This is a genomic window from Vibrio sp. J502 (genome assembly GCF_025397955.1).
Lineage (GTDB): Bacteria > Pseudomonadota > Gammaproteobacteria > Enterobacterales > Vibrionaceae > Vibrio > Vibrio anguillarum.
Map to the genome: position 1 here is coordinate 1384116 of NZ_CP104554.1, position 115343 is coordinate 1499458.

General features: G+C 44.3%; 107 protein-coding genes, 1 pseudogene, 2 riboswitches and 1 other annotated feature (2 of these 111 cut by a window edge). Of the genes and pseudogenes, 49 read left to right on the plus strand and 59 right to left on the minus strand.

Annotated features, from left to right (window positions below):
- A protein-coding gene (locus N5E84_RS06460; RefSeq protein WP_019282605.1) for a bifunctional metallophosphatase/5'-nucleotidase crosses the window boundary here: on the minus strand, positions 1-1296 show its 5' portion. 621 nt of this gene lie to the left of the window's left edge; the window shows 1296 of its 1917 coding nt (coding positions 1-1296); the start codon lies at positions 1294-1296; its stop codon lies beyond the left edge, outside the window.
- 299 nt (positions 1297-1595) lie between these two features.
- Here N5E84_RS06460 and N5E84_RS06465 point away from each other — a divergent pair, with 299 nt between their 5' ends.
- Positions 1596-1805 (plus strand): hypothetical protein, encoded by a 210-nt coding sequence (locus tag N5E84_RS06465; protein WP_026027723.1) that lies wholly within the window; start codon positions 1596-1598, stop codon positions 1803-1805.
- 4 nt (positions 1806-1809) lie between these two features.
- Here the strand turns inward: N5E84_RS06465 and N5E84_RS06470 are convergent, their stop codons facing one another.
- Positions 1810-2061: a DUF1289 domain-containing protein gene (locus tag N5E84_RS06470; RefSeq protein ID WP_013857474.1), complete on the minus strand. Its 252-nt coding sequence runs from the start codon at positions 2059-2061 to the stop codon at positions 1810-1812.
- A gap of 165 nt (positions 2062-2226) precedes the next feature.
- On the opposite strand from N5E84_RS06470, the gene N5E84_RS06475 reads away from it, so the two are divergent.
- From N5E84_RS06475 to N5E84_RS06505, 7 genes are all read left to right on the plus strand, one after another.
- Complete coding sequence (locus N5E84_RS06475) at positions 2227-2670, plus strand: META domain-containing protein (RefSeq protein ID WP_026028018.1); 444 nt, start codon at positions 2227-2229, stop codon at positions 2668-2670.
- A 203-nt stretch (positions 2671-2873) separates the two neighbouring features.
- Positions 2874-4013: an ABC transporter substrate-binding protein gene (locus N5E84_RS06480; protein WP_019282606.1), complete on the plus strand. Its 1140-nt coding sequence runs from the start codon at positions 2874-2876 to the stop codon at positions 4011-4013.
- Positions 4014-4033: 20 nt separating this feature from the next.
- Entirely contained in the window at positions 4034-5755 is a 1722-nt protein-coding gene (locus N5E84_RS06485; RefSeq protein ID WP_019282607.1) for an ABC transporter permease, read from the plus strand.
- Positions 5721-6368 carry an ATP-binding cassette domain-containing protein gene (locus N5E84_RS06490; RefSeq protein ID WP_019282608.1) on the plus strand — a complete coding sequence of 216 codons (648 nt, stop codon included), beginning with the start codon at positions 5721-5723 and terminating at the stop codon, positions 6366-6368. The genes N5E84_RS06485 and N5E84_RS06490 overlap by 35 nt, the downstream gene beginning before the upstream one ends.
- The gene (locus N5E84_RS06495; protein ID WP_013857469.1) at positions 6361-6999 is read left to right on the plus strand and encodes a CDP-alcohol phosphatidyltransferase family protein; all 639 of its coding nucleotides are present in this window, start codon (positions 6361-6363) and stop codon (positions 6997-6999) included. Before N5E84_RS06490 ends, N5E84_RS06495 begins: the two co-directional genes overlap by 8 nt.
- 158 nt (positions 7000-7157) lie before the next feature.
- The gene (locus tag N5E84_RS06500; RefSeq protein WP_019282609.1) at positions 7158-7610 is read left to right on the plus strand and encodes a hypothetical protein; all 453 of its coding nucleotides are present in this window, start codon (positions 7158-7160) and stop codon (positions 7608-7610) included.
- 102 nt (positions 7611-7712) lie between these two features.
- Positions 7713-8648 carry an EAL domain-containing protein gene (locus N5E84_RS06505; RefSeq protein WP_019282610.1) on the plus strand — a complete coding sequence of 312 codons (936 nt, stop codon included), beginning with the start codon at positions 7713-7715 and terminating at the stop codon, positions 8646-8648.
- 75 nt (positions 8649-8723) lie between these two features.
- On the opposite strand, the gene N5E84_RS06510 is transcribed toward N5E84_RS06505, so the two are convergent.
- From N5E84_RS06510 to N5E84_RS06520, 3 genes are all read right to left on the minus strand, one after another.
- Positions 8724-9656, minus strand: a complete 933-nt coding sequence (locus N5E84_RS06510) for a class I SAM-dependent methyltransferase (protein ID WP_029388307.1) — start codon at positions 9654-9656, stop codon at positions 8724-8726.
- Positions 9657-9667: 11 nt separating this feature from the next.
- Positions 9668-10363 (minus strand): TIGR01621 family pseudouridine synthase, encoded by a 696-nt coding sequence (locus tag N5E84_RS06515; protein ID WP_069211978.1) that lies wholly within the window; start codon positions 10361-10363, stop codon positions 9668-9670.
- A gap of 123 nt (positions 10364-10486) precedes the next feature.
- Positions 10487-11830, minus strand: a complete 1344-nt coding sequence (locus N5E84_RS06520; protein WP_019282612.1) for a sodium-dependent transporter — start codon at positions 11828-11830, stop codon at positions 10487-10489.
- Positions 11831-12166: 336 nt separating this feature from the next.
- Here N5E84_RS06520 and cls point away from each other — a divergent pair, with 336 nt between their 5' ends.
- Both cls and N5E84_RS06530 read left to right on the plus strand, forming a co-directional pair.
- Complete coding sequence (gene cls / locus N5E84_RS06525) at positions 12167-13621, plus strand: cardiolipin synthase (RefSeq protein WP_026028020.1); 1455 nt, start codon at positions 12167-12169, stop codon at positions 13619-13621.
- A gap of 80 nt (positions 13622-13701) precedes the next feature.
- The gene (locus N5E84_RS06530) at positions 13702-14898 is read left to right on the plus strand and encodes a cystathionine beta-lyase (protein WP_069211979.1); all 1197 of its coding nucleotides are present in this window, start codon (positions 13702-13704) and stop codon (positions 14896-14898) included.
- Positions 14899-14966: 68 nt separating this feature from the next.
- Here N5E84_RS06530 and N5E84_RS06535 read toward each other — a convergent pair whose 3' ends face one another.
- The 4 genes from N5E84_RS06535 to pspA are packed head-to-tail and all read right to left on the minus strand — an operon-like array spanning position 14967 to position 16911.
- Positions 14967-15557, minus strand: coding sequence for a DNA-3-methyladenine glycosylase I (locus tag N5E84_RS06535; protein WP_013857035.1), 591 nt, complete (start codon positions 15555-15557; stop codon positions 14967-14969).
- A 54-nt stretch (positions 15558-15611) separates the two neighbouring features.
- The gene (gene pspC, locus N5E84_RS06540; protein WP_013857036.1) at positions 15612-16001 is read right to left on the minus strand and encodes an envelope stress response membrane protein PspC; all 390 of its coding nucleotides are present in this window, start codon (positions 15999-16001) and stop codon (positions 15612-15614) included.
- Entirely contained in the window at positions 15994-16227 is a 234-nt protein-coding gene (gene pspB, locus N5E84_RS06545; RefSeq protein WP_029388308.1) for an envelope stress response membrane protein PspB, read from the minus strand. The genes pspC and pspB overlap by 8 nt, the downstream gene beginning before the upstream one ends.
- A gap of 15 nt (positions 16228-16242) precedes the next feature.
- Positions 16243-16911, minus strand: a complete 669-nt coding sequence (pspA, locus tag N5E84_RS06550; RefSeq protein ID WP_010320237.1) for a phage shock protein PspA — start codon at positions 16909-16911, stop codon at positions 16243-16245.
- 230 nt (positions 16912-17141) lie between these two features.
- Between pspA and pspF the strand changes: the two genes are divergently transcribed.
- From pspF to N5E84_RS06580, 6 genes are all read left to right on the plus strand, one after another.
- Positions 17142-18149 carry a phage shock protein operon transcriptional activator gene (gene pspF, locus N5E84_RS06555; protein ID WP_029388309.1) on the plus strand — a complete coding sequence of 336 codons (1008 nt, stop codon included), beginning with the start codon at positions 17142-17144 and terminating at the stop codon, positions 18147-18149.
- Positions 18150-18245: 96 nt separating this feature from the next.
- Positions 18246-19865: an ABC transporter substrate-binding protein SapA gene (sapA, locus tag N5E84_RS06560; protein WP_043004565.1), complete on the plus strand. Its 1620-nt coding sequence runs from the start codon at positions 18246-18248 to the stop codon at positions 19863-19865.
- Entirely contained in the window at positions 19865-20827 is a 963-nt protein-coding gene (locus N5E84_RS06565) for an ABC transporter permease (RefSeq protein WP_019282617.1), read from the plus strand. The genes sapA and N5E84_RS06565 overlap by 1 nt, the downstream gene beginning before the upstream one ends.
- Positions 20814-21701: an ABC transporter permease subunit gene (locus N5E84_RS06570; protein WP_013857042.1), complete on the plus strand. Its 888-nt coding sequence runs from the start codon at positions 20814-20816 to the stop codon at positions 21699-21701. The genes N5E84_RS06565 and N5E84_RS06570 overlap by 14 nt, the downstream gene beginning before the upstream one ends.
- Complete coding sequence (locus N5E84_RS06575) at positions 21701-22696, plus strand: oligopeptide/dipeptide ABC transporter ATP-binding protein (protein ID WP_010320232.1); 996 nt, start codon at positions 21701-21703, stop codon at positions 22694-22696. The genes N5E84_RS06570 and N5E84_RS06575 overlap by 1 nt, the downstream gene beginning before the upstream one ends.
- Positions 22693-23508: an ATP-binding cassette domain-containing protein gene (locus N5E84_RS06580; RefSeq protein WP_095661278.1), complete on the plus strand. Its 816-nt coding sequence runs from the start codon at positions 22693-22695 to the stop codon at positions 23506-23508. The genes N5E84_RS06575 and N5E84_RS06580 overlap by 4 nt, the downstream gene beginning before the upstream one ends.
- Here the strand turns inward: N5E84_RS06580 and N5E84_RS06585 are convergent.
- Positions 23505-23861, minus strand: a pseudogene (locus N5E84_RS06585) (transposase); the annotation flags it as partial. The gene N5E84_RS06580 and the pseudogene N5E84_RS06585 overlap by 4 nt on opposite strands.
- An 80-nt stretch (positions 23862-23941) precedes the next feature.
- Here N5E84_RS06585 and tnpA (N5E84_RS06590) point away from each other — a divergent pair.
- Genes tnpA (N5E84_RS06590) through N5E84_RS06600 form a run of 3 tightly spaced genes read left to right on the plus strand, consistent with a single transcriptional unit; the run spans position 23942 to position 26204 of the window.
- Positions 23942-24262, plus strand: coding sequence for an IS66 family insertion sequence element accessory protein TnpA (tnpA, locus tag N5E84_RS06590; protein ID WP_081245520.1), 321 nt, complete (start codon positions 23942-23944; stop codon positions 24260-24262).
- Positions 24259-24612, plus strand: coding sequence for an IS66 family insertion sequence element accessory protein TnpB (gene tnpB / locus N5E84_RS06595; protein ID WP_069212062.1), 354 nt, complete (start codon positions 24259-24261; stop codon positions 24610-24612). The genes tnpA (N5E84_RS06590) and tnpB (N5E84_RS06595) overlap by 4 nt, the downstream gene beginning before the upstream one ends.
- A 59-nt stretch (positions 24613-24671) precedes the next feature.
- A complete protein-coding gene (locus N5E84_RS06600) occupies positions 24672-26204 on the plus strand; it encodes an IS66-like element ISVa9 family transposase (RefSeq protein ID WP_069212063.1) in 1533 nt (510 codons plus the stop codon).
- A gap of 90 nt (positions 26205-26294) precedes the next feature.
- Here N5E84_RS06600 and N5E84_RS06605 read toward each other — a convergent pair whose 3' ends face one another.
- Positions 26295-26666: a phage protein gene (locus tag N5E84_RS06605; protein ID WP_019283124.1), complete on the minus strand. Its 372-nt coding sequence runs from the start codon at positions 26664-26666 to the stop codon at positions 26295-26297.
- Between the two features lie 754 nt (positions 26667-27420).
- On the opposite strand from N5E84_RS06605, the gene ltrA reads away from it, so the two are divergent.
- A complete protein-coding gene (gene ltrA / locus N5E84_RS06610; protein ID WP_095661277.1) occupies positions 27421-28893 on the plus strand; it encodes a group II intron reverse transcriptase/maturase in 1473 nt (490 codons plus the stop codon).
- A gap of 270 nt (positions 28894-29163) precedes the next feature.
- Here the strand turns inward: ltrA and N5E84_RS06615 are convergent, their stop codons facing one another.
- The 13 genes from N5E84_RS06615 to N5E84_RS06675 form a co-directional block, all read right to left on the minus strand.
- The gene (locus tag N5E84_RS06615; RefSeq protein ID WP_019281955.1) at positions 29164-29571 is read right to left on the minus strand and encodes a hypothetical protein; all 408 of its coding nucleotides are present in this window, start codon (positions 29569-29571) and stop codon (positions 29164-29166) included.
- A complete protein-coding gene (locus N5E84_RS06620) occupies positions 29564-31366 on the minus strand; it encodes a tyrosine-type recombinase/integrase (RefSeq protein ID WP_019281956.1) in 1803 nt (600 codons plus the stop codon). The genes N5E84_RS06615 and N5E84_RS06620 overlap by 8 nt, the downstream gene beginning before the upstream one ends.
- Before the next feature lie 81 nt (positions 31367-31447).
- A protein-coding gene (locus N5E84_RS06625) for an IS3 family transposase (RefSeq protein ID WP_095661212.1) occupies positions 31448-32598 on the minus strand; the annotation gives its coding sequence in 2 pieces (ribosomal slippage) (positions 31448-32355 and positions 32355-32598; 1152 coding nt in all).
- A 28-nt stretch (positions 32599-32626) separates the two neighbouring features.
- Entirely contained in the window at positions 32627-34246 is a 1620-nt protein-coding gene (locus N5E84_RS06630) for a hypothetical protein (RefSeq protein WP_095661276.1), read from the minus strand.
- 9 nt (positions 34247-34255) lie between these two features.
- Positions 34256-35389 (minus strand): tyrosine-type recombinase/integrase, encoded by a 1134-nt coding sequence (locus N5E84_RS06635; protein WP_019283444.1) that lies wholly within the window; start codon positions 35387-35389, stop codon positions 34256-34258.
- 231 nt (positions 35390-35620) lie between these two features.
- Positions 35621-37153, minus strand: coding sequence for an IS66-like element ISVa11 family transposase (locus tag N5E84_RS06640; protein ID WP_069211897.1), 1533 nt, complete (start codon positions 37151-37153; stop codon positions 35621-35623).
- 59 nt (positions 37154-37212) lie between these two features.
- Positions 37213-37566, minus strand: a complete 354-nt coding sequence (gene tnpB / locus N5E84_RS06645; protein WP_019283195.1) for an IS66 family insertion sequence element accessory protein TnpB — start codon at positions 37564-37566, stop codon at positions 37213-37215.
- Positions 37563-37883, minus strand: coding sequence for an IS66 family insertion sequence element accessory protein TnpA (gene tnpA, locus N5E84_RS06650; RefSeq protein WP_019283194.1), 321 nt, complete (start codon positions 37881-37883; stop codon positions 37563-37565). The genes tnpB (N5E84_RS06645) and tnpA (N5E84_RS06650) overlap by 4 nt, the downstream gene beginning before the upstream one ends.
- A gap of 430 nt (positions 37884-38313) precedes the next feature.
- Positions 38314-38481: a hypothetical protein gene (locus N5E84_RS06655; RefSeq protein WP_019283420.1), complete on the minus strand. Its 168-nt coding sequence runs from the start codon at positions 38479-38481 to the stop codon at positions 38314-38316.
- Between the two features lie 3 nt (positions 38482-38484).
- On the minus strand, positions 38485-39531 hold the full coding sequence (locus N5E84_RS06660) for a serine/threonine-protein kinase (protein WP_019283419.1): 1047 nt from the start codon (positions 39529-39531) through the stop codon (positions 38485-38487).
- A complete protein-coding gene (locus tag N5E84_RS06665; protein WP_232513684.1) occupies positions 39524-40042 on the minus strand; it encodes a hypothetical protein in 519 nt (172 codons plus the stop codon). The genes N5E84_RS06660 and N5E84_RS06665 overlap by 8 nt, the downstream gene beginning before the upstream one ends.
- 257 nt (positions 40043-40299) lie before the next feature.
- A complete protein-coding gene (locus N5E84_RS06670) occupies positions 40300-40704 on the minus strand; it encodes a hypothetical protein (protein WP_019283417.1) in 405 nt (134 codons plus the stop codon).
- Positions 40682-41524 carry a hypothetical protein gene (locus N5E84_RS06675; protein ID WP_019283416.1) on the minus strand — a complete coding sequence of 281 codons (843 nt, stop codon included), beginning with the start codon at positions 41522-41524 and terminating at the stop codon, positions 40682-40684. The genes N5E84_RS06670 and N5E84_RS06675 overlap by 23 nt, the downstream gene beginning before the upstream one ends.
- 372 nt (positions 41525-41896) lie before the next feature.
- Here N5E84_RS06675 and N5E84_RS06680 point away from each other — a divergent pair, with 372 nt between their 5' ends.
- The gene (locus N5E84_RS06680) at positions 41897-43066 is read left to right on the plus strand and encodes an ISL3-like element ISVa10 family transposase (RefSeq protein ID WP_076611988.1); all 1170 of its coding nucleotides are present in this window, start codon (positions 41897-41899) and stop codon (positions 43064-43066) included.
- A gap of 306 nt (positions 43067-43372) precedes the next feature.
- Here the strand turns inward: N5E84_RS06680 and N5E84_RS06685 are convergent, their stop codons facing one another.
- The 7 genes from N5E84_RS06685 to focA all read right to left on the minus strand — a co-directional run bounded on the left by N5E84_RS06685 (position 43373) and on the right by focA (position 52301).
- Positions 43373-43765, minus strand: a complete 393-nt coding sequence (locus N5E84_RS06685) for a DUF2750 domain-containing protein (protein ID WP_019282179.1) — start codon at positions 43763-43765, stop codon at positions 43373-43375.
- Between the two features lie 100 nt (positions 43766-43865).
- A complete protein-coding gene (locus N5E84_RS06690) occupies positions 43866-44771 on the minus strand; it encodes a manganese-dependent inorganic pyrophosphatase (protein ID WP_019282180.1) in 906 nt (301 codons plus the stop codon).
- Between the two features lie 193 nt (positions 44772-44964).
- A complete protein-coding gene (locus tag N5E84_RS06695; protein WP_019282181.1) occupies positions 44965-46701 on the minus strand; it encodes a glycoside hydrolase family 36 protein in 1737 nt (578 codons plus the stop codon).
- Positions 46702-46906: 205 nt separating this feature from the next.
- A complete protein-coding gene (gene torA / locus N5E84_RS06700; RefSeq protein ID WP_019282182.1) occupies positions 46907-49369 on the minus strand; it encodes a trimethylamine-N-oxide reductase TorA in 2463 nt (820 codons plus the stop codon).
- Positions 49370-49393: 24 nt separating this feature from the next.
- Entirely contained in the window at positions 49394-50578 is a 1185-nt protein-coding gene (gene torC, locus N5E84_RS06705; protein WP_026028567.1) for a pentaheme c-type cytochrome TorC, read from the minus strand.
- Positions 50579-50629: 51 nt separating this feature from the next.
- On the minus strand, positions 50630-50806 hold the full coding sequence (torE, locus tag N5E84_RS06710; protein ID WP_010318622.1) for a trimethylamine N-oxide reductase system protein TorE: 177 nt from the start codon (positions 50804-50806) through the stop codon (positions 50630-50632).
- Between the two features lie 640 nt (positions 50807-51446).
- Entirely contained in the window at positions 51447-52301 is an 855-nt protein-coding gene (gene focA / locus N5E84_RS06715) for a formate transporter FocA (protein ID WP_026028023.1), read from the minus strand.
- A gap of 302 nt (positions 52302-52603) precedes the next feature.
- Here focA and N5E84_RS06720 point away from each other — a divergent pair, with 302 nt between their 5' ends.
- The gene (locus N5E84_RS06720; RefSeq protein ID WP_010318620.1) at positions 52604-52837 is read left to right on the plus strand and encodes a TIGR02647 family protein; all 234 of its coding nucleotides are present in this window, start codon (positions 52604-52606) and stop codon (positions 52835-52837) included.
- 64 nt (positions 52838-52901) lie between these two features.
- Here the strand turns inward: N5E84_RS06720 and N5E84_RS06725 are convergent, their stop codons facing one another.
- Positions 52902-53345, minus strand: a complete 444-nt coding sequence (locus tag N5E84_RS06725) for a PACE efflux transporter (protein WP_013857051.1) — start codon at positions 53343-53345, stop codon at positions 52902-52904.
- A gap of 96 nt (positions 53346-53441) precedes the next feature.
- Between N5E84_RS06725 and N5E84_RS06730 the strand changes: the two genes are divergently transcribed.
- The 4 genes from N5E84_RS06730 to N5E84_RS06745 all read left to right on the plus strand — a co-directional run bounded on the left by N5E84_RS06730 (position 53442) and on the right by N5E84_RS06745 (position 57372).
- Positions 53442-54332, plus strand: coding sequence for a LysR family transcriptional regulator (locus tag N5E84_RS06730; RefSeq protein WP_019282183.1), 891 nt, complete (start codon positions 53442-53444; stop codon positions 54330-54332).
- Between the two features lie 32 nt (positions 54333-54364).
- The gene (locus tag N5E84_RS06735) at positions 54365-55195 is read left to right on the plus strand and encodes an NAD(P)H-binding protein (RefSeq protein ID WP_019282184.1); all 831 of its coding nucleotides are present in this window, start codon (positions 54365-54367) and stop codon (positions 55193-55195) included.
- On the plus strand, positions 55188-55820 hold the full coding sequence (locus tag N5E84_RS06740) for a YdcF family protein (protein ID WP_019282185.1): 633 nt from the start codon (positions 55188-55190) through the stop codon (positions 55818-55820). Before N5E84_RS06735 ends, N5E84_RS06740 begins: the two co-directional genes overlap by 8 nt.
- 163 nt (positions 55821-55983) lie before the next feature.
- Positions 55984-57372, plus strand: a complete 1389-nt coding sequence (locus N5E84_RS06745; RefSeq protein ID WP_019282186.1) for an IS4-like element ISVa18 family transposase — start codon at positions 55984-55986, stop codon at positions 57370-57372.
- A 62-nt stretch (positions 57373-57434) separates the two neighbouring features.
- On the opposite strand, the gene N5E84_RS06750 is transcribed toward N5E84_RS06745, so the two are convergent.
- Both N5E84_RS06750 and aspS read right to left on the minus strand, forming a co-directional pair.
- On the minus strand, positions 57435-58013 hold the full coding sequence (locus N5E84_RS06750; protein ID WP_026028832.1) for a thymidine kinase: 579 nt from the start codon (positions 58011-58013) through the stop codon (positions 57435-57437).
- A 120-nt stretch (positions 58014-58133) separates the two neighbouring features.
- Positions 58134-59909, minus strand: coding sequence for an aspartate--tRNA ligase (gene aspS, locus N5E84_RS06755; RefSeq protein WP_019282187.1), 1776 nt, complete (start codon positions 59907-59909; stop codon positions 58134-58136).
- Positions 59910-60185: 276 nt separating this feature from the next.
- On the opposite strand from aspS, the gene N5E84_RS06760 reads away from it, so the two are divergent.
- The 6 genes from N5E84_RS06760 to N5E84_RS06785 all read left to right on the plus strand — a co-directional run bounded on the left by N5E84_RS06760 (position 60186) and on the right by N5E84_RS06785 (position 66354).
- Positions 60186-61052 carry a DUF72 domain-containing protein gene (locus N5E84_RS06760; protein WP_069212046.1) on the plus strand — a complete coding sequence of 289 codons (867 nt, stop codon included), beginning with the start codon at positions 60186-60188 and terminating at the stop codon, positions 61050-61052.
- A gap of 100 nt (positions 61053-61152) precedes the next feature.
- Entirely contained in the window at positions 61153-61896 is a 744-nt protein-coding gene (gene cmoA, locus N5E84_RS06765; protein WP_019282188.1) for a carboxy-S-adenosyl-L-methionine synthase CmoA, read from the plus strand.
- 94 nt (positions 61897-61990) lie between these two features.
- Positions 61991-62962: a tRNA 5-methoxyuridine(34)/uridine 5-oxyacetic acid(34) synthase CmoB gene (gene cmoB, locus N5E84_RS06770; protein ID WP_019282189.1), complete on the plus strand. Its 972-nt coding sequence runs from the start codon at positions 61991-61993 to the stop codon at positions 62960-62962.
- Between the two features lie 139 nt (positions 62963-63101).
- Entirely contained in the window at positions 63102-63854 is a 753-nt protein-coding gene (locus N5E84_RS06775; RefSeq protein WP_029388225.1) for an ATP-dependent zinc protease, read from the plus strand.
- Positions 63855-63868: 14 nt separating this feature from the next.
- Positions 63869-65374: an inactive transglutaminase family protein gene (locus tag N5E84_RS06780; protein WP_019282190.1), complete on the plus strand. Its 1506-nt coding sequence runs from the start codon at positions 63869-63871 to the stop codon at positions 65372-65374.
- Between the two features lie 2 nt (positions 65375-65376).
- Positions 65377-66354 carry an alpha-L-glutamate ligase-like protein gene (locus N5E84_RS06785; RefSeq protein ID WP_019282191.1) on the plus strand — a complete coding sequence of 326 codons (978 nt, stop codon included), beginning with the start codon at positions 65377-65379 and terminating at the stop codon, positions 66352-66354.
- 79 nt (positions 66355-66433) lie between these two features.
- Here the strand turns inward: N5E84_RS06785 and mukB are convergent, their stop codons facing one another.
- Genes mukB through cmoM form a run of 4 tightly spaced genes read right to left on the minus strand, consistent with a single transcriptional unit; the run spans position 66434 to position 73731 of the window.
- Positions 66434-70891 carry a chromosome partition protein MukB gene (mukB, locus tag N5E84_RS06790; RefSeq protein WP_019282192.1) on the minus strand — a complete coding sequence of 1486 codons (4458 nt, stop codon included), beginning with the start codon at positions 70889-70891 and terminating at the stop codon, positions 66434-66436.
- Positions 70888-71619 (minus strand): chromosome partition protein MukE, encoded by a 732-nt coding sequence (gene mukE / locus N5E84_RS06795; RefSeq protein WP_017044662.1) that lies wholly within the window; start codon positions 71617-71619, stop codon positions 70888-70890. Before mukE ends, mukB begins: the two co-directional genes overlap by 4 nt.
- Positions 71600-72937, minus strand: a complete 1338-nt coding sequence (mukF, locus tag N5E84_RS06800) for a chromosome partition protein MukF (protein ID WP_019282193.1) — start codon at positions 72935-72937, stop codon at positions 71600-71602. The genes mukE and mukF overlap by 20 nt, the downstream gene beginning before the upstream one ends.
- Positions 72938-72939: 2 nt before the next feature.
- Positions 72940-73731: a tRNA uridine 5-oxyacetic acid(34) methyltransferase CmoM gene (gene cmoM, locus N5E84_RS06805; RefSeq protein WP_017044660.1), complete on the minus strand. Its 792-nt coding sequence runs from the start codon at positions 73729-73731 to the stop codon at positions 72940-72942.
- 88 nt (positions 73732-73819) lie between these two features.
- On the opposite strand from cmoM, the gene elyC reads away from it, so the two are divergent.
- Complete coding sequence (gene elyC, locus N5E84_RS06810) at positions 73820-74644, plus strand: envelope biogenesis factor ElyC (RefSeq protein ID WP_013857069.1); 825 nt, start codon at positions 73820-73822, stop codon at positions 74642-74644.
- Between the two features lie 125 nt (positions 74645-74769).
- Here the strand turns inward: elyC and torR are convergent, their stop codons facing one another.
- Positions 74770-75483, minus strand: a complete 714-nt coding sequence (gene torR, locus N5E84_RS06815; protein WP_069212047.1) for a two-component system response regulator TorR — start codon at positions 75481-75483, stop codon at positions 74770-74772.
- A gap of 287 nt (positions 75484-75770) precedes the next feature.
- Between torR and torD the strand changes: the two genes are divergently transcribed.
- The 5 genes from torD (at position 75771) to N5E84_RS06840 (ending at position 79781) form a co-directional block, all read left to right on the plus strand.
- Complete coding sequence (gene torD, locus N5E84_RS06820; RefSeq protein ID WP_069212048.1) at positions 75771-76418, plus strand: molecular chaperone TorD; 648 nt, start codon at positions 75771-75773, stop codon at positions 76416-76418.
- Between the two features lie 269 nt (positions 76419-76687).
- Positions 76688-77695, plus strand: coding sequence for an HTH-type transcriptional repressor PurR (gene purR, locus N5E84_RS06825; RefSeq protein ID WP_010319453.1), 1008 nt, complete (start codon positions 76688-76690; stop codon positions 77693-77695).
- Between the two features lie 161 nt (positions 77696-77856).
- Positions 77857-77942, plus strand: a riboswitch (cyclic di-GMP riboswitch).
- A gap of 114 nt (positions 77943-78056) precedes the next feature.
- Positions 78057-78644, plus strand: coding sequence for a TfoX/Sxy family DNA transformation protein (locus N5E84_RS06830; RefSeq protein ID WP_013857073.1), 588 nt, complete (start codon positions 78057-78059; stop codon positions 78642-78644).
- A 148-nt stretch (positions 78645-78792) separates the two neighbouring features.
- Positions 78793-79473 carry a TVP38/TMEM64 family protein gene (locus tag N5E84_RS06835; RefSeq protein ID WP_029388226.1) on the plus strand — a complete coding sequence of 227 codons (681 nt, stop codon included), beginning with the start codon at positions 78793-78795 and terminating at the stop codon, positions 79471-79473.
- 8 nt (positions 79474-79481) lie between these two features.
- Positions 79482-79781 carry a putative signal transducing protein gene (locus tag N5E84_RS06840; RefSeq protein ID WP_232513683.1) on the plus strand — a complete coding sequence of 100 codons (300 nt, stop codon included), beginning with the start codon at positions 79482-79484 and terminating at the stop codon, positions 79779-79781.
- A 7-nt stretch (positions 79782-79788) separates the two neighbouring features.
- Here N5E84_RS06840 and N5E84_RS06845 read toward each other — a convergent pair whose 3' ends face one another.
- The 3 genes from N5E84_RS06845 to glgC form a co-directional block, all read right to left on the minus strand.
- On the minus strand, positions 79789-80589 hold the full coding sequence (locus tag N5E84_RS06845; RefSeq protein ID WP_019282196.1) for an alpha/beta fold hydrolase: 801 nt from the start codon (positions 80587-80589) through the stop codon (positions 79789-79791).
- Positions 80590-80722: 133 nt separating this feature from the next.
- The gene (gene glgA / locus N5E84_RS06850; RefSeq protein ID WP_019282197.1) at positions 80723-82177 is read right to left on the minus strand and encodes a glycogen synthase GlgA; all 1455 of its coding nucleotides are present in this window, start codon (positions 82175-82177) and stop codon (positions 80723-80725) included.
- A gap of 1 nt (position 82178) precedes the next feature.
- On the minus strand, positions 82179-83396 hold the full coding sequence (gene glgC, locus N5E84_RS06855; RefSeq protein WP_013857078.1) for a glucose-1-phosphate adenylyltransferase: 1218 nt from the start codon (positions 83394-83396) through the stop codon (positions 82179-82181).
- Between the two features lie 783 nt (positions 83397-84179).
- Here glgC and N5E84_RS06860 point away from each other — a divergent pair.
- Complete coding sequence (locus tag N5E84_RS06860; protein WP_076611988.1) at positions 84180-85349, plus strand: ISL3-like element ISVa10 family transposase; 1170 nt, start codon at positions 84180-84182, stop codon at positions 85347-85349.
- 61 nt (positions 85350-85410) lie between these two features.
- Here the strand turns inward: N5E84_RS06860 and topA are convergent, their stop codons facing one another.
- Positions 85411-88041 carry a type I DNA topoisomerase gene (gene topA / locus N5E84_RS06865; protein ID WP_019281959.1) on the minus strand — a complete coding sequence of 877 codons (2631 nt, stop codon included), beginning with the start codon at positions 88039-88041 and terminating at the stop codon, positions 85411-85413.
- Positions 88042-88571: 530 nt separating this feature from the next.
- Between topA and N5E84_RS06870 the strand changes: the two genes are divergently transcribed.
- Positions 88572-88823: a YciN family protein gene (locus tag N5E84_RS06870; RefSeq protein ID WP_013857082.1), complete on the plus strand. Its 252-nt coding sequence runs from the start codon at positions 88572-88574 to the stop codon at positions 88821-88823.
- Between the two features lie 60 nt (positions 88824-88883).
- Here N5E84_RS06870 and aroA read toward each other — a convergent pair whose 3' ends face one another.
- Positions 88884-90164: a 3-phosphoshikimate 1-carboxyvinyltransferase gene (gene aroA / locus N5E84_RS06875; protein WP_029388164.1), complete on the minus strand. Its 1281-nt coding sequence runs from the start codon at positions 90162-90164 to the stop codon at positions 88884-88886.
- A gap of 205 nt (positions 90165-90369) precedes the next feature.
- Between aroA and aat the strand changes: the two genes are divergently transcribed.
- The 3 genes from aat to infA all read left to right on the plus strand — a co-directional run bounded on the left by aat (position 90370) and on the right by infA (position 92087).
- Positions 90370-91086 (plus strand): leucyl/phenylalanyl-tRNA--protein transferase, encoded by a 717-nt coding sequence (aat, locus tag N5E84_RS06880; RefSeq protein ID WP_019281962.1) that lies wholly within the window; start codon positions 90370-90372, stop codon positions 91084-91086.
- Positions 91087-91088: 2 nt separating this feature from the next.
- The gene (locus N5E84_RS06885; protein ID WP_013857085.1) at positions 91089-91787 is read left to right on the plus strand and encodes an arginyltransferase; all 699 of its coding nucleotides are present in this window, start codon (positions 91089-91091) and stop codon (positions 91785-91787) included.
- Positions 91788-91868: 81 nt separating this feature from the next.
- A complete protein-coding gene (infA, locus tag N5E84_RS06890) occupies positions 91869-92087 on the plus strand; it encodes a translation initiation factor IF-1 (protein ID WP_006075347.1) in 219 nt (72 codons plus the stop codon).
- A 142-nt stretch (positions 92088-92229) separates the two neighbouring features.
- Here the strand turns inward: infA and clpA are convergent, their stop codons facing one another.
- Together clpA and clpS are read right to left on the minus strand one after the other, a co-directional pair.
- Entirely contained in the window at positions 92230-94500 is a 2271-nt protein-coding gene (gene clpA, locus N5E84_RS06895) for an ATP-dependent Clp protease ATP-binding subunit ClpA (protein WP_013857086.1), read from the minus strand.
- Between the two features lie 42 nt (positions 94501-94542).
- Positions 94543-94863, minus strand: coding sequence for an ATP-dependent Clp protease adapter ClpS (gene clpS / locus N5E84_RS06900; protein ID WP_010319243.1), 321 nt, complete (start codon positions 94861-94863; stop codon positions 94543-94545).
- 473 nt (positions 94864-95336) lie between these two features.
- Here clpS and cspD point away from each other — a divergent pair, with 473 nt between their 5' ends.
- Positions 95337-95558: a cold shock domain-containing protein CspD gene (gene cspD, locus N5E84_RS06905; RefSeq protein ID WP_013857087.1), complete on the plus strand. Its 222-nt coding sequence runs from the start codon at positions 95337-95339 to the stop codon at positions 95556-95558.
- Positions 95559-95637: 79 nt separating this feature from the next.
- On the opposite strand, the gene N5E84_RS06910 is transcribed toward cspD, so the two are convergent.
- Positions 95638-97863: an NADP-dependent isocitrate dehydrogenase gene (locus N5E84_RS06910; protein WP_029388165.1), complete on the minus strand. Its 2226-nt coding sequence runs from the start codon at positions 97861-97863 to the stop codon at positions 95638-95640.
- Positions 97864-98224: 361 nt separating this feature from the next.
- Between N5E84_RS06910 and N5E84_RS06915 the strand changes: the two genes are divergently transcribed.
- A complete protein-coding gene (locus tag N5E84_RS06915) occupies positions 98225-98908 on the plus strand; it encodes a pseudouridine synthase (RefSeq protein ID WP_206499661.1) in 684 nt (227 codons plus the stop codon).
- 51 nt (positions 98909-98959) lie between these two features.
- Here N5E84_RS06915 and hisIE read toward each other — a convergent pair whose 3' ends face one another.
- From hisIE to N5E84_RS06960, 9 genes are all read right to left on the minus strand, one after another.
- Positions 98960-99595, minus strand: a complete 636-nt coding sequence (hisIE, locus tag N5E84_RS06920) for a bifunctional phosphoribosyl-AMP cyclohydrolase/phosphoribosyl-ATP diphosphatase HisIE (RefSeq protein ID WP_017043909.1) — start codon at positions 99593-99595, stop codon at positions 98960-98962.
- Positions 99592-100365, minus strand: coding sequence for an imidazole glycerol phosphate synthase subunit HisF (gene hisF, locus N5E84_RS06925; RefSeq protein ID WP_017044649.1), 774 nt, complete (start codon positions 100363-100365; stop codon positions 99592-99594). Before hisF ends, hisIE begins: the two co-directional genes overlap by 4 nt.
- A complete protein-coding gene (hisA, locus tag N5E84_RS06930) occupies positions 100347-101084 on the minus strand; it encodes a 1-(5-phosphoribosyl)-5-[(5-phosphoribosylamino)methylideneamino]imidazole-4-carboxamide isomerase (protein WP_019281965.1) in 738 nt (245 codons plus the stop codon). Before hisA ends, hisF begins: the two co-directional genes overlap by 19 nt.
- Before the next feature lie 13 nt (positions 101085-101097).
- Positions 101098-101775, minus strand: coding sequence for an imidazole glycerol phosphate synthase subunit HisH (gene hisH, locus N5E84_RS06935; protein ID WP_019281966.1), 678 nt, complete (start codon positions 101773-101775; stop codon positions 101098-101100).
- A complete protein-coding gene (gene hisB / locus N5E84_RS06940) occupies positions 101775-102848 on the minus strand; it encodes a bifunctional histidinol-phosphatase/imidazoleglycerol-phosphate dehydratase HisB (protein ID WP_019281967.1) in 1074 nt (357 codons plus the stop codon). Before hisB ends, hisH begins: the two co-directional genes overlap by 1 nt.
- An 81-nt stretch (positions 102849-102929) precedes the next feature.
- Positions 102930-103970 (minus strand): histidinol-phosphate transaminase, encoded by a 1041-nt coding sequence (gene hisC, locus N5E84_RS06945; RefSeq protein WP_017043905.1) that lies wholly within the window; start codon positions 103968-103970, stop codon positions 102930-102932.
- On the minus strand, positions 103970-105268 hold the full coding sequence (gene hisD, locus N5E84_RS06950) for a histidinol dehydrogenase (RefSeq protein ID WP_019281968.1): 1299 nt from the start codon (positions 105266-105268) through the stop codon (positions 103970-103972). Before hisD ends, hisC begins: the two co-directional genes overlap by 1 nt.
- A gap of 5 nt (positions 105269-105273) precedes the next feature.
- On the minus strand, positions 105274-106170 hold the full coding sequence (gene hisG, locus N5E84_RS06955) for an ATP phosphoribosyltransferase (protein WP_026027608.1): 897 nt from the start codon (positions 106168-106170) through the stop codon (positions 105274-105276).
- Between the two features lie 53 nt (positions 106171-106223).
- Positions 106224-106360: a sequence feature (His leader region), on the minus strand.
- A gap of 193 nt (positions 106361-106553) precedes the next feature.
- Positions 106554-108155 carry a Na+/H+ antiporter NhaC family protein gene (locus N5E84_RS06960; RefSeq protein WP_029388167.1) on the minus strand — a complete coding sequence of 534 codons (1602 nt, stop codon included), beginning with the start codon at positions 108153-108155 and terminating at the stop codon, positions 106554-106556.
- 116 nt (positions 108156-108271) lie between these two features.
- Positions 108272-108455: riboswitch (Lysine riboswitch) on the minus strand.
- A 418-nt stretch (positions 108456-108873) separates the two neighbouring features.
- Between N5E84_RS06960 and N5E84_RS06965 the strand changes: the two genes are divergently transcribed.
- Complete coding sequence (locus tag N5E84_RS06965; protein WP_017043902.1) at positions 108874-109287, plus strand: H-NS family nucleoid-associated regulatory protein; 414 nt, start codon at positions 108874-108876, stop codon at positions 109285-109287.
- Positions 109288-109344: 57 nt separating this feature from the next.
- Here N5E84_RS06965 and N5E84_RS06970 read toward each other — a convergent pair whose 3' ends face one another.
- Both N5E84_RS06970 and N5E84_RS06975 read right to left on the minus strand, forming a co-directional pair.
- Positions 109345-110649 (minus strand): inosine/guanosine kinase, encoded by a 1305-nt coding sequence (locus N5E84_RS06970; protein ID WP_019281970.1) that lies wholly within the window; start codon positions 110647-110649, stop codon positions 109345-109347.
- Between the two features lie 102 nt (positions 110650-110751).
- Positions 110752-111021, minus strand: a complete 270-nt coding sequence (locus tag N5E84_RS06975; RefSeq protein WP_013857103.1) for a hypothetical protein — start codon at positions 111019-111021, stop codon at positions 110752-110754.
- Positions 111022-111220: 199 nt separating this feature from the next.
- On the opposite strand from N5E84_RS06975, the gene mnmA reads away from it, so the two are divergent.
- The 3 genes from mnmA to purB are packed head-to-tail and all read left to right on the plus strand — an operon-like array spanning position 111221 to position 114405.
- Positions 111221-112342, plus strand: coding sequence for a tRNA 2-thiouridine(34) synthase MnmA (gene mnmA / locus N5E84_RS06980; protein ID WP_013857104.1), 1122 nt, complete (start codon positions 111221-111223; stop codon positions 112340-112342).
- Between the two features lie 20 nt (positions 112343-112362).
- Positions 112363-112980 (plus strand): high frequency lysogenization protein HflD, encoded by a 618-nt coding sequence (gene hflD, locus N5E84_RS06985; RefSeq protein WP_019281971.1) that lies wholly within the window; start codon positions 112363-112365, stop codon positions 112978-112980.
- Between the two features lie 54 nt (positions 112981-113034).
- Positions 113035-114405 (plus strand): adenylosuccinate lyase, encoded by a 1371-nt coding sequence (gene purB, locus N5E84_RS06990; protein ID WP_019281972.1) that lies wholly within the window; start codon positions 113035-113037, stop codon positions 114403-114405.
- Positions 114406-114505: 100 nt separating this feature from the next.
- Here the strand turns inward: purB and serC are convergent, their stop codons facing one another.
- On the minus strand, positions 114506-115343 hold the 3' portion of the coding sequence (gene serC, locus N5E84_RS06995; RefSeq protein WP_029388168.1) for a 3-phosphoserine/phosphohydroxythreonine transaminase. 260 nt of this gene lie beyond the right edge of the window; 838 of the gene's 1098 nt are visible here — the last part of the coding sequence; the start codon falls outside the window, past its right edge; its stop codon occupies positions 114506-114508.

The following is a 115343-nucleotide window of genomic DNA, read 5'->3' on the forward strand; positions in this document are numbered from 1 at the left end:
GCTATAAGTCACATCGCCTGGCGAGACGGAATTGAAATACCCAGCGGCCCATTCCATGTAGGTGCGCAGCTCTTTACCCGTCATTTGGTAAACCGTAATTTCACCACCAGCATATTGATAGTTAAACGCGATATCTTTTGCTTTGATTGGGCCAGTATCAAGTTGAGCTTGGTCATTATCAATTTGCAGTGCGATCACGTTTGCTTTTGGCGCGTAGAAAAAACTGGCTTCCTGAAACAGCGCACTGATGCCGGTATCTTGAATATGCACTTGAGGGATACCGCGAATTTCATCATCAGGAACCAAGTCGACTCCGTCAAGTATCGCAATTTCGCGATTGGCATTTTCTCGTAAGCGTTGATGATAAGGTGCGTACAGCGTTTCCATTTTCGAATCAGAATCAACACCTTTTATAGGGTAAGTGAAGCTGTCTTTATGAACGAGCGTGTATTTGCCATCCTTTTCTTCAAATTGGAAATCGATTCGAGATAAAACACGTCCATATTTGTCAGGCTCGGTAATGATGACACCGTTTACCATCGCTTTATCAATTTTAGTGTGCATGTGGCCAGCAACAATGGCATCGATTTCTGGGTTAGCATTGGCAATATCAGATACGCCCGTATCTTTGATGTCGTTTTCGTTATCCAGCCCCATGTGCGCAACCAAAACGATCGCATCGACATCATTTTTTATCTGCCCAATCACTTTTTTCACTTCAAGTGTTGGGTTAGTGAAGCTCATGCCTTCAAGGCGATTAGTGCCTTCAGCAAACACTTGTGTCATCGGAGTATCCATTCCAATGATACCGATCTTGACGCCATTTTTTTCAATAATTGTTGCGGCGGGTAAGAATGGATTGCCATCGGGCCTCTGAATATTCCCGGCTAACGCTCGGCCTTTAAATTGAGTCAGGGAGCGATTTAATACCGATAAACCAAAATCAAACTCATGGTTACCCAGCACCCAAACATCGTAGTTCATCTCATTAAAACCGAGCATCATAGGGTCTACGGCTTCATGCTTAAACGTTTCAACAAAGTTTCCCTGAATCGTATCTCCCGCATCCACTAAAATAACGTTTTTATCTTGCTCTCGTATCTGTTTAACCTTGGTGGCGATTTGACTTAGGCTCCCCTGCATATTCAGTTTGTCAGCAGCATAATCCCATGGCATAAAATGCCCGTGAATATCGGAAGTACCAAGAATGGTAACTTGATGAATATCGCCATCAGCAGCGAAAGAAGAAGCGGCAATAGAAGCAAGTATTGCGCTAGTAACAATTTTTAGTTTCATAACATACTCATACGTATAAACAGGCTTTCATTAAAACAGAGTGGATATTATTGATTTTATAAATATGTTTATGTGATGGGGTCGCTAATTTGGTTGCAACACTGAAAAGCAATCACAAAATTTCGAGATCGATCTCTCTTTAAATAGATTCTATGGCTTAAAGAGCTTTAATCGAGCCAAATCAGGCGGTTAATTTTTAATCATAAAATTGAGCAAATTTTAAGCAGATCTTTGATTGACGCTGTACTGGATCGCTTCTATTTTTTCTATTGGTTACCACAACAATGGAGGTTATAGAAATGAAACGCGCAAGTTCCACTTATCGATTACAACTGATAAAAGATGTTGTAACGCGGCACCAACGTACAGATCCAATGGCGAACTATATTCAACAGCTTCTGACAGAAAAACCCAACATGGAACAACCCGATGTGAATAAACGTTTTCACGGTAATCATTTTGATGAACATGCTGGTGGTTGGGTCAGTGATTTTTGGGGAATGAAGTAATTGATTAAAACAGATCGCGCTGCGGGTTCGTTTCTGGCTCGGAATCTGCTTTGTTTTGCGCTTGTTGTTTCTGTTTTTTCCGCTTATAGCGCTGTTGGCATAATTTTATGACATGCAGTTGCTGCGCAGCAGTCATTGAGAGCCAGTTAAAACGCTCTTCCCTTTTACGCATACAGCCTTGGCAATAACCTTTGTCATCAACTGAACATACACCGATACAAGGGCTCAGCACTTTAAAAAATTCGAGTTGCTCCATGGTTACTCAATTATTTTTCCAATTTAATGTCCGCCACATAAGAGTAACGTGTGTCACTTCCTGATTGCAAACTGTGACGCATATAAAACAATCACCTTATACTGACAAAAACAGTACTCAATTTTATATACTGTGCGCGTTTTCCAAATTCTGGGGTCTAATACGATGAAGTTTAGTTCAAAAAAATGGCTAGCCGCAATTTCGCTACCTGTATTGGTGAGTGCCTGTGCAAGTAATGGTGATGTAGAAAGCATTACCGCTCAAGATTTGCAGCATCACAATTGGCAACTGGTGCAAATTGATGGCAAGGACGTGGTCAATAATGACAAACAAAAAGCACCGCGATTAGAAATCGGCGAAAAGATGATGGCTAGCGGTAACGCAGGTTGCAATAACTTTTTTGGGCAAGCCGAGCTAAAAGACAACCAATTCCGCATCGAAAAAATGGGCATGACCATGATGATGTGTATCGGTGATGTCATGGATACCGAGCAGGCGTTTTCTCAAACATTGTCAGATTGGAGCGAGATCAATCTGACTAAAGATAGCCTAACGCTTAAAAATGAGGTTCACACGCTCACCTTTACTTTACGTGATTGGGTAAATTAATTTCAGTCATTCTTCTCATGGCAGTCTTCTCCATCAGGCTGCCATTTCCGTAGACCACCTCACACATCATTCACCTATCTGCGACTTCTGCTTTTTCTCACCAATTCAGATCTTTTGTTTTTTTTCGTTCATAATGAATGAACATGGAAATATCTCCGGTCTATTCACTAAGTCACTGAATAAAGCGATCTTTAAGGATAATTATGAAAAAGCTCATCACCTTTCTCTTAACAGGTGCGTTTGCGTTTTACGCGTCGGCGCAAACTTGGCAACAAACCTCAGATGCAGCCAAAGGGCAAACTGTTTACTTTCACGCGTGGGGAGGAAGCCAAGAGATTAATGAGTACATCCGCTGGGCAGGCAACGAACTTCAAGATCGCTACGGTATCGAGTTAAAGCAGGTGAAAGTGACCGATATTGCCGAGACAACAACGCGGCTTATTGCAGAAAAGGCGGCCGCTAAAAATAATAATGGCAGTGTCGATCTAGTATGGATTAATGGTGAAAACTTTAAGTCGATGAAAAATAATGGCTTACTGTATGGGCCATTCACAGAGCGTTTACCTAACTGGCAATATGTTGATTCCTCACTGCCGATCGATCAAGATTTTTCAGAGCCGACTCTTGGCCTTGAAGCGCCTTGGGGTGTAGGACAACTGGTGTTTATTTACGATCAGGAAAAGCTCAATAACCCACCCCGTTCATTTTCAGAAATGTTGAGCTACGCAAAGGCGTTTCCGAATCGTGTTAGTTACCCTCGTCCTCCTGAGTTTCATGGCACCAGTTTCCTTAAAGCCTTATTGATTGAACTAACAGAGGACGATGTTGCACTGTCTAAGCCTGTGGATGAACAAAATTTTGCCATAGTGACAGCGCCTCTTTGGCGCTATCTTGATGAATTTCATCCTGTGGCCTGGCGTCAAGGCAAGCAGTTTCCCAGCGGCTCTGCTCAAATGCTGCAATTGCTTGATGATGGTCAGCTTGATCTTTCCATCAACTTTAACCCCAATGCTGTTTTTTCCGCTCAAGCAAATGGAACGCTCGCGGCCTCTACCCGCTCCTACGCGTTTGAAACAGGGGCTCTTTCTAACATTCATTTTCTAGCCATTCCCTGGAATGCGAGTGCCAAAGAAGGCGCATTGATTGCGATTAATTTCTTACTCAGTCCGGAAGCACAATCTCGTAAAGGTGATCTTTCCATTTGGGGAGATCCATCGGTATTACAAAATGAGTTCTTAAGTGGCAGCGCCAAGAAAACTCAGCTATTTAAATCAATCGCCGAGCCACATCCAAGCTGGCAAACGGCGCTTGAAGCCGAATGGCAACAACGCTACGGCCACTAAAGAGACTGAGATAAAGCCCGATGTTTAGAGCAAGCTATTTGCTGATTATTGTCATCTGTATTGCCCCAGTTGTTCCCGGCCTACTTGGGGTCATACTCTCCTCATTGGGCTATATTCCTCCCGTTGGCTTGCACCACTTTTCTCTAGATGGCTACATCGCCATTTTACAATGGTCGGGAGTCGGGCAATCTCTACTACTTAGCATAGGTTCTGCGTTAATCAGTACCTATCTCGCCGCGGCGATCTGCTTTGCTATATTGCAATCATTGTGGCACAGCCTTTACTGGTCAAAAGTAGAGAACGCTTTGTCACCGCTACTGGCTATGCCTCACGTCGCTTTTGCCATTGGTTTTGCTTTTTTATTCTCGCCAAGCGGCATGATGGATCGCCTTTTGTATCATCTATTTGGAACCTCATTCATGGGAGATGGCGCTTCGCTTTTAGTGCGCAACCCTTACGCAGTCGGGTTAACCTTAGCGTTAGCACTTAAAGAAGTTCCTTTTTTACTGCTGATGAGCATCCCAATTTTGCAGCAATTAAACATTGATAAACTGCAACAAGCAGCGGCTTCGCTGGGTTATTCTCAACCCCAACTATGGCTAAAAGTGATCTTCCCACAGTGGTTAAACAAATTGCGGTTTGCCCTCTTTGCCGTGATTGCCTACGGTGTATCCGTTGTCGATTTGGCACTCATTTTAGGCCCCAATAATCCACCAACGTTTGCAGTATTGGTATGGCAGTGGTTTAGTGACCCTAACTTAGCCTTAATTCCTCGCGCCGCCGCTGGCGCCGTTCTGTTGTTTATACTTGCCAGCGCCATGTTATTGATCGTTCTCTTCATCGAAAAGTGTTTCACGCAACACTACAAACGCTGGCAATACTCAGGGCGCTATGCGCTTTCCTTGCCAGGAAAATCACTGTTTTTATTCATCATTACCTTATCTCTGCTGATGTTGCCTTTAATGGTGGTTTGGAGTTTTGCACAACGTTGGCGCTTTCCAGACTTATGGCCCTGCCAGTTCAGTACCCGTTTTTGGGACAACGAATGGTTGAATATCGCACCAACCATTTATCAAAGCGTACAATTAGCGCTATTCAGCACTGTGATTGCGCTGGTGTTATCTCTACTCGCTCATGAGTATAAGCTCAAATATCAGCGCCATTTACCCAGTTATTTGATCGCCTTGCCAATGCTCATTCCTCAGCTTTCACTGTTATTTGGCATGCAGATCGCCACACTCTTTTTAGCCAGCGATCAGTATTGGCTTTGGGTTACATGGTCACATGTATTCTTCGCCTTTCCTTTTGTCTACCTTGCGTTGGATGGCCCGTGGCAAAGCTACAATCAAAACCTGACTAAAGCAGCGTTAAGTTTAGGAAAAACGCCGTGGCAAGTATTTTGGCAAATTAAAACGCCGCAACTCTTGCCAGCCATCGTTTACGCGGCAGCGGTTGGAATGAGTGTGAGCTTAGCGCAATATTTGCCGACTTTGATGCTCGGCGCAGGAAGGATCGCTACTATTACTACCGAAGCCGTTGCGCTCTCGAGTGGCTTTGACCGCAGAGTCACCGCTATCTATGCCATTTGGCAAGCCCTACTGCCTTTAATTTTTTTCACCTTGGCGATTGTGATCAGCCGCCTACAAACTCATCGCCGTACCATGAACCCTATTGTTAAAAAAACTGCCCGTAAGGAAGCCATTACTCATGACGTTCTGCCTCGAAAACCTCGCCATCCATAAACAAAATGGTGAAGCTCTCTTATCGGATTTAAATATCACCATCTCCCCTGGTGAAATTGTTAGCTTAATGGGGCCGAGCGGCTGTGGAAAATCAACGCTACTTAATGTAATTGCGGGTCATTTGGGGAGGGATTTTAGCTTCCAAGGCAGAGTCATACTGGACGGTGTCGACATCACTTTGCGGCCTGCACATCAGCGGCAAGTCGGTATTTTATTTCAAGATGATCTGCTCTTCCCACATCTGACGGTTTGGCAAAATTTGGCTTTTGCCTTGCCCAACTCGGTAAAAGGCCATGAACGGCAGTCTCAAGCAGAAAAAGCATTACAGAAAATTTCTCTCGAACATCTTGCCAATGCTTACCCAGAACAGATATCTGGGGGGCAGCGAGCACGTATTAGCTTGGCTCGCATGCTACTGGCTCAACCTAAACTGGCACTATTGGATGAACCATTTAGTAAGTTAGATAAAGCACTGCGGATCCAATTTAGGGATTGGGTCTTCAATCAACTGGTCGCCGAAGGCATTCCGACCTTGATGGTCACGCACGATAAAGACGATGTTCCGCCTAACAGCCGCATTTTAACCTGCTCATGGGAGAGCGCACATGCTTGATCGATTTAGTGTCAAAATCATTCGTTGGCCACTAGAGAAAACAGCTCAAGGGCTTCATCGCTTAGGCATTACAGCGAACCAAACGACACTCTGGGGTTTTGCTTTAGGTTGCTGTGCACTTCCTGCACTTGCTTTCTCGCAGTACACGCTGGCATTAATTTTCATCATACTAAACCGAATAGCGGATGGTCTTGATGGTGCGTTGGCAAGAATTCAAGGGGTCAGCGATGCGGGAGGATTTCTCGATATCAGTTTAGATTTTCTGTTTTACTCGCTCATTCCGTTTGGTTTTGTGCTGGCTTCACCTGAGCACAATGCGGTAGCTGGTGCCTTTTTGATCTTTTCTTTTATCGGTACGGGAAGCAGCTTTCTTGCCTTCGCCGTGATGGCCAGCAAGCGAAACATCCACAGCCCTATCTACAAGCATAAATCGCTGTATTACATGTCAGGCTTGACTGAGGGTACAGAAACGATTGCTTGTTTCGTCCTGTTTTGTCTTTTTCCTCAACATTTTGCCTTAATAGCTTATCTATTCGGCGGCGCATGCTGGTTCACCACCATTACCCGCATTTATTCTGGATTTCAAACACTCTCTAACACTCACTCACGTCAAGAATACAACCATGATTAACGCTATTACTTTTGGCTTCGAACTACGGCTTCAAATCCAGATAATGTAATACATTGGGTAATCGTATAACTCTTCGAAATTCTCATCAATTGAACCAGTGGCATGCTAAACTGCGCACTTACTAACGCAGTGGCATAACGATGCCTAAGGTTGCATTTATGACTTTGACCAGATCCGTTAAAATAGCGATCTTACTCTTTCTGATCCCGACTCTTATTTTTTCGTTAGCCATCCCGATATTAATCAATCCATTGACACGCTATGTGCTGGAAAACAAACTCGATACCGTCAATCTTTACTTGGCCAATAGAGCTCAGAGCTTAAATGATATGATTTTAGATCAAGTCGCTCAGATAAATTATGAATGCCAAGCAAGCGATATGTCATTAATTCGTGATTCCAAGTACTACAACCGATTTATTAGAATGATCGCGGTTGCCAACAAAGACGGGCGTAGCTGCTCGACTGTCGGTTTCCCATTACAACTTTCGGATGAGTTGAAAGCCTATAACCTATCTTCAGGGTTTTACATGTCCACTACTCCCGCACTTTTTGATACAGAAAAAGAGCTACTTATTTATTATCAAAAAGAAGGTAATCGAATTTTTTGAATATTAGACAGTAGCTGGCAAGAAGAGATATTAAAAGGTGATTGTATAAATTGCTTTTTATTAAATTTTCATTATTTATCGCCTAGTTTAAATGGATTGAGAATGAGTCGAGGCAATAAAGAGATCGCTTACCAAGACCACATCGCAACCATTAGTTACACCATAAAAGAGTTTGATATTCAAGAAACACTCTCTGCTGGTAAAGAATTCAACCAATATCTTCACTACCAATTAATACATTGGGGTTATCCCATTGCGCTGGCAATTGGCATCTTATTATCTATTTTTTATTTAAAGTTCAGAAATTATAGAAACTCAATTCAAGGATTAATTTTTAAAGGCATTAAAGATAAACAATTCATCCCTTACTACCAAGCCATTCTTGATAGCCGAGAAGAGAGAGTCGTTGGCTATGAGATCTTAGTTCGTTGGTGCAAAGGCAAGGAGATGGTTCCACCAAATGAGTTCGTTGGTCCGGCGGAAACATCCGGTTTAATCATCCAGATAACGAATCAAATCATAAGAAAAGTAATTGATGATTTAGAACAATTCGACGTGCAGCAATGGGTGAGTATCAATATCGTGCCAGCCCACATTGAAAGTGGTGGCTTAGCAGAAACACTAAAAGAACTCAATTGGCCGACCACCAAACAGATTCATTTTGAAATAACAGAAAGAACGCCATTTATTAATATTGAAAATGCAGGTAGGGCACTATCTCATCTTATGGCAAAAGGCTATAAGTTCAAAATTGATGATTTTGGGACAGGCTACGGTGGTTACTCATATATACAAAATCTTGGTATTTCTTGTATTAAAATAGACAAGATGTTTATTGATACGATTGGAACTGACGATTTAAAAATAAAGGTACTCAATTCCATTATTCTCTCAGCACAAGAAGCTAATATTGAAATTATTGCTGAAGGCGTTGAACGCGGAGACCAAGTTGATTATCTTGCTACTCGTGCTGTGTATCTTATACAAGGATTCATCTATTCTAAACCCTCATCGATTGAACATATTTTGGAAAATTAATAATTCCTGAAGTCGAGAGCAATCACACCATAACCAACTTTATTATGGCGTGATCTTACCTAGTCTCCATTCTACTTAGGAGAAAATCAGTGCTTTCAGGCTGGCTTGCGGATCAATATCTTCAAACTCTGGTGGGTTTTCTAGGCGAGCTTGAAAAGTAAGTGATGGCGCTTCCACCTTCATCCCTTCGATTAAAAAGTCGCAGGTTACGGCTGGTGAATTAACGCATGCAAGCACTTCGCCGCCTTGTTCTAACAACTCTGGTAAACGGCGTAAGATACGTTGATAATCTTTAGTCAGCGCAAAGCTGCCTTTTTGAAACGAAGGAGGATCAATAATAATCAGATCATATGGCCCTGATTTTTTGATTTTTCCCCAAGACTTGAAAATATCATGTCCAAGAAACTTCACTGAATTGAGATTGTGGCCATTCAATTGATGGTTTTCACGGCCTTTAGCCAGTGATGCTTTGGCCATATCGACATTCACAACTTGGTCAGCACCACCAGCAATAGCTGCTACTGAAAAACCGCAAGTATAGGCAAATAGATTCAGTACATTTTTATGTTTAGCGTGAGATGAAACCCACTCACGGCCGTAGCGCATATCCAAAAACAGCCCGAAATTCTGGTTACGCCCAATGCTCAATTGGTACTTTAAGCCATTTTCGACCACCACAGGGAAAGGCTCTAATTCTCCCCATACTGTTTCTGAAGGCGCGCCATCGGCATATCGATGCTGAAGTAAAACACAACGACCTTGCTTTTCTAGCCATAACGGACGGGTTGTTAGGTGCGACAAACCCGCTTTTAACTCCGCGAGAAAATCTTCTTCGACATTTTTAAATAAGTTGACGACTAACTGCCCTTGCAACCAGTCACAGGTGAGCTGTTCTAGACCTGGCCACTGACGACCTCGGCCATGAAATAAGCGGCGAATTTCACCTGTATTGCAGGAGAGCTGCTGCTCAATATGGGTAAAAAAGTGAGAAAGCGCTGAGCGTTGCATTGTTTGTTCTGTCATTTGTTTACTTTCGGCCAAACTAGATTCCAAGGTGTTAACCAAGATTCAATCCCTTGGCTAACAATGTCTGAGTTCCATTTCTGCCCCATCGCTACTTGATTGCGTGGGTCGCAGATAAATTGATACCACAGATCCTGATAGCAAAAACGTAACGCAAAAGCGTGTAGATAGCCTCTATCAGAATCATCATGAGAATGATAAATCGGGTCACCGACAATCGCAGAGCCGAGTGATTTCAAAGCAACCCTAATTTGGTGGGTTTTTCCGGTAAAAGGTTTACATAAAAAGAGACGTTCACCCGGCTCAGCAGAACAGGAAAAAAACTGCGTTACTGCAGGGTTATTTTGTGTCACTACTAACTTCCATGACGAACGTCGAGAGCGTTCCATATCACCGCTTATCAAGCCCTGTTTCTTTTTAGGCTTTTTACTGCCAATGGCAAGATAGAATTTCTCGACTTCCCTTGCTGCAAAGTTTTTAGACAACTCACTGGCCGCAGCTTGGTGGCGGGCAAGCAATAAAATGCCGGACGTCATTTTATCCAACCGATGAACTAAGTAGAGCTGGCCATCACCTGAAACCTTACCCACTTCTTGCAGAAGCATCGTATCCCCGTCATCTTTGTGTACAGAAACATTGGGATGCTTGTTGATGATGAGAAAATCGTTGTGAGTATAAAGAATATCAAACATGTGAATCACTAACTGCAGAATAGGCGGCTGAGTATAGCGTTAAACAACACAGATACCAATAAATGCAAGGTTCAAGGCCATAGGATGATAAAAAGGCTCTCGGATGAGAGCCTTAGGAATGCGCTAAATTAATGAATAAGCAAAGACCATTAAAATCGCCACGGGGCAAACAAAACGCACGTACCATGGCCAAATTTTCCAGAATAGGCTTTGTGCAATGTCTGGGTTACCTTGTTTGATCTCATCAAGCAATTTATTACGATGCCAAACCCAACCCACCACAATAGCCCAAACCACACCTAATAAAGGTTGCATATAGACGGTCGAGACGTTAGCCACTAGGTTAAATAACGCCCCAAAGTTAAGGGAAATGATGATACTCAGCAGCGCAATGGCTCCACCGATCATCCATGTTGCTTGGCTACGAGTCATTTTTAGTTCATCTTGCGCGCAAGATACTGGTACTTCTAGCATAGAAATTGAAGAAGTTAGCGCTGCGATAACCATCAAAATAAAGAAACCAAAGCCGAGCAACACCCCTGCACTGCCCATATTATCAAACATCGCAGGCAGCACGGTGAAGACTAAATCGCCCGAACTCATCAAGTTGCCTGCATCATCAAAAATTTCGACACCATGATTTTTAGCCACAAACATTGCTGGGAGAATCAAAAGGCCAGCGGCAAACGCCACTCCCGTATCAATCGCCGCGACTTGCGCCGCTGTTTTTGGCAAATTAACATCTTTCTTAAGATATGAGCCATAAACGATCATCGCTCCAACACCTAAAGAGAGAGAGAAGAAAGCTTGCCCCATTGCGTCTACTAATAAACTGGGAGTGATGTGCGCAATATCAGGGATCAAATACATCTTCAATCCTTCCATTGCCCCATCTTGGGTAAAGATATAAGCAATCATGGCGCCGAATAGAATAAAAAGCACTGGCATCAAACGGGTAGACCATTTTTCAATGCCGTCCGCGACACCTTTTCGCACAACATAAATAGTGAGCAAAGAAAATGCGAGAGCCAGTAAAACATTGCGTAAGCCGCTAAAATTCACTAACCAATCGGCCGCCGTCTGTAAACCCAACAGGCCTAATATAGGGGATGCCGCAAAACCCATAAGCCATCCGGCAAGAATGGAGTAAAAACTGAGGATCATCGATGAGGCAATCATCGCGATAATGCCAAACAGTGCCGCCGCCGCACGATTTTTGGTCCAGATACTTCTTAAAGAAGCGATGGGGTTAGATTGTCCATGTCGCCCGATCGTCAATTCCGCAACCAGCATCGGAAACGCCAGCAAGAATACCATTGTCAAATAAATCACTAAAAATGCCGCGCCACCATTACTTGCCGCTTTGGTCGGAAAACCCCACACATTCCCTAGGCCAACCGCAGAACCTGCAGCCGCCATAATAAAACCAAGTCTCGATGAGAAATGACCTCTTGAACTACTTGCCATAAACTATTTACCAATGTTGTGTTTGTTAGGCAGTGCTAAAAGTGAGTGTAAACTTTTAATTACACAAGTTATAATTTTTAGTCGCACTGTGATGGTGGCAAGTAAAACAGTTTGAGATTAAAATTGGAAGTCCGAACGATATAAATTATGGATTAGACCGTAGTTTTATAGTTCAATTGTTGCTTTTTTATCCTCAGATCATTTTTTTAAACTGCTATGATCACTTTAGTAACACGATTCATCTGTTACTATTTTCATATTATTCACGCGATAAACTTCCTTACTTTTCCCTTTCCCTTTACTATCGTGACTTATTCTATCGACAAGATTAATGGCATGGACAAGGTTTACCACGTTCTTACTTTAGCAGGCATCGCACTCTATTGGTTTTTGGTCGCCGCAGTCACGCTACGCGTTGTATTGAAACGCCGAGCGGTGAGTGTTTCTCTGGCTTGGCTGATGGTGATTTATATCATTCCGATTGTGGGAGTGATCTGCTACTTTCTTTTTGGTGAGCTAAATTTAGGGCGCAAGCGTGCAGAGCGTGCGAAGGAAATGTTTGCTCCATTTGGTGATTGGTTTAGACAGCTTAACGATTGCCAGGCTCATGCCCCTGAGGGAATGGGTGCTCAAATTTATAAAATTGATGAACTGTGTAACCACCGTATGGGGATTCCGGCCTTAAGTGGTAATACGTTATCACTGCAAACCTCCCCTAACGAAATTCTGCATTCCATCATTGCCGACATCGAACAAGCTCACACTAGCATCCAAATGGTATTTTATATTTGGCACCCAGGTGGATTGGCGGATTCGGTTGCGTCGGCTCTGATCCAAGCGGCCAAACGGGATGTGCACGTTAAGCTGCTGCTTGATTCCGCAGGGAGCCCCCGCTTTTTCAAAAGTCATTGGTATACCATGATGAAAGACGCAGGAGTTGAAGTCGTCCAAGCGTTAGAAGTGAGCCCGTGGCGGATGTTCTTACGCCGCTTAGACCTACGCCAACATCGTAAAATCATTGTTATCGACGATAAAATTGCCTACACAGGATCGATGAATTTGGTTGACCCGGCCTATTTCAAACAAAACTCTGGTGTGGGTCAATGGGTCGATATTATGGTTCGTATTACTGGGCCTGCGGTCAATGTGCTGTCCGCAGTACATTGCTGGGACTGGGAGGTGGAAACAGGAACACGCATGTTGCCAGCACAACCAGAATGCACAATTGGTCCGGATCAGCCCCATCATCCTGTACAGGTTGTCCCTTCAGGCCCTGGTATGCCAGAAAACTTAATCTCCCAAGTGTTAACACTGGCGATTAATCAGTCAAACCAATCCGTTAGGATCACTACCCCTTACTTTGTGCCTAGTGCAGACCTATTAGCAACGCTAAAAATGACCGCTCAGCGCGGTATCAATGTTGAGATCATTATTCCACATAAAAATGACTCATTGATGGTCAAATGGGCATCTCGCGCATTCTATGGTGAGCTACTGGAAGCAGGGGTGAAAATATACGAATTCTACGGTGGTTTGCTGCACACTAAATCCGTCGTGATCGATAACCAGTTCTGTCTTGTCGGTACAGTGAATATCGATATGCGCAGCCTATGGCTCAATTTTGAAGTCACGCTCGCGATTGAAGACCAATCTTTCACTCAGGAAATGAACTGGCTACAGCAACACTATATAGAACAATCTCACTTGGTTGAGCTACCAATATGGGAGCAACGCCCGTTGTATCATAGGTTTTTTGAACGATTGTTCTATCTGTTTAACCCTCTGCTGTAAACTTTTTATTTGACTGGGGTTGCCAAGCTAGGCAACTCCATGTTTTAAATAACGAACTCTCTCCCAGACAAGGATTTCGGATGTCAGAAGGTAAAAAAACACTGTTGGTCAATGCGGGTCGTAGTAAAAAGTGGACCAATGGCGTTGTCAACCCACCTATTCAGCGCGCCTCTACCGTTGTGTTTGATAGTGTGGCTGAAAAAAATCATGCCACTGTCAATCGGGCTAATAAAACACTCTTTTATGGACGCCGTGGTACTCATACGCACTTTGCGTTCCAAGAAGCAATGGTGGAAATTGAAGGTGGTGTCGGTTGCGCGCTTTTCCCTTGCGGTGCGGCCGCCATTGCCAATAGTATTCTTTCCTTTGTGCAAACGGGTGACCATATCCTGATGGTCGACACTTGCTATGAACCTACTCGTGATTTTTGTGAAAAAATCATGAAGAAAATGGGCATAGAAACGACCTACTACCCACCGACCATAGGTGAAGGGATCCGTACTTTGATCCAACCCAATACCAAAGTGTTGTTCACTGAATCACCCGGTTCGATCACGATGGAAGTGCAAGATATCCCAACCTTAGCGCAGGTTGCACATGAACATGACATCATTGTCATGCTGGATAACACTTGGGCGGCGGGCGTGAACTTTTCACCTTTTGAACATGGTGTTGATATTTCGATCCAAGCGGCGACAAAATACATTGTTGGCCACTCAGACGTGATGTTAGGAACAGCGATTGCCAATGAAAAATGCTGGGATCAATTGCGAGAGCAAAGCTATTTAATGGGGCAATGTGTCTCACCTGATGACGCTTATTTAGGGCTACGAGGGCTAAGAACGTTAGATGTTCGCTTACGTCAGCATGCTCAAAATAGCTTAACCATTGCGCACTGGTTAGCAGAGCAACCTGAAGTGGATCATGTTCGCCATCCTGCGCTAGAGACTTGTCCTGGACATGAGTTTTATCAGCGTGATTTCACTGGTGGTAACGGGCTGTTTTCATTTGTATTAAAGAGCAGTGATACAAAAGCTACGACGACTTTGCTCGATGGCATGCAACATTTTAGTATGGGCTTTTCATGGGGTGGATTTGAAAGCTTGATTTTAGCTAATGAACCCAAAAGCTTTGATAATTTAAGAACCGTCGCACACCCGCACTTTGCAGGTACACTGATTCGAGTACATATTGGTCTTGAAGATGTAGACGATCTGATCGCTGATCTAAAAGCGGGATTAGAACGCTACAGTGCACAGCTTGCTCTGCGTGCATAATATGAGCGGAAGACCAAAAGGCCGCTGAATCTTAAGCGGCCTTTTGCATATTAGGTTACCCTGAAAAATTAACGCTTGGGGCAATCAGCCAAATGATCGTTCACCATACCCACCGCCTGCATAAAAGCATAACAAATCGTTTCACCAATAAACTTGAAGCCTTTTTTCTTTAGAAATTGGCTCATCGCCTTAGACGTGGGCGTCGATGTAGGGATATCACTCATCTGCTGCCAATGATTGAGCACTGGTTGACCATCCACAAACTGCCACAATGCTTTGGATAAGGAACCATACTCTTGCTGCAACAGTAAAGCCGCTCGTGCATTGGAATAGACAGAGGCAATTTTGCCTTTGTGCTTCACCACATCGAAATGTTCGATAATATAAGGTGCCCGCGTTTCGTCGTACTGAGCAAGTTTTTCAAGATCATAGCCGTCAAAGGCTAAGCGATAACCTTCGCGCTTTTTCAAAATCGTAATCCAGCTCAGCCCAGCTTGCGCACCTTCTAACGTCAAAAATTCGAACAACTTGACATCATCGTAAACGGGAATGCCCCACTCATTATCGTGATAATCGCGCTCTAAAGGGTGATTCATCGCCCATGCACAAGTCATTTCTGTATGATGCTTCATTTTTTGTTTCCTTACCCTTACCTTCATTTGCGGTGTCAGTTGAACAATGACACTGCAAATCTACGTGCCTAGCTTTACTTTTTAAAGCTGATTAAACTCACGATTGACTTTAAATGCTTCAGAGGTGACATAAGCCTCCATTTTACGGATTTTCTGATCCACTCGAGTTAAATCTTGATCCAATGTCGCCAGCAAAGCTTCGGCGGTTTGTCCTTGCTCCCAAGGCTTATTCTTCAATGTATGTTCGCGTTGGGCTTTTAGCGTTTCAACATACTGAGTAGGCTGCTTTTCTAACATCAGCATCAAAGCCATATAAGCTAAAAGCACTAAAAAACCGCCACCGAGTAGTGCCGCCGAGATGACCAATATACGCACCAACCAAACTTCTAACCCAAGATAGTTAGCAAGCCCAGCGCATACGCCAGCTATTTTACCGTTGACCGGATCTTTATAGAGCTCGCGGCTAGCCATGATTTTGTCTCCAAGTCGATGATTCAGCATCTAAAATGCGTTCAAGGGTTTCAACCCGGCTTTGCAGTTTTTCCGCTTTTGCAGATAACGCTTTAATCCGCTCTAAATCCTCTTGCGACAATGAGTTGCTACTATGTCGCTTACCTCTGTAATGTAAAAAGAGCCAGATCGGTGCAACAAAAATCAAAAAGACAATCAGTGGACCTGCGATAAAAAATGATGACATGTATGCCACTCCTCGTTATTGGTTTTTGTCCATTTGCTGTTTCAGTTTTGCTAGCTCTTGTTCAATTTCATCTTGCGCTTGCAGTTCAGCAAATTCTTGGTCGAGTGACTTAGCGTTACCAGACATAGCGTAGAGATCGGCTTCAGCTTCAAGTTCATCGACTTTACGCGAGTACTGTTCAAACTTCGCCATCGCTTCATCAGTACGGCTAGTATGCAAATGACGTTGCACATCACGACGGTTGTGCGCGGTTTGGCTACGAAGTGCCAAAGCTTGTTGCTTGACCCGTGTTTCGGCAATTTTGGCCTCTAGCTTACCGATTTCACCTGTCAATTTATCGATAGTTTCTTCTACCAAGGTTTGTTCAGTGTGCAAACCTTTCATCATCTCTTGCAATTTCTTTTTTTCAATCAAGGCAGCGCGAGCGAGATCTTCGCGCTGCTTAGCGAGCGCCAAAGTCGCTTTTTGTTGCCAATCTTCAATATGAGAGACCATAGAATCGACTTTACGTGCGAGCTCTTTCTTATCCGCAATAGCTTTGGCCGAATTGGTGCGAACTTCCACCAAGGTGTCTTCCATCTCTTGGATGATTAAGCGGATCATCTTTTCAGGATCTTCCGCTTTATCTAACAGTGCACTTATGTTCGAGTTTACGATATCGGCAAAACGAGAAAAAATACCCATGTTCAATCTCCTGACTAGTTGTTCATGACGATGTAGTTATTGGTGAGCCATTTTGAATCGCTCAAAACGTTAAGACGAGAAGAGATAACCAAGTTTCATGCCATATATAAATCTATTGATAATCAATAAATTAGATAATATCTCATAGAATGAGATTACTGTGCTATGATGATTTTCGCCAAGAGTTGGTGAATTTAACCACCCTTTCAATCACAGTGTGGAGAGTGAACATGCAACAAAACTTACTGGGTGAAGCGCCTCAATTTTTATCGGTACTGGATAAAGTCTCTAAGCTTGCACCGATTGATAGGCCGGTATTAATTATTGGCGAGCGAGGAACGGGCAAAGAGTTAATCGCTCAGCGCTTGCACTATCTTTCCAAACGTTGGGACCAACCACTGGTTTCGTTAAACTGTTCAACCTTGAGTGAAGGATTAATGGACTCTGAGCTCTTTGGTCATGAATCAGGCTCGTTTACCGGAGCCAAAGGACGTCACCAAGGACGATTTGAACGGGCAGAAGGTGGAACTCTTTTTTTGGACGAGCTCGCCACCGCACCGCTTGCCGTACAAGAGAAACTGCTTCGAGTGATTGAATATGGACATTACGAACGTGTCGGCGGTAGCCAACGGCTTAATGCGAATGTCCGTATCGTCTGTGCAACCAATGCTAATCTTCCACAATTAGCTGAAATTGGAAAGTTTCGAGCTGACTTACTCGACCGACTGACCTTTGATGTGATCCAGCTTCCACCGCTAAGAGAGCGAAAAGAAGACATCATGCCACTTGCTGAGTATTACGCCATTAAGATGTGCCGTGAACTGAACTTAGCGCTCTTTGTCGGGTTTAGTACAGAAGCGGCAGAGCAGTTTCAACACTACTTGTGGCCGGGAAATGTGCGTGAACTTAAAAATGTCGTGGAGCGGGCTGTCTATCAACACGGAACGGCCTCTCATCCCATTGAAAACTTGGTTTTTAACCCTTTTGCTAATGAGTGGCACAAACCAGATGACCTTACTGGCAATCTCTCCACAGATCGCCATACTTACACCACTGGCTTTGAATTTCCTATGGATTACAAAACGTGGCAGGAGGATCAGGATAGACAACTACTGAGTGCCGCGCTCAATGCCAGTAAGTTTAATCAAAGACAAGCTGCAGAATTACTCGGCTTGAGCTACCACCAATTGAGAGGTATGGTGAGAAAATATCAACTCGTCGGCAGCAATGATGATTAACCCTAGGTTTAGATCAACAAAAAATGGTAGATTATCAGGATTTTGAGGCATAATGATTAGCTTTGTTTGCCCTACTTCTCACAGTTATTTCTCTTTATGAAAACATTGATACGATTCGCACTAGGAATATGCAGCTTTAGCCTACTGATAGGCTGTAGCGAACAAATTGACCATAGTAAAATTCGCCAGAGCGGATTCGTATATTGTGGTCACGGCAATCCCACCACTTTTAACCCACAATTGGTTGAGAGCGGCATTACGTCTGAAGCTCTCAGCCCACAGATTTACGACACGCTGTTGCAATTGGATTCAGAAACCTTACAACCGATACCAAGTCTGGCCACGAGTTGGACAGTGAATCCACAGGGTACAGAGTATACATTCAAGCTAAACGATGGCGTTCAATTTCAATCGACCGCTTGGTTTACACCGACTCGCGCTCTTAATGCCGATGATGTGGTCTTCAGCTTTCGCCGAATCATTGACCCAACCAACCCGTTTCATTACGTCAATAGTGGCGTCTACCCATGGTTTGCGGGTATTGATTTCAAAAACTTGCTGATCGATGTTCAAGCTCTGGATGAACTCACGGTTAAATTTACCCTCAGCCGTCCCGACAACTCCTTTTTATCCAATATCGCCACCAGTCACGCTGTCATACTCTCCTATGAGTATGCTAATCAATTAGTGATTGAAGATGAAAAAAGCATGATCGACAGCCATCCTGTTGGATCCGGACCATTTTATCTAGACGAATTTAAAGTGAATGACCTTATCCGCCTCCGTCGTCATGGCGCTTATTGGAATGGCGTGGCGAAGATGGAACAAGTCGTATTTGATGTCTCCAACCGAGGCACAGGGACACTCGCCAAACTACTACGCCATGAATGCGATGTGCTCAGCTCGCCTATTTCAAGCCAAATCCCTATTATCAAGCAGCAATCGGAAATAGAGCTTGATGCCAAGCCTGCGATGAACGTGTCTTATATTGCTGTGAATACCTCTCACCCTGCGCTCAGTGATGTTCGCGTGCGTAAAGCGCTTAATTTTGCGATCAACCGCCACAATATTTTGGACTCGGTCTATTACGGTACAGGAAGTATTGCTTATAACATTCTTCCCCCCTCCTCTTGGGCCTATCAAAAGGACAGTATTCAAATTCGCTATGATCGTAACTACGCGATCGCATTACTTAAAGAGGCTGGCTATTACGCCAACTTGGAATTGACGATGTCTGTTCCTGCAGAGTCTCATGCCTATAATCCAAGTCCACGTAAAACTGCCGAGTTAATTAACGCTAACCTTGCCGACATTGGTATTACATTGCATATCATCACGGAAGACCGCCTCGATCGTTCAAATTTGGCCCAGCACGTCAATGTTGATCTGATTTTAACGGGCTGGAATGGCGATACCGCAGACCCAGATAACTTTTTGCGTCCACTGCTCTCATGTAATTCAGATCGCTCAGGGCTCAATGCCTCGATGTGGTGCAATAGTGATTTCGATTTTCTACTCGATTTGGCCTTGGAAGTAGACAAGTCACGCTATCGCCTTAACTTATACAAACAAGCGCAAAATATCTTGAATGAAGAATTCCCTGTTATCCCATTGGCACACGGCATGCAATTTAAAGCGTACAGCAAAACATTAACGGGCTTTAAACTCAGCCCATTTAATGTACAACCATTCAATACGGTTGAGAGGATCGAATAGTGTTTTTATATACGGTACGCAGACTCAACTTATTTATTATCACGTTACTCATTTTGACTATGGTCGGGTTTGCGCTGCTGCGCTTAGATCCACAGTCGCCTCTAACTGCTCATGGATTTTGGTCAGGTTGGTCAACCTATTTAGGGCAACTACTGCAACTGAATTTTGGCGTCAATCACAGTGGTGTCCCGATTGTGGACGAACTGGCGATGGTCTTTCCAGCAACGCTGGAGTTATGCCTCATTGCTTTTACTCTCTCTTTGTTAATTGGTCTCCCTATTGGTACGCTCGCAGGAATGAAGCAAGGTAAATGGATTGATACCGTCATCTCCTTCACGTCAATGTCCGGCTATTCAGCACCGCTATTTTGGGTAGCTTTGCTAATGATCATGGTCTTTTCACTGCATTATGAGCTGTTTCCTGTTTCAGGACGTTATGATCTGCTCTACCAAGTGGAACACGTGACAGGTTTCGCTCTGATCGATGCTTTTTTCGCTGAAGGTAACTACCGTGCCCATGCTTTGCAAAGTGTTATTGAACATATGATTTTACCCTGCTTGGTACTGGCTCTAGCACCGACGACGCAAGTGGTGAGCCTGATGCGTTCTTCGGTGGCCGATGTAATGGCTCAAAACTATATACGCGCAGCTCGAATTAAGGGTTTAAGTGATTACGAAATTGTCACCGAGCATGTGCTGAGAAATGCAATTCCACCTATTATTCCTAAATTCGGGGTTCAGTTATCGAGTATGTTAACGTTGGCAATTATTACTGAATCCATCTTCAACTGGCCGGGAATCGGCCGTTGGCTGCTCGATGCATTATCTAACCAAGATTATGTCTCCATTCAAGCCAGCGTGATCGTAGTTGGTACGCTCGTTCTCACAGCAAACATTCTGTCTGATTTGATTGGCGCTATGGTTAACCCGCTGGTAAGAAAGGAATGGTATGCTAACAAATAACATTTATCAGGAAGAGCATATTCCGACTCAGTTTGAGCGGTTTTGGCGCAGCTATCGCAATAACAGTTTGGCGATGTTTGGCTTGTGGTGCTTAGGACTCATTGTGTTGATTACCCTCACCTCTCCTTGGATAGCCCCTCATGATCCGCAGTTGCAAACGAGCAACCTATTAATACCGCCTTCTTGGGATCCTGCGGGTACTGTCGAATTTTTCTTAGGTACCGACGATTTAGGCCGAGATATCTTGTCACGGTTGATTGATGGTACCCAATACACCTTCGCTGCCGCTATTTTAATCACCGCTATCGCGGCTGTGATCGGCTGTTTTATCGGCATTATGGCAGGCATGACCAAAGGATTACTGTCCAGTACATTGAACCACTTACTCGACACAGTCATGTCGATTCCATCATTGCTGCTTGCCATTATTTTTGTGGCACTGCTCGGTTTTGGCGAGTTCAATATTTTGCTTGCGATTGGTTTGGCACTCATCCCTCGCTTTGTTCGTTCGGTGTATATTGCCGTACACAACGAAGTAGAAAAAGACTATATCCTCGCCGCACGTTTAGATGGTGCCAATGACTTTTATCTGTTGTGGAACTCCATTTTACCCAATGTACTTGCTGTCATCGCCAACGAAATAACACTCGCGTTATCCATTGCCATCTTAGACATCACCGCTTTGGGCTTTCTTGGTTTGGGTGCTCAAGCACCAAGTACCGAATGGGGCACCATCTTAGGTGATTCAGTTGAGCTGATTTACCTCGCACCGTGGACAGTCACTCTCCCCGGTTTAGCGATTATGTTTACGGTGATCATCATCAACTTAGTCGGTGAAGGTGTACGACAAGCTCTGAATGCAGGGGTGGAATAATGCCATTATTAGATATTCGCCATCTCACCATCGAAATTGATACGCCACAAGGCATGGTAAAAGCCGTCGATCGCATGAGCTTAACCATGAACGAAGGCGAAATTCGCGGTTTGGTGGGAGAATCCGGATCAGGAAAAAGCTTGGTGGCTAAAGCCATCGTAGGAATATGCAAAGATAATTGGACCATCACCGCCGACCGCATGCGCTTAGGTAACATTGATCTACTTCAGCTGACGCCGCGCGAACGCCGGCGAGTGATTGCCCGCGACATCGCGATGATTTTTCAAGAACCGTCAACCTGCTTAGACCCTTCAGATGAAGTGGGAAAACAACTGATTGAATCTATTCCATCGCGCACATTTGAAGGCAAATGGTGGCAGCGTTTTACATGGCGTAAAAAACAAGCAATTGCCCTTTTACATAAAGTAGGAATCAAAGAGCACGCTCGCATCATGAGTAGCTACCCCTATGAGCTAACTGATGGTGAGTGTCAGAAAGTGATGATTGCGATGGCTATCGCAACCAAACCAAAAATTTTGATTGCTGATGAACCAACGAACGATTTGGACCCCATTACCCAATCACAGATATTGCGCCTGCTCAGCCGGATGAATCAGGTCAATAACACCACGATTCTATTGATTGGCCACGACTTAACCACCATTACCCAATGGGCTAACCGTATTACAGTGATGTACTGCGGTCAGTCTGTTGAGTCAGCCGATACCCAGAAAATATTGAGTGAACCCAAACACCCTTATACGGCCGCACTACTGAAAGCGATGCCTGATTTTAGTGATTGGATCCCGCATAAAGAAAAATTGCAATCCTTACCGGGTTCCATTCCACCCTTGCAACATTTACCGATTGGTTGCAGATTGGGGCCTCGCTGTCCCTATGCTCAGCGCCAATGCGTTGAAATACCGTATCCACAACGTATTAAAAATCATAAGTTTGCCTGTCATTTCCCACTCAATATGGAGCAACAGTCATGAGTGCATCATTATTAGAAGTGAACGGGTTAACTAAAGATTTCATTACTCGTTCAGGTCTATTTCGCAAGAAAATTCAGCATGCGGTCAAACCGGTCAGCTTTACGTTAGAAGCGGGGCAAACTATTGGTTTTATTGGCCAAAATGGTTCTGGTAAATCGACATTGGCACGAATGCTTGCGGGGATGGTTGAGCCCTCTGCTGGCGAGATACGCGTTAATGGAGAGTTATTGGAACACAAGGATTACTCCACGCGCTGTAAGCTGATTCGAATGATTTTTCAAGATCCGAACACATCGCTCAACCCAAGAATTCAAATTGGTCGTATTCTAGAAGGGCCGCTCAAAAGAAACACCAATATGCCACCTGAAGCTCGCATGAAGCGCGTGAAAGATACGCTATTGCGCGTTGGGTTATTGCCAGAGCACGCCTACTTCTACCCGCAAATGCTCGCCACCGGGCAAAAACAGCGGATTTGCTTGGCACGAGCACTGATTCTACAACCGTCGATCATTGTGGCTGATGAAGCATTAAACGGGTTAGACATGGCAATGCGATCACAGATGATTAACTTGTTTCTAGAACTGCAAGAAGAGATGGGTGTCTCGTTTGTGTATGTCTCTCAGCACCTTGGTATTGTAAAACACATTACAGACAAAATTATGGTGATGCACGAAGGCGAAGTAGTCGAATCGGGTGACACACAAGAAGTATTGTCTAATCCAACTCATCCCATCACTCAAAGAATGATTGAGAGCCACTTCAACAAAGCGCCCGAGGGCGTTCAGAATTCTGTGTCAGCTAATTTTGGCTAAATATCTAAGACGTCATCCAAGCGACCTTCAAAATGAATCGCCAGTTGAGACAATGTCATATTCCAATTCTGTATTGGCATTGTCCATTTCTTAGAAGCATTCAATATCCCAGCATACAGTAGCTTAAGCAAGCTATTTTCATTTGGGAACCCACCCTTAGTTTTGGTCAGTTTACGGAATTGGCGATGTACGGCTTCAATAGCATTTGTCGTGTAAATAGCCTTTCGGACGTATTCTGGATATTTGAAGTAAACCGATAAATTTGCCCATTTGTTCCGCCAGGAACGAATCACTATTGGGTATTGCTGTCCCCATTTGGCTTCCAAACGATCCAACTCCATCTCGGCCGCTTCGTAAGCGCGTCATAAACCCCACATTCTAATCAATCTCGGCACGCCATAAGATCAAATCTCCAACCTCAAGGAGATTTGAAATGGCAAAAAGACTCTCTCATCAAGAATGGCATACCCTATTCGATCAATACGAATCCAGTCATCTGTCTCAACGCGTGTTCTGTGAACAAAATGGGCTGAGCCTTTCAACCTTCCATGCCAAGCGACAGCAACTAAAGTTCATAGAGCAACCTAAGAGCAGTGGATTCGTTAAAGCTGAAGTCGTTGAAAAAACGACACGCTACCAGATGACTCAAACACCGATTGCCAACATGACACTATTGATTAATGACGTTGAACTCAGCATCCCCCAGGGAACACCTGCCTCGTATCTGGCAGAGTTAATCGGAGCACTGTCATGAAGAGAATGCTGAGTGCCCCTAATGTTTACCTGTATCGGGAGTTCGTGGATTTTAGAAAGTCCATTAATGGTCTGGCGGCGATTATTGAATCTGAAACCGATTTACCGCTCGGAAGCGGTGCGCTGTTCCTGTTTACCAATAAACAACGCGATAAAGTCAAAGTCTTGTACTGGGATAAAACGGGCTTCGCTCTGTGGTATAAACGGTTGGAAAAAGCCAAATTCAAATGGCCCACTCAAGAGAAAAAGCAGGTATACACCCTGACTCAATTTGACCTAGACAGACTGTTATCTGGCTTCACGATAATCGGCCATAAACCGATAAAAATAGACAACTTTACAATGAGTTGAACCCGATAAAAGTGAGTTATACCAAGCCTTGACGTGGTGTTTTTAATATAATCAATGCCATGAAAAAGACGCCCGATATTAACCCAGAAAGCCAAGACATCGCCGAGCTTCAAGCTATGGTGAAAGCGTTGATGTCGGAGAAAAAAGAGTGGCAACAAGAGCGCCAATCCTTAATTGAGCAGTTTAAACTGGCCCTTGACCGTCAATTCGCCAAACGCTCGGAAGCGTTAAAGCCGTATAACGAAGCACAGGGTGACCTCTTTAATGAGGCGGAATGTGAAGCGGCGAAATCGGAAGATGAGGTTATCACCACGACGACAATCAAACGTCGTGGTAAACGTCAACCGCTTCCTAAAGACTTGCCACGTGAAATTATCGAGCTTGACCTAGATGAGCACGACAAACAGTGCTCATGCTGCCAACACATTTTGCATAAAATCGGCGAAGACCGCAGTGAAAAGCTTGAGTTCACGCCCGCCGTCCTAAAAGTGTTGGAATATGTTCGCCCGAAATACGCCTGTCGTCAGTGTGAACAAGAGGCTGAAAAAAGCCACATTCACCAACAACCCGCACCGATAAGTATCATCCCCAAAAGCTTCGCTACCGAAAGTCTGCTTGCCAACATTATTTTAGGCAAATATCAGTATGCGCTTCCGCTGTATCGTCAGGAAACCTTGTTCACCCAATCAGGTATCGAGTTATCGAGAACGACCATGGCCAGGTGGGTAATCCAGGTTAGTGAAAAGTTCAAACCGCTTTATCAGGCACTGAAGACTCACTTACTCGAACAAGTGGTGGTTCAGGCCGATGAAACGCCGCTCAATGTGCTCAAGGAAGACAAGCAATGTTATATGTGGTTGTACTGCTCGGGAGCCGACTCCCCTGAAGCTAAACTCCCTGACATGAAAAATATCGTCTTGTTCGACTATCAAAACAGTCGCGCGAGAGTGTGCCCCGTGAACTTCTTGGGTGATTACTCAGGCTATCTGCAAAGTGATGGTTACGCGGCTTATGATGGATTAACCAACGTCACCAATGTCGGTTGCTTCGCTCATGCACGTCGTAAGTTCATGGAAGCGAAGAAGCTTCAGGGCAAAGGTAAAACAGGTAAAGCGGATGTGGCGTTAGCCAAAATCCAAAAGTTGTACGCACTTGAATCTCGATTAAAACTGGCTTCGGTCGAAGAGCGTTGGGCAGAAAGACAAGCGCAGGCTAAACCGATGTTGGATGACATCTATGACTGGTTAACCACGCAGAAAGTCATCGAATCGAGTCCTCTTGGTAAAGCCATCAAGTACACCTTGGGTCAGTGGCCTAAGCTGATACGCTATGTTGAAGATGGGCATTTATCTATCGACAACAACCGAGCGGAACGCGCAATCAAATCGCTGGTCATTGGCAGAAAAAATTGGTTATTCTCGACGAATCCGCTTGGTGCTGATGCGAGTGCTTTGCTGTATAGCATCATCGAGACGGCGAAAGCGAACGGACTGATACTCTACGATTACATGGTCAAATGTATGAAAGAGCTGGCAAAGTCTGAGCCTGATATCAACTCACTGCTTCCCTGGAACTTCTCACATTCAAATTAAAACGCCCCGTGGGATCATGGGGCGCATACTTAGTATGCGGCGGAATCGGTATTTCGTTTCTCATCCCTTAACAGGGCCTTGAACAGGGGCTTATAGCCCCTTAATTCTCACCATTGCTCTGGCATATTTTAGAAGTTTTGAACGAGTCATATCATCTTCTGGTGCTTCTATTTGCATAACTGCTATTGCGTATAGAATTTGTTGAGGCGCTACCCTGTCACCTGTTGGTAGGATTAACCGCCCACCTTCCATACGAAAGCCCCACCACTCATCACCGTAGTAGAGTTCTTTCTTGCTGTGCCATCGCATTAGCCTTTTACAGATTGGTGGTATCTTCTCTCCCTCATCCCACCGTTTGACTTTGCTCACAGTTTTAAAACAAAGTTTTGCGGCTTCTTCGATGCTTAATCCGCATTCAAATTCACGAAAAACAAAGTTTTTTGTCATTTCGTAATACTTCATTAATGAAACTCCGAAATCTCGAAGATTCATATGCGCTGATGATGTATTCAACACTTTACATAAGCCCGCAAAGTACGCACTTTACAAAGGCGTATTAATTAGCAAATTTGCCTTATAAAAAGTTATTCATTAATCACTAATATTAGAATTCCTGAAACTCATTTATGTCCGTGCGACCTGAAGTCGTATGAAGCGTTGTTCACCACGACAAGAGTGAACCATCTGTATCACCAGATGACCCTAGGATCCTGAATAAAGCAGCGGATCCGACAATGTAACGAAACTCAGCCGTTAGGCTGAGTGGGAATGGAATCGTGAGAGGACGTTCCTCCTGATAACCACAAATCGGGTAAGTGCTAGGGTGTCAGTATGATGAACGTAAGTGAATCCACGTAAGGCGCGTTATATGATGAAGCAGCGGAAGTGGTTAATACGCTGTGGCCAAAATGGCAATGAGAGTCGGAAAGAAGTTGGACAGTACTCTTTCGTGATCGATGCACTCTCCGCACTATAGTGGGCATCTAAGCTGATATTTTGCGCGACATACGGAACAGGGTAAGCCTGTATATCTCCCATTGGGAAAGCAGTCTGCGAAGATTGCCGATAGGTGTGCAGGTAAAGGAGGTTAGAAAAAGCAAAGGCCGCTTTGTAATGAAGTGGATACAGGTTTATATCTGGCGCGAAAGCGAGCTGACTTCTAACTGGTCTCCCGTTGCAAGATGATTTGAAGAACTTTATTTAAGGAGAAACGCAAATGGTGGCTTCATCAGAAGTTAGTGCTTCTCCTAATGGCACTCAATGGCAATCCATCGATTGGAAAGCTGTCGAGTCGCACGTGTTAAAGCTTCAAATGCGCATTGCAAAAGCAACTCGAGAGGGAAAACACAGTAAAGCGAAGTCTTTGCAGTGGATCTTAACGCACTCCAGATCAGCGAAATTACTTGCTGTGAAGCGGGTGTCCCAAAACAAAGGCAGTAACACTCCAGGAATCGATGGTGTCATTTGGAATACGGATGCCCGTCGAATGACCGCAGTGGATCAATTGAATCGCAAAGGCTACCGAGCTAAACCGCTCAGACGTATCTACATTCCGAAAAAGAATGGCAAACTTAGACCCCTCGGCATTCCATGCATGATAGACCGAGCGCAACAAGCGCTTTATCTGCTTGCTTTGGAACCGATATCGGAAACGATAGCAGATCCAAATAGCTACGGTTTTCGCCCTAATCGCAGTACGGCTGACGCAATAGCACAATGCTTCAAATGCTTGTGTCTTAAGCGCTCAGGTCGCTGGGTTTTGGAGGGGGATATTAAAGCTTGCTTTGACAAGATTGGGCATGAATGGCTACTTGAACATGTTCAAATAGACAAAAGGATGCTGAAGCAGTGGTTAGGCTCTGGCTATATCGATAAGGGCTTGTTCTACCGAACGTCAGAGGGAACTCCGCAAGGAGGAATTATCTCTCCAACGCTTATGTTACTGACGCTTGCGGGCCTAGAAAAGCTCGTGAAAGAAGTCGCTAAGAAATCGGGAGAACGAGTTAACTTTATCGGTTATGCGGATGATTTTGTGATAACAGGTTCGTCAAAAGATGTGCTTGTTAACGAAGTCAAACCAAGGGTGATTGATTTTCTAAAAGAAAGAGGGTTGACACTCTCTGAAGAGAAAACACACATTACTCATATAGATGATGGCTTTGATTTTCTGGGCTTTAACCTCAGGAAGTACAAAGGCAAACTACTCATCAAACCGAGTAAGAGCAACGTTCTCTCTTTCTTGGGTAACTTGCGTGAACTCATCAAGAAGCACGCAACAATGCCAGTCAATGATCTCATTAGATTACTGAACCCTAAGCTGAAAGGTTGGGCGAACTATTATCGCCACTGCGTTGCAAAACGCACTTTCGGTTACCTCGGTCATCAAATCTTCTGGTTACTGTGGCGATGGGCGGTAAGACGCCATCCTACTAAATCAAAAGACTGGGTAAGGCGCAAATACTATATGAACAGAAGTGGTGGTTGGCAATTTCACGGTTGGCAGAAAATCGCCAATATGGACTGTCACTACAACCTAATTCAAATAGCGAAAACGCCGATCAAAAGGCATGTGAAAATTAGAAGTGCAGCAACCCCATTCGATCCGCTTTACCAAGATTACTTAGCAAAGAGGAAGCCGAAAAAGGAAAGTCGTCACTCTTGGTTTGACCCTGCCTTAACTGCTATCTAGGTTGCTGGGTAACGTAATACGCCTTAGCGGAGGCTTGAGCCGTATGCAGTGAAAGTTGCACGTACGGTTCTTAGGAGGGCGGCACTTGGTAACAAGTGTCGCCTATCCGACAAAAATGACCTAGAAATTGATCAGACTTTATAAATACCACGTTACATGTAACTAAGCATATGTACTTGTTTTATATGGACTTGTATGTTGTTGCGATTTTATTGAAATTAAACTATCAAATAATCTCAGTAAATATATTTATTTTATCTTTTAATACAGTTACTTACTGTACAATAACTGTGTAACATTGCTATTTTTAGCACTAACACCACTTAACACCATATTTTTCCGTATTAACGTAGCGTTTTGCGATTGAACCTTAGATAACATGGCTTTTAACTCTGCGACCTCAGATCGAAGTTCTCGATTGCGCTCTTTGTATTCATTCAGCTCAGTTTGCTTGGCATCACGCTGCTGTCGAATACCTTTATTCACACCACCTTTAATGCGCTCTAACAGGTCAGGGCAATCACGATGAATCAACGCTCGGCTTACACCAGCTTCTTCGGCAACGGCAGCAACACTCATTTTACGCTTATCAGAGACAACATTAGGCCGACCTTTTTCTATGCGAATAATGGCAAGCCTTACCGCTTTATGTGTCGACTTTTCTTTCTGGTTAGACATTCATTACCTCGATTAGATCTCTTTGGCTAAATTCCTGCTTCATGGCTTCAACATCGATACCTAAAGCACTCAACACCTTTTCACAGCGTTCCATGCCTTTCCTAGCTGCATCTCTACCGGCTTCCCCAATATCATCCAACTGCATAAGTTTCATTTGCTGAACAAGCATCCCCTCCCAGTAGGGAAGATGCCGTTTATCAACAATTCCGCTCTCGCAGCTATCAGGCTTACCGCACTTACATTCATCATCATTGGTACACCATCCAATGCCTGTTGAGCGAATAGGAATAGAGCTAGAGTAGGCTTTAGCCATATCACTGAGAGAGCCGAAAGTTTTAATTAGCTCTCCATCTGTACGGACTTTCTTGATGTTTTCAGCTATATCGCCACCCGTAATCGGTGTGTCTAGTTCAAACCAGTCTTGCTTGATTTCTTCTTCGACCAAATACTTTTCTCGGAGCAGTTCTTCGAATAACTCTGCGTCTAAATCTTCGTTAAAGGCATACAGAGCCGTCATGGTGATCGACCAGTGTTTAAAATGGTCTTTTAGTGCCCTTAAATCACCCAATTCAGAATGCACTGCATAGTTGGCAAAGGTGCGGCGAAACTGGTGCGCTGACAAATTCCAGTTGCAATCTATCTGTTGGCATAATTTAGGCAACCTATGAACAGTAATTGTACGTCCAGACAACAGGCTAATAGCGTTACTTTTTTTAGATACCGACAAACAAATATGGTCTGAGATTTCTTCTAGCCTATGAACTTCCACATGGTCTTGGCTATCCCTTGCTTCTGATAAGTCATTTTCAAGCTGCTTTTGCAATGGCGCACTATAACGACCAAGAATGTCGATAGCTTGAGTTGCAATCTCTGGCGCAATCCATTCAGCTAATCCCGTATGGGTCTTCTCTGACGCGGTTTCAATGTAGTAATACGTCACCTCATCTCTTGTCTCACTGCGATATGCTCCGCGCTTAATGCCTAAAACCTCATGAATACGCATACCAGTTGTGAGTAGCAACCAGAAGATGCAACTGTCTCGCAGCAGTAATGATTCACGCTTACCTTTCGATACCAAGATTTCATCAGCCTTGTCTAAATATGACTTTGTAAACTTACAAAGTGGAATTAGCACTTCGTTAGGGATGATGGGGGTTTTGGGTTCAGTTTTCGCTTTTTGAGCTGCCTCTCCAGTCAATCCTGCCTGCATATTGGCACCAGAGCCAGGCCATGGATGCTCTTTAACAAACTCAAATACTTTGCAATGCTGATAAAGGTTTTCCACCGCAAGGAACTTCAGCGTTTTTGTTGTTAACGAAAGAGGCTTTATTTCGCCATTTCGCTTTGCTCTGAGTGTATTCACATACTTTACATAGGCACTAGAGGTAAAAGCAGTCATACCATGCATTGCTGTTGTGTCTGAACTCGAGAGCCATTGGAAGTAGCCTTTAATAGCACTTAAAGAATGCAGTAAAGAGTTGACCGCTAATCCTTCTTTTAATTTATGCCATATCACCCATTTTGCCATTCGTTTCATTTCAGGGTTATTTATGGTGCCAAAATTAAGTGTAAGGTTACTTTTGGTGGTGCCTTTAGTCCCTTTAGCAGCAGGAAATTTCCATAGTTCTTCTTCATATCGAGAGTAAACTTGATAGTGACCGTTGGCTAACTTTACATAGGTTACAATGCCCGTCAGGGTGCCATCAATCGCTCGCTCTAGTGTGCTTTGATTAGGCTTTGAACATTGCTGCTCCGCAAACTCAACGTCCGTTAGTATCAACTCAATCAAACTCATTGTGTCACCTTTAGCATATCGAGATTTTGCCAGTATGGATGTGGATTGGTTTGATCTGCTCCAGCCAGACTGGACACTTCATTAAGCGACATTTTTATTTTCAAAGTTAACTGGACTTAGATACCCAAGAGCACTGTGCCTTCTTGTCCGATTATAATCAACCTCGATGTATTCAAAGAGCGTTTGACGCATCTCGTCTCGCGTCATGATCGGCTCATATTGGATCGCTTCAACCTTCATTGAATGGAAGAAGCTCTCAACACAAGCATTATCCCAGCAGTTTCCTTTCCTACTCATACTTTGCTTTAGATTATAAGCGGTTATGATGTCTCGATAATCTTTTGAGCAGTACTGACTACCTCGGTCACTATGAACGATCACCTGCTCAGGGAACCCACGACGGAACAAGGCCATTGATAATGCATCGCAGACCAGTGTTGCGGTCATTCTGGTATCCATAGACCAGCCGACTACTTGCCTTGAATAAAGGTCAATAATTACCGCCAAATACAGCCAGCCTTCACTTGTCGCAACATAGGTGATGTCTCCCGCCCACTTTTGATTCGGAGCCTCCGCGTTAAAATCCTGAGCTAGCAGGTTCGGAGCAACTGGCATTTTATGTTTGCTATCCGTAGTGCACCTAAACTTACGTGCCGCTTTCGGCGTTAAATCCTGACGCTTCATACTAGCGGCAATGGTTTTAACATTACGGCTATCACCGTTCTCTGCCAGCTCTTTCTGGATACGCCTTGAACCATCACGGCCTTTGCTGTTGTCAAAAGCCTTTTTGACCTTCGTATCAAGCTCTTGGCGAGTTACCTCGCGCTGAGTGGCCTTGTGGCGATGCTTAATCCAGTAATAAAACCCACTTCGTGAAACCCCGAACACCTTAGCCATGCGGACAGCACTGAAGCACAGCAGGTGTTCGAGCATAAATTCGTAGCTATCTACTTTAGATTTTTCGCGAAGTAGGTGGCGGCCTTTTTTACGATATCTAGCTCTTCAGCTTGCTCGGCCAATTGCCTTTTGAGCTTTGCGACTTCAGCGGCTAGATCTTTTTCCCGCTGACTGGTGCTAGTATCTTTCTTGGCTGCTTTACGCCAACCGTAGATCTGGGATTCGTGTAACGAGAGATGCTGCGCTGCCGTAGCTACTCCCAGCTTTTCTGCTAGCTTCAGTGCTTCTGCTTTAAATTCAGCAGAATGGAGAATACGTTTTTTCTTGTTTGTCATGGTTCACCTCATTAGTGATTGTACTCACTTAATTAGGTGTCCAAAACTGGTGGTGCGGATCAGTTCTTGCTCGTTCCTTTTCAGCATTGACATGCTGCAATTGACCAAGCTTGGCAAACTCAGGCACAACCTCTTCATCCACAATTCTGAGCACGTTCTTTAGGTGCCGCTTCCAGTCTTTACGACCAAATTCATCACGGTTACGAATTATTGCCCAATAGAAGCTAAAGAGCTTATACAAATCATTACCAGTAATAACGAAGCTCTTACAACGGAAACACCCTAAGAAGTCATTACAGAACGTCCCATCTTTCGGTGCTTTATCCCCATTTTTCGGGTCTTTACAGTGGCCAACAGGAACGCTTGGAGCATCGCAAGTTAGCTCTTTGACTCGTATTTCCCCCATCAAACCTAGATTACGTTTTGATTGCTCAGGGGCTTGCAAATAGTAGTCAAGCGAACTTGTTCCACTATGTTTAGCTTGCTGTGCTGCAATCAACAAACTTTCACCACTCAGCTCGTACATGCCATTGATGAAGGTTTTGCGAATACGACTGATATTAAGCTTCATCGAGCGTCCATCTTCATCCTTTAGGTCGTATTCTTTGATGAATTTTTTGATGTTGTTGTGCAGCGATAAGTCTGACAGAGAGGTAATAGTGCCTTTACTGTTTCTAGCGACATATAAGAATACTAAATCGTTATTACTCACTTGCCTCAATGACGAGCTCAAATGAATAATGGTATCGATCAGGTAAGCCACATCTAGTTTTACTCCCTGTACTACCTCAACGTTTTCTGATTTGCGCAAGTTATGTAATTGTTTTGCATTACCTCGCTTTTTAAATACAGTTAAAAGCTTTCGGTTATCTTTAAGTGGATGATCAGTTAAAGCATCTGTTGTCATGTAAAGCAGTGGTGAAGTATTGATACCCGTTTGAATTGCCACAGCAATTAGGCACAGCGCTAATTCGTAACCCGACAATAACTCTCTCTTTTGATAAATAGGCTTAACCGCTTGCTTTAACGCAACAACAACCTGTCTTTTCTCATAGGGAGTGAGTGGTCTTTCACCTTTTGTACGTTTACTTGAGTTTGGGAAAGGATTACTGGGAAAAAAATCACTGTTAAGGTTGATATTACTAACAAGTGACCAATAGCCTTTTTCTTTCATACGTACTAACAATGACTTGAGGTGCGTGTAGAGAGCTTTTTGAAAGCTAGATTTAAACCCACTGCCTTTGAGGTGCAGCAAATACTGTTCAATAAGCCTAGGCGTAATATCATCTTGCGTTAAATCCTCATCAACTGAGTACCTGAATATCTCAAGGTATTGTGCCAAATAGCGAAAGCCATTCCTTAAATACGTGCGCTGAGTTTCTTCAGTAAAAGCATTAGTGTTTTTCAGTAGCGCCTTTGCAGTGTAGTAAGCTCGATTTGTGATGTCGTCATAGCCTTTGCCGTAATAAGGGGTAAAGTCGAAGTTTGCGCCATTGCCACCTTTAGGCCCCAGATTTGGGTAGGTCACAATTGGGCGTATCGGTCGAACAAAGCCTTGGCTTTGGGGGGCGTCAACGGTTGGCTCTACTGCCGAAGTTTTCTTGATCTTATCTTTGTTGATGGTGAGGTTTTTGCGTTTATTTGCCATCACTCCACCTTACACAATCGCATCAATCTGTTGCTGATATTCAATCGACAGGTCATCCACCAAATCATTAACCAGGTGTAAATACTTCATCGTTGTGGTGATGCTGGAATGCCCAAGTCGAGCCTGTAAGTACATCAACGGCTCAAACTTACTGCTTTTGCGCTCTAAAAGGCCTTTAAGCATGTGAGTTGCATAGGTGTGTCTTAACATGTGCGGAGCCACATGAAAGGGCAGATTCAGCGATTTGAGCGCCTTTCCAAAGGCAGAGCCTTGCGAAGCCCATTCTTGACCATCAGAGGTTAAGAAAAGGCAATCTGAGTTCACTCCTGATTCTTGTTGCTTCTGAAAACGGGCTTCATTTACATAACGCCACAAATCTTCCATTAGTCTTGCAGGAATGTGTATCTTACGTTCTTTCTCACCCTTAGTTCGTGAGATATTTACTTCGTAGTAAGTTTGATTTCCAGTAGGTTTTCGTATTATGTGTAGGGGGAAAAGCAGTAGCTCCTTACGCCTAATTCCTGTCTGCAGACATAAACGAACCATCAGTTTAAGCGTTGGGTTTTCAATCGAAGATAACAATTCTTGAACTTCACTAGCCGATAAAAACTGAGCTTTCTTTTCAAAAGTTTTCATCATCAAATCAGAGCTGTATTTTTTACCACCATTTCTCTCGGTGTGAGCTAAGAACTGCTGACCCTTTCGTACTGAAACTGACTCTAGTGAATAAGGTAATGAGTCAAACCACCTGCCAACACCATAGCTATAAAAGCGTACTATCGTTCTTAAATGCTGATTGGTCGAATTAACTGACATACCAAAATCCCCAACACACAGGTCACGATAGGCACTGACTAGCATTTCATCTTCACTGCTTTCAGAAATATCTCGCCAATCTAAACCGTTCTGTTCGCAGAATGTCAGGAATTGATTTAAGTGACGGGCATAAGTCCACCAAGTATTTTCACTATCTACTCGACCACGTTTCAAGCACTCATAAATAAGAAATTGCATTGCTTCCACACAAAGCATTCCAGCTTCAATCCCTAACTTTGCATTATCAACTTCCCACGTAAAGAGGGGAAAGTTAGAGTACTTTACACTTTCAATTTCAAAGTCAGATGTGGATTTAATGCAAAGCATAATTGCTCCGTAATACTGTATATAACCACAGTATAACTATGAGAATTATACTTTGCTACAAAAATAAACGATTTTTTATGCGTACATGGGCATGTAACACGTTTCTGGACAAAACCTTCTTAGAGTTTCCACTTAAATTAGCAAAATATGAATAACTTTTGTAAGGCAAATATCGCGAGCTGATAAGCTTGTATATTAGTATCCGCCCCATGATCCCACGGGGCGATATTGTTAGTGTTGGAAGTTCCAAGGCAGGAGTGCATCGATATCAGGCTCAGATTTCGCTAGCTCTTTCATGCACTTAACCATGTAGTCGTAAAGGATAAGGCCGTTGGCTTTCGCTGTCTCGACGATACTGTAAAGCATCGCGCTCGCTTCAGCTCCATTGGGATTGGTCGAGAAGAGCCAGTTCTTTCTGCCTATAACCAGCGGTTTTATTGCGCGTTCAGCACGATTATTGTCTATCGATAAGTGACCGTCATCGATATAGCGGCTCAGCTTCGGCCACTGACCGAGCGTGTATTTTATCGCTTTACCCAGCGGGCTAGACTCAAGCACTTTCTGAGTTGTCATCCATTCATAAAGCTCATCCAGTATCGGCTTAGCATGCTCTTGGCGCTCTGCTTTCCGTTTTTCGGCACAGGCACCTTTTAAGCGTGATTCTATTCCATAGAGTTTCTGGATTTTAGCCAATGCACTATCCGCTTTGCCTGACTTGCCTTTGCCTTGCAGCTTTTTCGCCTCCATGAACTTGCGCCGAGCATGCGCCAAGCAACCGACATTGGTGACGAGATGAAGCCCATCATAAACACCATAGCCATCGGTTTGTAGATAACCACTGTAATCCCCCAAGAAGGCAACAGGGCACGCCCTAGCTCGACTGTTTTGATAGTCGTACAAGACGATATTTCTCACATTAGGGAGGGCGGCTTCAGGCGAGTCTGCGCCCGAGCAGTAAAGCCACATATAACACTGTTTATCTTCTTTGAGGACATTGAGCGGCGTTTCATCCGCCTGAATCACCACTTGCTCAAGTAGGTGCGTTTTTAAGGCCGCGTAAAGTGGAGCGAACTTCTCACTGACTTGGATAATCCACCTTGCCATGGTGGTTCGTGAGAGTTCGATACCCGACTGGGTAAACAGGGATTCTTGGCGGTAAAGTGGCATCGCGTATTGATATTTGCCGAGGATGATATTGGCCAACAAGCTTTCTGTGGCGAAGCTCTTCGGGATAATGCTTTGCGGCGCTGGCTTTTGAACGACGTGGTTTTTGTCTTCTGTTTGCTCGCATTGGCGGCAAGCATATTTAGGACGAACATATTCCAACACTTTTAGTACCGCTGGCGTGAACTCAAGTTTCTCGCTACGGTCTTCACCGATTTTATGCAGGTTATGTTGACAGCAAGTGCACTGCTTTTCATCGTCGTTTAAATCGAGTTCGATAACTTCACGAGGCAAGGTCTTTGGCAGTGGTTTGCGTTTACCACGTTTCTTCTTTGTGATGGTCGTTGTGACAACTTCAACCTCTTCTTCCTTAGCGGCCTCACACTCCGCTTCGTTGAAGAGATCACCTTGAGATTCATCGTAAGGCTTTAACGCCTCCGAGCGTTTAGCGAACTGACGGTCGAAGGCAAGTTTGAGCTGTTCAAGCAGCGATTGACGCTCTTGTTTCAATTGGGTTTCTGACGCCAACAGCGCTTTCACCATCGCTTGTAGCTCGGCAACATCTTGGCTTTCTGAGTTGATATTTGGCGTCTTTTTCATGGCATTGATTATACTAAAATCATGCCGTTAATGCTTGGTGGATATGGCTATATTATCGCTTAAGTCATTGTAAAATCGTTTATTCTAACGGGTTTATGGCCGATAATCGTGAAGCCAGAAAGCAGTCTGTCAAGCTCGAATTGAGTTAGGGTAAACACCTCATTTTGCTCTTTTGATGGCCACTTGTACTTGGCTTTTTCAAGGCGCTTGTACCAAAGAGCAAAGCCTGTTTTATCCCAGTACAGCACTTTGATTTTGTCGCGCTGTTTGTTGGTGAACAGGAACAGTGCGCCGCTGCCCAAGGGCAAGTCGGTGTCATTTTCGATAATCGCAGCGAGGCCGTTGATGGACTTTCTAAAATCGACGCTTTCGCGATAGAGATAGATTTCGGGAGCACTGAGCATACGTTTCATGACAGCGCACCGATAAGCTCTGCGAGATAGGTCGCTGGCGTGCCTTGTGGGATGCTCAGTTCAACATCATTGACGAGCAGCGTCATATTGGCAACGACAACGTGAGTGGCTTGATACTTTGTGGTCTTTTCAACGACTTCTGCTTTAACAAAGCCAACCGTGTTCGGTTTTTCGATGTGCTTTAACTGTTGGCGCTTAGCGTAAAAAGTGGAGAGGCTCAGTCCGTTACGTTCACAGAATAATCGTTGTGATAGTTGGCTGGATTCATAGTGTTCGAACAGGGTTCGCCATTCTTGGTTAGTGCGTCGTTTGGCCATTTCAAATCTCCTTTGGGTTGGAGGTTTGATCTTATTATTCGGGCTAGGTGATTAGAATGCGGGGTTTATGACGCGCTTACGTATATTATGCGCACTTTACCTGATTAAGTCACAACAGATTCCATATTCATTTTCGAAAAATGACCGAGAATTGCTTTTTCACGAGGTTGTCTGCTGAGCAACCAAGGAAAAGACGGCTGAACTAGGTACTAAAACTGGATAACAATCACTGGTTGCGATGACTTCAAAATACGCCATAATTGTTTGATGCTTCCTACAGGTCAATGCGCTACAAGTTTCGGCAGGCTTAGTTTCGTTGCAAACACAAGTAGAGTTGGAGATTAGAATGTTGACACATTTGCTTAAGATTGCAGGAGCGGCGGCTGTGGCAATTAAATAGCAAAAAGCCCCAAAAAGGGGCTTCCAAGACTTAGCTAAGTGTTACGAAATAGTCACTATTCGATAAGTGTTCTGCTGTAATTCCTTTACTTTTCGCACGTTTAGCAACTCTTTCTTTGTAGGACAGATGTGTTTTACTACGAGTAAGTGATGCTCTGTTTTTAAAGTTTTTGTTTCTAGACTGAGTAGGTTTATCCATAAGTTACTCCTTCAGAAATCTTCTCAACTCCGTAATAGTTAAGCGGTCTTTAGTGTACTTTGAGGAAGCTTTTTTTACTTGCCCTGCGCTTATAGTATAGGAGACTGAGCTAAAATCAGGGTGCCACTCTATACATTTTTTTCCATTCGAACTAGTGTTTTTTTCCCATTTTTGAACACCGTCGTCAATACTATACTGCCAAGGAAAATAGCTCTCATCAACAAAAGAGAGATCATTTACGACTTCAATGGCTGACATATATCGGTCATCAGGGTCTGGAGACATACACTTAGTAATTACGTTTTTAACTTTATTATGTATGTGTGCAGGAAAAGCATTTCTTGCAGGGAAATCACCAGCTTGAACAGCTTGAATAAAAGTATGACCTAATCTGCCGTCAAGCTCGCGGAAAGTATCAACTTGACGTTTAAACTCATCACTACCAACACACATGCGATACATTGTTAAACCGGCTTGGTAAATATCGAGTAGGTTTGTATATTCACCACCTTTAAATGCTTCTGGAGGCATATGTGTGCCGTATAGCTGGTTTGGAGTAGCAAAACCATCCTCATCAGAAAATTTAGCTAAGCCAAAATCTGACAACATAGCTTCATTCCTGTCTGATAATAAGATGTTGTCAGGTTTGATATCGAAATGAATCAATCGGTTTGAATGGATATTGTGTAAGCCAGATAAAAATTGACATGAAAAACGGACGATTTCACCGAGAGTAAGATAACGCTCGCTCATATACTTACTCAATGAGCCATTCTTATATAAAGGCATAGCAATATAAACATGACTGCTGTCCTCACAAGCATAGTTCACTTGAACAACATAAGGGTGAGGATTTGCGTATAAAATCCTAGCTTCATTGAAGTACTCGGCTGGATTAGGCAATGCTCTACTACCTTTTTCTATTTTCTTAACTGCCATGATAGCGTCTAAGCAAACATCTCGAACTTTCAGGACTACGGAGTTTCGTCCTTCATCACCAATTCGCCCGAGTTCATCAAATCGGACCTCTGCTACAGTGTAATCAAGCATTTTTTGCCCCCATTGCTGCTAAGATCGACTCACGCTCTTCCTTGGAGTAGTCAGCCCACTCGTCCAAATGTTCAATAGTTTGTGTACCATCAATCAATGGCTTAATTTCTCGCGAACGGCGTTCTAGGAGGCTCGCTATAGTGACAATTGTTCCTCTAAAGTATGATTGCAGACTACTACTGGCGAAAGCCTCTTGAATGATTCCTTCAAATTGAATGCGGGTCACGTTGGGTTTCGCACTAGGGTGAAGTTCGCTCAAACGAATCCCAGCTTTTTGTACCTCGTATTCACGGATGATATCTAGAATTGTGATTCTCAGGTATTTGAGTTTTTCTGGAGTTTCAAAAACATTGGGGATAGCTATTTGTTCGAGGTTTATAATTGAGTCATCTGTAGAATCATAGATGCAAAAATATACAGTACTAGGTGACGCTCTTAAGCCTAAAGTATTCATATAAATCTGATAGTTATTTGTGATTGTAAGTTGGGCGAAACAATAATAAAAATCCATATTCCGTACAAGGAGAAAACTCAAAAGCTTGCAGTGTAACAGGTTGCAAATAGGGTGATATTTAAACATTATGTGTTGAACGATCCATCGCTTGTTGATTGTTACCTCGAACTTACCCGTTGATACAATACGGGCAATCACAGTGAACTGATTTAGAAGAATGGATAACTTTTATTAGAGTTAAAGGCTTAACTAACAAAGGGGCACAACTTTTCTGCATTGGCAAACCATTAATTAACTCAGGCATGGAAGATCTCTTAACTCTCACCTCTAAGGCGATAAGCTAACCTCCCGTACTTCATGTGGGCAAATGAAGCAGCAACGAATAGAGTTATCTGCAACACGCCGACCCATTTACTAGGTTGCATTAAAGCAACAACATAAATCGTAACGCTAATTGCTGACATCACACTGGTAACCGTCATAAACCAATCAAGACCAACTTCGTTTAGCTTGCCATGATACTTTCTAGTAGCACTTCGAACATTGATAATTGAACTTGAATAAATCATTGCACTAGCAATAGACCAATCGCCTGTAAGCAACAAATCATCATACTTCCCCGTCAAGACCTTAACCAAGACAAGCAAGATGAATGGGGTGATAATGAATAGATAAGATGTAGCTACCGCCTTAAACTCATTCTGATGTTGGTATTTCATTCTGAGTTCCACGATAAGTAATGACTTCTTTGATCTCTTTTATCTTTGCATTCTTGATACGTTCTTCACCTTTCTCAACGACAACGTCATACTCTGCGTGAACTCGCAGATAGTCACTTCCCCCCAGACGAACCTCAGAGTTCAGATATTCACCCAACCACTCTTTGTGTGTGATTTCTGCGCTGTATCTCTTACGAGTCCTAGTGCTAATTACTTCCCACTTAGAAGTAGCCTTTTTACAAGGCTTAAAAACTTCAACGATTTCTTCACCGTCAAAGTGACCTTGGTCACTAGAGAACATCTTTTTGACATTACCAGTGAATCTAAAGTTAGGGTCAAAAGGGATTACCTCAGCTAACTTAGCACCTTCATTGCAAACTTTAAGATACTCATCAGGTAACAGCTTTTTATTGCCCTCAGACCACTTCTCAGCAACTAAAGCAACATCTAAATCACTAATGTAAGGATCAAGGCGACTTGAACGACCTCTTTTAGCCATCTCATTCTTCAGTCTATCCCTTTCATTATTAGTGACGTGTTGAACCTGCTCTTTTTGAGACATCTCACCAGTCAACTCCCTGAAAAGGGAGTCAGGTCTTGTCCACTCCTCAACCTTTAATAACAACTTAGCGAGAATGCAACCATGAGTAACCTCTTGCAACTCAACATCAAAGATCATCTCCGAATCAACAGCCTGAGCAATAATTTGCCCCATCTCCTGATACGCTGAAATGAAATCCCCCATAGCGTGAAATACTTCCGCAGGGTTCTTCCTGTTAGAGTTGTATTCAAGGTGAAACTCTAAAACCGTTGCTTCCATTGCCTAGTCCGTTAATCATTATTGTTCATGTGGTTATGAATCTTACATCATATTTAAGTGCCAACAAATGTTTGACCTCACCATTAGCCAGAAAACATATTGTCTTCTTAACTCGCCGACCAGAACCGACCTCGAATTTCTAAAGTCATACGTGATCAAACTTCATTGTAATCCGACTTACCTCAAGCTCATTGGATAACATTTAGGGCTCTTCTCCGCTTTCATGAGTCTGTATGCACAGGCTCATTCATCATAATCACATGATTTATAATGCTTATTTTAAAAATAAGTCAGTAGTCTATTTTGTCGTCTTTGTCTTCCTCGTTATTTAGCTTTAAAGGCCAGTGTGTTGAATCTTGTTCAATAGAAGAAATGTCCCAAGGCGTACTCGTTCGCTGTCGTCGAGATCGTAGGTATAAAGTCAAAGAGCCAATATCAGGGACTTCCTGCACCGTCGATCACTACGTTAAAAGACGTCTTCAAGATTTACCTGTGAGTGGGCGACCTTGTACGATTGAGGTTGAGCTGGCTAAAACTAGAGACAAAGAAGGACGACGGTTGATCGAAGAGACTGAATATGTGGCTAAAGGTGGTCGTTATACCGCTCGCTTTTGCAAGTTCATCAGTGGGTTATGTCGCCATATGAGCATACATGCCGTCTCTCAACATTTAGGAATCCGCTGGGAAACAGTAAAAAATATCGATAGGGAATACTTGCGTTCAAGCCTACCAGCATTAGACCCCGAGAAACTGAATAACTTGGTTCATATTGGCGTCGATGAAGTTGCCAGAGCCAAGAGACACGATTATATGACGGTTGTTTATGACCTCGTCTCTGGGCATTTAATTTGGGTTGAACATGGCCGAAAAGCAGAAGTTCTGATCTCCTTCTTTGAGCAACTATCAGAAGAAACCAAATCAGGAATCAAAGCAGTATCAATGGATATGGGCCAGTCTTACCAGTCGGCGGTCAGGAAAATGCTTCCCAATGCTGATATTGTTTTTGACCGATTTCATGTCATGCAGAACTACTGCATCTTAATCAAAAAAGAGAGAGCAAAAGCTTTTAGAAATGGCTCTCACGACGAAAAAAAAATGTTGAAAGGAACGCTCTTCCTCCTACTGAAAAACGCTCACAAATTGGATGATAGGCAGTCTGACAGACTTGATGACTTACTTGAGAGCAACAAGACTTTGTGCGTTGTTTACATGCTCAAAGAGCAGCTACAAGCCATATGGGATGAACCCGATTACGAAACAATGGTGGCAGCTCTAGAAGCTTGGTGTCGTCTTGCCAAATCGACCAGAATACTTTCCTTAATTAATTTTGCCGATGCTTTATTGGAAAGAAAAGTGGGTATTTGTAACTACGGAAAATACAAACTGACTAACGCTCGGGTAGAAGCAGGTAATGTCTCGATTGGCTTACTCAGACGAAGGGCAAGAGGGGTGAGAGATACAGACTATTTCAAATTGAAGATCAGACAAACATCGGTTCCCGATACACACTCAACTTTTTACCCAAATATCAAGCTCACCTAAGCGGAGAAGAGCCCATTTAGTAGGGCAAATTAGTACTAACAGGACAGAAAAGAGCTATATGACTAAAACGTTTTGGGGCAGAAATGAGTTTGGCAACATCGCCTCTGTTTGTCGCCTCTGTTAGATTCCAATCAGCACAGAAAGCACTACCTCTATAAGAACTATGCTTTAGTTCAGTTCACCCTTACAACCGTAGATATTAACCATTAAGACAGACGTTACACTTTCAAGGATGCATAACAAACTATACTGTCATCTAACATTTAATCGTGTTGAAAAAAGAGCCTCTATCAGAAGCTCTTTGAGTTAGCGAGTTTTACTGGATTGCTTTTTCAATTCAAAATCAAATTCGTCGGGAAATAACACAACGCCTTCTTCATTCTCATTGGGGAACACCACCACCGACAGTTCATCTTCTTCCAAGCCCGAAGTCCAACGGCTGTGCCATTTGTTCAAAGAGATCGCTTCCGCTTCACACGCTTGCCACTCGCCTGTTGCCCATGCCTTGGCAAACTCTTGGTTAGGCCACACAGGAACACAATCATCTTCTTCTGTGTTGAGCATGACACAACCGTGCTCATCTTTTAGTATCCAAACTTCACGGTTTGCAACAATGGCTTTAATGCAGTATTTAAAACGTTCTTCTTCATTATAGCGATTGATTGCTTCTATCTGTTCTGTGGTTAATGCGTCTGCCATAGCCCGGCTCCATGCGAAAGTTGGGGAATATAAAAACGCCTACAGTGTAGCACTGCAGGCGTTAAATTTAGAATCTTAAACAATAAGATGATAAAAAGGATTAAGCCAATTCAGCTTGCAGCCAAGGCCAACCTTGTTTCTTACGGCTTAAGGTATTTTCCATCATCAACATGCCATCTTGTTCGTGTTTAGTCAGTTTTTCAGCCCATTCACCGGTGTATAGAAGACGAGTCTGCGCGGTGGTAATGTCGGTCAACATCACGGCGGCAAACGCAAGGCCTTCCTCTTCACAGCGACGAACTAGATCTGCTTGAATGGCGTCAATCATGCCATCGACTTGTTCAAGCGTTGCCAATTCCACTTGACCAACCACCACATCACGGCCGTTGAATGGGTAAGCTTTCAAATCTTTCTCAACAAGTTGAGCAGCAGATAAACCTTCAATGTCTGTTTTCGCAATCAAAAGCGCTTTAATAAAGGCATCAAGGTCTTCAACCTCAGCAATTTCAGCCAGTGCCAGCACAGCTTCTTTATCTTTTGGTGTGCACGTTGGAGACGCAAAACCGACCGTGTCAGACAAAATCGCAGACATCATCAATATGGCTAAAGGACGTGTGATTGGCGCATTTTCCATCTTGAATAGGTTGAACAAGATAGTACAGGTACAGCCAACTGGCCAAATCCACGCTTCTAGCGGATTCACTGTCATTACGTCGCCTAGGCGATGATGGTCAACAATACCGAGAATTTCCGCTTGGTTGATGTCATCAGGTGCTTGCGCAAGATCGGTATAGTCCACAAGCCATACTTTTTCGCCCGCGACGCTAGTACGAAGTTCAGGTTGATCAACACCGGCTGTTGCAAGAATGTGTTGAGTTTCACGGTTAATTTCACCCTGACGAACAGGCGTTGCTTCTAGACCACGTGCTTTAAGTAATTCAGCAGTAACTAATGCACCACAAATGCTATCACTATCTGGGTTTTTATGACCGACAACGAAAATCATCTTTCTTCCTATTTTAATGCTATTTGATGGCCTATCGAAGGTGATAGGCGAGATTGCTCACAAAGGCCGATACTTTACCTGATTTTCAGAATTTGTCATGGCTTGTGGTTAAGAAATTATGGCTAATTTAGCGCAGCATTCCGCTACCCCGAATCATTCAGTTAACCTGAGCACTCTTAACAAGGGCACTCCACTAACAAGAGGTAATCACTGCTCGGCTGGTTAAGCCACTTGCCAAGGAGACTTCAAATACTTTGACTGGCTCTGGCGAAAGCTTATCTCCTGTCCAGTAGTCATACCAATCCACTGGCTGGCTCGCTGTTAAGGTATAGTCACACGCCTCACCTTGGTAATTGAATAAGCAGTGCAGATCATTGCGTTCTGTTAACTTTAAAAATAGGTGATTGAGAGCCAATGAAGTTGGCTTAGCCGCATCTTGGTTGTGTTTGCGCCTAATCATTAACTTATTTAGGCTCTGCTTAGCAAAAGAGGTCAATTCTGGGAGTGGATCACCTGAAAGCAACAAGCCACCACACGCAAGCAATACATTGCGATGAAATTCATAGCTGATGCGATCGGTCGATTGATTCGCAAGCGACGTCAGTGTTACGCAATCAGGATCAATTTGCCATAACTTGCGGTGCTGCCAACTGCGATAAAAAGTCTCTTTAGCGATTTGTTCAAAGCGCTGTGGCGAACGCTCGACATCGTCCGAAACACGCATGGCATCCACCAGCCCCAGTGACGGCCACATCGGTGCATTGCATCCAAGTAACCATGCCTCTCCCGCGCCTTCTGCTATCGCCTGCATACCTAAACGGTACGCTTCAACACCCGTCACTCCCGACTGATAACGCCGCCCTTTAAGTGCTCCCCAATAGTTCGCATCCAACTTAAACAGCTCAACCCCCCACTCTTCTTTCATGGTTTTGATCACATGGGTTAAGTATTCTTGCACGTCAGGATGAGAGCCATCCAGCACATACCAAGGTGTACAACGCCAGCCACCGTAGGTTACTTCTTCGGCTTTCAGTGGCTGTCTTTGAGCATTTTGTACAAACCAATCTGGATGTTGCTTAAACAATTGAGATTCAGCTTGTGCAATGAAGGGAGCGAGCCAAATTGCAGGTTTTTTGCCCGCTTGTTTGATCTCTTGGATCAGCGCTTTAACACCACGAGAAAACTTATCGGACGGCGTCAACCAATCGCCCATAAACGCCTGATAGCCATCATCCAGCAACACCCATTCTAGCCCCGAAAGTTCTCCTTGCATTGCCGCAAGGTTGGTTAGGATGTGCTGTTCATTAACATCGGCATAATAGGCATACCATGAACACCATCCAACGGGCGCAGGTTGTGCCACACCAGCACGCGGCGTATGGTGACAACTAATATATTGCGCATACTGTTGATACAAACCTGATAATGAATCACCTTGCAAAATAACGACGGATTCTAAACTGTTATTTGTCCAATCTTGTGGATGGGTCTGCTCGCCGTCAATGGAAGCGACTAAATAGGTGCCCGTCCTTTCCTCAAGAATTTCAAAATAGCCAGCAAAACGGTGGCAAGAGGTAAAACCAAACAGTTGGTATCCGGTGGATTGTTCAATCACCAGCGTGTTGTAATAACGTTGGCTGTCTTGCAGCGGGTAAATCCGGTAGCTCAAGCTATTGTCAGGGCAACGCCCCACATCCACCGGATGATGCGGCGAACCTGCAGTTTGCGCTAGCATTTGAAAACCGTCACCAATCACTCGTGCGTCCGATTCAACGTCAAATAGAGTGCGAAACAGCGAGTAGTGATCGGAAATGGGTGAGTTATGTATTCCTGAATAGGAAAAACTGATCTCATCGCCTTGCAATTGGGCAATCAAATCCGGTTGAAGTAACTCAACTTCTCGATGACATGGCAGAGTGATCGTTGTCATAACACCTCAGTACAAAGTACAAATTGTTGTTCTGGCAGTGTCTAATGAATTCGCGTTACATGTAAGTTGTTTTGATCACGTTTTCTCTTTGACGTGGCTCCGTATGCTGTTTTATTCAACAATGAGAACGCCCAAGGTGCAAGTTTGGGTATAACAAGCAAAACGCCAGCATGTTTGCTGGCGTTTCGTTGAGCTAATGACGGAATTACGCCACTTCGATTGGTCCACCGAATGACGTCACTGGTGGTACTTTACCAGTAAATTTCTCGAAATCGACAATGCAAGTATTGGCTGAAGTAGCTTGCGCCAGCTCAGATGAGCCGACATCGAGTGTGAGTGTATTTGGATCGCCATAGGTGCAAATAGCTCCCTCTTTTTCATTCAACGGGCCATACCACGCCCCCTCTTCGATACGGATCACGCCGCGCGGGTAGCCATCGCTTAAGACGGCACCAGCTAATAGCTGGCCGCGATCATTAAATACGCGAACTAAATCCCCTGCTTTAATGCCTTTTTGTTTCGCATCGATTGGGTTGATATACACGGGCTCACGGCCATTGACAGCATAGGTCGCGCGATACTCTTCTGACTCACACATTTGTGAGTGCAAACGCTTATCTGGGTGACAAGATTGTAACCAATATGGATGCTTATCTGAACCCGGACCGCCGTGCGAACGCTCGGTTTTTTCAAACCACATCGGGTGATCTTGGCAATGTTCATAGCCATAACGCCCAATCTTACGTGACGTAATCTCGATAAAGCCAGACGGTGTACCCAATGCGTTTATCTCAGGGTCTTTACGGAAATCGGCGTGCCGAACCCAAGGTTGGCCTTCACCAAAATCCAGTACGCTCTGCTGCCAAAACTGTTCAAATTCTGGTAAATCAAACTTACCCGCGTTGGCTTTTTTACACTCGTCATAGAGCGAACGGACCCACTCCATCTCATCCATGCCGCGTGTGAACTCTTCATGGCGGCCAAAGCGACGCGTCAATTCAGTGAAAATCTCAAAGTCAGTACGCGATTGGAACAGAGGGTCAACCAAACGGTGCATGGCAATCAAACCCTTGCCAGAATAAGAACCGTATACATCGATATCATTGCGCTCAAACTGAGTACAGGCAGGAAGAACGATGTCGGAGAAACGGCAAGTCGCCGTCCAAGCAAAATCGATCGTGACGACGGTTTGAAGCTTGCGGAACGCCTTCTTCATTCGGTTACGATCTTGGTGATGATGCCACGGGTTGTTGCCTGAAATAACCATCATTTTGTAATCAGGTAATTTTACGCTCGAACCGTTGTAGCGGATCTCTTTACCCGGTTCCAGCAAACAATCGACCCAACGGGCAACAGGAATTGTTTTACTGTAGCCGTTGTAGTTTTCGTTGTCCCATTTCGGTTTTGAACCCGTATCTAGGTTACGTGGAAAGCCGCCGGGCGAGGCAAAACCGGTTGATGGGACCCCAATACCAGAATAATGATGTCCGTAGGAGATCCCCCCGCCTGGCAGGCCAATTTGACCAACCATCGCCGCCACAACCGCACCAGCCCAGTAAGGTTGTTCGCCATGCTCTTGACGCTGAATACACCAACCAAACAGTAACTGAGTTCGGCCATTAACGAGCATACGTGCAAATTCGCGGATCTTATCGGCTGTTATGCCACAAATCTCGGCGGCCCATTCTGGCGACTTAACGATCTTATCTTTCGTTTCGCCCTGAACGTACTGAATAAAAGGTTCAAATCCTAAGCAATAGGTTTTGATGAACGCCTTGTCATACAGATCTTCGTTATACAACACATGCGCCACCGCCAACATAAATGCTACGTCGGTCTGTGGGTTAATGTACCAATGGTCACTGTTTAGGAAGCGCTGAGTTTTATTCTTGACTGGATCAACCGAAATAACGTTGATCTCTCCTTTCGCCACTTTTTCTTTCAACTGATCAAGGTAAGGAAAGGATTGGTGCGTTTCACAGTTCCAGCCAACTTGCAGGTTTTTTACCGGGTCGGTCGCCCACAAAACAATGTTGTCTGAATGCTCAAGAATTTCCGACCAAGAGGTTCCTTGGGCATACACTTCTGTCGAACCTAACACGTAAGGAAGAATGGTTTGGCCTGCACCTGTTGAGTAATCGCCCACTTTGGTGATGAAGTTACCGTGCATACCTACAGCGCGTTGCATCATCGCTGTGCAGTTGTGAAATGAACCCGTTTGGTTCCAACCCGTTTGTCCTGCATGCAGCGCCCAAGGGCCGTACTCTTTTTGTACGCGCTCAAGTTCACGATAAAACAGATCCAACGCTTCATCCCAAGTGACGCGGATAAAACGGTTGTTGCCACGTGTTTCGCCGCTGTATTTATGTTTTTTGAGCCAATCAAGGCGAACCATTGGGTAACGCACTCGTGATGGGCTATAGATAATACCTTTGATTCCGTTGAGCATATCAGTGGGGTGCGTGTCTGACTCTAGCGGCTTGACCGATTGTACTTTTCCGCCATACACATGTGCGCGAAATGCGCCCCAATGAGAGCCTGATACTTTCCAACTGCCTGTGGTTTCTGCCGCGTTAGCCGATGTCGAGACCAATAAACTTGGCCCAATAACCGACGCCGCACTGGTGGTTGCTACACCTTTAAGAAAACTTCTTCGTGTAATCGCCATATTTAAAACTCCGTTTGACGTGGATTAATGGTGACCTTCAGCAAAATCTGAAGAGTGTTTTTGTAGGTACTTCAAGACTAACGCTTCGCTGTCTGTGTCGAAGTTGACGAATGCCATCATGCCGTTAAACATGCCAGGCCAAGTGTTCGCATCAAAATGCGCTTCATCCGGTTGGCTATGACAGACAGAGCAGTTCGTTTTATAGGCCTCACCCGCTTTTTCCCAAATAGGATCCACGCTATCGAGCATGGCTTGTTTTTTCATCCACACTTTCGCGTTTACTTTTTCCCAAGGTAGACCGGTAAGATCATCGACACGTTTTTCACCAACAGTGACGATTGCATCATTTTGTGCCGCTTCTTTCATCAAGGAGCCCACAGCGATGTTCATACCAAAATCTTCTTGGATCACACGACCAAAACCTTTTGCTTTACGCCAACCATCAATTTCGATTTGAATCATCTCTCCTTTCTCATCCAATACCGTGACTGCCGATGCTGGGTTCAGAAGGCCGGCTTCGACTTTGGCTTGCGCATCTTCATAAATAGGTAAGAAGCGAACGCTCACCACTTGCTTGCCGACCGAGTAATCGGTTTTAGATGCCAATTGCTCTAGCTCGCCAATCAGTCCACCTGAGCTATCCATATTTTTAGGCAGGTTGTGGGCGATCCCTTTATGGCAATCTAGGCAACTTTGATCTTTTTCCGCTGCTTGTTTCATCTGAATACGCGCGGTTGCCGACATCTGTTCGAAATCCATCGAATCGTAATTGTGGCAATTTTTACATTCCAATGAGTTGTTGGCTGAAAAGCGCTCCCACTCATGCTTGGCCAATTCAATACGGCGCTCTTCGAATTTTTCAGGGGTACCTAAATCACCAAAAACTTGCGCAAATACCTCCTTAGAGGCTTGCATCTTACGCGCAATTTTAGCGGTCCATTCGTGTGGTACGTGGCAGTCTGGGCAAGTGGCACGTACGCCTGAATGGTTTTTCCAGTGCACGGTTTCTTGCAGCTCAACATAAACGTTGTCGCGCATTGTGTGGCAGCTGATACAGAATGCTTCTGTGTTGGTGGCTTCCAGTGCAGTATTAAAACCGCCCCAGAAAATCACACCGGCGATAAAACCGCCCATCGTGAGCACACCAAGGCTGATGTGCACGGCTGGACGAGTCATAGTGCGCCAAATTTTGACTAACAATGATTTCATGATTCGCTCTCTTAAATTTTCGATCAAAAGGATTACGGGTGAACCGTGGAATTAACCGTGCGCACCAGGAGGACCAAAGAGGAACACTTGCAGCATCCAAACAATAAATCCATAACCGCCGACAAAGGCGATACTTAAGATCGGAAAGAGAACCACTGTGATTAAGAGGAAAGACTTCCACTCAAGCGAACGTTTCTCATTACTCTCTATTTTATTAACATCACTCATACATTTGCCTGTTTTGTATTTCAGTCATTTTGAGCAGCTCGACGACAGAGCTCAGCTTATTACCATTTCTGATACGAAATGTTAGACCATACTCTTTGTAGGGTTCAATCGATTCCTACCTTATATAGCAAGGAATCCACTACTTTTTTGAGCTCACACGGAGTTGTGTTTGATTAAGAATTTATGTATAAAAATGTGAGTAGTTGTGTCAATTTAATTTCTTTTCATAAACGTTAAACAAGAAACAAAAAAGAAACAAAATGAATTGCAAGATAGGATTGAGGTGCGAATTTCTTCCCGCAAAACACTCAAATGGCAACCGAAGTGTAACGCTATTGTTAATAAGATGAGGAATGGTTAGATGTCGATCACCGCTCAGGAATCGGTGTTATATTCGCCCCACTTCAGTGCATAATGCACTGCCCACTGCTGGGTTTTTGTGCACTTCTTGATAGAATTGATCTTACACACTGGCTTTAAAACAGCTTATCCACAGAAAATGTGGATAAGCTGTTTTAAAGGTATAAATAGTGAACAAACACTAGCAGAAGCAGTCAACACCACCTAAGGCGATGGTTTAGAGATGACAACAAAAAGCGGCCCTTAAAGCCGCTTCTAAAATCATTTATTCAATAAGGAGTTATTCGTGAGATCCATCTCGAAGGTAAATTAACCAGTACCAAATGCCAACAAAAACACCCCCACCGATGATATTGCCAATCGTCACGGGTAATAGGTTATTGATCAAAAAACCCATTAAGTTAAGGTCTGCGTAGTCGGCAATATTGGCACCCGTCATCTGCCAAAACTCAGCGGGTGCAAAATATTTGATACCAATTGCCATCGGAACTTGGAACATATTAGCGATGCAGTGCTCAAAACCCGCGGCGACAAACATGGCGACAGGTAAAATCATCACCATAATTTTGTCAGTCAAGGTACGACCACTGAAAGTCATCCAGACCGCCACGCACACCAACACGTTACACATAATGCCAAGCGCTACTGCCTGCATAAACTCGTGATGCAATTTATGCTGAGAAATGGCCATCGCATTGAGGCCAACTTGGCCACCATCAAACATATATTGTTTGGAAACTAGCATACAAGCGACAAGCATCAGCGCACCAGCAAGGTTGCCAAAATAGACGATGACCCAGTTTTTAATCAACATGCTCCAAGAAATTTTGCCACTCGCACGTGCAACCAAAGTCAGCACTGAACTAGTGAATAACTCACCACCGGTGACCACCACCAGAATAAGACCTAAGCTAAACGCAAAGCCGCCGATAAAACGACTCAGACCCCAAGCCATATCGCCCGTTCCTGTCGTCACTGTAGTGTAAAAAACGAAAGCAATACCGATATGAATGCCAGCAGAAATGGCAAGAAGGAAAGACTTCATCGGATCTTTCGTCGCTTTTCCAACGCCAGTTTCTGCGGCGCGCTCTGCCATTTGCGGTGGCAATAGAGAATCAAATTGGTTTAAGTTCATGGCAAGTAACATTTTGAAACAAGTTATATAAGGCGCGGATAATCGCTCCATTCCTATGACAATTCAAGAGCTATTTTCTATGTTTACAAAAAATGTGTTTAGCGTGATGAAAATCATAAAAATTTATTGATAGCCCATATCCAGCGTCTATAGATAGCCACTCTCTTGCAAACCAATGATGAATATAACTGTGTGAAATATCCCCAATTTGGTTGCAGATAACATTTCTTACAACAACTGATTGCAGCCAACAGCGCTGCCATCTATGGTGACAAAAAATCATTCACTATATAGGTGTCGAGATGAAATTTACTCAACAAAATATCGCCGAGCTCAATCTACTCCTCCAATTTGATTTAAGCAGCGCTGCGACTGGCATTAAAGTCCGTAATGATGCGTCTGACGACATGCAATCCGCCGTTCAACGTCTTTACGAAAAAGGTCTGTGTACATTACCTGATGGTGGCTATTTGACGGATGAAGGTATCGAAGTGGCCGAGCATGCAGAGCGCGTGCTGCGCGTTTTGAACTCTTAATCTAGCCTGCAAAGGCAGCCATGACTCTGCTGGCTGCCTTGTCCCCTTTAAAAACCGCCCTTCTTTATTTGGCCATTCGCTCAATCCAACGTTGATAGGGCTGAATTCGATCATATCCCCAGTTAAACAGTGTGGTGTAGATAAAGAAAAAGGTCAGAAACCCAGCTTCCAAAATCAATGCATCCCACATCGATACGTCTAAAACCCAAGCGATCACCGGAATAGAAATAAAGACGAGCCCACCTTCAAAACCGGTCGTGTGTAACAAGCGTAAGCTAACCGTACGCGCTAATCGGTTGGTACCAAACACTCGGTCGAACAAAACGTTGTATAGATAGTTCCACGCTACGGCAAATAGGCTCAAACCAATACCTATCATGGCTAAATCCCCCGTTCCCTGCCCTGTCACCAATGCGGAGATTGGAATAATTAACGCTAATGCGGTCACTTCAAACGTTATGGCATGGAAAAGGCGCTCTTTCATCGACAGCTCTCTCATTGACATCATTTTTCTCCTCTTTATTCTTCGTCTGAGGTGTTGAATGGGCTCATTTTCATCTATATTGAAGATACCAAAAAGTTAGATAGTATCGGTAAATGAGATATGTTGAGTATTGATCAGTTGCAAGCCTTCACCGCAACCGTTGAGAGTGGCTCTTTCTCCGGCGCGGCAAGACAGTTGGGCAAAGTTCAATCAGCTGTTAGCCAACACATCATCAATTTAGAAATTGATTGCGGCGTAGAACTGTTTGATCGCTCCGGCCGTTATCCACGATTAACCGCGCAAGGCGAGCGACTTCTACCGTATGCGCAAGCGACGTTGCAGCAACATCAACGCTTAGCGCAACAAGCACAACTGCTTGCTTCATCACCCAATCAACAGCTTTCGCTCGCGATGGATGAAGGGATCCCGTTACAAGGGTTAACCCATTTATTCAAACAGTTAGCCACACAGTTTCCACACATTGAAATTGAATGTTTAAGTGCATCAAGTACCGATGTGATTGAGATGGTGGAACAAGGTCGCGCTAGCTGTGGGATCATCTTCAGTGAATTGGCCTTACCGAATAACCTTGATTTTGAAAATGTCGGTTCAATCCGTTTTGATGTTTATGTGGCCGCAGAGCATGAATTGGCTCAGCATCAAGCGCCCCATATCGATATGCTAAGATTGCATCGCCAACTCGTTATCCGCTCACGCAGCCATAAAACCAGCAGTTTCCATCAAGCCTTTAGCCCCGAGATATGGTACGCCGATAACTACTATCTATTATTAGAGATGGCGTTAAGCGGTTTAGGATGGTGTTTGCTGCCAAGCTATTTAGCCGAAAGTGAACAAGCGATGGGGAAATTAGTACGTGTCCCTGTTGAGTTTGAACAGCTGGCTTGGTATACCAACATTGATGTCATTCAGCACCAACGCATGAGCGCCGATCCTATCCATAAAATGGTCAGGCAGTTGTTGCGCCAGCTTAGTCCACTCATCGATGCCTGATCGGCATACAATCAATACAGGATGTACATTTTATGAGCACCATTACCCTCATTGGCGCAGGTTGGCTAGGCCTTCCTCTAGCGCAAGCTCTTACCGAAAACCACCAAGTCTACACCAGCCGCACCCAAACGGCAGGAATGCTTGAGTTAACGCAACATGGCATCACAGGCTTTGTATGCGATCTTTCTCTGCGCGACCAAAGCTTATCGCAGCACTTTATTGCTCAAAAAAGTGAGATTGTGATAGGCAGCTTTCCACCCGGTTTTCGCAAGGGAAGAGGGCAAGAGTATGCGCAGCAGTGGCAATATTTAGTCGCACAAGCAAAGCTGGCTAATGTGCGTAAAATCGTCATGGTCAGCTCAACCAGCGTCTATCCTGACATTGCACAACCAATGAGTGAACAGGATGCCTCCTTGTCACTGGCGCAAAGTGACTCAAACTTCAGTGAAGGAGCACGAATCATGTTACAAGCCGAACAACACGTTATCGATTCAGGGCTAGATTATGTCATTGTACGCTGTAGTGGCTTGATCGGACCAAACCGTCATCCCTCACGATTTGCAGCGCGTTTGGCGCAAGTCAGCCAGCTTGCACCAGCTAATATGTTGCATCAAAAAGACGCCATTGGTGCACTGATTTTTGCCAGCGAAAAACTCTCCAAACAGGTCGTTAACGCCACCACACCACAAACCGTGAGTAAAGCTGAGTTTTATCAAGCCGCGTTGGCGGCCGCCGAGCTAGACTCACCATTGCCGCCAATTGTCGATATTGCAGACAAACGCATCTTAAGCGACAAGCTGAGCCAATTGGGCTATCAATTTCATTATTCACACACGTTAGAGGCACTGGCACTGAATGAGTAAACATCTCTACCAACACATTGAAACCTTGTGGCAGTACATGCAGATGAAGCATGAGCTCGTCGCGGCCGATATCATTATGGTGTTTTGCAGCAATGATTTGCGCGTGGCTGAGTATGCTGCACATTTGTACCAACAAAATCTGGCTCCCTACCTTCTTTTCTCTGGCGGACAAGGGCGTTTTACTGAGGGTAAATTTGCTAAAAGCGAAGCAGAAACCTTTGCTGACATAGCCAAAGATTGTGGCGTCCCAACCCACGCGATTTTACTGGAAAAAGAGGCGACTCACTCTGGAGAAAATGTACGATTTAGTCACCATCTATTGGCAGAAAAATCGATCACTGCGCAACGTATTATTGTGGTTCAAAAACCCTTCATGGAACGTCGTGCCTACGCCACATTTGTTAAGCAGTGGCCCGCCCCATTTGAGTCATTGATGGTGACCTCTGGCGGAGAGACATTTTTCGATTATCTTGATGAGGATTTCACCGTTGATGTTGTACTGAGTGCGCTATTAGACGATTTTGTGCGAGTCCGCGACTACCCAGCACAAGGATTTCAGATTGAGCAACCGATCCCAGACGATGTGACACTTGCTTACCAAGTTCTGAGTCAATTTGAGTGGTAACACAAGTTGTGGGCATACAAAGTTGTGGGGCATACAAAATAGATAGGGAGGCTTAAACCCTGTCTCTTATACACAAATCCCCAAGCCTCTGCTTGGGGATTTTTTTTGAACTAATTTTATGTTTCATGATCTGATCATCTAAGCAATAATAAGGATGATTAGAATGACTTATATAGAACCAACCCTCTGGGCACAAAAGCAATTTGGTCAAGCTCACCTCAATGACCCAAGACGTACTCAAAGACTCGTTGCCCTAGCTGCCTCTCTGGCCGAGCAACCTGGCGTACCGGTCTCGAAACTCATCATCTCCCCTGCAGATATGGAAGGGGCTTATCGCTTTATCCGTAATGAGCAAATCAAAGCAGAAGATATCGCTGAAGCGGGCTTTCATGTCACAGCGCAAGAGGCTTTAGAACAACAAACACTTCTTGCATTAGAAGATACGACTTCTCTAAGTTACTCCCATCGCAGCATACAAGATGAACTTGGGCACTCCAATCAAGGCAATCGAAATCGAGCTATGTTCATACACTCGACCTTACTTTTTGCTCCCGAAACTCAAGTGGTTGTTGGCTTAATTGAACAACAACGCTGGACTCGAGATATTGAAAAGCGTGGACAAGGACACCAGTACGCCACTCGACCATACAAAGAGAAAGAAAGCTATAAATGGGAGCAAGCTTCTCGCCATGTCGCAGAGCGACTTGGCGATAAAATCTCAGATGTTATTTCTGTGTGCGATAGAGAAGCCGACCTATTTGAATACCTCACTTACAAGCAAGAGCAACAACAGCGATTCCTCGTTCGCTCAATGCAAAGTCGCTGTATAAAAGAGCATGATAATCGTCTTTATGACTACGCTTCCAAGCTGCAACCAGCAGGAGAAAGAGTGCTCGACATACCGCAAAAAGGCGGCCGTAAAGCTCGCACGGTTCACCTAGACATCAAATATGCCCCCGTGACACTCAAATCTCCCGCGAAGAAAAAAGAGTTCAATAACATTTCGCTTTACTACGTGGGATGCATAGAGCAAGGAGAGAGTAACGATAAGCTCGCATGGCACTTACTGACCTCAGAGCCAGTAACGAGCAGGGAAGAGGCACTTAAAATTGTCAGTTATTATGAGCTGCGTTGGCTAATTGAAGATTTTCATAAAGTCTGGAAAAGTGAAGGCACTCAAGTCGAGCAATTGAGAATGCAAAGCAAAGATAACTTAGAAAGGCTCAGCGTTATTCTGGCTTTTATCGCGACTCGGTTGCTCCAGTTGAGATTTATGAATGAATCAGATGAGTTATCTAAGAGAAGTTGTGAGCCGATATTAAAAGGCAAAGCATGGAAGCTAATGTGGCTAAAGCTAGAAAGAAAAGGGCTACCGAAGGAAGCTCCGGACATATCATGGGCTTACAGAGGTATTGCTCGATTAGGGGGTTGGAAGAATACAAAGCGAACGGGTCGTGCTCCTATAAAGACATTATGGCAAGGATGGTTTAGGTTACAAACCATCCTTGAAGGGTATGAACTGGCTAAGTCTCTTGATTCACCAGACTTGTGATCAAGAGACAGGGCTTAAACCTCCCTATCGAATAATTTGTTCAAGGCGCAGAAGTAATGAATTTACTTACCCAAGGCTTCTTTATAGTGCTGACGACATACCGACACGTATTTATCGTTACCACCAATAGAGACTTGATCACCTTCGGCAATCGCCACTCCATGTTCATCGGTGCGAATGACCATGTTCGCTTTACGACCACAATGACAAATTGTTTTCAATTCCACCAGCTTATCGGCCCAAGAAAGTAGATATTTACTCCCTTCAAATAGCTCACCTAAGAAATCGGTACGCAAGCCATAGCACAGTACCGGAATGCCGATTTTATCGACCACTTCAGTCAATTGATAGACTTGATCTTTGGTTAAGAATTGGCACTCATCAACCAAAATGCAGTGACGCTTTTGTTGCTCGTGCAGTGCGTTGATCTCATCATACAAATTCGTTTCAGCGGTAAAAAGCTGGGCGTCTGATTCCAATCCTATTCTTGAACTTACTTTACCAACACCATAGCGGTCGTCGATGGCAGCGGTATAGATCACGGGCGTCATACCACGCTCTTGGTAGTTGAAAGAAGATTGTAGAAGAGTGGTTGATTTACCTGCATTCATCGCAGAGTAATAGAAATACATTTGAGCCAAAAGAGAGATTCCTGTCACTAAGTCAATTGGCGAGAGAACAAGGTTCACTCAAATAAAAAAGGATAACCCTACGCGGGGGCAAAAAAGAGGGTGACTTTCGCCACCCTGTTACCGTTGCGTTTATTGCGCTTTTTCTTTTGCGACCGTCACCGCAATCGCCAACTCTTCGAGCGACGCTGGGTTAGCCAGACTCGGTGCATCCGTTAGCAAACAAGCGGCTGCGGTTGTTTTAGGGAAAGCGATCACGTCGCGAATATTTTCCGTACCACACAACAGCATCACCAAACGGTCAAGACCGAATGCAAGACCTGCGTGTGGTGGTGTACCAAATTTCAGCGCATCCAATAGGAAGCCAAATTTCAGTTGTTGCTCTTGCGCATCGATACCTAAAATATCAAACACCACAGATTGCATTTCAGCATTGTGAATACGCACCGAGCCACCGCCCACTTCATAGCCGTTTAATACCATGTCGTAAGCATTTGAATTTGCAACCGCGGGGTTGGCTTGCAGCTCTTGCGCGGTTAAGTTAAGTGGTGCGGTAAATGGGTGATGCATAGCATGCAAGTTACCTTCGTCATCTTCCTCAAACATTGGGAAATCAACAACCCATAGTGGAGCCCATGAATTTTCATTGGTGATCGCCAGATCTTTACCCAATTTCAAACGCAGCGCACCCAATGCTTCAGTCACCACTTTTATTTTATCGGCACCAAACAAAATGATGTCGCCAGACTCAGCGTGAGTACGCGCCAAAATGCCTTCCACAATGTCAGCCGAAAGGAATTTCGCGACCGGAGATTGAACACCCTCTAAGCCAGCAGCGCGGTCATTGACTTTCATCCACGCCAAACCTTTCGCGCCATAAATACCAACAAACTCAGCGTAGCTATCAATTTGCTTACGAGTTAATGCCGCGCCACCCGGTACACGAATAACCGCAACGCGTCCTTTAGCATCATTAGCTGGGCCAGAGAAAACATTGAAATCCACATCTTTTACAAGGTCTGCAACATCAACCAATTCCAGTGGGTTACGCAGATCCGGCTTGTCGCTACCATAGCGACGCATCGCTTCGCTGTATGGCATCACAGGGAAATCGCCTAGATCAACGTTTAGTAGTTCTAGCCACATGTTGCGAACCATTTTTTCGGTCACTTCACGCACTTGGTCGGCCGTCATAAATGACGTTTCAATATCGATTTGAGTAAATTCTGGTTGACGGTCAGCACGTAAATCTTCATCACGAAAACATTTTACGATTTGATAGTAACGGTCAAAACCTGACATCATCAGCAACTGTTTAAACAGTTGTGGCGATTGAGGAAGTGCATAGAAACTGCCTTTGTGCACACGACTTGGCACTAAGTAATCACGCGCCCCTTCCGGCGTTGCTTTCGTCAAAACTGGCGTTTCAATATCGAGGAAACCGTGTTCGTCAAGGAAGCGGCGTACAAAGCTAGACGCTTTAGCGCGCAGCTTAATACGATCACTCATTTCTGGACGGCGTAGATCTAAGTAACGATATTTTAGACGTTGCTCTTCTGAGTTCTTTTGGTTGAAATCCAGTGGCAAAACATCACTGCGGTTGATAATCGAAATCCCACTCGCGAGAATTTCCACTTCGCCAGTCGCCATCTCTTTATTGATTTGACTTTCTGGACGCGCGCGTACTTCACCAGTTAGCTTAATGCAGAATTCATTACGCAGTTGGTTAGCTACTGCAAATACATCCGCCATATCTGGATCAACCACCACCTGAACGATGCCTTCACGATCTCGCATATCAATAAAGATAAGACCGCCTAAATCACGACGGCGATTAACCCAGCCGCACAACTCCACAGTTTGTCCTGCGAGGGACTTGTTCAGGTGACCACAATAATGGCTACGCATAATGAATTTCCCAATCTCTAATTAGTTATCAATTCTAAGCCGCTCAGCGTCATTATCTGAGCAGCGCAAAGTTCCATTTATACGCTGAAAGATGTGCAAAATCGACCTTCCAGAATACAATTTGTTGTGTTTTATCAAGGGTTGCTGCTTTTTAAATCAATAATCAACCAAAATAGCAACACCGCTGAGAAATTGCGGCTGATTATAGCGTTAAAATACCAAAATCATCAAAACTCTCGTAGAGTATTTATTTTTAGTAATGGATAAAAGGTCAGTATGATGAATTTACCACTACGACTCGGCCTTACCATGTGGTCACACGCGGGCTGGCAAAGTACGTTTTACGGCGCGGGAACGCCTGCTGCGCAGCGTCTTGAAAAGTATGCGAGGGTTTTTCATACCGTAGAAGGCAACACTACTTTCTATGCGTCACCTTCCATGAACACAGTACAGAACTGGCGCGCCGCCACTCATGATGATTTTCGGTTTACGTTCAAACTGCCCAAAGCTATTACCCACGAACATAAGCTCACTGGCTGCCAAGATCAGTTAAAAGATTTTATGATGCTCATGGAGCCTCTGCACTCTCGTGTTGGATTATGGACCATCCAACTGCCAGCTACTTTTGGCCCACAGCACTTAGAACAGTTGAAAAAATTCTGCGCCTATTTTCCCGCAGGTTTTCCACTGAGTGTTGAAGTGCGGCACCTTGAGTTTTTTGCTAAGGGAGAAGCTGAAAAAGCGCTTAATCAATGGTTAGTTGAATCGTCGGTTGACCGAATCATTATGGATAGTCGTCCTATCTTTTCGGCCAAACCGACGACCGACGTCATCATTGATGCTCAGAAAAAGAAACCTAAAGTCCCTGTTCACGCCATTGCCACGGCACAAACGCCGATGATCCGTTTTATCGGCCACCCAGAATTAGAGGCCAATTATCCCTTTTTTGAAGCGTGGATGACCAAACTGCCACATTGGATCGACCAAGGAAAACAACCTTATCTTATGGTCCACACACCAGACAATATTGAAGCCCCATTATTAGCCGCTGAGCTATACCAACAGCTGCAACAACGACTCACATTACCTACATTGACAACATTTCCAGCCCAAGATGACCAACACCAAATCACCCTATTTTGATGATCGCGTGCGAGGTTAATGACACGCGCACACTTTTCTCTTAGAATGTGCGCCTTTTTTAAGGTAGTGCAGCCGTCGGCACTACTTGTTGCGCGCCGCTATGAGGTACACCATGAGCCATCATAAAGACATCATCTTTTCTGCCCCAATCGATAAGATTGGTGATTTCACCTTTGATGAACGAGTTGCTGAAGTCTTCCCTGATATGATTCAGCGCTCTGTGCCGGGGTACAGCAATATTATCTCTGCAATCGGCATGTTAGCTGAGCGCTTTGTTAAGCCACACTCTACCATTTACGATTTGGGTTGCTCTTTAGGCGCGGCTACGCTTTCGATGCGTCGTCATATTCGCCAAGAAGGTTGTAAAATTGTAGCGGTTGATAATTCGCCTGCTATGGTTGAGCGTTGTAAACTGCACATTAACGCCTATCGTTCGGATACGCCTGTCGAGGTAATTGAAGCCGACATCCGTGAGATTGAAATTCATGATGCCTCAGTAGTGGTGCTCAATTTTACGCTGCAATTTCTATCGCCAGAAGATAGGCTAGCACTGCTTGAAAAAATCTACGTGGGTCTTCGCCCCGGTGGCATACTGATTTTATCTGAAAAGTACATTTTTGAAGATGAAACGGCGCATGATCTGCTAATTGACCTTCATCATGATTTCAAGCGAGCCAATGGTTACAGCGAATTAGAAATCAGTCAAAAACGCAGTGCGATTGAAAATGTGATGCGCCCAGACTCCATCACAACACATAAAGCTCGCTTTAAACACATTGGCTTTTCAAGTTATGAAGTGTGGTTCCAGTGTTTCAACTTTGGCTCGATGTTCGCTATCAAATAATAGAATGACATTTTAGCTCTTTTCCCTAGAAGGGCCAAAACCTGACCAGCCATTTATCTAGGATCTTTTTACCTAATCTAGGAATACGCTTTGCATGTTTAACTTTGCCAATTTTTATCAACTGATCGCTCAAGATACCCGTCTTCAACCTTGGCTAAACGTTTTGCCACAGCAGTTGACGGACTGGCAAAATGCAGAGCATGGCGACTTTGACCGCTGGGTTCGTGCGTTAAATAAAATCCCCTCGGGTACACCTGAGCTGATCGAGCTCAAACAGTCAGTCACTCTCTCAAATAGCACACCGCTGACGTTAGGCGAACAGAAGAAATTAGAAAGTTTGCTTAAAACTTTTCATCCTTGGCGCAAAGGCCCTTATCACTTACATGGTATCCATATCGACACTGAGTGGCGATCCGATTGGAAATGGGACCGCGTATTGCCCCACATTTCACCGCTGAAAGACCGTTCCGTGCTGGATGTCGGCTGTGGTAATGGTTATCACATGTGGCGTATGCTTGGCGAAGGTGCTCGCCTGTGTGTGGGTATCGACCCTTCGCACCTGTTTTTAGTGCAGTTTGAAGCGGTGCGTAAACTATTGGGTGATGACCAACGTGCTCATCTTCTACCACTAGGCATTGAACAATTACCCGAATTGAATGCCTTTGACACTGTATTTAGCATGGGTGTCCTATACCATCGCCGCTCACCGCTAGATCATCTGATCCAATTGAAAAATCAGTTGGTCACAGGGGGCGAATTGATTCTTGAGACGTTGGTGATTGAAGGCGACGAAAATGCGGTGTTGGTCCCTGTCGACCGCTACGCACAAATGCGTAACGTCTACTTTTTCCCTTCCGCCAAAGCGCTCAAAGTGTGGCTTGAGAAATGTGGTTTTGGTGACGTGCGTATCGTTGATGAAAACGTCACCTCTGTTGATGAACAACGAACAACTCAATGGATGACGCACAACTCATTGCCCGACTATCTTGACCCAAACGACCCAAGCAAAACCGTAGAAGGGTATCCCGCACCACGACGCGCTATTTTGGTAGCAAAAAAACTATAATTGACACAGTTTTAACGCTTGACTATGCGTATAATACTACCCTTGTCAAAGGATGCCGTACGCATCCTTTTTTATCAGCTAAATTTTGTTAGCTAAACTTCGGTTTATCCGTATTCATTACAAACACATAAGGTCGCAAATGTTTAAGTCTGTAGCCCCCGTCATTGCCATTGCCTTACTGTCAGGTTGCACTCTAACCAATGGTGAACAATACCACCAAGCTACCCTCGCAGCGATTCAAACTGCCGAATCAAACCTCAGCAACACAATGACCAACCTTGAGCTTCAGCTAAGTAACCAGAATGATTACATTGAAAGCCTTGAAAACCAAATATCAAAGCTCGATCAAAAACTGACCAAACTTAAGCAGACCACGACCAATAACCAACAAAAACGTGTAGAAGCAACCAGTAATGATGATGTGATAATTCCAGTCGCTACAACCTCTATTCAAAAATCACGCTATGACGTCATTTTAGGTGAAGTCGAAAAAGTCACGATTGATTCGATCAAACAAACCTTTGATGCTCGAGTTGATACAGGGGCCGCCACCTCTTCACTCAATGCGATTGATATTGAAGAGTTTGAACGTAATGGGAAAAACTGGGTGCGCTTTCATCTTTCCGATGGAGATAGAGCAACAGACGAAAGTAACTGGATTGAATCACCCATTATTCGCTACGTTAAAATTCGCCAATCGACCAATGAAGAAATGGAACGCAGAGCCGTTGTTGAGCTGTGGGTAAAATTAGGCAGTATTCACGAAAAAGCACAGTTCACCTTAGCTGATCGCTCTCAAATGAGCCATGCTATTCTTCTAGGCCGCGAGTTTATTCGTGATATCGCGTTAGTCGATGTCAGTCGCAAGTACATCCAAACCGAAACTAAATAGTAGCAAGGACATTTATGACGTCACGAGTTCCATTTTATCTATCCGTTTTATTGCTGATAGTGGCAGGAATTACACTGAGTGTAGTTCGCCACCAAACTTACGGGGTGCCATGGACACCTGGAGAAACTCGCCAAATTTGGGATATTGAAGCACGCGTCGAATTCAATGCGTTAGGTAAAGAAGCCAAAGTCTCTTTAGCCGCACCTCATACTCAAGATGGGTATACCTTAATCAATGAATCGTCATCGTCGCCGGGTTATGGCGTCGCTTACGTTACGACTGACACAGGCAAACGTGTTGAATGGTCAATCCGCAAAGCAACTGGCCCACAAACTATTTACTATAAAAGCCAATTTTTAGTTGATCCCCAAGCGAAAGCAACACCTATCCCGCCTGTGGGCGATGTAGTTCAACCGACCTTTAACGGTCCAGAAGAAGCCGCAGCTATCGCATTAATTGAGCAAGCGAACCAACGCTCTGCGGATAACATTACTTTTACCCGCGAACTGATTAAAAATCTCAATGACACCGACAGCCAAAACGCCTCTTTACTACTCAATAAAATGAGCAAAGTAGACGCCACACAAAAACTGCTGTCATACTCTCAAATTCCCAATAAAGTCGTTGGTGTTATTCAGCTCGAAGATGGTCGCCGCCGTCAAACGATTCAACACATGAACGAAATATGGAATGGCGATCAGTGGGTGCTTTTTAACCCTGAAACGGGCACGCAGCCCAACCACCCTAACCTACTGGTTTGGGATGAATCCAACGTTTCACTGCTGGATGTCACGGGTGGACAAAATAGCCAAGTTCACTTCACTATGCTGTCTCAAGATGTTTCACCTCAAACGGCAACCAATAATAAAATTGAGGCCGACAAACTCTTAAACTTCTCTATTCACAGTTTACCGCTTGAAGAGCAAGCGATGTTCAAGACCATTATGTTGATCCCTATCGGCGCATTAATTGTGGTGTTCTTACGGGTGATTATTGGGCTAAAAACCTCAGGTACTTTCATGCCGGTACTGATCGCCGTAGCCTTTGTTCAAACTCAATTACTGACTGGTATCGTGGGCTTTCTGCTTATCGTCGGAACGGGTTTAATCATTCGTAGCTATTTATCGAAATTAAACCTGCTGCTGGTGGCACGAATATCGGCGGTGATCATCACTGTAATACTCATTATCTCTGTCTTCACGGTTGTTGCCTTTAAGATCGGCCTCACCGAAGGGTTATCCATTACTTTCTTCCCGATGATCATTCTATCTTGGACCATCGAACGTATGTCGATTCTGTGGGAAGAAGAAGGAGCAAAAGAGGTGATTTTACAAGGTGGCGGCTCACTGTTTACCTCAGTATTGATCTACTTAGGTATGACTAACTCTTATGTGCAACACCTAACCTTTAATTTTATTGGCTTACAGCTGATCGTATTAGCTGCCATTCTGCTATTGGGAACCTATACGGGCTACCGTTTAACTGAACTTCGCCGCTTTAAACCGTTAGCCGAGGAGTAAAGATGTTTTCATTATCCGAATACACTTCTCCATTTAAGCTACGCCGTAAAGGCATTATGGGCATGAACAAGCGTAACCATAGCTACATTGGTCGCTATAACGATCGCTCAAAATACCCATTGGTTGATGATAAGTTACAAACCAAATTGATTGCGCAACGTGCGGGTTGTACTGTGCCAAAACTGATTGGTGTGATCAGTAATCAAGCGGATGTGAAGTCGATCCATGCCATGGTTAAAGAGTGGCCAGGCTTTGTGATAAAGCCTGCGCGCGGAAGCGGTGGTAAAGGCATTTTAGTGATTATGTCGCACAAGGATGGTGTGTACACTAAACCTTCTGGTGCGACCATCAACCAGCAAGATGTTGAGCGCCATATTAGTAATGCCTTGGCAGGACTATTTTCACTAGGCGGTAAAAATGATGTGGCTGTGGTTGAAAACCTGATTAAATTTGACGATTGTTTCGAAGGCTTTAGCTATGAAGGTGTGCCTGATGTACGCATTATTGTCTTCAAGGGCTACCCCGTCATGGCGATGATGCGCCTTTCGACTTCGGCTTCTGATGGTAAAGCCAACTTACACCAAGGCGCTGTTGGTGTAGGTCTTGATATTGCCACAGGAAAAGCCGTACGAGCCGTGCAGTTTAATTTACCCATCACTGAGCACCCAGATACCGGCAAAGATCTCTCAACGTTGCAAGTACCACATTGGAAAAAGCTACTCACCTTAGCCTCTAGTGCTTGGGAAATGACCGGCCTTGGTTATATGGGAACCGACATGGTACTGGATAAAGAAGAAGGACCAATGGTACTTGAGCTTAACGCTCGCCCTGGACTTGCTATCCAGATAGCCAATGGCGCAGGGCTGCTGCCACGTTTGCAGCATATCGAAAGTTTAGGATCGCAACTTATCTACCCTAGCCCAGAAGAACGTGTCGCTTATGCCGCTAAGCAATTCGGCTCTGGTGAGTTAAGTGAGTAACTCTCACCAAATTTAATCACTAAAAAGCCCAATCTCTATCAGGAGTATTGGGCTTTTTTATTAGCGATGGAGGCGATGCTTACAGCATTTCGGCCATCTGCTGTGCTTCTGATTTTGGTTTTTCAGTTTGACCAAAACCCCGTAGACCGACCACATGAACGTGTTCGTGATCTTTAAACACTTTGCGCACTAATTTATAAGTCGTGCCTTTCTCAGGGCTAATGTTCTCTGGCGCAGCAATTAAAAGTTGCATATCCAGACGCTCGCACAGTTCAAACAAGGTTGAAATGGATTTGGCATCCAAACGCGCCGCTTCATCTAAAAACAGTAAACGACATGGAACGATGTCTTTGCTGCGTAGACGACGAGATTCCTCTTCCCAGCTTTGAATCACCATCAATAAAATAGATTGCCCGGTACCAATCGCTTCACCAGTCGATAATGCGCCAGATTCCGCTTGCAACCAGCCATCAGATCCGCGATTTACTTCAACACTCAGCTCTAAGTAGTTGCGGTAATCCAATAGCTCTTCACCCAATACTTGCGGTGAACGTTGCCCCATATCGATATGCGGGTTAACACGCTGGAACAATTTCGCCATCGCTTCGGAGAAGGTATAACGAGTACTCTCAAACAGATCTTTATGCTGACTCTGTTTTTCAGATAATCCCGCGAGTAGGATTTCATGGCTCTCGCGTACTTTCACGTTAAGGCGAACGCCTTTCACCTGACCAAAGTTAATGTTAGACAAACCTTGGTTGAGCATCCGAATACGATTTTGCTCACGTTGAATGGTTTTTTTGATGATGCTGGCCACCGATTCAGAGCTGATCGCTAAACGGTTTTCACGTTGAGTCAACTCTTCAGTTAAACGCGCAAGCTCCACTTCCATCTCTTCAATCGCTTCAACAGGATCATCAGTGCGAATGATGTCTTGGCGAATACGCTCACGCAGATGTTGATACACGGCGATGTAGAACAAAACTTTGCGTTCTGGATGTGCGTTATCTTCCGACAAACGCAGTGCATCGCGTAGGTCGTCATTGCTTGCGACTGCTAAACGCAGCGCGCCCAACGATTTATCCGACATGGAACGCAGTTCATCGGCCGATAGATACGCCAGCTCACGTTTATGCAAGCGGCGCTCAACATCGTGATCACGCGCCAAACGTAATACAGAGCACCACCCTGCTTTTGCATTCACCACAAATGTGCGCAGATCTTGATAATCTTTCTGCACCTTTTTCAACCGTTTAACTAATGCTTTCATTTCAAGATCAGTTGCGGTTAGTGTACGTTCATACTCGCTCTTACGGGTACGTGAGGCATGCAGACGCTGTTGCAATTCATCACGACGACGTTCAGCACGCTCTTGCGCACCTTCATCGGCATGCACACCAAACTCTTGTAGCTCCTGCTTGAACTCTTGAACCGTTTCCAACTTAGCTTGATGCGAGCTTTTTAAGGCCGCTAACACTTGGTTATATTGGTTCATTTGACTTTGAGCCTGTTTGAGCTCATCACGAGTACGAGTACGGGCGCTTTCTGCCTCGGCCAATTTGTTTTTGAGCTGCTCACTTAGCTCGCTGCTTTTACTGAGCAGATCAACCGAATCGGAATAACTAAAATAGTGGCGGCGTTCAATCACGTCTGAGAGTGCAAAGATCTGCACTTTCAATGTCTGAAGAGCTTGATCCGCTTGCTGATATTGTGCGGTGAGTGCATCAAATTGCTGCGGGTCAACCTCAAGCGCTGAAGCAAGCTGCTCTAACTCCGCGATGGCTTTACCGTGCGAGCTTAAAAACGCTTTCGCTTCCGCCAGTTGATTAATGTTCAGCTCAGCTTCATCGAAACGTGCTTGCAATGCCTCATCTTCAATGAGCAACATGTTAGGAGCCAGCTTATCGAGCATCGTTAACGCGTGTTTGCTCAGCTGTAACTGGTTGCGCTGCTGCTGTTCTTTTGCGTCCAATTCAGCCAATACACGGACCAGTTGATTGCGTTGCTCACGTGCCGCTTGCAACGCTTGTTCTGGATCCGCTTCAAAAGCGACTTGGATGTGTGAAGCAACAAACTGGTTAAAGCTGTGGTATAGACGTTGCAGTTTTTGTGAATCAAACGCCGCTTTCGCGTGCTCTTCCACCACTTCTTCGCGCTCGTTACGCAGTAACTCTAAACGCTGTTCGCGCGCGGCGCGGCCAAAGAGTGGGATCTCAGGTAAACGAGAATAACGCATTTGGCGGTTATTGAGCTGAACACATACCGCTCCTTCCAATTCGTCAGCATTGAACGAGCTATCATCAAAGGCATCGACATCACCTTCAATGATGTACAGATCTTCTGGGCAGTCATCAAGCTCGACCAGCTTCTCTTTGATGCCAGATAAATCCGAAACCACAATCGCATGGCGAGCCGGGCCGTACATGGCACTGAAATAAGGTGCATCGTCAATCGTGATGTCATCGTAAATTTCAGACAGTAAAACGCCACCTAAGCTATCCGCTAATCCTTTCAAGCGAGGATCATTTGAACCACCAGGAGACGCCAAGCGCTCGATTTCGTTTTCAAGCTGCGCGCGACGTTCTGCCAGCTTATCTTTAGCGATTGATTGTGCTTTTTCTTGCTCAAGCACTTGCTGCATCTGCGCCATCACAGCTTGGCTATTTTCTAATGTTGCACCACTTTGTTCACGTAAAGTATGCAATGCATCATTGGCAGCAATCCAAGTCGGAGCGATCGATTCCAGTCGTTGAATTTCAGCCTGTTTATCTTGTTCGGTACGGCGCTGCTCACTGCGCTGTTCACGCAGCACTTCTTGTTCATATTCCAGCGATTCAATCAGAGCGGCGTGGCGCTCGCGCTCTTGCTCTAGTGTTAGCTCATCGTGCAAGTCAATATGGTGTTGCTTTTGGTATTCAACCACGGACTGACGCGCCACTTGCTGCTGATTTAAGCGACGTTCCAGATCTCGCTGCTGTGCATACCACTGTGCTTCATTTTGGCTGATTTGCTGGGCGTTACGCGCTTGCTGCATGATGGCTTTTGCATGCTGAGCCGCATCGTGACGAGGCACTTCACCCACCACACTGCGCACCAATTTCAGTGCCTGCTCAAACTGTTCGACCGCGGCCGAAGACATGTCCAATTTATGCTTTAACGCTAATAAGGTGGTGGTGTTAGCGTCTTGCTGATGCTTGAGATCAGAAACCTGCGCTTGGGCACGTTCTGGTGTTAACTGATCATCATTTAGCAACTGTTTGGCTTTATCGAGCGCCTGTACGGCTTGTTGATATTGCAATGCTCGCGTTTGTTGAACATCTAATGCTTGTTGGTAATCGGCCAATTGACTCTTTAAGCTATCGACCTCATCTTCAGAGATAATCGCTTGCTCTTCAGCCATCATGACGCGCTCTTGCGCCTCTTCCACCACCATCATCTGCTCTTCAAGGCGAATAGTGAGCTCTTGCAAATCCTCTTGATAGCGTTCAATTTTCTCTTGCTGACGCAGTGCGTTTTGCACCAGTTGCAAGTGATCAGAAGCGGCTTGGTGATCTTGCTCTAAGGTAGATTCTTGCTCTAACAGCAGTTCAAGCTCTTCTTGAACTTGATTGAGTAATCGATTTTGCTCAATCAATGTATGGCGAGAGCCGAATAACTCGTTACGCAACGCGAGCGTTTGCTCTAGCTTATTGTGGCGATCGTTGGCGTGACGCATGTAATCAGCGGCCACGTAATTTGTCGATTCGGTAATCAGGTGCTTGAAGAGATCACGATCCGCTTGCGTGGTTTTGATCGCTTCTAACGTCATGCGGTTTTCACGTAACGCCGATTCCATATCTTGGAATGCTTTCTTCACACCACCATTTTGTGGCAACAGATAATCACGCAACGAGCGAGTAATGGCACTGGAAATACCGCCGTATAAAGAAGCCTCAATCAAGCGATAGAATTTTGAACGGTCACTACTGTTACGCAGTTTTTTTGGCACCACGCCAAATTCAAACATCTGCGCGTGATAATCGACAATGGAGCTAAACGCTTTAAAATGCGCCCCTTCAATTTTCGCGACAATCTCTTTCACTTCATTGAGTTGACGCACGCGCGCGTGGTTGTCTGAGACGTTTTCAATCAGCACATCGGTTGGTTTAACATGGCTTGGCAAGCCTTGAATCACAAACGGTTTGATATCCACTTTTTTATCGCGCCCCGCCACCTGTTGTAGCTTAACGCCAAACAGTAAACGCTGTTTGCGTGAATTCACTACATCCAACGCGGCGTAACATGCGCCCGCTTGCAGTTTACCGTATAAGCCTTTATCGCGAGACGCTTGTGAGCTGCCCGCTTCGGTGGTGTTTCTAAAATGGAGCAAACTTTGATCTGGGATCAAGGTGGTGATAAATGCCGCCATGGTGGTCGATTTGCCCGCACCGTTACCGCCTGACAAGGTGGTAACTAATCCATCAATATCAAAAGTACGAGCAAAAAAGCCGTTCCAATTGATCATGGTTAGCGATTGATATTTACCTCTCTCAATCATGCTTCACCTTCCCATTCTGTTTGCTCGTTAACATTTTGTTCTTCAATCTCGTCTTCGTTATCCAGCAAGCTGCCTTGATTCGGCTCTTGGGCGTGGACAACCGCTTCACCATCGCGAATCAAACGCAGTTGTGCTTCACGCATGTCGTCACCAATACGCACATCGGCACCAAAACGAAATACGGCTTCGCTAATGCGGAATTTATTGGTATCACCTAAATGGATGATCATCCCCAAACGACGTAAACGACGCAGTGAGGTACGCACTTTTTCAAACAGCTTTTCTTTGTCTAAGTCTGAACCGCTGGCTCGGTTGGTGACGAGCTTCATCAGTTTTTTTTCATCGGCCAGAGACAGTAGCTCTTCGTACAATTCTTGATTAGTAAAGATGCCTTCGTGCGCAAGGCGTTCAGGACTCAAATAAAGAAAACAGAGCACTTTGCCGACCAGCATATCCAACTCAGACAGCACGCTACGATTGATTAAAGCAGTAGAGCGAGGACGCAGGTAAAAAAAGCCTTCCGGCGCTTTGACTAATTCGGTGTTATAGCGTTGGTAAAACAGCGCTAAATCGGGCTCAAAATCCAATAAAAAGGTGTGATTATCCAAATCATCACTAGAAACATGACGCCCAGCTCGAAGCTGGCTATCTAGCGCAGGAAATAAAGGATTTGAAATCGCTTTAGCCAGATTTTCTGGCATGTATTCATTAATATCTGTCGATGACATTTGCTTGTACCTTTGCACCAAAATCGTTGATCGCTTGCCAGTCAGGTTGGATGGCTTGGTAATCTTGCTCTGAGTAGCCAAGCCTCACCGCTTGATCAACAATAATTCGGGCTAAATCAAAATGATGTGTATGGGGATGAGTGGCGAGGTAGTCTCTCAGTACTCGTCCTAAATCAATTGGCATCCCTTGATCTTTATGACCTTTGAGCATGCTGCCGATACGCAAGGAGAGCTCATCATTGACTTGCTGGAACTCTTCGTACTCCACTTCTGGAGGCACTTGCCCCATCACCTCATCATCTCTTAACACGAGAGCTTCATCACGCAGGTCGGTTAAACGCTCAGCATCGGCATAAGTGAGATACCAAGGCGCGTCAAAATAGTCGCTGAGTGATTGACGTAAACGCTGGCTAAACGCTCGGTTTTGGTCCATATCAATGGCGGTACGAATGAATTTATGGACATGGCGGTCGTAGCCAATCCAGAGATCGATCGCCTGTTGTCCCCAACTGGTGATGCGATCAAGTTTCATCTGTAATCCAAACAGGATTTCTTCAATAAATTCGAGTTCGGCTTCGCCATAAACCAATTCTTGAATATCCAAAATTTGCGTTTGCAGCTCATCCCCCGCCGCTTGTAAAGTGTCTTGCAGTTCACGCAGCGTTGAAGAGGTTTCAGACAATAACGATTCACAGTTGTTGATCGCTTCACGCCAATCTTTATTCAGCAATTCTGCGATTTGCAGTTTGACCGATTGCTGCTGCTCGTCCATCACACGTTGGTTTAAATCGATACGATCAAAAATTTCCCCTACCGAGTATTTTAATACGCCGTAGACGTTCTTTTTCCAATGCCCGGGAGTACCACCTTTATTCGCAGCTTCAATCGCCTTGGTCATTTCATCGGCGACCATAGAAAGCTGAATTGAGAGCTTCAGCTTGGAAAACTCTCTATGGCGGACGTAGTAGTCCGTAATGCCAATAGCCAACGGTGACAAACGGTAAATGCTAACGCCATCAGTCATCTCGCTGGTGAAGCGGCTCATTAAGCGCTGTTTTACCAACTCATTGATCGCATTATTGGCACGAAACGCGGAGGCTTCACCGGTTTCTTCAAATAAGCGAGTTACGATGGCAAACGCATCGTGTAACTCACCTTCACCTAATTCTTCATCAAACCTTTCGTTACTCAATACTGCGATGGCAATAAGGAACGCCAGTCGTTCTGTCGTCAGGTTCAATGAGAAATCATGCTGCTTTACCCAACCAACCAATTCATCAATAGGTTGCTGTGCAGCGTTCTGAGTCATCTCACTCATTGTTATTCCTGCTCTATTTTCTTTTTCGCCCATACATGAATGTATCGACCTAGCGAGAGGTACGGCTCTTGTCTACATAATTGTTGTTCGAGTGCCAGTACATCTTCATATTGGTAGTCACCCATATTTTTCACATTCCCAATATAGTCACTGAATGATCGGATGCCCGATTTTCCACAAATCTCAAATCCTGATTCTTCGATCCATTGATACACTTCTTCAGGTTTTAGCCCTTGCTGAGGCTGGAGCTTAAACCGCTTGCGATGTGGCATGCCCTCCAATACATGGGGAATGTTGCCACAGACAACGTTTTTGTACACCAAGCCATGATGGTTATAGAACATGATTGATGCCATACCACCTGGCCTAACTTGCTCTAACAAATTCTGCAATGCGGGTTTTGGTTCGGCTAACCATTCCATCACCGCGTGAAACAACAACACATCCACTGGCGCACTAAGGTGCGATTGGATGGATTGCACGGGGGAATGTACCAACCGATACTGCTCAAGCAGACCATTTTTGCGGATCTCTTGTTCCGCAAGTTGAAGCATTTCCGAGGATAAATCACACAGCGTGATTTGGTGTCCCAGCTTGGCTATTTTTTGTGACATTTGTGCCAAACCGCCGCCAGCATCAAGCACTTGCAAAGGTTTTGGGTGGTTGCTCAACAAAGCGAGCAGTTGCTCAAGATCTTGCCAAACAATGACTTGACGAATTTCACCTTTGTCAGAGCCGTATATGTTTTTTGCAAATTTGTGGGCAATATCGTCGAAATTCCGGTCTTCAGTCACAGTGGCTTGAGTTATGATAGCGAATCGTGCTGCTATTCTGTCATAGGAATGGCAGGAATAAAGGGGCTTTGTTCCTTTTTATTATCAAGTGGTGTTTTTTCGGACTATTTTGTATATGTTTGAGCTGAAAAAAGTTATTTCCTCATTATTAATGCCTCTTCCGGCAATGCTAATCCTCGGTTTTGTCGGATTAATGCTCATAATGTTCACCGTCAGACGTAAGACTGGCTGTATGTTTGTCCTCTTCTCTTTAGTGGGGATATTTCTTATCTCTTTCCAACCCTTTGCAACGCGCATGCTAATGCCTTTGGAAAGACAATACTCGGCTTTTCTCCCCGTTGATGGCACCATCGATTATGTGATGGTTTTAGGCAGCGGCCACGTAGTGGATGACCAAATACCACCGACCTCGGAACTCAGCCGCACTGCGTTGGTACGCCTAAACGAAGGCATACGTGTCATGCGTATGTACCCCGGCTCAAAGTTGATTTTATCAGGCTACTCTGGCGGGTCGGAATTTAGCCATGCGCGCATGCTAGCCGTGGTGGCACTCGCGCTTGGAGTGAATAAATCCGATATTATTTTGCTAGAAACAGCTAAAGATACTTGGGAAGAAGCACGACAAGCCGCCGCCTTTGTTCAACAGCGTAGGCTGGTTTTGGTAACGTCAGCCAGTCATATGGAAAGAGCGTTAAAAGAGTTTAATTCTGCAGGTATTGACCCAATACCTGCGCCAACCAATTTCTTAGCGCAAACGAATATTGAGCAACCTTGGGAAAAATACGCTCCTCGAGCGCGTTATTTAGAACAAACCGAGCGTTACTGGTATGAAACGTTAGGGCTGCTGTGGCAAGACTTACGTGATTGGGCCTCCGGGCATGGCGATACAGAATTGGACATCAATAGCAATTAGCAATTGTATTCAACCCAAAACGGAGCCACTTATGTGCTCCGTTTTTCTTGATAATCGCGGCTACAAAAAATCATGGGAATAAAAAGGCACGGCCCAACGCCAATTTTACACACGCGACCACTCAGCTAATCACCAGCGAACATATAACCTTCACCGTGCACAGTCACAAAGATTTGCGGATTCTTGGGATCAAACTCCATCTTCGCCCTCATGCGTCGAATCAGTACATCAATCGTTCGATCGTTAGGTGCATCCACACGATGGCTGATCATATTTAAAATACGTTCACGGCTAAGGACTTGATTCGGATATGACGACAAGGCAACTAATAGCTCATATTCCGCTTTGGTCAGTTTTACGGGCTCACCATTACGGCTCAGCGCTCGGCGCTGGATATCAAAGGTCCACTCGCTAAAGCGCACTAAATTCGTATTGTGAGATACACCGCTCTCTTCGTTCAGTTTGTTTTTTGCGGTCGAGATCCGCCACAGCAAGTTTTTCACTCTCACCAGCAACTCGCGCAATTCAAAAGGTTTCGTTACGTAATCATCGGCCCCCATTTCAAGACCAACAATCTTATCAATGCTATCCGTGCGCCCTGTCACTAATATGATGCCAATATCAGATTGGCTGCGTAGCTCACGCGTTAACATTAAACCATCTTCACCGGGTAAATTAATGTCTAGCATAATCAGATCTATCGCGCTGTTTTTCAAAGCATCTCTCATCTGAGTACCGCTTTCCACTTGCGTTACCATATAACCTTCGCTTTGAAAGTATCCAGCTAGCTTGCTGCGAGTGACTGCATCATCTTCAACTACTAATACGTGATAGCTCATTTACACCACTTTACTCTATAGAAATGTTCAAACCTCGGCTCGAGATTCTGTACAAAGCCATTCTATTCATAAATAGTCATAATTCTAGTCGTATCACTTTTAAAATTAAGAAAGATGAGAGTTTATTGATTCAAAACAACCTTCCAGACATCCATTAACTTAATGAAAAAATCACTCATATTTTTTCATTTTCTTAGCGACTGCTATTCATTTTTATTAGTTACACTTAGATCAATTACTTTTTAAAAACGATTTTCGCAAAACCACCCCCTTGGAGAGCCAATACCATGCAAGACATCAAAGCTTTTAATGAACAGCGTGCCGAGATTTATTGGTGGCTTTCGAGCTTATTTGTGAAAGAACTTTCGGAGCATGAATTAGAGCAATACTATACGCCCGCTATTCGCACATTTCTTTCAGGATTAGCAGAAAACGCGACACTTAAACCTGCCATTGATAAATTAGTTGATGCACTGAACCGATTGCAAGACAAAGAAGACGCACAGCTTGAGCTCGCAGCCGATTTCTGTGATCTTTTTTTAAAATCCAATAAGGAGTCCGCGCTACCCTATGCCTCAATTTACATTGGAAAATCAAGGTTGCTCAATGACGAACCAGCCAGAGCAATGTCGGATTTGATGGCAGCCCATCACATTGCAGTCAACGATACACTCAACGAACCCGCCGACCACATTGCGATTGAACTGGATTTCTTAGGTAACTTGATCATTCGCTCCAATGAGCTTGAACAAGAGACACACCTTGAACAAGCCTTTACACAGCAGTGTGATTTTATTGAACAACATTTGCTCTCTTGGATCCCACAATTCCATCTTCGCTGCCAACAGATTGATCAATTTGGTTTTTACGGTGCCGCAAGCGAATTGTTGGTCGCGTTTCTTCACTTAGACCGCGACTATTTATCAAACCAGTGAGATAACCTGGTTAATACCAATTACTAAATCGGTCAATTGTGACTGTTGACTGATTTATTCGGTGGATTTTTCGTTGCTTGATGGACATTTGCGGACTAGAATCTTGACCGCAAACGATAAAAAATGAATTTAAGATGCAACCGCTGATTAGAGGCGGTTTTTGTGTTTTTACTACTTTCAGGCTTCAATATGACACTGGTAGGCCTAATACCGCTGAATTGCTCTTCGTGACTATCACTTTCAGCAGTTATCGACAGGACAGAGAATTTATGGCTACGATTAAAGACGTTGCACGCTTAGCGGGCGTATCAACCACCACGGTATCGCATGTAATCAATAAAACTCGCTTTGTGGCTGAAGCAACCCAAGAACGAGTGATGGAAGCGGTATCAGAGCTTAACTATGCACCAAGTGCAGTCGCTCGCAGCTTAAAATGCAACACCACCCGTACCATTGGTATGTTAGTGACCCAATCGACAAACTTATTTTTTTCTGAGGTTATCGATGGTGTTGAAAGCTACTGCTACCGCCAAGGCTACACACTTATTTTGTGCAATACCGGCGGTATTTACGAGAAGCAACGCGACTACATCCGCATGCTAGCGGAAAAACGTGTCGATGGTATGTTGGTCATGTGCTCGGACCTCACCCAAGAACTGCTTGAGATGCTTGATCGTCATTCAGACATTCCGAAAGTTATCATGGACTGGGGCCCTGAAAGTTCTCAAGCCGATAAAATTATTGATAACTCAGAGGAAGGCGGATATCTCGCGACCAAATACCTTATTGATCATGGACATACTGACATTGCTTGCTTAAGTGGACACTTCGAAAAAGCGGCGTGCCAAGAGCGAATTCAAGGGTTTAAGCGTGCGCTTGCCGAAGCAGGCCTTAAAGCGCATGACGATTGGATTTTAGAAGGTAATTTCGAATGTGATACGGCGGTTCTCGCCGCCGACAAGATCGCCGCCATGGACAAGCGCCCAACGGCTGTTTTTTGCTTTAACGATACAATGGCTCTCGGTTTAATGAGTCGCTTGCAACAAAAAGGCATCCGTATTCCTGATGACATGTCTGTTATTGGTTATGACAATATTGAACTTGCTGAATATTTCTCGCCACCGTTAACCACGGTTCACCAGCCAAAACGACGAGTAGGGAAAAACGCCTTTGAAATCCTATTGGAACGCATTAAAGACAAAGAGCATGAACGTCGTGTGTTTGAGATGCATCCCGAGATTGTTGAACGCAACACAGTAAAAAACATAACGAAATAGTGTCATTATTTAAAGCAAGCGACAAATGTCAATTTTAGGGATTTTCCTATATTCGAGACAGAACGCCGTATTAAATAATAGTAAATTTGGAATGAGCATCACGCAAATAATAAATAAACGTGATGCTCATCCAAAAATTTATATATTCTTACTATTAGAAGTCACGCACAGGGCAAACCATTTGAAAAGATGGGACGCAAAGCCTCCGGCCTAAACCGACTATTCGGTAGGTAGCGGGGTTGCCGATGGCAAATATGCAAACGTTAAGTTTACCCCTTACTGACACTCTTTCTGCATAAGTTTGCTAATCTCTCGGACCTGATTTTGGTGGCGTTTTTCCCATACACCGAGAATTTACAGCATGGATAAACCAGTACTTAAAGATTCAATGCGACTCTTCGAACAACTTGGACGCGTTAAGTCTCGTTCAATGTTTGGCGGCTTCGGCATTTTTGTCGATGACACCATGTTTGCTTTGGTCGTAAACGATAAACTTCATATTCGCGCAGACGATCTATCAACCTCTCGCTTTAAAGAGCAAGGCTATGAGCCCTATATCTATAAAAAACGTGGGTTCCCTGTCGTCACAAAATACTTCGCATTACCTGACAATTGTTGGGAAAACCCTTCGCTTATTTTACGAGATGCTGCTGTCGCACTCGAAATCGCCAAACAAGAACGAGAAGTTCAAGCCCAAACGAAGCCAGAACGCCTAAAAGATCTCCCGAACCTTCGACTCGCCACCGAACGTATGCTTAAGAAAGCAGGGATAGAATCTGTAACGGATTTGCATACAAAGGGGGCTTTGGAAGCCTATAAAGCGATTCAGCAAACCCATTCTTCTTCAATCAGTCTTGAATTGCTATGGGCCCTTGAAGGTGCGATTGAAGGCAAGCATTGGTCGGTTATCCCACAATCTCGACGCGATGAATTAGCTAAAAGCCTTTAACCTCCGAGTAAATAAATATCTCGATTAAATAATCAAATACGCTCGTATCACCATGCGGGCGTTTTTTTCATCCCGTTTTGAAATATAAATTCGACTTCCTCTGTCTTCTTCACTATATCTAGTAAAATATGTCGTTTTGAGGAATACCATGAATAAAAAACTTCTCTTAGGCTTGGCTTTATTTGCCTTTATTGTCTTTTTGATTGTAAATTTTGGCCACTATCTAACGTTAGATAATGCCAAAGCACAGCAAATGCTATTAAACGAATACATTAGCCAAAACGAGATCGGCGCTGCTTTGATCTATTTTTCACTCTATATTGTGCTCACCGCTTTCTCTATCCCAGGAGCGGCGGTCGTCACGTTACTGGGTGCTGCGCTGTTTGGTTTTTGGACTAGCTTACTGCTTGTCTCCTTTGCCAGCACCATAGGCGCAACTATCGCCTTTTTGAGTAGCCGTTTCTTACTGCGTGAATGGATTCAAACAAAATTTGGTCAAAAGCTGCAAACGATTAATCAAGGCGTTGCAAAAGATGGGGCATTTTATCTATTCTCACTGCGCTTAATTCCGGTTTTCCCTTTTTTCTTGATTAATTTATTGATGGGCCTAACACCCATATCAACCGCTCGCTTTTACCTGATTAGCCAACTCGGTATGCTGCCCGGCACTGCCGTTTATCTGAATGCTGGTACTCAACTAGCTGAAATTGAAAGCTTATCCGGTATTGTATCTCCTTCGGTTTTGCTTTCATTTGCTCTATTAGGTCTTTTTCCTATTCTCACCAAGTGGATTATGGCCAGATTGAACAAAAACCCAACATCCGCCTGAAGTGAATAATGATGAAAATTTGTGTTTCAAACCACCCGATAGAGGCATATATAGTTTGTCAGTATTTACAGCAATTCAATATTCGCTGTGAAGTGAGAGGCGATAACTTATACGGCTTAGGTGGAGAGCTCCCTTTTTCAGAAGAAACCTTGCCCTATATATGGCTGTTGGATGAAGCTCAAATCGCCGAGGCTCAAGCACAATTATTGGCCTATCAGATAGAAGAGATAAACGAAGAACCTAACTGGGTTTGTGGACAGTGCAACGAGGAAAATGGGCCGCAGCCTGCTGGTACTGCGGTTGTTTAGATTCAGACTAACGAGTCTGATGCTGGCGGATGAACTCAATTGAGTGGTGGTTAAACATCTCAGATTGTTCAACATTACACACGTGGCCGCAATCTGGGATTTCTAATAACACACTTTGTCTATGCATTGCCACCATGTCTTTAACGGGTTGAATGAACATATAGTCTCTCTCTCCCATAAGATAAAGAGTGGGAATTGGCAGCTCTTTCTCTTTGAAACATTTCATCAGAGGATTGACTTCGGAAGTCAGCATAAACCAGCGTTTAAACTCTTTTTGGCACAGCTTCTTCGCTTCTCGAATAAAAAGATGCCGTGACTCTTTTTGGTTGCGTTGTGGCATCACAATGTAAGCAAACAGACGATAAAGCCACATGTAAGGAATGATGTGTTTACTCAAATTACCCAACTTTACGAGCACTTGAGAGCGCACATTCAAACGGGTTATCGCTCCGCCCAAAACCATAGAGCAAACTCGCCCAGTCGCTATTTCAGCAAGATTACGCACAATAATGGTGCCGAGTGACATTCCAACAAAATGGGCAGACTGAATTTTCAAATGATCGAGCACTTTGAGAATATCAAGAGTGACGGATTTAAACGTGTAACGATTTGCCATCAACTCTTTAAACAGTTGGTTTGACTTGCCATGACCTCGTAAATCAACTAATAACAGGTTGAAATGCTCACGGTACGCTTTGATTTGCTTAAACCAGATGGATGAACTTCCACCTGCACCATGCACAAAAACAACCCATTCATCACTGGTGGGATGCAGGTAGGTCTTATGGAAAAGTAGGCTATGAGACATACAAAACCGTTAATCAGCTTCAATTTGAGAAACGCAAGACTACCACAAAACGGGGGCTGAATAGCAAAAAATCATGCGGGCTCGTTCGGCTAAACAAGTAAGGCGCCAAAGCGCCTTACTTGTTATAAAAACATCAGTCATGAAACGCGAGATGATACATCTTGATGTACTCTTTCGCTGAATCCTGCCAGCTAAAATTTTGTCGCATCGCCCTCTGCTGAACCTCCAACATAGTTTCGGGATGTTGAAGATAAAACAGCATCGCTCGCTGCATTGCAATAAGCAGTGCTTCTGGAGAAGGATCATGAAAACCAAAGCCGGTCGCTTCTTCAGGAAACTTATCATAATCACGCACGGTGTCTTTTAAACCACCAACTTCACGAACGATGGGCAGCGTGCCATAAGCCATGCTGTAGATCTGATTCAAACCGCAAGCTTCAAATTCTGAAGGCATTAAGAAGAAATCAGAACCGGCTTCAACCAAATGTGCAAAACGATTGCTATAAGCTTCAACAAACGCAAATTTATCAGCATGCTTCGCCGCCATTTTATGTAGCTGAACAGCAACTTCAGGCTCTCCTGTGCCAACAATAATGAGCTGAGCATCATTGCGTAAGAACGACTCTAGTATAGGTAAAATGTAGTGGAAACCTTTTTGGTGGGTGAGTCGACAAACCATCCCAAACAAAGGCAAGTCACGCTGAGGTAATTGCAGCTCCTCTTGCAACATACGCTTACTCGCCCGTTTGCCCGCTTGAAGTGATTCAGCTTCATCACAGTAGCCAAGAGGAAGAAATTCATCGTTTTGTGGATCCCACTCGCTATAATCACACCCATTAACGATGCCGTGCAAATCTCTAGCTCGGTGAACAAAATCATCTACTAACCCATGAGAGCCAAGCGGTGTTAGCAGCTCGGAAGCATAATTAGGGCTAACGGCATTGATTTTGTCAGCAAAGGCAATCCCTGCTCTTAGCATACTGACGTGATCGTGTCCGTAGCGTAAAAATTCCATGCCAGATAAGTTCAATTCTGGGATGATCTCTAATTGATGATAAGAAAAAATACCTTTAAAAATCGCGTTGTGAACGGTCAATACGCTTTTAATATCAGAAAAATAAGCGTCATGCTGGTAACGCGTTTTCAACAAAAATGGAACCAACCCTGTATGCCAATCATTTGCATGGATAATCTGTGGTTTTTTACCGAGCTTAGGTAAAACATCTAGGCTAGCTGCTGAAAAGAAACCAAAACGCTCACCATTATCAGCATACGCTTGGTTATTCTCGCCATACATTTGTGCTCGGCCAAAATATTGTTCACATTCAATTAAGTACACGGCCACTCCATCTAGCTCCATCTGGCGGACCAGATATGAAGTATGAGGCCAATGGGTAAGCTCAGTTTCTAGCACAACAGGAGCATCTGAAATGCCCAATATAGAACGATAAGCAGGTAGCACAATAGCTACCTGATGACCTAACTCTTGCAGTGCTTTAGGCAGTGCTTTGGCCACATCGGCCAAACCACCACTTTTGATCAAACCTTGAGCTTCTGAAACGGTAAACCAAACATCGATTTTTTCCATTCTAGAATCCAACTTTTGTTCCTTTTGCGATAACAACGATGCCCTCATCAGAAACATGGAAACGTTGTCTATCGAGTTCTAAATCTTCACCAATGATAGTACCTGGTGCTATTTCGACATTTTTATCAATAATCGTACGCTTAATTGTACATCCTTCACCAATTTTAACATCACCGAGGATCACGGATTCACTCACTAAAGTGTTGGCTCCGATGTTACTGCGGTAGCCTAGTACCGATTTATAAATTTTCGCACCTTGAATGTAGCTTCCGCCGGAGATCAAGCTGTCGGTGATCTGTACTTTACGATCGTGTGAATCAACAAAGGTTGCAGGTGGCAACGGTGGATAATAAGTGTGGAGAGGCCAGCTACGGTTATACAACGAGAAATCGGCATCATGCTCTAATAGATCCATGTGCGCTGCCCAGTAGGCCTCAATCGTACCAACATCACGCCAGTAAGTTGTGTCTTTTTCGCCTTTGATTTTATTGGTTGAAAAATCATAGACATAAACCTCCCCTTCTGGGAAAAGTTTAGGAATAATATCTTTGCCAAAATCATGGCTGGAGTGATTATCTTCAGCATCACGACGCAGTTCTGCACAGAGTTTATCTGTATCGAATATGTAGTTACCCATAGAAACAAGTGCAAGGTCTGGGTGCCCAGGGATCGCTTTAGGGTTGCAAGGTTTTTCTTCAAAACCGACCATTTTTCCGGCTTCATCAACTTCAATCACACCAAACTGAGACGCTTCTTTCAGCGGCATTCTCAGCGCAGAAACGGTCAGTTTTGCGTCTACACGTTTATGGAAATCGAGCATCTGGCGGATATCCATTTTATAGATATGATCAGAGCCAAAAATACATACTTGGTCGGGGGTAGAGAGTTCAATAAAACGAATATTCTGGTAGATAGCATCCGCAGTACCTTCGTACCAGCGCTTGCCATCACGCATCTGTGCGGGGATTGAATCGATAAACCGATCAGTGATGCCCGAAAGGTTCCAGCCTTTCTTCATATGTAAATACAACGATTGTGATTTAAATTGTGTAAGCACGTAGATACGCATCAAATCCGCGTTTACAAAATTATTCAAAGCAAAATCGATTAAACGATAACTGCCACCAAATGGCACTGCAGGTTTACTACGAGATTCCGTTAAAGGCATCAAGCGCGAGCCTTCGCCACCAGCAAGGATCATTCCTAAAACACCAGCCATTTTAATTCTCCTTATTTCATTCTTATATTTGCATTCCATACCTTAATTTACAGGGGATGTATGGATGCTATCCTTATTGACCACTTGCAGTGGGCTGTATGAAACTCCCTCACCACCCTAAATGCAATCGGTTGTTTATACGTTATCGAATTAAAGAAATAATACAATTTTAAATACGCTGTTCTGACTTGTCTGAACCCTTTAGTTTGCTAACTCCTAACCTAGCTCACATTTACAGCTCGGTGTAACATATAAACATAACAATGTATTAACTAATCATTTTTATTCACTTTATTGATGCATTCTTAATTTTATATACACTCTCTTTTTATTAAAAATACAACGAATTTATGACGCTATGTTTACTAGGTTAAAGACATAAATATTAATTACACCAAATAGCTCCATTTTAGTTGTTGAACCGACTGAACAATTCACAACATGCTGGTGCAATAAGGCTATCTCCTGTGTACAAGACTCTGAACATCCGACACCCCGCCCGCTCACGGATAGTTCATCATTACGGTCTTACTCGACAAATGTCAAAATATTGGCGATAGATTCACTATGAATTGTATGAATAGTTGAACTTGCTCAAACTCCAGCCAAAAAAAAGGGGCTCTTCTCCGCTTTCATGAGTCTGTATGCACAGGCTCATTCATCATAATCACATGATTTATAATGCTTATTTTAAAAATAAGTCAGTAGTCTATTTTGTCGTCTTTGTCTTCCTCGTTATTTAGCTTTAAAGGCCAGTGTGTTGAATCTTGTTCAATAGAAGAAATGTCCCAAGGCGTACTCGTTCGCTGTCGTCGAGATCGTAGGTATAAAGTCAAAGAGCCAATATCAGGGACTTCCTGCACCGTCGATCACTACGTTAAAAGACGTCTTCAAGATTTACCTGTGAGTGGGCGACCTTGTACGATTGAGGTTGAGCTGGCTAAAACTAGAGACAAAGAAGGACGACGGTTGATCGAAGAGACTGAATATGTGGCTAAAGGTGGTCGTTATACCGCTCGCTTTTGCAAGTTCATCAGTGGGTTATGTCGCCATATGAGCATACATGCCGTCTCTCAACATTTAGGAATCCGTTGGGAAACAGTAAAAAATATCGATAGGGAATACTTGCGTTCAAGCTTACCAGCATTAGACCCCGAGAAACTGAATAACTTGGTTCATATTGGCGTCGATGAAGTTGCCAGAGCCAAGAGACACGATTATATGACGGTTGTTTATGACCTCGTCTCTGGGCATTTAATTTGGGTTGAACATGGCCGAAAAGCAGAAGTTCTGATCTCCTTCTTTGAGCAACTATCAGAAGAAACCAAATCAGGAATCAAAGCAGTATCAATGGATATGGGCCAGTCTTACCAGTCGGCGGTCAGGAAAATGCTTCCCAATGCTGATATTGTTTTTGACCGATTTCATGTCATGCAGAACTACTGCATCTTAATCAAAAAAGAGAGAGCAAAAGCTTTTAGAAATGGCTCTCACGACGAAAAAAAAATGTTGAAAGGAACGCTCTTCCTCCTACTGAAAAACGCTCACAAATTGGATGATAGACAGTCTGACAGACTTGATGACTTACTTGAGAGCAACAAGACTTTGTGCGTTGTTTACATGCTCAAAGAGCAGCTACAAGCCATATGGGATGAACCCGATTACGAAACAATGGTGGCAGCTCTAGAAGCTTGGTGTCGTCTTGCCAAATCGACCAGAATACTTTCCTTAATTAATTTTGCCGATGCTTTATTGGAAAGAAAAGTGGGTATTTGTAACTACGGAAAATACAAACTGACTAACGCTCGGGTAGAAGCAGGTAATGTCTCGATTGGCTTACTCAGACGAAGGGCAAGAGGGGTGAGAGATACAGACTATTTCAAATTGAAGATCAGACAAACATCGGTTCCCGATACACACTCAACTTTTTACCCAAATATCAAGCTCACCTAAGCGGAGAAGAGCCAAAAAAGGTAGCCCGAAGGCTACCTTTTCGCATTGATCACATTAAAGGCTATTTTTTAGCGTTTTTACGCTTATCGGTAATTTCCCACCGCCCATTATCGTACAACGCCGTCCAACCTGAGGGTTTACCCTCTATCTCAGTGCGTACATAGTGTTCTTTTGACTTACGACTAAAGCGTACAACCGCCGCCACACCATCAGGATCATGTGCAGGCGCATCAGCTAAGTATTGATACTTTGGTGCTAGGCGCTCTTTGAAACGAGCCAATTCTTCAACCAATGGCGCACGTGTCTCACGAGATTTCGGGAAATTGCTCGCCGCAAGAAACAGACCTGAAGCGCCATCACGCAGTACAAAATACGCATCCGAGTTTTCACAAGGCAATTCTGGGAAATGGATAGGATCTTCTTTTGGTGGAGCAACTTCGCCGCTTCTTAAGATCTTACGCGTATTTTTACAGTCATCGCTGGTGCAATCCATGTACTTACCAAAACGACCATTTTTCAGCACCATGTTTGACCCACACTTGTCACACTCGACAACTGGGCCATCATAGCCTTTAACTTTAAACTCACCGAATTCTACAACGTAACCTTCGCAGTTCGGATTGTTCCCGCACACATGCATTTTACGTGTGTCATCGATTAGGTACGCATCCATCGCCGTTTCACAGATAGGACAACGTTTTTTAGCGCGCAGTGCAGCTGTTTCAACATCTTCTTCCAAGACATTGATGACGCCTTCTTCGTCACCTAGGTTAATGGTGGTTTTACAACGCTCTTTAGGCGGCAGTGCATAACCAGAACAACCGAGGAACACCCCTGTAGAGGCTGTACGAATTCCCATTGGACGTGAACATGTCGGACATTGAATGTCGGTCATCACGATGTGGTTGGGTTTCATACCACCTTGTTCTTCATCCAGTTCAGCCGTTTCTAAATCTGCAGTGAAATCTTTAAAGAAATCGTCCAAGACTCCTTTCCAATTTGCAGATCCTGCTGCAATTTGGTCCAGCTTTTCTTCCATTCGCGCGGTGAAGTCATAGTTCATCAAGTCATTGAAACTGTCATCCAGACGATCGGTGACGATTTCACCCATTTTCTCAGCATAAAAACGTCGCTGATCCACTTTCACATAGCCGCGATCTTGAATGGTAGAGATGATAGAAGCATACGTCGATGGTCGGCCTATACCACGCTTTTCAAGCTCTTTTACCAGCGCAGCTTCCGTATAACGTGCCGGTGGCTTAGTGAAATGTTGTTTTGGATCTAACGTTTGCAATAACAACGTTTCGCCCACTTTCACTGGTGGTAAAATTTGGTCTTCATTCTTACCCATTGGACGTTGAACTCGTGTCCAACCATCAAATTTAAGGATGCGACCTTTCGCCTTAAGGGTAAATTCTGCCGCTTTCACGCTCACAGTGGTCGAATCGTATTGAGCTGGCGTCATTTGGCAAGCAACAAACTGATTCCAGATTAGCGCGTATAGCTTATGAGCATCCGCTTCCATACCTTGTAAATCATCGGCTTTAACATCCACACTGGATGGACGAATCGCTTCGTGCGCTTCTTGAGCGCCCTGCTTACTTCCATAAACTAACGGATTCTCAGGTAAGTAGGCTTGTCCAAACTCACTCCCAATATAGCTGCGAACCACTTCGACCGCTTCAGCACTTAAGTTGGTTGAATCGGTACGCATATAAGTGATGTAACCCGCCTCATACAAGCGCTGAGCTAGCATCATCGTTTTCTTCACTCCGTAACCCAAGCGAGTACTGGCTGCTTGCTGTAACGTCGAGGTGATAAAAGGAGCGGAAGGTTTACTGCTGGTTGGACGATCTTCACGTTTACACACTTCGTAAGAAGCTTTTTCTAAAATCGAAACCGCTGATTTAGCTTCCGCTTCGTTGACAGGCTTAAACGCTACATCATTTTTTTGCGCGACCAACAGACGGAAATCCGTTTTATCTTGCGTTTTCGTATCAGCATGGATATCCCAGAACTCTTCAGGGACAAACGCGTTAATTTCACGCTCACGCTCAACAAGTAATTTCACCGCCACCGATTGGACGCGACCCGCAGACAAGCCACGCGCCACTTTTTTCCAAAGTAATGGAGAGACCATAAAACCCACCACACGGTCCATGAAACGACGTGCTTGTTGGGCGTTTACACCGTCGATATTCAATTCACCCGGTGTTTGGAAGGCTTGTTGGATTGCATTTTTTGTAATTTCGTTAAATACAACTCGTTTGTATCGCTGTTCATCGCCACCGATGATCTCACGAAGGTGCCAAGCGATGGCCTCTCCTTCGCGGTCCAAATCGGTTGCGAGATAAATGCAGTCGGCATCTTTGGCAAGCTTTTGCAATTCCGCCACTACTTTTTCTTTACCCGGCAAAATTTGGTAATTCGCTTCCCAGCCGTGATAAGGGTCGATGCCCATCTTCTTAATTAACGAACTGCGGTCTTTCTCGCTTTTCAAGCGTGCTTTCTCTTCAGCGCTAAGGTTCTTTGAAGAAGAACTAGGCGTTGCTTTTTTAGCGGTACTTTGACCTGCGGTTGGAAGATCACGAACATGCCCTACGCTCGACTTAACAATAAAATCTTTACCAAGATATTTATTGATCGTTTTAGCCTTGGCTGGCGATTCCACTATAACGAGTGATTTACCCATAATTGACTCAAATGCCCTTAATCATTACGCGAAAGTAAATCGCATGACGTTCTAAATTATTGCTTCTTTTTTTACTATCGAGCCAGTTAACAAGAAGATCAACATGTTTTTTAAAAATAAAATTCAACCACTCAATAATTGGTCAAAATGCAACCAGAGCTCAGTGGCCTATTCTCCGCCAGCCTTCCAACCTAAATTGAAAAGTTTAAAATCGAGTCCTGTGGCGCTTGTTGGCGCTTGTGAGCTTGACTTTCATTGCTGCAGCACTCTACTAAACGTGCTTTGGCGCTCATACTAAAGTGAGTATTATCAGTTCGCGAAATAAATCCAATGAAATATGCCGTAAGTCACACATTCTCATTGCATAAAAAATCGGCTTTCTTGACTAAGCTTAGACGTGACTTCTCTCTTTGGTCAAAGCTTGAGAATCCACTCCATCGAATTTTGCGCCGAATTCTATTTGAAATCATTGAAATTACCTACCCTTTTACGGCACTATCCTCGCACATCTACTCATAGGACCGTAAAAGATGAGCGAAAAACAATCTATTACTGAATTTGATTTGTTACTTATTGCAAACCAAATCATTCAAGAACATGACGCTTATATCGTTGGCATGCGCGCCGATAGCGTTGAAGAAAAAGAGGATGTATTAGTTTTTAAAGGCAACTACTTTTTAGACGACAAGGGGCTGCCAACACCTAATACCACTGCGGTATTTAACATGTTCAAGTACCTTGCCTTGCATTTATCAAAGCAATTTACTCTCGTTCAATCGTAATTCTTGATGAAAAAAAGCCTCATTCGAGGCTTTTCATTATTGGGTTTAAACGCTCAATGCCTAGTGGCTTAGTTGCGCAAGCTGTTCAAAATAATCAGGAAACGTTTTCGAAGTACATTTAGGATCATTAATCGTCACTGCGGTATCGCTCAGTGCAACCAGCGAAAAACACATCGCCATTCGATGATCGTCATAAGTGTCGATTGCCGCATGCTGTAATGACGTTGGTGGTGTGATGATAATGTAATCATCCCCTTCCTCAACCTCTGCACCCACTTTACGCAGCTCCGCCGCCATTGCGGCTAAACGATCAGTTTCTTTAACACGCCAATTATATACGTTGCGAATGGCTGTGGTGCCTTTGGCAAATAATGCGGTCGTCGCAATGGTCATAGCCGCATCAGGAATGTGATTAAAATCGAGATCAACCGCATTAAGCTCTCCACGACGAGCGATGACATAATCATTCCCCCATTCGATGACTGCGCCCATTTTTTCTAGCGCATCGGCAAATTGAATATCTCCTTGGATACTGTTTTTACCAATACCAGTAACTTTTACTTCGCCACCTTTGATAGCCGCCGCCGCGAGGAAGTAAGAAGCAGAGGATGCATCCCCTTCCACCAAAAACTGCCCAGGAGAAACATACGATTGCCCAGCTGGGATCACAAATTGAGTGTAGTTATGGTTGATCACTTTTACACCAAACTGCGCCATGATGTGTAACGTGATATCAATGTAGGGCTTTGAGACCAAGTCACCAACGATGTTTATCGTCATTTCACCATCAGACAGTGGCGCAGCCATTAAAAAGGCGGTCAAAAATTGACTCGAGATTGAACCGTCAATCGCCACGGTTCCAGCTTTAAGGCCGGTTGCCGTAATTTTTAACGGCGGGAAGTCTTCGTTTTCAAGGTACTCAATATCAGCGCCCGCTTCACGTAACGCTGTAACGAGATGACCGATTGGACGTTCTTTCATCCTCGGCTCACCAGTCAAAATGAACTCACCCTGTCCAAGGACTAATGCTGCCGCAAGTGGACGCATTGCCGTCCCTGCATTACCTAAAAACAGCTCAACGGATTGCTCGATGCTAAAAGGCCGACCCAAACCTTTTATCTCACAGACCGTTTTGTCGTCTGACAAACGATACTCCACACCAAGTTTTGCTAGTGCGTTGAGCATGTGGCGAATGTCGTCACTGTCTAACAAGTTCGTTAGCTTAGTCGTACCACTTGCCAGAGCGGCAAGCAGTAGCGCTCGGTTTGAGACACTTTTGGAACCGGGTAAATTGACTTGCCCATTAATTTTTTTTATTGGTTGTAACGTGAGGCTTTCCATTCGAGTTGTGTTTCCTTGCATCTTCCAAAGAGCTCCTGTTTGCTCTAGGAAAATGAAAATTCTTCGTACTTGCAGCCTATCTAAAAATAAAAGCGAACTCCAGTACAAATATGGCCTGATAGTAATGATTGGCAAACTATTGAAAAATCCCTACTATCCTCATTCCGTGGCCTTATCTTGATGGTTAACCCAGATCGGATCGAACATGACTATTTACCTTCCTCAGCTTGCGCTTGATGATTTCTCTTTTCCTTCCGCTGATGAGGCGCTAGAAGAGCCAAATGGACTGCTCGCGTTTGGTGGAGATTTACAACCAGAACGTATTTATAATGCTTATCGACACGGAATTTTTCCTTGGTATGGGCCACAAGAGCCTATTCTTTGGTGGAGCCCCGCTCCACGAGCTGTGTTTAACCCACAAACTTTTTCTCCAGCTAAAAGCGTTAAAAAATTCCAGCGAAAACATCAATATAAAATAAGCCTTAACCATGTAACTAAAGAGGTAATTACAAGTTGCGCCAACGTAAGACCCGCAGATCAAACTTGGCTAAATGAAGAGATGCGCAGCGCCTACCTCGCCCTTGCGGCTTCTGGCCGTTGTCATTCGGTTGAGGTGTGGCAGGAAGATAAATTGATCGGCGGGCTCTATGGCATACAAATGGGCCAAATGTTTTGCGGTGAGTCGATGTTTAGTATCAAAGCCAATGCATCAAAAATTGCGCTTTGGTATTTTTGCCAGCATTTTCAATCACACGGTGGACAGTTGATTGATTGTCAGGTGATGAATCCGCATCTGGCATCATTGGGAGCTTTCGAATTAGAGCGCGACGATTTTCTCAAATCCTTGCTATCTTTTAGAGATAGCTCTGTCGATGAGCGCTGCTTTACACCCCAGTGGATCACCTTGCCTAATGAAGGATAACCATGAGCTCAGATTTACAGCAAATACGCATCGGTTTAACCAATAACCACCCTTGTAGCTATTTAAAAGATAGGCAAGAACGTGTCGCTGTGACTTTAGACTCCGCCATGCAATCGCCTGAGAATTATGAAATTCTACTCGCAAATGGTTTTCGACGCAGTGGGGATACCATTTACAAACCTCACTGTGACAATTGCAACTCCTGCCAAGCATTGCGTGTTTTTGTTGACCAAGTCAAGCTATCAACCAGCCAAAAGCGGTTACTCAAAAAGGCACACGCTTTTCAGTGGCAGTTGAAACCGACCATGGATTCGGGTTGGTTTGCACTCTATGCCCGCTATATTGAAGCGCGACATAAAGAGGGCAGCATGTACCCTCCCAACGAGCAGGAGTTTGAAACCTTTTCCGCTTGTCGTTGGCTAGATACTCAATACCTGCATATTTATCAAAATGGACAACTGGTCGCGATTGCGGTGACGGATATTTTACAAAACAGTGCCAGCGCCTTTTATACCTTTTATGATCCAGAGTCAGATCTGTCACTCGGAACACTTGGCGTTTTATTTCAACTGCAATATTGCCAAGCCACACAGAAACAATGGTTATATTTGGGTTATCAAATTGATGAATGCCCAGCAATGAACTACAAAGTACGCTTTGAGCGCCATCAAAAGCTAGTAAATCAACGTTGGCAAGGGTAGAATACGCCCCAACTTTACATATTTATCTTTTAGCGGCAGAATGCGTCCGTTAAAAATCGCCAAGTTTCTAAAGAGGATTAAATGGCTAAAGAAGACGTAATTGAGATGCAAGGCACTGTCCTTGATACTCTTCCAAACACAATGTTCCGTGTTGAGCTAGAAAACGGCCACGTAGTAACAGCTCACATCTCTGGTAAAATGCGTAAGAACTACATTCGTATTCTTACTGGTGACAAAGTAACTGTAGAGATGACTCCATACGACCTAACTAAAGGCCGCATCGTCTTCCGTGCTCGTTAATCTCTGATTTTCGAACGCAACAAAAAACGGAGCTAAATGCTCCGTTTTTTGTTACTTATAGAACTGGATTAAATGCAATGCATAGAAGAAAGCACGCCTCAGCGTGCTTTTGTTATTAGGTGATAAGCATCGGGATTACCGATTAGTGAACCGCTTCTTCACGAGAACCAATGTACTTAAACTTAAGCTCTTCGCCATCTAAATCCACTTTCACTGTGCCACCATCGACCAACGAGCCAAACAACAACTCATTCGCTAATGGCTTTTTCAGCTTATCCTGAATCACACGGCCCATCGGACGAGCGCCCATCTCAATATCGTAGCCTTTCACAGCAAGCCAATGACGAGCATCCTCAGAAACCTCTAACGATACACCTCTCGCATCGAGTTGAGCTTGTAGTTCAACAATAAACTTATCAACCACTTGATGGATTACACGCTCATCCAAACGATTAAACCAGATGATGTTATCTAAACGGTTACGAAATTCGGGTGTGAATACTTTCTTAATCTCTGACATCGCATCAAAACTATTGTCTTGTTGGATAAGACCAATCGATTTTTTCACTGTCTCTGCAACACCTGCGTTGGTTGTCATCACCAAAATGATGTTACGGAAATCCGCTTTTCGTCCATTGTTATCCGTTAAAGTGCCGTTATCCATGACTTGAAGTAACAAGTTAAAAATATCAGGGTGCGCTTTCTCAATCTCATCAAGTAGCACCACTGAATGTGGATGTTTAATCACAGCATCAGTTAGCAAGCCACCTTGGTCATACCCAACATAACCAGGAGGAGCACCAATTAAACGACTCACCGAGTGACGTTCACCATACTCAGACATATCAAAACGCAGCAGCTCAATGCCGAGTAGCTTCGATAACTGCACTGTCACTTCTGTTTTACCCACGCCTGTTGGCCCTGCAAACAAGAATGAGCCCACCGGTTTATTGTCAGCACCTAAGCCTGCACGTGAGAGTTTGATCGCCTCACTCAATACATCGATAGCGTCATCTTGTCCAAATACCAACATTTTCATTTTTCTATCAAGGTGTTGCAAAATGTCTTTATCGGAAGAAGAGACCGATTTTTCTGGAATACGCGCCATTTTAGCAACCATCGCTTCAATATCGGCCACTCCAACGGTTTTCTTGCGGCGACTTGCAGGTGCCAACCTTGAACGTGCTCCCGCTTCATCAATCACATCAATCGCTTTATCTGGCAAATGACGTTCATTGATATATTTTGCTGAAAGCTCTACGGCCGCACGTAACGCTTTATTGGTATAACGTACATCATGGTGCGCCTCGTATTTTGTTTTCAGACCCATAAGTATTTTAGTGGTGTCATCCAACGATGGCTCGACTACATCGATTTTTTGAAAACGACGAGCCAGCGCGCGCTCTTTTTCAAAGATGTTGTTGTACTCTTGATAAGTCGTTGAGCCGATGCAGCGCAATTTACCGCTGCTAAGCAGAGGTTTGATTAAGTTAGCCGCATCCACCTGACCACCAGAAGCGGCACCCGCACCGATGATGGTATGAATTTCATCAATAAATAGAATCGCGTCCTGCTCTTTTTCAAGCTGTTTCAAAATGGTTTTAAAACGCTTTTCAAAATCGCCACGATACTTAGTTCCAGCGAGCAATGAGCCAATATCCAGTGAGTAAATAACGCTATTTTGAATGATTTCAGGCACTTGGCCTTCCACAATACGCCACGCCAGCCCTTCTGCAATCGCCGTTTTACCGACTCCAGCTTCTCCCACTAACAGCGGATTATTTTTACGGCGACGACACAACACTTGAATGGTTCGTTCTAGCTCTTTATCACGCCCAATTAGCGGATCAATCAACCCTTGCTTTGCCAATTGGTTGAGGTTGCTGGCAAAGCTTTCCAAACGTTCATCAGAACTGACTTCATCAGCTGATTCGCTGCTAAAAGAGTCGGAAGAGGCTGAATTATCACTTGCGCTGGAAGCTTTAGTGATGCCGTGCGAAATGTAGTTGACGATATCTAAGCGACTGATGTCATTTTTTTTCAGTAGGTAAGCCGCGTGTGACTCCTGCTCACTAAAGATTGCAACCAGTACATTCGCCCCTGTGACTTCATTGCGGCCAGAGGATTGCACATGAAATACAGCACGTTGCAGCACACGTTGAAAACTCAATGTAGGTTGCGTTTCACGTGTTTCGTCACTTTCAGGAATAAGAGGTGTGGTTTGATCAATAAAAATATCAAGCTCTTGGCGTAAGGCATCCAAATCCGCTTGGCAGGCTAATAAGGCCTCTCTGGCTGCATCATTTTCTAATAACGCAAGTAGGAGGTGCTCGACGGTCATGAATTCATGTCTTTTGTCTCGCGCTCGAGCGAACGCGCCGTTTAGACTCGACTCTAGTTCTTTATTAAGCATAAGTACCTCCTTAAGGAACCACTTTGTTGCTCCAGCAAGCGACTACGCTTGCTCCATAGTACAAAGCAGTGGATGCTCATTTTCCCTTGAGTACAAAGTAACTTGAGCTACTTTGGTCTCTGCAATCTCAGCACTGAACGTGCCACAAATTGCTTTCCCTTCATAATGCACCTTGAGCATTATCTGTGTTGCTTTGTCGATATCCATCGAGAAGAATCGCTCAAGGATTTCAATCACAAACTCCATCGGCGTGTAGTCATCGTTATTAAGAACTACGTTGTACATCGCTGGTGGTTTAATTGCTGTCTTCTCTTTCTCCAGAAGATCTGAGTCTGGAGTCACCCATTCAAAATGTTTACTCATGATGACCGTATTTAGAGTGCTTCTCTACCTAGTGGAACCGTGTGCCTCTCAGTAACCATTGTGTCGTTGGAATCTATTAATGTTATTAGTGCTACCGACACAGTTGAAAAACAACCCTTACTTAGAGACTAATGCAGCAATTGTATCGCTGCAAATAAAACATTGCTATTCCGAACTATCAACGGCGTAGTTGATTAAAAAGAAAACAAAAGCAACTGCTTTCTTTAACTATTTCATTCTTAACGCCCTATTTAATCGTTACAACAATGTAAACCTGAAAAGTGATTTATTTGCAAATATGTCGAGTATCATACCTTTTGCCTATTGACTGCGCCGAATCATTGACTACATTGGTCAATTAGTGACTAAAAATTTGGCAGCGGCTGAATTGATATTCACATTCGGGTAACGTTTTTAGGATAAGTTTCTCGATAACAACATCAGTAACTAAAATGCAATGAGGGATGTAAAGCATGGCTACAGGTACAGTAAAATGGTTTAACAACGCCAAAGGATTTGGGTTTATTTGTCCAGAAGGTGAGGATACCGATATTTTTGCTCACTATTCAACCATTCAAATGGAAGGCTACCGCACACTCAAAGCGGGCCAACAAGTTTCCTACGAGATTGAACAGGGGCCGAAAGGTTATCACGCTAGCGCTGTTGTTCCAATCGAAGGTCAACTTGCAAAATAATCGCTGCCAAACGTGTATTTGATGAAAAACCCGCCGAACTGGCGGGTTTTTTTATTGCTTAGAGGTGAATAACTGAAGGTTAAGCGCCAATGATCGCGTTCAAGGTTTGGCTTGGACGCATTAGTGCTGATGCTTTTTCAAACACTGGCGCATAGTAACCACCCAAATCACCCGGAGTACCTTGTGCCTGATTCAGCTCAGAGACGATAACCTGTTCATTTTCTTGTAGCTGCTTCGCAATCGGTGCGAATTCCGCCGCTAAATCAGCATCCGCCGTCTGCTCTGCTAAGGCCTCAGCCCAATAGGTTGCAAGATAGTAGTGACTGCCACGGTTATCAAGCTCACCAACTCTGCGCGATGGTGATTTATTGAGATCAAGGAACTTACCTGTGGCTTTATCAAGCGCATCGGCTAGTACTTTCGCTTTCGCATTTCCAGTGACAACACTCAAATGTTCCAAAGACGCCGCCAGCGCCAAAAATTCGCCTAACGAATCCCAACGCAAGTGGTTTTCTTTCTCAACCTGCTGAACGTGTTTTGGCGCAGAGCCACCAGCACCTGTTTCAAACAAGCCACCGCCATTCATCAAGGGAACAATCGACAACATTTTAGCCGAAGTACCGAGCTCAAGAATGGGGAATAGATCCGTGAGGTAATCACGCAGTACGTTACCCGTAACTGAGATGGTATCTTTACCCGCTTTGAGACGCTCAAGTGTGAACTGAGTCGCTTCAACGGGTGATAGGATCTGAATATCTAAACCGGCCGTATCATGATCAGCAAGGTAGACGTTGACTTTTTTGATCAATTCACGGTCATGCGCACGCTGATCGTCTAACCAGAAAATCGCAGGAACACCAGTAGCTCTGGCGCGAGTCACGGCTAGTTTCACCCAGTCTTGGATCGGTGCATCTTTCACTTGGCACATGCGGAAAATATCACCAGCTTCAACAGCTTGCTCTAGCAATACTTTGCCGGAGGTATCCACAACACGTACCGAACCCGCAGCATCGAGGATAAAGGTTTTATCGTGCGATCCATATTCTTCAGCTTTTTGCGCCATAAGGCCCACGTTTGGCACACTGCCCATCGTGGTGGGATCAAATGCGCCGTGCTTTTTACAAAAATCAATCACCGCTTGATAAACGCCAGCGTAGCAGCGATCGGGGATCAGTGCTTTGGTGTCTTGTTGCTTGCCATCTGGCCCCCACATTTGACCAGAAGCGCGCAGCATTGCTGGCATTGACGCATCAACAATGATATCGCTTGGGACATGTAGGTTAGTAATACCTCGGTCAGAATCGACCATAGCAAGCGGTGGCTGCGTGTTATAAACCGCTTGAATCGCGGCTTCAATTTCTTCTTTCTGTGCTTGTGGCAATGCTTGTATTTTCGCGTAAACATCGCCTAGGCCATTGTTGACATCAACACCTAATGAGTCAAACAACGCGCCATACTTCGCAAATACGTCCTTGTAGTACACTTTAACTGCATGGCCGAAAATGACTGGGTCAGACACTTTCATCATGGTTGCTTTCATGTGCAAGGAAAGCAGCACATCTTGCTGTTTCGCTGCTGCGATTTGTTGCTCGAAAAACTCAACTAACGCTTTTTTGCTTAGAACTGAAGCATCGATAATTTCTTTATCAAGCAGCGCAAACTCTTTCTTTAAGACTTTAGTCGAGCCATCATGGCCGACAAACTCAATTTTGACCTTAGTGTCACCTTCAATGGTGACTGACTTTTCTGTTCCATAGAAATCTTTGTCTTGCATGCTGGCAACATGTGAACGGGATTGCGGTGACCATGCGCCCATTGAATGTGGGTTTTTCTTCGCATAATTCTTGACTGATAATGGTGCGCGGCGATCGGAGTTTCCTTCACGCAACACAGGGTTAACCGCACTACCTTTGATTTTATCGTAAGTCGCTTTAATCGCTTCTTCTTCGTAGGCACTTGGTTCTTCAGGATAATTTGGTAGGTCGTAACCTTTTTCCTGCAACTCTTTAATAGCGGCTTTCAATTGTGGGACCGATGCAGAAACGTTAGGCAGTTTAATAATATTCGCTTCTGGTTTGGTCGCCAGTTCACCTAATTCGGCAAGCGCATCACTTACACGTTGATTTTCTTTTAAATGTTCAGGGAAGCTGGCAAGGATACGCGCAGCCAGTGAAATATCGCGGGTTTCAACGCTAATGCCTGACGAGGCGGTAAAGGATTGGATAATCGGCAATAAAGAATAAGTGGCCAGTGCTGGTGCTTCGTCTGTGATGGTATAAATAATTGTAGGTTTTTCTGTAGGCATGAAAAATTTCCCTATTTGTTCTAGCAGCACCATTGGATGAAACAGCGCTGTGTGATTGTCCGTGTCAAGTGGGTTAGCATCCTCGCGACTTGAACACGATAGCGTCACTCTTTCAAAAACTGAATCGAATGTCGTTGAGCGTTATCCGATTTTAGTCATTGAGTGAAAATACGTATACACCCAAACCCTTTATTGATACTGAATCCAAATAGCATGGGTTGAGTATAATTAAACAAAACTAGGATAATAGTCTATTATCTTGTGCGTCAATCCTGTTTCTGGGCGCGCAAATCATAGCTTAAATCCAAAGTTCAGAAAACTTTCAAACACACTTCATTTACATTTTTGCAAGGTAGTTAACATGTCATCCCGCTTGCGTCGTGATTCTTCATCAGTATCAAAACCCTCTGGCTCTTCTCATTTTAAACGGCGCGATCCACATCAGCGTTCAACCGCCCGCTCCTCCTCATCTGCAGAAGAGGTAAAAAAACGAGTATCACTTGCTGATCGAAAAGTCATCATCTTTAATAAGCCTTTTGATACGCTAAGCCAGTTTACCGATGGTGATGGGCGCAAAACTCTCGCTGATTTTATTCCCGTAAAAGAGGTGTATGCCGCAGGTCGCTTGGACAGAGACAGCGAAGGTTTGATGGTGCTCACCAATGACGGCATCTTGCAAGCAAGACTAACGCAGCCGCAGTCAAAATTACCAAAAACGTATTGGGTTCAAGTAGAAGGAGAACCCGCTCAAAACGATTTAGATAAATTGCGCCAAGGTGTAGAGCTAAAAGATGGCATGACGCTGCCTGCCAAGGTTGAGATTTTGCAACCGCCTACCTTGTGGGAACGTAATCCACCGGTTCGTTTTCGCGCACAAATCCCAACCACATGGCTTGCGATTACCATTACTGAAGGTAAAAACCGGCAAGTACGACGTATGACAGCGCATATTGGCTTTCCAACACTGCGCTTAGTGCGCTACGCGATGGGCGACACTGTTTTAGGCGATCTACAACCCGGTGAGTGGAAAGAAATTACCCTCTGACACCGCTCTCAAAAAACGGAAGCCTCTTTAATTTAAGAGGCTTCACTGTGTTTATTTATGGCGTTCTTTAAGCTTATCAATCACATCACTCAACGCTAATCCTTGGTCTTGCAATAGCACCAATAAGTGATAAATCAAATCAGCAGACTCACACACTAACTCCGCCTTATCGCCCGACGTCGCCGCAAGCGCAACTTCAACGCCCTCTTCGCCCACTTTCTGCGAAATACGCTTTGTTCCACGGGCATAAAGGCTAGCGGTGTAAGAGGAATCAGGGTCGGCACTCTTGCGGGCAGCCAATAGCTGCTCAAGCTGATGAAGCCACACCATTTGAGACTCTTCTTGTGCATCGTTATCCCAACAGGTTGTGGTTCCAGTATGGCACGTTGGCCCAATGGGATTCACTTTGACCAATAAAGTGTCGTTATCACAATCGAGCGCCATGTTTTTTAACTGTAACACATGACCAGAGGTCTCTCCTTTGGTCCAAAGGCGCTGTTTGCTGCGAGAAAAGAACGTCACTTGGCCTGTTTGCGCGGTTTTTTGCAACGCATCTTGGTTCATGTAACCCATCATAAGCACTTGACTTGATTGAAAATCTTGCACTATCGCCGGAACAAGGCCATCAACTTTGTTCCAATCAATACGCTCAGAAAGTGCAACCGCACTCGATACTTGAAAACTCATCGTCTTACCTCTACACCTTCTGCTTGTAAATATTGTTTTAATTCGCCGATATTGATGATCTGCTTGTGAAAAACCGATGCCGCCAACGCGCCATCGACATGAGCTTGTTGGTAAGCTTGCGCAAAGTGCTCCATCGTTCCCGCCCCGCCAGAAGCGATAAGTGGCACGCGACACACAGCACGTACCTTCTGGAGTTGCTGTAGATCATAACCATTACGCACGCCGTCTTGGTTCATCATATTCAATACGATTTCACCCGCACCACGTTTTTGTACCTCTTGTACCCAATCGCAAGTTTGCCACTGTGTTGCTTTGGTGCGCGTCTCATCGCCAGTAAATTGATAGACCTGATACTGACCCGTTTCTTGATCGAAGTAAGAGTCAATGCCGACCACAATACATTGCACGCCAAATTTATCCGCTAAGTCAGTAATCAACTGTGGGTTAGCGAGTGCTGGAGAGTTAATGGAGACTTTATCTGCACCAAATTCTAAAATTCGCGCAGCATCTTCGGCAGATTTAATACCGCCCGCGACGCAAAATGGAATATCAATCACTGCCGCGACACGCGCAACCCAACTTTTATCAACCACTCGGCCATCACTCGACGCGGTAATGTCGTAAAACACCAACTCATCCGCGCCCTCTTCGGCGTAGCGTTTTGCAAGCGGTACGATATCACCAATGATTTCGTGATTGCGAAACTGCACCCCTTTCACTACTTGTCCATCGCGGACATCCAAACAAGGAATTATGCGTTTTGCCAACATTCGAATGCCTCCTGAGCGGTGAACTTACCATCTAATAAGGCACGACCGACGATCACGCCAGCAACACCACTGCCTGTTAAGACTTTGATGTCCGCTAAGCTACCGATACCACCTGAGGATTGAAACTGTACTTGTGGGTACTGTTTGCATAAATCGATATACAACTCAACGTTAGAACCGGCTAGTGTGCCATCGCGGGAAATATCAGTGCACAATACGTGTGTCAAACCGACCGTTAGGTAATCATCAATCAAGGCTTCTATCGTTACACCTGAATCTTCTTGCCAACCTGAAATGGCCACTTTACGTGTGCCGTCTTGATCAATGTTGATGTCGAGCGCTAGCACAATTTTTTCTGCGCCATACTTTTCCATCCATCCTTTGACTAATTCAGGCTGTTTTACGGCCGTAGAACCGACAACCACGCGCTGCGCACCCGCATTTAATAAATCCACCACATCTTGCTCACTACGCACACCGCCACCAATTTGAATATTGGCAGGGGTACTGGCAAGCAGTTTGGCAATCAGATCAAGCTGTCGGGCTGAGGTATCTTTTGCACCCGTTAAATCGACAAGGTGCAACCAGTTAGCTCCAGCCTGATGATAGAGGCGAAACTGCTCTGCAGGATCCACTTTGTATTCGGTAACTTGACCATAATCGCCTTGAAATAAGCGAACCACTTGGCCATCAATTAAATCTAATGCTGGAATGATCATTGCTAATTCCCTTTTATAATTCCAAGAAGTTCTTGATCAGTGCTGAGCCTGCTTTGGATGAGCGCTCTGGGTGAAATTGGACACCATAGTAATTACCGCTTTGCAGCGCCGCGGTGAAAGGCTTACCGTATTCACATTCAGCAATCGTGTATTCACCGACGGGCATGGCGTAGCTATGGACAAAATAGAAATATTCACCTTGCTCAATGCCTTTAAACAGAGGATGGCCGCTTTCGGCATTGACCGTGTTCCAACCCATATGTGGCAGTGGTAAATCGCCTGTATCCATCAGGCGAACCTCGCCGTCACATAATCTCAAGCATTCAACAATATCATTATCAACAATGCCATTAGCTTGATCGCTAGCTTGCTGTCCTTTTTCTTCTGACAGCTGACCTAACAGTTGCATGCCTAAACAGATGCCGAGCAGTGGCTTTTCAACCTGTTTTACCAAGGTGATTAAATCGCGCTGTTGCAGATTTTTCATCGCCTCACTTGCCGTACCGACACCGGGTAAAAACAGCTTATCTGCCGTCAACACCACATCAGGATCTTTTGAAATAGTGACTGGGTAACCCAAGCGTTCGATGGCAAATTTCACGGAAGAAACATTAGCGCAGCCTGTATCAATGATGACAACCTTTTGCGGCTGGCTGCTGTTATCACTCATCGCTTCGCGGACTGACGACATTACAGTACTCCTTTGCTGCTAGGTAGTTCATTGCCTTCCACTTTAATGGCTTGGCGCAATGTGCGGCCAAAAGCCTTAAACAAACTTTCAATAATATGGTGATCATTCTCGCCACTGGATGAGAGATGTAGCGTACAGGCCAAAGTGTCGGTTAATGAACGGAAGAAGTGATATACCATTTCAGTGGAGAGATCGCCCACTTGCTCACGTGTAAAGGTGGCCTCAAATTTCAGATAAGGGCGACCCGATAGATCGAGCGCGCATTGTGCTAAACACTCATCCATCGGCAACGAAAAACCAAAACGACCAATGCCACGCTTATCGCCTAATGCCTCTTTTAAGGCTTGCCCGAGTGCTAATGCGGTATCTTCAATGGTGTGGTGATCATCAATGTGCAGATCACCATTGACGCTCAACTTCAATTGAAAACCACCATGGGTTGCGATTTGGTCAAGCATGTGGTCAAAAAAACCTAACCCCGTTGTAATCTGATTACCACCCGTTTCATCCAAATTGACCGCTACTTTGATGTCGGTCTCTTTAGTGGTTCTCACCACTTCGGCGCTGCGCGTTTTCACGGTTAAGTCTTTAACTATTTCACGCCATCCCATACTTTTCGGATGATACTGAATACCACGGATCGCCATATTTTCAGCCAGTTGCAGGTCGGTCATTCGATCGCCAATCACCACTGATTGCTGAAAATCGACTTTGCCTCCTTGCAGATACTCTTTAACCATCCCCAGTTTGGGTTTGCGGCAAGAGCAATTATCTTTTTCAAAGTGCGGGCAAATCAACACATCATCAAAGATCACTCCTTGGGACTGAAAAATGTCCATCATCATCGCATGAGGGGCATCGAAATCCGCTTGAGGATAGCTATCCGTCCCCAGTCCATCTTGGTTGGTGACCATCACCAGCCGATAACCCGCAGCCTGCAAAGCCAGTAGGCTTGGGATCACATACGGCTCTAGTTTCAGTTTGTCTAAACGATCAACTTGGAAATCAACCGGAGGCTCAACAATTAAGGTGCCGTCACGATCAATAAAGAGAATTTTTTGCTGTTTGCTCACTGGAATATCCTTTTCTATTGGCCAGTAACGTTACTTAAACGACTGGCTCTTTATTCATTTTGGGCTATTTATGGTGCTCGATTACTGATAATAATTGCGAATAAAAGCGAGTGTTTTTTCACACTCTTCGCGATTACCGATACTGATCCTCACACAATTTTCAATCGGAGAATTGCGTAAAATAATGCCGTGATCCCAAGCGGCTTTAAACAATGCATCGCCATCGGGAAATTTCACTAATAGGTAGTTTCCCCATCCTTCAAACACAGTTAAATTGGGCACCATATACAACCCTGCTTGTAAGTAAGCACGGTTTGCATTGAGATCCAACACTTGGAATTTGGTACGAGCAAGCCCAGCTTCCGATAACGCTTGCACGGCAATGTCTGCTACCGGAATTGGCACGGGATAAGGTGCAATTACCTTCTGCAGCACATCAATCAGCTCTTTATTGGCCAAGGTAAAACCGCAGCGCAAACCGGCAAGCGCAAACGCTTTAGATAAGGTGCGTAAAATCGCCAAATTCGGGTATTGCGCTAATAAATCAACGGTTGAGGCTTCTGGACAGAAATCAATGTAGGCTTCATCCATCACGACAATAGCGCGGTCTTTAGTCATTTCCAGCAAAGCAATAATATCTTGGCGCTTAACCAAATTGCCGGTTGGATTATTAGGACTACAAACGAAGATCAACTTCACGCTGTCCAAATTGGCACGAATGGCTGACAGGTCGAGCTGCCAATCTGCCGTTAATGGCACAACTTTACGCTCGACACCGAACGTTTCAGCGCTAATCGCGTACATACCATAAGTCGGCGGACAGTATAAAATAGCGTCTTGATTGGGCTCACAAAATGCGCGGATCAAAAGCTCAATCCCTTCATCGGCACCACGTGAGGTCAACACCTGCTCTGGCTGTACCTTGGCATAAGCCGCATACGCATCGATCATAGCTTTGGGTTGGCAATCACTGTAACGGTTCAAACGCACAAAATCGGTTTTGTACTCATTATTGAATGGCGATTCGTTGGCATTGAGCCACACATCACCACTGCCGCCAATACGGCGAGCCGATAAGTAAGGTTTCAGTGCTTGAATTTGCTTACGAGCCAGTTTTTCCATTATTTTTTCGCCTTTTGCAATTTTTCGACTCGAATGGTGACCGCACGTTTGTGTGCATCCAATCCTTCAGCTTCTGCCATTGTGACCACGGTTGGCGCTAACCCTTGTAAGCCCTCTGCGCTGAGTTCTTGCACCGTCATGCGCTTACTAAAATCAGCTAAACCAAGGCTAGAATAAGTACGCGTGTAACCGTATGTTGGCAAAACGTGGTTGGTACCCGAAGCGTAGTCACCGGCTGATTCTGGTGACCACTCACCTAAGAAAATTGAGCCAGCGTTATCAAGTAACGGCAACAGCTCACGAGGGTTCCGCGTTTGCACAATTAAATGCTCAGGACCGTAGTAGTTCGAGATAGAAACCGCTTGGGTCAAAGACTCAGCGATGATAATCAAACTAGAAGCCAAGGCTTTTTCTGCAATGGCGGCGCGAGATAAGCTTTTTAGCTGCTTTTGCACTGCATCTGTTACTTGATCGGCAATCACCGCTGAAGGGGTCACTAACACAACTTGTGAATCAGGTCCGTGCTCAGCTTGGCTAAGCAGATCTGCCGCGATAAAATCGGCATCAGCCGTATCATCAGCAATCACCAACACTTCCGAAGGACCCGCTGGCATATCAATCGCTGCACCGCGAAAATCATTGCTCACTTGACGTTTTGCTTCTGTCACGTAGGCATTACCGGGGCCGAAGATTTTGTCTACTTTAGCAACGGATTTAGTCCCATAAGCCATTGCTGCAATCGCTTGACCACCACCAATGTTGTACACCTCATCAATGTTACACAGCTTGGCCACGTAGAGGATTTCGTCCGCAATCGGTGGCGGTGAGCAGAGCACCACTTTACGACACCCTGCAATTTGTGCAGGAACACCCAACATTAATACGGTAGAAGGTAAAGGCGCACTGCCTCCGGGAATGTACAAGCCCACCGTATTAATTGGACGCGTGACTTGTTCACACACCACTCCCGGCTGCGTTTCCACTTTGATCGGTTGCAGCTTTTGTGCTTTATGGAACTTAGTAATGTTCTCATAAGCTTGTTGAAGCGCTTGTTTCATCTTGTCAGAAAGACGCTCGCACGCCGCATCAATCTCACCACTTGAAACGCGAATTGAATCCGGTTTCACGCGGTCAAATTTTTCAGTTAACTCAATTAACGCTTGGTCACCTTGCGCTTTCACCTGCGCAATCACGGCGCTCACAGCAGCAGTGACATTGGCTCCTTCAGTAATGGCCGGGCGTTCTAAAATTGCATCTTGCTGAGTTTCACTCAACGATTGCCAAACGACAGTTCTCATCGCCGTTACTCCATCATTTTATCGATAGGTAAAACCAAAATAGAACTCGCCCCTAATGCTTTTAGGCGCTCCATGGTTTCCCAAAATAGGTTCTCGGTACTGACCACATGTACTGCAACGCGATTTTTCTCCGCCGATAAAGGCAGCACTGTTGGGTCTTCCGCTCCCGGAAGTAAGTCTTTAATCGCTTCTAATTGATCAACCGGGGCATGCAGCATGATGTATTTGGACTCTTTGGCTTGAATCACGCCTTGCATACGCGTCAATAAACGAGCAATCAATGCTTGCTTATCTTCACTGAATTCACCTTGACGCTGAATGAGTGTTGCTTTGGATTGGAAGATAACTTCAGCCTCTTTGAGACCATTCGCTTCTAATGTTGCGCCGGTAGAAACAAGGTCAGCAATCGCATCAGCTAAGCCAGCTCGTGGCGCAACCTCAACAGAGCCTGTGAGCACACAAGTGCTAAAATCAATGCCCTTTTCATCCATGTACGCTTTGAGTAGCTGCGGATAAGTTGTGGCGATGCGTTTACCCGCCAAATCTTGAGGACCGTTGTATTGCTGATCTTTATTGATCGCGATGGATAAGCGGCAGCCGCCAAAATCAAGACGGCGCAGTGAAACAAACTCACTTTTCTTATTTTGCGACAAGCGTTCTAAACGCACCTCTTCCAGTTCATTCTCACCAATGAAACCGAGATCAACCACACCGTCCATCACCAGCCCGGGTATGTCGTCATCACGCACTAGCAGTAGGTCGATCGGCATATTGAGAGAGTGAACGACAAGACGCTCACCCATGATATTGAATTTCACGCCGCATTTTTTAAGTAGGTCTTGGCACTCTGAGCTCAAGCGGCCTTTCTTCTGGATGGCAATTCTTAGGCGTTGTGTTTGCATGACAATTTCCCTGTGCAATGTATTGAATGTATTTGGAATTGAGTTAAAGCAAAATGAAAAAACCCTCGGGAGATTTGCGTTCTCCCGAGGGTTTTAATCTAAATGCTTTGACTTAACCACCGGGAGTTTCCTGCCTCCCGGGTATGCGTACATCTCCCCGAAAGATTATTTAGGGTGATGGTGATGATGAATGTTCATTACAAAATTACGCATACTTATCAGCTCTTATTGGTTTGCTGTCTTGACTCCACACTAACCAAGCTGATGTTCTTTTTCAACTAAAAATTTTGCTTTTTTAAAATCTTTTTTCGCCGTCGTGCGCCAGTAATAAAAAAGGGAAACTTTCGTTTCCCTTTCATCAACTCTATTTAACCAAAATACAGCTACAACGTCTCGCAATGTGTCATTTTTGATTTCGCCATAGCGGCCATAATCATGCACACAATGATAAATGCAACAGAGGCACAAGCCAACGAGATCAGCACTGACGCTGTCATTCCTAAAACAACAAAACCGACACTCGAAACCAAGGCCGTAGCCAGTGCATACGGCAATTGTGTCGCAACGTGATCGATATGGTTACAACGCGCGCCTGTCGACGATAAAATGGTGGTGTCAGAAATAGGAGAACAGTGGTCACCAAAAACGGAACCAGCGAGCACCGCGCTCAGCATAGGGAGTATTAGAGCGATATCGGTCGCCGCAGCCATATCTCCAGCAATGGGCAACATGATGCCAAACGTTCCCCAAGAAGTGCCGGTTGAAAACGCCATCACGCCCGATAGTAAGAATAAGATGACCGGTAGCCAATGCGGATCAATATTACCTTGAACCAAAGATGACATATACGCACCGGTTTTCATGTCCCCAATAACAGAGCCAATTGTCCAAGCAAAAATCAGGATCAAAATCGCACCAAACATCGATTTAGCACCGATCCACAATGTATTACTGATGTCATTCATTGGCAGCTTTTGCTTAAACACAGTAAACAGAGCCATCGCCAAGCCAACTAGCCCGCCGTAAATCAATGAAGCGCCGACATTGGTGTTTTCAAACGCACCCAGTAGATCAAATGCTTTACCGTCTGCGGCTAAAGATTGACCACCCGTAAATAACATGGCTGAAATCGTTGCAATGATGAGTAATACGATAGGCAAAACCAGATCCAACACTTTGCCATGTTCGCTCTCTTTGATATCAAGCTCTTCATTTAACTCATGTGCGTCTTGGCTATCGTTTTCATTTGCGTCGTCGAATCCACGGCCTTGGGAGGCATTAATTTCATGCTGGCGCATTTGACCAATATCTAATTGGAACCACACCACCGCAAACACCATCAGTAATGCAAAAATGGCATAAAAATTCATTGGTACTAAACGCATGTACGCGCCCAATGCCGAATATTCGGTAATCCCGTGAGAAACGAGAATACCGCCAATAATCGTCATAATGTACGCGCCCCAACTAGAAGCTGGCATCACAACGCACATTGGTGCTGCAGTTGAATCAAGGATATAGGCAAGTTTAGCGCGAGATACATAAAAGCGGTCAGTCACAGGGCGAGAAATAGAACCTACGGCTAAACTGTTAAAATAATCATCAACGAAAATAAACACACCCAAAAATGCCGCCAGCAGTTTTGAGCCACGTTTACTTTTTACGCGGACTTGTGCCCATTCGGCAAAAGCACGAGTACCGCCAGACAAAGTTAATAGCGCGGTCATCATACCTAATAAAAGCAAAAATCCGACGATACTCATATTCCAAGTATTAATGCCGCCATCAGCAACAAAGACGCTTGATACCTTAGTAGCAACATAACTGAATGCACTACCAAAAGAATAATCCGCGAGTAATACCGCGCCTAATACAATACCGACACCTAATGAAACAAGTACTCTGCGTGTAAGAACAGCCAAACTTAATGCTACCAGAGGCGGTAACAGCGACAGAGGAGATGATGCAAAATCGATTAAATTCATGATCTTCAAAAACCAGTAAGTAAATGGTTAGAGATCTACTGCAGACAAATTACGAGCTAAGATAACCACGTAATTCATGTTGAACTAAGCGAAAGGGAAGCGAACACTTCACCCAACCCTACAGTAGCGCTCCATAGTTTAAAAAAAGAATAGACTATGGCAGTGTTGTTCCTATTCGAATACAACCCCAGCAAGCTGCTTTAATGTGCATACTTACTTCGGCGATAAAACCTTTCACTTTTGTTCATTGGCATTACCCCAACAAAAGTTACTATTTTTTACCGCACCTCTACGTCAAAGAAAGTACAATAAATCACCGTTATTAAGTCATTTTAACAATGATAAATGTCTTACTTCGCTTTAGGTAAATGACATTGTACTTAACAACGAATGCATTGCAACCGATCATGTCATCAAAGTGCATCAATTATTGGTCACATTCATTAAGAAACATTGAGACTTCTTTCATAATGTGGTGCAATGAATATCACGAAGATTATAATAAAAAACATTAATTATAAGTCTATCTAAAAATCATTGATGATCTTCTTGATACTACTACTTATGTATGAAATTAGCTCATCATTAACAAGTTCATATTTTTTTGATTTTTATTTATCTATAAAATTTTCATTAATATTTGAATCTAATATTGTAAGTACCAATTCAGCAGTTTATTATTGCTGTGTCGACTAAATTAAATCAAATAGGAATAGTCATGTCTGAATTAACAAAAACTCTACTTAATATTCGTAGCCTACGCGCTTTTTCTCGTGAACTCACTCTAGAGCAGCTTGAAGAAGCACTAGATAAATTAACGATCGTTGTTCAAGAACGCAGAGAAGCGGAAGAAGAAGAACGCTCTGCTCGCGCAGAACAAGAAGCGAAGCTGGCTGCGATTGCAGAACAGATTGCCAAAGACGGTATTGATGTAAGCGCATTAATTTCTGCACTTTCTGGTGAAACTAAGAACAAAGTTAAAGTTCAAGGCAAACGCGCACCTCGTCCAGCAAAATACAAATATCTTGATGCCAATGGCCAAGAAAAAACATGGACAGGTCAAGGTCGCACACCTTCTGCAATTCAAGAGCAACTTGATGCAGGTAAATCTCTAGAAGAATTCGAGATTTAATAATCTCTTTAGCAAATAAAAAGGCTCCTAACGGAGCCTTTTTATTATTTTAATCTTTTATCTTTCCCAATACGCTTCTTCTAAGCTGTCGTCACGTTCAGGTAAACCACGTGACAGACGAGGTGAATGCTGGGCTAGCACCTCATAACTGGCACGGTTGGAATATTTGCAAACTTGCGAGAAGGATGAATAGGTTAAAAAGTTATTCTGATGCTTGCTCGAATTAGGGACGTTCTCTTTATGATATTTATTGGCTGCCATATCATGCAGCAATGCCGATAACGCCGCATCTCCCGCACCATTAGTATTTTTAATTTTCTCAGGTCCACCCATATACGGTGAAATATGAGAATAAACACGTATCGGATTTTCACAACTTATTTTTGATGCTGGGCGACTAAATTCATAACGATTGAATTCAGCAATAGAACCAGGTAATAGTGGCAACGATGTTTCACGTTTCGCCGCATCTTCAGTATATCCTGCCATAAATAAACCGACTGGGCCTGCGGTGCATAATACAAGATCAACCCAATTTAAGGCTTTATTTGACGCTGCAAGGGGATCACTTTCCCCGGTTAATGCTTCGGCTTCATCTTCATTCATGGCAACAACAGTGACATGATCACGCAAAAAATTTTGCCAAAATTGAGGGTCATCTTGAATAACAAATTTAGTGCCTAAGGTTAAAACAACAGGTACATCATATTTCTTAGCATATTCAATCGCTCTCATTGTTGCCTCTGGCATTGGATCACCAGTTTTGCAGCGAATTAAATAAGCAGTCAGAACTAAGGCTGAAGCACTTTTAAATATTTTTTCTGGAACACTTTCTGCGCGAAGTTGGTTCATTTGCCCTTCACTAATAGCAAAGGTTCTTTCTCCATCCTCTGTGATCAAGGCAAAGCAGCGCCCAATCGCTCCATCGACCGCTTGTAAATAATTCAGATCCATCCGACTTGATGTATTACATAAATAACGATAACCGTAGCTACCAATTTTTATATCTTGGCTCATCACACCTAACAACGTTGAGCGATCATCTGCCAGCACCGAATAATTGTGTAATGTGTTGCCAATCGTTCCCCCAGCATATTCGTTAGTAATCAGACCATTTTGTTTGAGCTCAGTGTACAAAGCTTCGGCCTTCTGATCGTCAATCACTAACGAATGGCCTTTACTAAGCTCATATTTTTCGATGAGGTCAGTATTTACTTTCGCTTCTATATCCACCAAGGTCTGGTCGATACCAATAATATGTGTACGTGACATTTTTTTATTTTCTTGTGCTTGGATAACAAGTGGGTCACGTGCATGAACAGGAAAGTAATGCTTTGATTTGCGTTGGCCAGGAAATTTCATAACGTCAGTCTGAGTAGAGGAGAAAAAGATGCGCGATTCTACCGCGCACCCATTAGCGCGGCAACTAAGGCAACTATAGCAAACGTTTGCTCTTGATTATTTTTATTCACCTTCCATAAAGCTGAGATCAGGTAACCTATCTAAATGCTCTGAATAGCGTTTTAGGTCAAATTGCCCTTCGTTTTTCATCACATCAAAAATCTCAATTGCAAGCGCACAAGCAATAGAGGCAACGGCATCCTCCCTTGAGTGACCTGTCATCATCAAGCGCATCAAGGTTTCTTTGACCTTTAACGGATTTCCGTCCGCGAGTTGATTCTCTACTGTTTCGATGAGGAATGCGTCATCCATAATCTGATTGTCATCTTGCATTTTGTGGCCTTTTATTACGCTTTAAAATGGCACGCACTATGCCATAAGCCATTGTAGAATTCTAAAACTAATTTCTGCTGACATTGACAGATACGACGCCAATTAAACCAGATAGAAGTGTGATTGCTGTCTCGGATCTGTCGCGACGAAAATCTTTCTGCTAGAATCTGCGACCAAGTCAATTGAGTGGTATTAAGTAATGTCAGACAACCGCAGCGCAAACAGCCAAAAGAAAGTCATCGTCGGCATGTCCGGTGGTGTTGACTCCTCCGTTTCGGCGTATCTTCTCAAAGAGCAAGGTTATCAAGTCGAAGGCCTGTTCATGAAGAACTGGGAAGAAGATGATAACGAGGAATATTGTACAGCGGCGGAAGATTTAGCCGATGCACAAGCCGTGTGCGATAAGTTAGACATCCCTCTTCATACCATTAATTTTGCCGCCGAATATTGGGACAACGTATTTGAATATTTCCTAGAGGAATATAAAGCAGGGCGAACTCCCAACCCAGACATTCTTTGTAACAAAGAAATCAAGTTTAAAGCCTTTTTAGAGTTTGCAGATGAAGTGCTAGATGCCGATTATATCGCCATGGGCCACTATGTTCGACGCACCTTCCCTGAAGGTAATGACAAACCACAAATGCTGCGCGGCTTGGACAACAACAAAGACCAAAGCTACTTCCTGTACACGTTAAGCCATGAACAAGTGGCCCGTAGCTTATTTCCTGTGGGTGATTTAGAAAAACCCGAAGTTCGACGCATTGCGGAAGAACAAGGTTTGGTGACGGCGAAGAAAAAAGATTCAACTGGTATCTGTTTCATCGGCGAGCGCAAATTTACCGACTTCTTGTCTCGCTATTTACCAGCACAACCGGGTAAAATTGAAACACCAGAAGGTCTCGTTATTGGTGAACATCAAGGCCTGATGTACCACACTTTAGGTCAACGCAAAGGGTTACACATTGGTGGCCAAAAAGGCGGTGGCGGTAACGAAGACCCATGGTATGTCGCTGATAAAGATCTTAAACGTAACGTTTTGATTGCAGTCCAAGGCGCTGATCACCCATTATTGAAATCTCATGGCTTGATCGCTTCCCAATTACACTGGGTTGATCGTACACCAATCCAAGCAACGCTAAGCTGCACGGTAAAAACGCGTTACCGTCAAACGGATATAGCGTGTACCATCATCCCTATTGATGATGAAAACATTAAAGTCATTTTTGATGAGCCACAAGTGGCCGTCACGCCTGGTCAATCCGCGGTTTTCTATCAAGGCGATGTGTGTCTTGGCGGTGGAATTATTGAGCAGCGAATTTAAACAACTTAGGAGTAATAAACGTGGCTAACACCCTTTATGACCGTACCATCGCTTTTGCGGGTATCTGCCAAGCTGTCGCTTTAGTGCAACACGTAGCAAAAAATGGTCACTGTGATTCAGACGCGTTTGAAACTTCTCTAACGGCTATCTTAAGTACTAATCCAAGCAATACACTTGATGTCTTCGGCTCTGAGGCCAACTTAAAAATTGGCCTCGAATGTTTGGTGAAAGGTATTGATAGCACGCCATCAGGGAGTGAAATCACTCGCTATATCATTAGCCTGATGGCATTAGAGCGTAAATTAAGCGCTCGTCGTGATGCGATGTCACAGCTGGGCGATCGTATTCAAACGATTGAACGTCAAGTCAACCATTTTGACTTGCTTGATGATCAGATGATCAGCAACCTTGCCAGTATCTACTTGGATGTTATCAGCCCTATTGGCCCAAGAATCCAAGTCACTGGAACCCCTACCATACTTCAACAAACTTCAACCCAGCACAAAGTGCGCGCCTTACTCCTTTCAGGAATTCGTTGCGCTGTCTTGTGGCGTCAGGTTGGAGGAAAGCGTCGCCATCTGATCTTCGGTCGTAAGAAAATGATCGAACAAGCTCAGATTTTATTAGCTCGAGTCTAATATTGACGCAAAGAATTCACTCTCACACTTAACCTCAAAATTCAGGAGAAAAACATGGAACTGTCAGCCTTGACTGCTGTTTCACCGGTAGACGGCCGCTACGGAAGTAAAACGATTGCGTTACGCAGTATCTTTAGTGAGTTTGGTCTCCTCAAGTATCGGACCATTGTTGAAATTCGTTGGTTACAGAAGCTTTCAGCCACTGCTGGAATTGCCGAAGTTCCAGCATTCAGTGATGAAGCCAATCAATTTCTTAATGCGATAGCAGACAATTTTAGCGAAGAAGATGCCGCTCGTATTAAAGAAATTGAACGCACAACGAACCATGATGTTAAGGCTGTAGAGTATTTCTTAAAAGAAAAAGTAGCGGGTGTTCCTGAGCTGCACGCCGTTAATGAATTCATTCACTTTGCTTGTACTTCAGAAGACATCAACAACACATCTCACGCGCTAATGCTCAAAGAAGCGCGCGATACCGTGCTTCTTCCTGAAATGCGCAACATTATTGATGCGATTCGTCACTTAGCAGAAGAGTATCGCGATATTCCGTTATTGTCTCGTACCCACGGACAGCCAGCATCACCAAGTACTATGGGTAAAGAGATGGCTAACGTAGCGTACCGTATGGAACGCCAATATAAGCAGATTGCCAATATCGAGATTCTCGCAAAAGTAAACGGCGCAGTAGGTAACTACAACGCTCACCTTTCAGCCTATCCAGAACTCGACTGGCATACCTTTAGTGAAGAGTTTATCACTGAATCGCTAGGTGTGGCGTGGAACCCTTATACCACACAAATTGAGCCACATGATTACATCGCAGAGCTATTTGATGCCGTTGCCCGCTTCAATACTATTCTGATCGACTTCGATCGTGACATTTGGGGCTATATCGCTTTGGGCCACTTCAGACAAAGAACCATTGCGGGTGAAATTGGTTCATCGACAATGCCACATAAAGTCAACCCGATCGATTTTGAAAACTCAGAAGGCAACCTAGGCCTTGCTAATGCCGTGTTCAATCACCTAGCACAAAAGCTGCCTATTTCTCGCTGGCAACGTGACTTAACAGATTCAACCGTGCTGCGTAACCTTGGTGTGGGTGTTGGTTATGCGATCATCGCCTACACTTCAACGCTAAAAGGGATCAGTAAACTGGAAGTGAACCGTGATGCGCTGCTTGCTGAGCTCGATAAAAACTGGGAAGTCCTTGCTGAACCAGTGCAAACAGTTATGCGCCGCTACGGCATCGAAAAACCGTACGAAAAATTGAAAGAACTCACGCGCGGTAAGCGAGTCGATGGTGAAGCAATGCGCCACTTTATTGATAGTCTTGCGCTACCTGAAGCTGAAAAAGCACGCTTGAAAGAGATGACACCAGCCAACTACATTGGCCAAGCAATTGAGTTAACCGACAAATTGTAATGCTCTTCAATCTAGCCGATTAATGACAAAGCCCACTTAGTGGGCTTTGTTTTTTAAGGTCGTATTTTATGTTATATCGTTTTTGATACCATAAAAAACGTTAGGCGTACTGCTGTTCAAACTCTTGCATAAAATCAACTAAGGCTTGAACGCCTTCCAGTGTCATCGCATTGTAAATCGAGGCTCGCATACCACCCGCGACTCGGTGACCTTGTAGCGAGACTAAACCACGCGCTTCAGCCAACTCTAAAAACGTACTATCCAACTCTGGTTTCACTAATTGGAAAGGCACATTCATCAGTGAACGGTTGTCTGGGTGAATGGTATTGCGATAGAAAGGTGACTCATCAATTGCGTTATAAAGCAGCGCTGCTTTCTCGCGGTTGATTTTCTCAATCGCCGCGACACCACCCTGCCCTTTTAGCCACTTGAACACGAGACCCGACAAATACCACGCAAATGTAGGCGGCGTGTTGAACATAGAATCTTGTTCAGCTTGCACTTTATAATTCAAGATAGTCGGCAGCACATCACTGGCTAAATCAAGCAAATCATCACGAACAATCGCAATACAGATCCCCGCTGGCCCAATGTTTTTCTGCGCTCCCGCATAAATGACTCCGTACTTTGAGACGTCTATTTGGCGCGACAAAATCGTAGATGACATATCAGCTACAATCGGTTTGCCTGTATCTGGTAAATCATTAATCTCAATACCATCTATCGTTTCATTCGGACAAAAATGCACGTAAGCCGACTCAGGATCGATTTTCCATTCGCTGGCTGGTAATACCGCTGTTTTGCCCTCTTTGGTCACTTTGGCGTTGAAAACATCGATTTCACAATATTTCTTCGCTTCTTTGACCGCACTTTCAGCCCAGTAACCCGCATCAATATAGGTCGCTTTAGTCGCATCGCCTAATAAGTTTAAAGGCACC

Excerpts from the sequence above, each read along its gene's own strand:
- N5E84_RS06760 (WP_069212046.1), top strand. The coding sequence starts at position 60,186 with ATGATGAATTTACCACTACGACTCGGCCTTACCATGTGGTCACACGCG.
- N5E84_RS06465 (WP_026027723.1), top strand. The coding sequence starts at position 1,596 with ATGAAACGCGCAAGTTCCACTTATCGATTACAACTGATAAAAGATGTT.
- aat (WP_019281962.1), top strand. The coding sequence starts at position 90,370 with ATGACTATTTACCTTCCTCAGCTTGCGCTTGATGATTTCTCTTTTCCT.
- cmoB (WP_019282189.1), top strand. The coding sequence starts at position 61,991 with ATGTTTAACTTTGCCAATTTTTATCAACTGATCGCTCAAGATACCCGT.
- N5E84_RS06730 (WP_019282183.1), top strand. The coding sequence starts at position 53,442 with ATGTTGAGTATTGATCAGTTGCAAGCCTTCACCGCAACCGTTGAGAGT.
- pspB (WP_029388308.1), bottom strand. The coding sequence starts at position 16,227 with ATGTCATCATTTTTTATCGCAGGTCCACTGATTGTCTTTTTGATTTTT.
- pspA (WP_010320237.1), bottom strand. The coding sequence starts at position 16,911 with ATGGGTATTTTTTCTCGTTTTGCCGATATCGTAAACTCGAACATAAGT.
- N5E84_RS06735 (WP_019282184.1), top strand. The coding sequence starts at position 54,365 with ATGAGCACCATTACCCTCATTGGCGCAGGTTGGCTAGGCCTTCCTCTA.
- N5E84_RS06670 (WP_019283417.1), bottom strand. The coding sequence starts at position 40,704 with ATGAAATACCAACATCAGAATGAGTTTAAGGCGGTAGCTACATCTTAT.
- N5E84_RS06535 (WP_013857035.1), bottom strand. The coding sequence starts at position 15,557 with ATGAAGGTAAGGGTAAGGAAACAAAAAATGAAGCATCATACAGAAATG.
- N5E84_RS06520 (WP_019282612.1), bottom strand. The coding sequence starts at position 11,830 with ATGGCAAGTAGTTCAAGAGGTCATTTCTCATCGAGACTTGGTTTTATT.
- hisIE (WP_017043909.1), bottom strand. The coding sequence starts at position 99,595 with ATGAGTTTTCAAGTATCGAGTGCGGTTGCACTTTCTGAGCGTATTGAT.
- sapA (WP_043004565.1), top strand. The coding sequence starts at position 18,246 with ATGAAAACATTGATACGATTCGCACTAGGAATATGCAGCTTTAGCCTA.
- N5E84_RS06570 (WP_013857042.1), top strand. The coding sequence starts at position 20,814 with ATGCTAACAAATAACATTTATCAGGAAGAGCATATTCCGACTCAGTTT.
- N5E84_RS06775 (WP_029388225.1), top strand. The coding sequence starts at position 63,102 with ATGTTTAAGTCTGTAGCCCCCGTCATTGCCATTGCCTTACTGTCAGGT.
- hisG (WP_026027608.1), bottom strand. The coding sequence starts at position 106,170 with ATGCAAACACAACGCCTAAGAATTGCCATCCAGAAGAAAGGCCGCTTG.
- N5E84_RS06845 (WP_019282196.1), bottom strand. The coding sequence starts at position 80,589 with ATGTCTCATAGCCTACTTTTCCATAAGACCTACCTGCATCCCACCAGT.
- N5E84_RS06695 (WP_019282181.1), bottom strand. The coding sequence starts at position 46,701 with ATGACAACGATCACTCTGCCATGTCATCGAGAAGTTGAGTTACTTCAA.
- N5E84_RS06725 (WP_013857051.1), bottom strand. The coding sequence starts at position 53,345 with ATGATGTCAATGAGAGAGCTGTCGATGAAAGAGCGCCTTTTCCATGCC.
- tnpB (WP_069212062.1), top strand. The coding sequence starts at position 24,259 with ATGAAGAGAATGCTGAGTGCCCCTAATGTTTACCTGTATCGGGAGTTC.
- N5E84_RS06490 (WP_019282608.1), top strand. The coding sequence starts at position 5,721 with ATGACGTTCTGCCTCGAAAACCTCGCCATCCATAAACAAAATGGTGAA.
- N5E84_RS06505 (WP_019282610.1), top strand. The coding sequence starts at position 7,713 with ATGAGTCGAGGCAATAAAGAGATCGCTTACCAAGACCACATCGCAACC.
- N5E84_RS06475 (WP_026028018.1), top strand. The coding sequence starts at position 2,227 with ATGAAGTTTAGTTCAAAAAAATGGCTAGCCGCAATTTCGCTACCTGTA.
- N5E84_RS06840 (WP_232513683.1), top strand. The coding sequence starts at position 79,482 with ATGATGAAAATTTGTGTTTCAAACCACCCGATAGAGGCATATATAGTT.
- N5E84_RS06640 (WP_069211897.1), bottom strand. The coding sequence starts at position 37,153 with ATGAAAAAGACGCCAAATATCAACTCAGAAAGCCAAGATGTTGCCGAG.
- hisH (WP_019281966.1), bottom strand. The coding sequence starts at position 101,775 with ATGTCGTCAGTCCGCGAAGCGATGAGTGATAACAGCAGCCAGCCGCAA.
- hisC (WP_017043905.1), bottom strand. The coding sequence starts at position 103,970 with ATGGAAAAACTGGCTCGTAAGCAAATTCAAGCACTGAAACCTTACTTA.
- N5E84_RS06680 (WP_076611988.1), top strand. The coding sequence starts at position 41,897 with ATGTCCCAAGGCGTACTCGTTCGCTGTCGTCGAGATCGTAGGTATAAA.
- torD (WP_069212048.1), top strand. The coding sequence starts at position 75,771 with ATGCAAGACATCAAAGCTTTTAATGAACAGCGTGCCGAGATTTATTGG.
- N5E84_RS06630 (WP_095661276.1), bottom strand. The coding sequence starts at position 34,246 with ATGGCAAATAAACGCAAAAACCTCACCATCAACAAAGATAAGATCAAG.
- hisF (WP_017044649.1), bottom strand. The coding sequence starts at position 100,365 with ATGTTGGCAAAACGCATAATTCCTTGTTTGGATGTCCGCGATGGACAA.
- N5E84_RS06885 (WP_013857085.1), top strand. The coding sequence starts at position 91,089 with ATGAGCTCAGATTTACAGCAAATACGCATCGGTTTAACCAATAACCAC.
- N5E84_RS06510 (WP_029388307.1), bottom strand. The coding sequence starts at position 9,656 with ATGCAACGCTCAGCGCTTTCTCACTTTTTTACCCATATTGAGCAGCAG.
- pspF (WP_029388309.1), top strand. The coding sequence starts at position 17,142 with ATGCAACAAAACTTACTGGGTGAAGCGCCTCAATTTTTATCGGTACTG.
- torA (WP_019282182.1), bottom strand. The coding sequence starts at position 49,369 with ATGGCGATTACACGAAGAAGTTTTCTTAAAGGTGTAGCAACCACCAGT.
- N5E84_RS06960 (WP_029388167.1), bottom strand. The coding sequence starts at position 108,155 with ATGAATTTAATCGATTTTGCATCATCTCCTCTGTCGCTGTTACCGCCT.
- N5E84_RS06915 (WP_206499661.1), top strand. The coding sequence starts at position 98,225 with ATGTCATCCCGCTTGCGTCGTGATTCTTCATCAGTATCAAAACCCTCT.
- N5E84_RS06495 (WP_013857469.1), top strand. The coding sequence starts at position 6,361 with ATGCTTGATCGATTTAGTGTCAAAATCATTCGTTGGCCACTAGAGAAA.
- tnpB (WP_019283195.1), bottom strand. The coding sequence starts at position 37,566 with ATGAAACGTATGCTCAGTGCTCCCGAAATCTATCTCTATCGCGAAAGC.
- N5E84_RS06635 (WP_019283444.1), bottom strand. The coding sequence starts at position 35,389 with ATGCTTTGCATTAAATCCACATCTGACTTTGAAATTGAAAGTGTAAAG.
- N5E84_RS06870 (WP_013857082.1), top strand. The coding sequence starts at position 88,572 with ATGAGCGAAAAACAATCTATTACTGAATTTGATTTGTTACTTATTGCA.
- N5E84_RS06780 (WP_019282190.1), top strand. The coding sequence starts at position 63,869 with ATGACGTCACGAGTTCCATTTTATCTATCCGTTTTATTGCTGATAGTG.
- N5E84_RS06675 (WP_019283416.1), bottom strand. The coding sequence starts at position 41,524 with ATGGAAGCAACGGTTTTAGAGTTTCACCTTGAATACAACTCTAACAGG.
- N5E84_RS06615 (WP_019281955.1), bottom strand. The coding sequence starts at position 29,571 with ATGTCTAACCAGAAAGAAAAGTCGACACATAAAGCGGTAAGGCTTGCC.
- N5E84_RS06690 (WP_019282180.1), bottom strand. The coding sequence starts at position 44,771 with ATGATTTTCGTTGTCGGTCATAAAAACCCAGATAGTGATAGCATTTGT.
- clpS (WP_010319243.1), bottom strand. The coding sequence starts at position 94,863 with ATGAGTAAACATTTTGAATGGGTGACTCCAGACTCAGATCTTCTGGAG.
- N5E84_RS06720 (WP_010318620.1), top strand. The coding sequence starts at position 52,604 with ATGAAATTTACTCAACAAAATATCGCCGAGCTCAATCTACTCCTCCAA.
- N5E84_RS06500 (WP_019282609.1), top strand. The coding sequence starts at position 7,158 with ATGACTTTGACCAGATCCGTTAAAATAGCGATCTTACTCTTTCTGATC.
- N5E84_RS06740 (WP_019282185.1), top strand. The coding sequence starts at position 55,188 with ATGAGTAAACATCTCTACCAACACATTGAAACCTTGTGGCAGTACATG.
- N5E84_RS06600 (WP_069212063.1), top strand. The coding sequence starts at position 24,672 with ATGAAAAAGACGCCCGATATTAACCCAGAAAGCCAAGACATCGCCGAG.
- torE (WP_010318622.1), bottom strand. The coding sequence starts at position 50,806 with ATGAGTGATGTTAATAAAATAGAGAGTAATGAGAAACGTTCGCTTGAG.
- hisD (WP_019281968.1), bottom strand. The coding sequence starts at position 105,268 with ATGAGAACTGTCGTTTGGCAATCGTTGAGTGAAACTCAGCAAGATGCA.
- N5E84_RS06480 (WP_019282606.1), top strand. The coding sequence starts at position 2,874 with ATGAAAAAGCTCATCACCTTTCTCTTAACAGGTGCGTTTGCGTTTTAC.
- cspD (WP_013857087.1), top strand. The coding sequence starts at position 95,337 with ATGGCTACAGGTACAGTAAAATGGTTTAACAACGCCAAAGGATTTGGG.
- N5E84_RS06660 (WP_019283419.1), bottom strand. The coding sequence starts at position 39,531 with ATGCTTGATTACACTGTAGCAGAGGTCCGATTTGATGAACTCGGGCGA.
- N5E84_RS06830 (WP_013857073.1), top strand. The coding sequence starts at position 78,057 with ATGGATAAACCAGTACTTAAAGATTCAATGCGACTCTTCGAACAACTT.
- tnpA (WP_081245520.1), top strand. The coding sequence starts at position 23,942 with ATGGCAAAAAGACTCTCTCATCAAGAATGGCATACCCTATTCGATCAA.
- N5E84_RS06575 (WP_010320232.1), top strand. The coding sequence starts at position 21,701 with ATGCCATTATTAGATATTCGCCATCTCACCATCGAAATTGATACGCCA.
- ltrA (WP_095661277.1), top strand. The coding sequence starts at position 27,421 with ATGGTGGCTTCATCAGAAGTTAGTGCTTCTCCTAATGGCACTCAATGG.
- N5E84_RS06485 (WP_019282607.1), top strand. The coding sequence starts at position 4,034 with ATGTTTAGAGCAAGCTATTTGCTGATTATTGTCATCTGTATTGCCCCA.
- hisA (WP_019281965.1), bottom strand. The coding sequence starts at position 101,084 with ATGATCATTCCAGCATTAGATTTAATTGATGGCCAAGTGGTTCGCTTA.
- aspS (WP_019282187.1), bottom strand. The coding sequence starts at position 59,909 with ATGCGTAGCCATTATTGTGGTCACCTGAACAAGTCCCTCGCAGGACAA.
- aroA (WP_029388164.1), bottom strand. The coding sequence starts at position 90,164 with ATGGAAAGCCTCACGTTACAACCAATAAAAAAAATTAATGGGCAAGTC.
- mnmA (WP_013857104.1), top strand. The coding sequence starts at position 111,221 with ATGTCAGACAACCGCAGCGCAAACAGCCAAAAGAAAGTCATCGTCGGC.
- N5E84_RS06515 (WP_069211978.1), bottom strand. The coding sequence starts at position 10,363 with ATGTTTGATATTCTTTATACTCACAACGATTTTCTCATCATCAACAAG.
- N5E84_RS06530 (WP_069211979.1), top strand. The coding sequence starts at position 13,702 with ATGTCAGAAGGTAAAAAAACACTGTTGGTCAATGCGGGTCGTAGTAAA.
- glgC (WP_013857078.1), bottom strand. The coding sequence starts at position 83,396 with ATGGCTGGTGTTTTAGGAATGATCCTTGCTGGTGGCGAAGGCTCGCGC.
- N5E84_RS06620 (WP_019281956.1), bottom strand. The coding sequence starts at position 31,366 with ATGAGTTTGATTGAGTTGATACTAACGGACGTTGAGTTTGCGGAGCAG.
- cls (WP_026028020.1), top strand. The coding sequence starts at position 12,167 with ATGGACAAGGTTTACCACGTTCTTACTTTAGCAGGCATCGCACTCTAT.
- N5E84_RS06965 (WP_017043902.1), top strand. The coding sequence starts at position 108,874 with ATGTCTGAATTAACAAAAACTCTACTTAATATTCGTAGCCTACGCGCT.
- N5E84_RS06835 (WP_029388226.1), top strand. The coding sequence starts at position 78,793 with ATGAATAAAAAACTTCTCTTAGGCTTGGCTTTATTTGCCTTTATTGTC.
- torC (WP_026028567.1), bottom strand. The coding sequence starts at position 50,578 with ATGAAATCATTGTTAGTCAAAATTTGGCGCACTATGACTCGTCCAGCC.
- pspC (WP_013857036.1), bottom strand. The coding sequence starts at position 16,001 with ATGGCTAGCCGCGAGCTCTATAAAGATCCGGTCAACGGTAAAATAGCT.
- N5E84_RS06470 (WP_013857474.1), bottom strand. The coding sequence starts at position 2,061 with ATGGAGCAACTCGAATTTTTTAAAGTGCTGAGCCCTTGTATCGGTGTA.
- mukB (WP_019282192.1), bottom strand. The coding sequence starts at position 70,891 with ATGATTGAGAGAGGTAAATATCAATCGCTAACCATGATCAATTGGAAC.
- N5E84_RS06970 (WP_019281970.1), bottom strand. The coding sequence starts at position 110,649 with ATGAAATTTCCTGGCCAACGCAAATCAAAGCATTACTTTCCTGTTCAT.
- mukE (WP_017044662.1), bottom strand. The coding sequence starts at position 71,619 with ATGTCATCGACAGATATTAATGAATACATGCCAGAAAATCTGGCTAAA.
- mukF (WP_019282193.1), bottom strand. The coding sequence starts at position 72,937 with ATGAGTGAGATGACTCAGAACGCTGCACAGCAACCTATTGATGAATTG.
- purB (WP_019281972.1), top strand. The coding sequence starts at position 113,035 with ATGGAACTGTCAGCCTTGACTGCTGTTTCACCGGTAGACGGCCGCTAC.
- N5E84_RS06745 (WP_019282186.1), top strand. The coding sequence starts at position 55,984 with ATGACTTATATAGAACCAACCCTCTGGGCACAAAAGCAATTTGGTCAA.
- N5E84_RS06580 (WP_095661278.1), top strand. The coding sequence starts at position 22,693 with ATGAGTGCATCATTATTAGAAGTGAACGGGTTAACTAAAGATTTCATT.
- clpA (WP_013857086.1), bottom strand. The coding sequence starts at position 94,500 with ATGCTTAATAAAGAACTAGAGTCGAGTCTAAACGGCGCGTTCGCTCGA.
- N5E84_RS06860 (WP_076611988.1), top strand. The coding sequence starts at position 84,180 with ATGTCCCAAGGCGTACTCGTTCGCTGTCGTCGAGATCGTAGGTATAAA.
- tnpA (WP_019283194.1), bottom strand. The coding sequence starts at position 37,883 with ATGGCCAAACGACGCACTAACCAAGAATGGCGAACCCTGTTCGAACAC.
- N5E84_RS06665 (WP_232513684.1), bottom strand. The coding sequence starts at position 40,042 with ATGGATTTTTATTATTGTTTCGCCCAACTTACAATCACAAATAACTAT.
- glgA (WP_019282197.1), bottom strand. The coding sequence starts at position 82,177 with ATGGAAAAAATCGATGTTTGGTTTACCGTTTCAGAAGCTCAAGGTTTG.
- torR (WP_069212047.1), bottom strand. The coding sequence starts at position 75,483 with ATGAGCTATCACGTATTAGTAGTTGAAGATGATGCAGTCACTCGCAGC.
- topA (WP_019281959.1), bottom strand. The coding sequence starts at position 88,041 with ATGGGTAAATCACTCGTTATAGTGGAATCGCCAGCCAAGGCTAAAACG.
- cmoA (WP_019282188.1), top strand. The coding sequence starts at position 61,153 with ATGAGGTACACCATGAGCCATCATAAAGACATCATCTTTTCTGCCCCA.
- N5E84_RS06605 (WP_019283124.1), bottom strand. The coding sequence starts at position 26,666 with ATGAAGTATTACGAAATGACAAAAAACTTTGTTTTTCGTGAATTTGAA.
- N5E84_RS06785 (WP_019282191.1), top strand. The coding sequence starts at position 65,377 with ATGTTTTCATTATCCGAATACACTTCTCCATTTAAGCTACGCCGTAAA.
- N5E84_RS06655 (WP_019283420.1), bottom strand. The coding sequence starts at position 38,481 with ATGGATAAACCTACTCAGTCTAGAAACAAAAACTTTAAAAACAGAGCA.
- infA (WP_006075347.1), top strand. The coding sequence starts at position 91,869 with ATGGCTAAAGAAGACGTAATTGAGATGCAAGGCACTGTCCTTGATACT.
- focA (WP_026028023.1), bottom strand. The coding sequence starts at position 52,301 with ATGAACTTAAACCAATTTGATTCTCTATTGCCACCGCAAATGGCAGAG.
- purR (WP_010319453.1), top strand. The coding sequence starts at position 76,688 with ATGGCTACGATTAAAGACGTTGCACGCTTAGCGGGCGTATCAACCACC.
- N5E84_RS06975 (WP_013857103.1), bottom strand. The coding sequence starts at position 111,021 with ATGCAAGATGACAATCAGATTATGGATGACGCATTCCTCATCGAAACA.
- N5E84_RS06685 (WP_019282179.1), bottom strand. The coding sequence starts at position 43,765 with ATGGCAGACGCATTAACCACAGAACAGATAGAAGCAATCAATCGCTAT.
- N5E84_RS06910 (WP_029388165.1), bottom strand. The coding sequence starts at position 97,863 with ATGCCTACAGAAAAACCTACAATTATTTATACCATCACAGACGAAGCA.